Origin of the sequence: Rhizobium nepotum 39/7, assembly GCF_000949865.1 — a bacterium.
In the GTDB taxonomy this organism is placed as follows: Bacteria; Pseudomonadota; Alphaproteobacteria; order Rhizobiales; family Rhizobiaceae; genus Agrobacterium; species Agrobacterium nepotum.
Genome location: NZ_JWJH01000011.1, coordinates 1 through 112,719, shown reverse-complemented (window position 1 = coordinate 112,719; position 112,719 = coordinate 1). Strand labels below are relative to the sequence as shown.

Sequence of the window (112,719 nt, the reverse complement as noted above, 5' to 3'; positions counted from 1 at the left end):
AGCGCCGTCACCGACGAGCGCATGAACAGCATCCAGAAATCGCTTGGCAAGATCGACAACAATACGAGCTGGATCATTCGCCTCATCATCGGCGGCATCATCCTCGCCATCATGACATTTCTTGTGAAGGGGGGCTTCAATGTCCAGTGAACAGGATAAGCGCCGCAAGGCGCGCGCCGATTACGTCTATCGCCGTATGACCGGTGCCACGATCTCCATGACGCTGAACATCAGTCAGGCCACGTTCGGGCGCTGGAAGAAGGTCGCCAAGGAAGCCGGCGACGATTGGGACGTTGCCCGCACAGCCTCCATTATTGCGGGTGAAGGCATCGAAACCGTTGTTTCCACGGTGATCGAAGATTTCATGATTATGGCGCAGTCGGTGCTTGAGGAAATCAAGAACGGCGATTTGCGACTTGATCAGAAGGTGAAAAGTCTGGTCGCGCTGGCGGATGCCATGACCAAGATGACCACCAGCGCCGGAAAGCTCGCGCCGAAGATTTCGGAATTGGGCGTTGCCCAGGACGTGATGCAGTACCTCGTGGAATTCGTCCGCGAGAATTTCCCGCAGCATGTGGCCGCGATCCTCGAAATCATCGAACCATTCGGTGCAAGTCTCGCGCGCCGTTACGCATCATGATCAGAAGACCGGTACTGAAGGGCAGAGTCAGCGGCAAGGATTTCAAGGATAACCTTGCCAAGCTGGCGGATGATCTCGCCAGATGGGTCGAGCTTTCGGTTACGGCATTCTCTGCCGATCCGAAGGCCAAGGCCGAACGTCTGGCGAAGGTGAAAGACCCGGAAACCGGCTTTCAGTATTTCTTGGAAACCTATCTGCCTCACTACGTGAAAGGCGAACACAGCCTTTTTCATCATGCGATCTTTGCGCGTGTCCCGGAAATCATCGCCAGCGACAAGGGCGTTAGAGACCTGTTCATAGCGCCACGCGGATCCTCGAAATCCACGCACCTGTCGCTCGGCATGGCGCTCTACTGCATTTGCCTTGGTTACAAGCGTTACATTCTGGAGGTTTGTGACGTTTACGAGCAGGCCGTGTTGCTGGTCGAGGCGATCAAATCGGAGCTGACCGAAAACCCGCGTCTTTCTAACGATTTCCCCGAAGCCACCGGCCAAGGCCGCGTCTGGCGCGAAGGCGAGATCGTCACCGCCAATAATATCCGCGTCGAAGGTCTGGGCGCTGCCAAGAAAATCCGTGGCCGTCGCCATGGTCCTTATCGTCCTGATCTGATGTTCTTTGATGATCTGGAAAATGACGAGGCCGTGCGTTCGCCAGAGCAGCGCAAGAAGCTGGAAACGTGGATCAACCGCGCCGCCCTGAAGGTTGGACCGCCTGACGGTTCCATGGACGTGGTATGGGTTGGCACCGTCCTGCATTATGATGCCGTCCTTGTTCGGGCTGCGAAAACGCCCATGTGGCGGGTTGCCGAGTTTCAGGCTGTCATTCGCTTTCCCGACCGGATGGACCTTTGGGACAGGTTCGAAGAAGTCTATCAGAATGACGGCGAGGAAGCCGCCGTTGCGTTCTATGGCGAGAACAAGTCCGCCATGGACGCGGGCGCTGTCGTCAACTGGCCTGCCGTGCAGCCGCTTATCAAGCTTATGCTGGAGCGCGCATCCGACCATGACAGCTTCGCGACCGAGTATCAGAACAAGCCTATCAACGAGGCCAGCCCGTTCAAGGATTTGACATTCTGGGTGCAGCGGTTGCCCGACCTCGTCCATTTCGGCGCTGTCGATCCATCGCTCGGAAAGAAAAGCAAGGGCCGCGATCCGAGCGCGATCCTCGTGGGTGGGTTCAATCGCTTGCATGGCACAATGGACGTGTTGGAAGCATCGATCCGTCGTCGCCTGCCGGATATCATCATCGCTGACGTGATCGAGATGCAGCGGCAATATCACTGCATGTTGTGGTTTGTCGAAGCGATCCAGTTTCAGGAGTTTTTGCGCACAACCCTCATGGCGACCGCAGCCAAGCAGGGTGTTGGCATTTCTGCCGTACCGATCAATCCTACCTCCGACAAAGACTTGCGCATCGAGCGCCTTCAGCCGCCCGTTGCTGCCGGTTTGATCCGCCTCAACAGCACGCAACAGACCTTGATCGACCAGCTCCAGCAGTGGCCGAACGCCGCCCACGATGACGGCCCCGACTGTCTCGACATGCTCTGGCAGAACACCTTGCATTATGCCGGCGGCGTTGGTGCAGCCGGTGGGCTTGGCATCCAATCATCCACCAATGACACCCGCTCCGATGGCTATGGGGACTACCGACTATGAAATCCACGACCAAAGCTGCCACCGAGCAACCGCGCAAGAACCTGCCTGCCAATGCCACCAGCCTGATTGCCGATGCCAGAAACGATATCACCATTCCGTTCTACAGCGGCGCGCTCCAGCATCAGGACGATACGCTGCTCCAGCGTGGCGGTGGCAAGGGTCTCAAGATTTATGATGAGATCGAGCGCGATACCCATGCCAGCGCCATGCTTGCCAAGCGCAAGAAAGTGCTGGTGGCCCGCAATTGGGAACTGAAGGCGTGTTCGGAAACGCCGCTCGATATCGCTGCTGCCGATTTCTGCCGCGAGGTTATCAACGATCTGCCGTTTGACCGCGTCTGCGAAGATTTGCTGGATGCAACGCTGAAAGGCTTTGCGGTTTCGGAAATCATCTGGATGCGCAAGGGTAATCGGATCGTGCCGGAAAAGATCGTTACCCACGATCAGCGCCGCTTTTCGTTCGGTGAGGATTGGCGTCCACGCCTTCTGACGTGGACGAACATGCGTGATGGCATGGAACTGCCGGAGCGAAAATTCATCGTCCACCGTTTTGGCGTTAAAGGAAACAACCCTTACGGCCTTGGCCTTGGTTCGCGACTGTTCTGGCCGGTGCTGTTCAAGCGTGAGGGCATTACCTTCTGGCTGCACTTCCTCGAAAAGTTTGCCAGCCCGACTGTCATCGGCTTCACGCCCTACGGCACCCTGCCGGAAGAGCAAGCCAAGCTGATGAACACCTTGCGGCAGTTGCGCAGCAGCTCGGCGCTCACCGCCCCGATCGGCACCGATATCAAGTTTCTGGAGGCTGCTCGCAGCGGCTCCGTTTCCTATCAGGAATTCCTGCAATATTGGGACAAGCAGATTTCGATCTGCGTTACCGGCGAAACGCTGACAACCGACATCGGCAACAGCGGTTCGCGTGCGGCTTCCGAAACCCACGCCGAAATGCTGGAATTGCTGGTCGATAGCGATGCCGACCTTCTGTCGGGAACGCTTCGAGAAACGCTGCTGGCATGGCTTGTCGAATATAACTTCCCCGGCGCTGGTATTCCCCATATCTGGCGAGTGCGCGCCAAGAACGAAAAAGACGCTGCAGAAGTCGGCAAAGCGAAGGCAGAGGCGGCAACCGCCATCAACGATGCGCTCATGGCCGTACTGGCGACGGCCGGGCAGATTGATGACGATGAATTCGCCCGCGAATACATCACCTCTTTCGGCTTGACGGACCATCTGTCGAACACGGCTATCGACAGGCTTGTGGAAGCCCGTTTCGCCTTCATGGAAGGAGGCAAGCGCGGTCGCGACCTGCGCAAGCTGGCCGAAGAAAATTCGATGTTTGCGGCATTGTTTGCCGCCGCACCTAAAAAAAAACTCCAGCAGCATGACCACGACGCCAGTTTTGCTGAAGAAAACGGCCGGATAGAAACGCTATCCGACCAGCTTGAAGAGGCGGTTGAACGGCATTTCAATCGCCGCCTCGACGCGATCCGCAAGGCGCTGGATGTTCCCGATTTCGCATCGGCGCAGAAGGCAGTTCTGTCGCTTGCCGCCGTCTGGTCTCCTTCAGCGCTGGCAACACAGATCGGTGACGGTCTCGAACTGGCGGCATTGCAGGGACGCGAAGCCGCCTTTCTCGATGGCGAGATGGAAGATGATTTCGCAGACGCCGATGTCATCAACCAGCCCTTCCGCGAACAGATCGACTTTTTCCGGCAGAAGCGCGTAAAGCCCACGAAAGCGTGGACCGATGCCCTTCGCGGCGTCCATGACCGCGCCTTCGTCATTGCCGGTGCGACCGATACCGACATGCTGACCGACTTCCAGAACGCCATAGCCAGGGCGATGGAAGAGGGCACCGGCCTTGAACAGTTCCGCAAGGATTTTGACAGGATCGTTCAGCGATACGGCTGGCAGTACAAGGGCGAACGCGGATGGCGCACCCGCGTCATTTTCGAAACCAATATGCGCACTGCCTATATGGCCGGTCGCCTGAAGCAGATGCGCGATCCTGATGTGGTGCAGCTCCGGCCATATATGGAGTATCGCCACGGCGAAACCCGACAGCCGAAAATACCGCGTCCGTTCCATCAGGCTTGGCACGGCCTCGTTCTGCGGCATGACGATCCATGGTGGGATACTCATTTTCCGCCGAACGACTGGCTGTGTTCCTGCGGCGTCCGGTCCCTGTCGCTTGCTGATCTGAAGCGCCGGGGCAAGGATGGGCCCGATACGGCTCCCGGCGATCTGGCCGTGCCGCTGATCGATCCCGTTTCCGGCAAGCTGATCGAGCAGCCGCAGGGTATCGGTTACGGTTGGGATTACATGCCCGGCGATCTCTGGGAACGTGGATTGGTGCCTTCCGCTTTGATGAACGAAGGCGGCGTGACTCTGGAAAACCCGCTTCAGCCTGTCGAGATCGACGTTGCCGAATCTGTCGAGTCTCTACTGAAGCGCTCGAAACCCTTCAAGGCAAAGCCGCTGCGCGACGGCGTCTCGGGTGAGGAAAATATCCGCTCATTCCTAACGCCGTTTGGTGCCGATCTCGATCAGGCGGTTTTGTTTGAGGACAAAGCCGGTCACAAGCTCCCGATCTCCGATCAGCTTTTCCGTGGTGGTGACGACATCCTGACTGGCGATCACGCGACCCTTGCACCGTTGCTGGCTGAAGCGATGATGGACCCCGACGAAATCTGGATCGGCGTTGCCCGCAGGCATGACAAGAGCGGTGATGCGCCAGACGAGCTGGTTGCGAATCGGCGATACGTGCGTGCTGACCTCAAGTCGGGTCTTATGATTGCAGTCGAAATGGGCGAGCGCTTTTGGAGTGCTGTTGTTGCTCGCGGTCGGGACCAGATGGGCGCACTGGACATGAGACGCAACGGCAAGCTGGTTTTCCAACGGTCCAAGAAATAGGCGGGGCGGCAGATGAGCGGTGTCAGTTTTCAGGTAACGTTGGATGACGAGGCGGCGCGGCTGCGGCTAGTTGAGCTTGTCGAACGCATGGACAACCCGCGTGGCTTCTACAAAAACGTGGGCGAACTGCTGCTGAATTCTGTCGGTGACAACTTCGACAATGAGCGCGGCCCGGATGGGCAGCGATGGCGCGCCCTATCGCAAGTGACGCGCGAGCTGCGCCAGCGCAAATACGGAAACAGCCCTTTGACGATCCTGCGCGTCACCGGCGCGTTGCGGGGTTCGTACAATTACGTCGCAAGTGACGAAGACGTGCGGATCGGCACGTCCAAGATACAGGCTGCACTCTTGCATTTCGGCGGGCAGGCCGGACGCAATCATAAAGTGACCGTCCCGGCTCGGCCGCAAGTTGGCGTCTCAAACGATGACGAGCGCGAAATCGGACGGATGGCAGAAGAGTGGTTGTCGTCGGAATGAGGGTCTGACAAAAACGCCCGCTGAGGCGTTTCGCGGACCATTGGGCGGCGGATATACCGATTTTGACTTTGCCTAGCGTTAGAGGCGCGTTAGAAATCGAATATGACCGCATCCCGGTCCATGTGTCGCCTTACGGATGTGTATCCACCTTGAATGGTGGCGCAAGATAGCGCATTTTGGATTTTGCCGCTCCCTGTCGTCGGGACGGAACTAACTGCCTTTCTAATCATCGCGCCCAACAGCGCATTGTGCCTTTCAGTTATCGCACTGGAAGGTTCACATGGCAGACGCCAAGCCCATTACCGCCCGTATCGAGGTTTTTCGCAGCGGCACATTCATTCCGATGAATGGCCAGCAGCTTTCCTTTTCCGCAGCCGATCTGAAGGCAATGGCTGACGCTTACGATTACGCCACGGCCCCTGCGCCGGTCGTCGTCGGTCATCCGAAGACAGACGCCCCCGCATTCGGCTGGGCGCAGAGTTTCGAGTATGACGCCACTGCCGACCGCCTTTATGCGAATGTCGGTGAGATCGCCCCGGCCTTTGCCCACGCTGTCAAAAACGGCACCTACAAAAAGGTGTCGTTGTCGTTCCACCGCCCTGACGGTGCAGCGAACCCGGTTCCGGGCACATGGTATCCAAAGCACGTCGGTTTTCTTGGCGGTGCTGCCCCTTCCGTGTCCGGGTTGAAGAACGTCCAGTTCTCCGACGCCAGCGACACGGTCGAGGTGACGGCTGATTTTGGCGAACGCGGTTTCGAGGAAACTGCATCTTTGCTGCGCAGCCTGCGTGATTTCTTCATCGAGAAATTCGGAATGGAGGCCGCCGATAAGGCTTTGCCTTCCTACAGCATCGAATGGCTTCAGGCGATGGAGATCGAGAAGCCGGTTCGCCAGCCATCCTTTTCCATCCCGACCACACCCAAACCCAAGGAACCGCCCGTGACACATTCCGATCCGGCTTTCGCGGCTCGCGAAGCTGAACTCAATACCCGTGCCGAAAATCTGAAGAAGCGCGAACGGGAAATCGCCAACGCCGACAACGTTGCCTTTGCGGAAACGCTGGTGACAGGCGGCAAGCTGTTGCCGGTATCGAAAGACAAGGTCGTTTCAATCCTCAACGCGCTGTCCGGCGCTGACACTCCCGTTTCCTTCTCTGAAGGCGAAACGGACGTTCCGGTCCTTCAGGCGATCCGTGATGTTCTGACCGCTCAGCCGAAGGTCGTTTCGTTCGGCGCTGACGATCTGCCCGCTCTCGGCAGTGAAGGTGACGCGTCGTTCGCGGCGGATGGTCAGGCCGTGGACCGTGACCAGCTCGACACCCACAACAAGGCGAAAGCCTACCAGAAATCTCACCCCGGCACGGCGTATCTCGATGCCGTGAAGGCTGTTTCCTGACCTGAAGGGTTTCCGCACATGCAGTTTTTCCAAGACGTTCTGTCGCTGACGGCAACAGCGACCACCACTTTCGACGCGTTCGATCTGGTGGACTTCAACGACGCCAAGATCACGACCGACGATCAGCCGGTGAAGGGCGTTGCCAAAAACCCGGCGACTGAGATCGGCATGGACGTGTCCGTTCTCGCCATCGGTGTCGCCCGCGTTCGTGCCCGTGGTGTCATCACGAAGGGCGCGAAGCTGATTTCCGCTGCGGCCGGTGGTGTGAAGGTGGCTCCGCCCGACGCCGTCAACGTCTTTTCGGAGGCACTCACGGCCGCCGCCGACAACGAATTCGTTTCCATCCTCGTTCGATAAGGACCGCTTTTCATGAGCTTGAACAATAAAACGGCGGCTGTCGTCGATCCGATCCTTTCCACCCATGCTCGCGGCTACCGCAACAGCACCTTCATTTCACAGGAGCTGTTTCCCCGCGTTACGATCCCGAACCGTTCGATGCGCGTCATCAAGTTCGGCAAGGAAGCCTTCCGCGCTCTCAATACCCGCCGCGCTCCCGGCGCCAACAAAAAGCGCATCCAGTACGGCTACGCGTCCGACCCTGTTTCACTCGCCCAGGACGCGCTTGAAGGCGTCGTGCCGGTCGAACATCAGGAAGAAGCCGAAAGCGTTCCGGGTATCGATCTGGCTGCGGGTGCCATCAACATGTCGCTGGATGCCGTCGATCTCAACCTTGAGATTGAGGCATCAGGTCTGGCCCGCAACACGGCGAACTATGACAACAACCATAAGCTCGCGCTGACGGGAACGGATCGCTGGAAAAGCGACGACAGCAATCCCAAGGCGGATTTCGACGCAGCCAAGGAAGTCATCCGCCAGTCTATCGGGCGCTATCCCAATACGCTCGTTCTCGGCCCCACCGCAAAGAATGCTCTTTCCAACCATCCGAAGATCAAAGAGCAGTTCAAATATACGTCGAAAGACAGCATCAGCCTCGACATGCTGGCTGCCTACTTCGAGGTCAAGAAAGTCGTTGTCGGTGCGGCGATCTATCTGCCGGAAACCTCCGACGACAACGCGCTGGCGAACGATGTCTGGGGCGATGACGCCATTCTGGCCTACGTGCCGGAGGCGGGCGACAATTTCCAAGTGCCGTCCTACGCCTACACCTACGAGCTTCGTGGTTATCCGCAGGTGAACCAGCCGTACTTCGAGAACACCACCGACTCGTGGATTTACCCGGTCAAGGTCGAGCGCCGCCCGATCCTCGTCGGGGCTGAAGGCGGCTTCCTCTTCAAGGACGCTGGCGCACCGCCGGCATAAAAGGGTGATCCGATGAACGATACGAAAATCGACGTTACCCTGACCGGCCCTGCCAAGGTCAACGGTATTCGTGAACCGGCAGGGAAAACCGTCAGCGTCTCTTCGACGCTGGCACTTCAGCTCGCCGCCTCCGGCGTTCTCGATCCGGCGCTTGCCGAGCAGCTTTCGCGGGCGCTCGACATGTCGGACACGGCATTGGAAAGCGATTTCCAGCAGGCTGTCGAAGATGCCGCCGCAGGTCGGATCGAGGTGATGAAGGCAGAAAACCTGCTCGAAGTTGCCACGCTCGAAAATAAGCTCTTCGACCTGACGAAAGAGACGGAAGAACACAAGTCCGCGTGGGAAAAGGCGCTTTCTGATCTCTATGACAGCAGAAAAGAGCTGACGGCCGAACGCCAGAAGGTTGCGGGTTTCGAAACCGAGCTGGCGGCCGAGAAGCAGGCCAGAACCGACGCGGACGGCAAGCTGACCACGGCGCAGGCCGAACTGGCGAAGCTTACCGAGAAGGCGGCGACCACGCCGAAACCCGCCGCCGCCAAGAAATAAGGTCCGTTCCGAAGCCTAGCAAGCCGGACCTTTCGAGCGGGGTGGCCACCACATCCGCCCCGCTCGTTTCCACCCCATTTTTCTAACGCTCTGGTGCCGCCCGTGACCTATGCCACGCTTGACGATCTGATTGCCCGCGCCGGTGAGGATGAAATCCGGCAGATTGCCGACCGCGACCGTGACGGCGAAATCGATCCCGTTGTGATTACTGAGGCGTTAGAACATGCCGACAATCTGGTGAACGGCTATGTCGGCACGAAATACGCCCTTCCTCTTTCACCCGTTCCCGATCTCGTCCGCACATGGGCAATCGATATTGCGCGCCACCGCCTGCATTATCAGGGGCCGCCTGACTACGTGCTGAAGGACTACGAAAAGGCGCTTGCCTCGCTTGAGCGTGTCGCAAAAGGTTTGATTTCCCTTCCCGTCAGCGGTGCTGAAACACCTGCATCCAGCGCTGGCACCGTCATGTTTTCCGCGCCGGATGAAGTTTTCGACGCACGCGGTTTGAGGGGCTGGAAATGTTTGTAAGCATTATCGAGCGCCTGAAGGCCACGGCTCCTTCGCTTGCAAGCGTGGAATTTGCCGAAGACCTAGACGTTGTCGCCAAAGGCGTCCAGCGTGCCAGCACCACGACATTCGTTGTTCCGCAGCCTGAGAAGGCCAGCCCGAACCGACTGGCAACCGGCCACCGCCAGCTCGTGCAGGTGCGCTTCCTCGTCGCAACCATCCTGCGCTATCACAGCGACAATACCGGCAGGATGCGCGCTGAAGAATTCGACCGGTTCAAGGGCGAGATTGAAGATGCCCTGACCGGCTGGGAACCGACCGATGCAAGCGACCCTTGCTCGCTGGTCGGGACTGAACCCACCCCCATGCCCAACGGCGTGACGATCTTCGTCGGCATCTGGGAAACATCCCGATACCTCACAGACAAGGACACTCCATGAACCAGCCGACCAGCGGCGGGCAGTATGTCCGCGACCCCGAGACCGGCGAGCTTACGAAAGTAACAGGTGCGGCCGCAGAGGCTCCCGCCGCCGCTTCCGAAACCGAAACCCCGAAAACGGTCGAAAAGGCCGCTCCCCAAAAACGAGGCCGCAATGTCTGACGATGTACGTTTTTTCCGCAAGCTCGGCATTCTGTCGAAAATCGAAACCGCGCAGGGCGAAGACGCCGAGCCGGTAGCAGCCGATGCAATCATCATGTCGAACGTGACGTTTACACCGCTGACAGGTGAGCGGGTTTCCCGCGATTTGCTGCTTCCCTATCTCGGCAATCAGGGCGTCATCCTCGCCGGTATTTATGGCCGCCTCGAAGGTGATCTTGAACTCGCTGGCTCGGGCGTTGCCGGGACGCCACCGAAATACGGCTCTCTCCTTCGCGCCACCAATTTTGCCGAGACCATCACCGCCGGTGTGAAGGTCGATTACACCATCATCGAAGAGAATTCGGAGACGGTCACGATCTACTTCATCTCCGACAAGGTGCAGCACATCTTCGTTGGCGCGAAGGTGAATTTCGCACCGAACTACCAGCCGAAAAACTACCCGAAATGGCGCACCACCATTGTCGGCATGCTCGGCACGATCACCGATATCGCCGCCATGCCAGCGATCAGCAAAGCAGGCTGGGCAAAGCCGGTCCACGTCAGCAAGGCAAACACCCAGATGTCGCTGCATGGCTGGCCGTCCGTTGCTGAAAGCCTGTCCCTCGATGTCGGTAACACGCTGACGCCGCGTTTCCTGATCGGTGATGAAAAGGTCATTATTTCCGACCGTTCCTCCACCGGCACGGCGGTTGTCGAAGCGCGCTCCCTTGCGACAGTTGACTGGTTCAACAAGGCGCTGACGCGGGAAAGCGGCGCGCTTTCCATCACCCACGGAACCGTCGCCGGAAACATTGTCGAGATCACCGCTCCGGCCGTCGAGGTGGGTGAGCCGACACAGGGCCAGACGGACGGCATCTTGAACTATTCGCTGCCACTCGATCTCTGCACGGTCAACGGTCTGGATGAACTGAAAATCACCTTCCGCTGACGCCGACTGCCCTTCCAAGCCCCGAACACCTTCAGGAGTAGACCCGCTATGAAATTCGTTCTTGCAGACACATACAGCTACTGGTGGCCTGTCATCATCCGCGCCCCGCATCCCGACGAACCGGGCAAAATCCTTGAACGCACCCTGAAAGTGCAGTTTGAGCCGCAGCCCCGCGAAGAGGCGATTGCCGCACAGGAAGTCTACGTCACCCTGAAGACGCAGCGTGAGCGTGATGCGCATGAGGCCCAGCAGCTTAAGGCCGTTTGCAAGAACTGGGATGACGTTGTTGATGCGGATGGCGGCGCGGTTGCCTTCACGCCCGACAATATAGGCAAGGCGCTGGAGATCGGTTGGTTCCGCAGTGGCGTCTACCGTGCCTATACCGAAAGCCTGAACGGCGAAGAAGCCCGATTGGGAAACTGAAAGCGGCGGCGCGGGCTTGGGCTTATGCCCAGCTCGGCCGCGCCGATCCCGCCGCCGAGACCAGTCTTGATGAAGACGTGGCGGGACAATTCGAGCGGATGGGCATGGAAATCGACCCCTCCGAAATCACCCCAGCAGAAGACGAGGCATTCAAGGTGTTTGCGCCCAATTGGGAAAGTGTGACCGCATTTCTGGCCTGCGAAACGCAGTGGCGGATGATTGCGGGTGCCGCAAAGCTCCTGTGGCTCGGCTTCGATTACGTGGCGGTCGATGTCGTTATGCGCCGCTATGAATTCTCTAACGCTGCCTTCGCTGATCTTCAGGTCATGGAGCTTGAGGCGCTGTCTGTTCTGAAAGGTGCAAGCGCATGAACAGGCAAATGGAATTCGAACTGATCTTCCGGGCGCAGGCCGCCGCTGCGAAAAACGCCACGAACGATCTTCGCAATGATGTTGCCGCGTTAGGAAACGAGGTCACGAAAACCGCCGCTGCCTTCGACCGGGAAGCGGCCGCGATGAACCGCGACACGGAAGCTGCCCGCAAAAACACCGATGCAACGAACGCGCTGACACAAGCTGAAGCAAAGGCCCGACAGGATGCCTTGGAGGCATCCGGTGCAGTTTCCCCGTCGTCGCCAACGCCGGCGGCGCGCAGACCGCGTCGCAACCCGCTGAGGGAACCACAATCCCCGCCGCCCGCGCCACCGGTCCCGCCTGCGCCGCCAGAGCAACCGCCAGCGAACGATAACGCCCGCCGTGACCGCAACCGTCGGCAGGTTCTCGGCTATCAGGCATTCGACGTTGGTCAGGGTCTCTTTAGCGGCATGCCCATCCCGATGATCATCGCGCAGCAAGGCCCGCAGATTGCGCAGCTATATGCCGGTCAGGGTGGCGCCAATGAAGCTCTGAAGGATTTCCGTACTATTGCCGGTGGCGCGGCCCGTGCCATCACTCCGTTGACGGTTGGGATTGCCGGTCTGGCCGCAGTCGTCGCCACGGGTGCAATTGCCTATGGCGGCTACCTTCAGTCCACGAAAGAAGTCGAGACCGCCGCCTCCGGTCTTGGTCGTGCTGTTGCCGGAAGCCGTGCCGAGATGGAGGCCGCAGCGCAGGCGGGCGCAGCTGCTGCCGGGATTTCGGTATCGTCTGCCCGCTCCATGGAGGCGCAATTCCTGCGCACTGGCCGCATCGGTTCGGAGAACTTCGAAAGCCTGATTTCTGTTTCCAAGGATTTCGGGGCGACCATGGGCATCACCACGGCTGAAGCCGGGGCAATGCTTGCAGAAATGTTTGCCGATCCTGCCAAGGCGGCAGACACGCTGTTCCAGAAATACGGCCTGATCGACGCGGCAACCGCCCGTCGTGCATCGAACCTTGCCGCGCAAAACCGCCAGTCGGAAGCGCAGGCCGTTCTGCTGAAGGCGCTGCCGGATCAGCTCGCCAACGCCAGCGAGGCGACAACCGCGCTCGGCCGCGCTTGGGAATTTGTCGCTCGAAACGCCAGCAACGCTTTTGATAATGTCGGCAGCTTTCTTGATCGCCGCATTTCAGGCCCGACGCTGGACGAGCAGCTCGCAGAGGCTGAGGCAGCGCAGAAGCGGCTTTCCTCCGGTTTCGGTTTTCGCGATCTGCTCAATCCTTTCACAACGGCGGACCTCGTCAGCCCCGCGCGGCTGGAACAGCTTCGGGAAGAAAAGCGTCGTCAGGATGCGGCGACTGAAGAGAGAAACCGGAAATCGGAGGAAATCAGAAGAAGCACTGCCGCCGTCTCGCTCTATGAAGCCTCGCCAGCAAATTCCAGAAATCGGGAGATACAGCGCCTTCGCGAGGAAATAACGACATTACGAAGCGCCGATGACATTAAAACCATTGATGCTGGCCAAAACCACGCCGCTATCGAGGCAAAGACCCGTGCGCTCGATGCGCTGATCAACCGGCAACAGCGATCGGCAGAGTTGGACCGGCTCGACATCCAGATTTCTAACGAGCGCAACCCTCTTCTGCGTGCAGAGCTGGAGGCCCGGCGCACTCGCTTGCAATTAGCGGAGCAGGAAATCTCAACCGAGACACTTGCGGCTGAGGTCGCCCGCGCCCGTAATCGCGTGATCGAAGAAACGATTGCCGCAGCGTCGTCGCAGTCATCCGACATGAAGTCGGAAATCGAAACGCGCCAGCGCCTCAATTCACTGGTGGCGTCTGGCGCGATTACAGCCAGCGACGCAAACCGCATGCTCCAGGAGGAGGTTACACTCCGCCCGTTGATCGCTGCCGCCGCTGCGGCAGAAGGTGCAGAAAAAGAGCGTCTCAATAAAACCGTTTCTGACCTGAAGGGCGGCTATGCGGCTCTGGCAGAAGAGGAAAAACGCGCATCCGTCATGGAATATATGCGCGGCCAGACCGACAAGCTGGAACAACTTCGTCTGGAAAAAGCCCTGATCGGGGAAAACGAGGCAGTTCGCGGGCGCGCCATTGCCATGCTCGATGCCGAGCAGAAAATCCGCAGCATGGGGCTTTCCACCTCCAGCCGCGAGGCCGGTCAAATCCGCGAAGTCGCGCAGGAGCAAGCCAGGCTTACCCGCGAAATCGAAAAGCAGGCTGAAGCATGGGATACGGTTCGCTCGGCCGCTGAAGGCGCTATCGACGGTGGTATCGACAAGCTGATCGACGGTGATTTCGGAGGCGCGCTGGAAAGCGTTGCCAAAGACATCACCGGCATGTTTTCCGAGCTGGCGATCAAGAACCCGATCAAGAATGCGCTGCTTGGTACAGACAATGCCACGATGTCGGACGTGGGCGGGCTTGGCGGCTTGATTTCCGGTCTGTTCGGCAACAAGAGTTCGGACCCTGCCGCCCTCGTGAGCGGGGCTATGGGCCAGTCGGTTGGCAGCATGTCCGTCAGCGCCGCAACCGTCATGATCAACGGCAGTGTCGTCGGCGGCCTTGGCGGCGCATCGTCCGGCCTTTTGGGAGCTGCCAATAGCAATGTTGCGGGTTCGGTCACATCGACCGGCACGGCCGTCGATCTTGCCTCCTCGCTGGTCGGATCGAGCGAAACCGCCAATCGCCTCGACATCAATTCATTTCTCAGTAAGGGCGGCGTCAATATCGATGCGGCACAAACCGCATGGTGCGCCGGGTTCGTCAACTCTGCCCTCAAACAGATCGGGGTTGATGGCAGCGGTTCGCTGACTGCCAACTCCTTTATGAACTGGGGTAGCGCGGTCGATCCGTCGAAAATTCTGCGTGGTGACGTGCTGGTCCAGTCTCGCGGTCTTTCCGCCAGTCAGTCCGGAGGCCATGTCGGCTTTGCAACCGGCCAGAGCCGTATGACCGGCGGGCAGCTCCAGCTTGAAATGCTGTCCGGCAACACCAAAAACAGCGTCGGAACCGGATGGGTCAACGCAACCGATATTCAGGCGCGTCGCGCCACAGAAGCCCTTGGCAGCCTTGCTGGAGCCTCTGGAACCGCCACGCAGGGTCTCGGCTCTTTGGGGGCCGGGTTCGACCAGTTCGGGAAAAACCTGTCGGGCCTATTCCCGTCCGCGCCTTCAGCGGGCGGCGGTGGCGGTATCGGCGGTTTCTTCAGCAAGCTATTCGGCGGCCTGTTCGGTGGCGGTCTCAATCAGTCGATCCTGAAGGCCTCACCTCAGACTGCCGCAGCAATTGCATCGGGTGGTGGCGGTCTTTTCGATATTGGTGGTTGGACCGGTCCGGGCGAGACGAAAGACATCGCTGGTGTGGTTCACGCCGACGAATTCGTATTCTCGAAAAAGGCCGTTCAGAAAATCGGCGTTCCCAGATTGGACGCGATGCACAAGGGCTTGCTGCGCGGGTACGAGACAGGCGGATACACCAGCGGTTCCGTTTATCCGTCCGCCGTGGGTGCGAATTCTAACGCGCTGTCCAGCGGTCGCAACGCGCCCATCATCAACAATTATGGTTCGTCGGAAGTCCAGTACGAGGAGCAAACCGACCAGCACGGCAATCGTCAGCCGGTAATCACCATCGGCCGGCAGATGGCGGCAGCTATACGCCAGCCCGGCAATCCTGCCAATCGCGCCATTCAGGGTGAGTTCGGTGTGAAGCGTCAGGCGGTGCGCCGATGGTAGTCCTCGTCTGGCCTCCCGCACTGCCGCGTCCGGAGCGCAACACATGGCAGTCCGTCCCGCAGGATGCCCGCCTGAAGCGCCGTTCCGATGCTGGTCCGACAAGCTATCGCCGCCGTTTTTCGTCCGCATCAAAAACGGTTTCGATGTCTATCGTTCTCGACCGGAACCAGAAAGAGCTGTTCGACCGCTTTTTCCATCACGACACGAAGGAAGGATCGCTGTTGTTCTGGATGCCCGATCCGACCACGGAAGGCTGGGCACTTGGAACCAGTGACGGCGCGCCGCTGATGACCAGCGACGGCCATCCTATCGTTCTGGCCCGGCGCTGGCTCGTCACCTTCGGCGCAAACCTGCCGACAGAGACCGTGCAGGGAACAGAGTTTCGCAAATCGTTTTCTGTCGAGGTGATGCCATGAGACGGATCAGTTTCAACGCCCGCATGGCGCAGGATGCGCAGGCAACATCGGAAATCTATGTCGCCCTGTTTGAGATCGAGCATCCCGAGCTGGTGAAGCCGATCCGGCTTTCCACCGACAATACCGAACGCCTTTCATCCGATCCTCTCTATTACGGCACCCGTTCGACGTGGCGCGGCGCGAACCCGATCACGGAACCCTTCCTGTGGGTGGTCGCCTCGACACTTCTGCCGTCCGATCAGGAAGACGCTCCAGCGGCCGCAACGCTGATCCTCGAAAATCTGGATCAGGAGATGGTCAATGTGGTGCGCTCCTTCACGACACCCGCAACAATCCACATGGCCGTGGTGCTGGCGTCGTCTCCCAATCTGGTTGAGGCCGAATACACCGACCTCAACATTGTTTCATCCGACATCGATGCCGGGGAAATCTCCCTCACCATTACCCGCGAGGAAATCGAGCTGGAACTGGTTCCCGGTGGCCGGATGTCGGCGCGCACGTTTCCGGGGATGCACAGATGAACGTTAGAAATTCCAGAGCGACATTAGACCATTGGAGCGACCGTTTTGTTGGCCTGCCGTATCGCGAGTTCGGCCGCGACCGCGATGGATGCGATTGCTGGGGCTTGGCCTGCACCATCTACCGTGAAGAACTCGGCATCAATCTGCCGCAGTACCTTGGCTATGCCTCCGTCGAGGAGCACGGCGAAATCGCTGCGCTGGTTTCCGGTGCAACCTCTTCTCCGCTCTGGCTCCCGGTCACCGGCACGGCTGTCGCGTTCGATATCTCCGTCTTCCGCCGTGGCCGTCTGGACACGCATGTCGGTATCGTCGTCCACCACGGCCTGATGATCCACATGGTCGAAGGCGATTGTTCGAAGGTCGAAAGCTACCGATCGGGCGCGTGGGGCCATCGGCTGACCGGCACATACCGCCACGTCGAACTCATTTCGAGGGGGCTTTGATGACGGTTCAAAACGGCGTCATTCCCGTTCTCGCAGCGCCTATGATCGACCCCGCAGCCGGTCGTATTGACATGTTCATGGCCGTTGGCAGCACTCTTGCCGATATCGTCAAAGCAGCACTTCCGGAATTGCAGCCTGCCGACTTCCGATTCTGCCGGGTGGCGCTGGTCAGCGAGCGTGGCTCGATTATCGTCCCGGCCGACCACTGGCGCACCGTTCGCCCGCGTGAGGGCGTGCGCGTCGTCATTCGGCTTCTGCCGGGCAAGAATGCCCTGAAATCCATTCTCCAGATAGTGGTGTCTATCGCCGCAGTCGCACTCGGCCAATTTTGGGCTGCTGGTCTCGGCTTCGCCGCTGGCACTACCGGTTTTGCCCTCGCTTCTGGTCTCATCGGCCTTGGTGTGAGCATCATCGGCAATCTGCTGATCAACGCGCTGATACCGCCACCCAAGCAGGAAACGCTGGAAGCGGAAAACCGCTACACCCTGACCGGCTGGCGCAACCGGCTGGAACCTGATGGCGCGGTCCCTCTCGTTCTCGGAACGGTTCGCTATGCGCCGCCCTTCGGTGCCTACACCTATACTGAAATCGTCGGTGACTGGCAGTATCTCGTCTGCCTGTTCTGCTTTGGCTATGGCCCGTTATCTCTGTCCGGTTTCCGCATCGGTGACACCGATATTTCCGAATATGATGAGGTGGAGCTGCACCCGCGTTATGGCCGTCCCGGCGAAGCGCCGCTTTCCCTTTTCCCGCGCCAGGTCGTGGAAGAAACCATCGGTGCGGAACTGCTCAAGCCGTTCCCGCGCAACGATCTCGGTGAAATCATTGAAGGCAGCGCCGCTGAAGAAGAGCCAGTCGTTAGAACCACGGGTGGCGATGCCTCCGGGGCCAGCGTCATCCTCGCATGGCCTGCCGGTCTCCTGCGCTACAATGATGAGGGCAAGGCCAATGCCCATGTTGTGCGCTTACGCATCGACCAGCGGCCCATAGACGGCGATAACTGGCAGCAGGTGACGGTAATTGAGGTCAACGCCCGCAAGCTGGAAGCCTTCTACCGTCAGCACACATGGGATTTTCCGACGCGTGGCCGCTGGCAGGTTCGCTGCGCCATGGAGACACCTGAAACGACTGACACCAAAATCCAGCAGCGCACCACATGGGCGGCGCTGCAAACCATCCGGCCGGAATACCCGCTGAACTTCCCGCATCCGCTGGCGCTGGTGGCGCTGCGGGTTAAAGCCACTCATCAATTGAACGGGCAGCTCGACAATTTCAATGCGCTGGTTTCGCGCCCTTGCCTCGATTACGAACACACGACCGGTCAATGGATCGAACGGGAAACCAGTAACCCGGCAGCACTTTATCGCTATGTGCTTCAGTCTCCCGCCAACCCGAAAGCCGTTTCCGATTCGGCGATCGATCTGGAGGCACTCGCAGAGTGGCATGACTTCTGCCGTCTGAAGGGCCTCAAGTACGACCGTGCTATTGAGGACAAGTCCACGACGCTGCGCGATCTTCTAACGGAGATCGCCGCCGCAGGCCGCGCCAGCCCGCGTCATGATGGCCTCAAATGGTCAGTCACTATCGACCGGCCGGACAAGCTGCTGGTCGATCATGTCAGCCCGCGCAACAGCTACGATCTGCGCGTGTCGCGTTCCTATGTCGAGCCGCCAGACGGTTTTCGTGTGCAGTTCCTTGACGCCACCAACGACTACAAGGCGGCGGAACGTATCGTGCCGTGGCCCGGAAAAGAGGGCGCGGATATGCTGCTGGTCGAAACGCTCGATCTTTCCGGCAAGACCAGCCCTGACGAAATCTATCGTGAGGCGCGCCGTCGCATGTACGAGGCGATGCACCGGCCAGACGTTTACACGGTCTCGCAGGACGGTCCGATCCGCGTCGCGACCCGTGGCGACCTCGTCCACCTGTCGAGCGACATCATCAATCGCGTCCAGATCGCAGCCCGTATCAAAAGCGTGTCCGGCCGACTGATAGAGATCGATGAGACCGTCACCATGGAAGCGGGCAAGAACTACGCCATCCGCTTCCGCAGCGGCCTCACGGAAGCCGACACCATTGGCGTTTCGGTCGTTCGCACGGTTCAGACCGTTGCGGGCGAACGCGCCTCGCTGATCATCAACGGCGACGGCGGCATGCCGCTTGCCGGTGATCTTCTACATTTTGGGGAGGCGTCCACCGTCGATTACGCGCTTGTCGTCACCGGCGTCGAGGCAGGCGAGGATTTCTCGTCCCATCTCCGCCTGATCGACGCTGCTCCCGTGATCGACCAGCTGGTGGATGCCGAAGACATTCCGGCATGGTCCGGGCGTTCCGGTACCGAGATCGACCAGTCTGGCCTTATACCGCCCGCGCCGCGCTTCACCTCCATCCGATCCGGGGTGACGGGAACCGGCGTGGCGAACCGTATCGACTATCTGATCTCACCCGGCTCCGGCCCGGTCGGCTCGGCATCCTTTGAGATCGATCATCGCCAGATCGGCACGACCGTCTGGACAACGCTGATCATCCCGGCCGCAAACGGTGGCGGCTCGCTGACGGCATATTCTAACGGCACTGGCGTCCATATGCGGGCACGGGCTTTTTCCGCCGCCGGAAAGCCGGGACCGTATACAGCCGTCACGGCCTTTGTCGTTGGCGCAGAGGATGCGGAAATACCCGGTGGCCTGCCGGAAGAAGACATCGCCATTGGTGCGTTGCTCGGCGGCGCAGTCGTCCAGTTCCTCACCAGCGACGATACCGCCGTCACGCGGGTGCAGCTTTATCGCTCCACCTCGTCTTCTCTCAACCGCGACACTGATGCTATCGGCCTGATCGCCGTGGAACCGTCGCGCAGCTTTTCCGTGCCGGTGGGCGATACGACACGGCAGAACCTGCTCACCAATGGCGGTTTCGACAGTGCCGGCACATGGACGCTTGGCACCGGCTGGGAGATTGATTCTGGCAAAGCCACAAAGACGGCCGGGACCGCCAGCGCCGTCACGCAACCACTCGCGGCCACGGCAGGAGCATATTACCGGATCGGCTTCACGCTCTCGACCGTGACAGCCGGAAACATCACGCCTCGCCTGACGGGCGGCACCACGGTCAACGGCTCGGCCCGTACCGCCAACGGCATGTTCTCCGACCGGGTGCAGGCTGTCAGCGGCAACAACACCTTCGACCTCAACGCTTCTGCCACCTTCGCGGGCGCACTGGACGATGTATTCGCCTACCTCGAAACCGCAACCTGCCTTGCGCAGGGCGTCCATTACTTCTGGCTTGAACCCCAAAATTCTGACGGCGTGGCCGGTCCGATCTCCGGCCCGTTCACCGTGACCATTCGATGAGGACATCATGAACGCTCCCGTATCAACCACCAATATCGCCCTCAAAACCGCTGTTTCGGATGAGGTTATTGTCAACCGCGACGGCTCTACTGGTGTGCAGACGACAAGCGACCTTGCACTGCAACTTGCATCCTCATGGCCGCTCCAGATCAGCGGCAATGCTGGAAAGCTGTTCACCACCTACGCCGCGCTCGCTGCCACGGCCCACGGTGAGTTTACGCCTTGGGTCTATGCCGATCCGGACGTCAGCAGGAATGGCATGTATCGCTGGAATGGCGCTGGCTGGGAATGGTCTCTGCCATTGCCCTACAGCTTTCTCATCGCCTCAAATGTCGGAACAGGGACTACTGCTGCCATCAAGGCCACAACGCTCAGCCCGGTATCTTCCGCCGCACTAATCTTGCTCCCTATTGCCGTGGACTATGTCGGAGAGGCAGCCACTGTCAGCTTCAATGGCGCAGCAGCACTCGCTATCAAAACGAACAGCGGCGAGGACGTGCTGCGCCTTGATGGCGGGTCTGTTGTCTATGGTGTGATTTCCGGAGAAACGTTCCGCCTCGCGAATGATGAAGCCATCGCGAGCCTAATTTATGCGGCCCGCGATGAAGCCATCGCGGCTGAAGATGGAGCGCAGTTGGCACAAGCGGGTTCTGAAGCCGCTCGCGATATCGCGGCCGGTTATGCCTCCGATGCCGTCAGCCAAGGCAACGTGCCGATCTACGGAACAGTTGTCGGTATGCCTGAACTCGAAATACCGGCTGGCATTAATACTGTTCGCGTGAATGGAGGGGTTGTGGCTGGTGACGGTAAAGGAGGTATTTACGTCGATCATGACAACGGCAGGTCTGTGGCTTTCGTGACTGCTGGCACAACTTCACGCTCTTGGTATCGAGCGGATGATAGCATTGGAGCCGCTATCTGGAGCGGTGGCACCTTCCGAACGATGCAAGAGCGTGGGCGTGATATATATTGTATCCTTGACGCACCGGGGCAACCTGACCCGTCAGGTAACAACGACAGCACGCTTGCATTAGAAGCTATGGCAGCTTCAGGCGTTAAGGGTGAATTGACAGTTGGTTCATTTGTGGCAACGCGTAAAATTGTATTGAAGCCAGGTGTTGTTTGGGACGGATACAGCGCGCCGACACTAAAATTCAATCTTGCGGACGGTGGATTTATTTTCGACAGCGCATCCAAGATCATTATGGCGGGAAGCGGTCTTAAAGAGCATACAATCGCAGGTGCCACCTCACGCTCCGTGCCTAATCCCGATGCGGGCGCAGCGTATCTTGCTGATAGTGGTACGCGTGGCAACACATACCGAAACGTCGATTATACGCAGCCGTTTTCGGCTGGGGTAATTCTAGACAAGGGCTGCAGATTTAATAACATCGGCGTTTATGCAAACTTTGACGGTTTATTAGGGTACATGGGCAACGACGGCCGACTATCCGACGATTGGGATGTCGGCGTGTGGTCTCGGAACGCCGACTGGGCAGGCGGCGAGAACGGGGTGTCTTATGGACATTGGCGAAAAGCTGCGCTGTTGGTCTCGTCCCATGACATTGGTGACGGGATAGTGCCCTCGGCAGAAAGCCAGCGTTGGACAGGCTGGAAACTGCAAGGCTTCTGGGGGTTATCGATCCGTAGCCCTGAAGCCACGGTGGGTAGTAACTGGGGCTTTGCCGACACTATTTTTCAGAACTGCGATATCCGTTCCCTTTGCCACCAAAGTGGTCACCTAGCTACGTCATCGATCATCCAGACGCCATTCTCCAGCCCATCTGGATGCATCGACATTGCTGGCGCGGTAATGGCTCGGGTAAATTTCTTTGGTGGTCGCCGTATGGGATGGGACGATGTGTGTGACTTCTTCGGACACTGCGAAGAAATATTTTTTGATATGGTCTACGGAGAATCCAAATCAGTAAAAGTAAATGGAAGCGAATTGCCCGGAAGCGTAGGATCAAGGAATGTTGCCTTTGTTGGCGCAGGCCCAATTCTTTACAAGAACAATAGGAAGTTTGCGGTCGACACCACGCCGCATCGGCCTCGTGATGTGGCTCTCCCCGGTCGATACACCGTCGCGGCAACGGGCGTTTTCAATCCCACCATCTGCATCGACGACGATAGTGACGAACAGCGATTTGCAAGCTGGTCAGGACCGAGGGTCGGACGGAACCAAGGTTGGCGCGTCACGAACGAAAACAACACGGTTCTCGCTCAACTCTCTAACGGCGGTATTCTCTCATTCCCCGCAGGTGGGAGTATTCTCTTTCCCACCGCGACCACCACAGAATTGGCTAGTGTGACTAGCCAGATCAATACCGAAAACAAATTCCTCTGGAAGATCGTGTGGAACTCAACTACCGGTATTCTTATGCGCGCTCGCGGAGGTTCAGCTACCGCAAGCTGGGGTGATATGCAGAACGGCAGTACGATCACACCTGCATAGAGTTAGTGGACGGCATTAGGTCATTGGCCGTCCACAGCGGCCCAATGCCCAAAGCCTGAAGGAGTAAAGATGGATATCGCGGCAACCTTACAAGCGCGCAAAATTAGCTTTATGGGAGGCGTCGCGAGTACGAAGTTTGGGTTGGGCTGGCGACGTGATCCGATCATTTTGGAAACCTTTATTCAGTTTAGAGGAGGCCAAATTGATGCGAGGGAAATCGGTGCCTTTACCTATTTGGGCTGTCCAGCCTCGCAGGTATTACACATTGGTAGTATTGGTCGGTTTTGCTCGATTGGCCCTCGCCTGATCGCCGGGCCGAGCGAACACAGTACGTCTATGCTCTCCAGTCATTCACTGCTGACCGGAAATTGGGACCAGCAATGGCCTGAGCTTTCGACGGAGTTTGGAATAACCAAAGATCAGGTGACGGCTGCGAATAACAAGTTGAAAACAGACATCCAAAAGCGAGCTGGCCGTATCAACATTGGTAGTGACGTGTGGATCGGGGATGGAGTGTTTATCTCCCGTGGCGTCACAATCGGCGATGGAGCTGTGATCGCTGCGCGCTCTGTTGTTTCGCAAGATGTTCCGCCATATTCCATCGTCGCCGGTACGCCCGCAAAAATTATCCGAATGCGTTTCGACACATTGGTGGTTGCCCGATTGATGCAACTGAAATGGTGGGAATATGGCCCCGCTATTTTGGCCGATATCGATTGGACATCGCCTTCCGCCTGCCTCGATGCTTTGGAAGCCAGAGTCTTGGACGGTGCTAATAAATATGCACCGGACCGTATTCGGCTTATTACAAATACTGAATATGAGGAAATTCCGGCCTCTCTGACCTAGTTATCAAAAGAGCCATATTCGCGCACTCCTCTAAGTTTTCGTATCCAGAAGGCCGCAGCGCGCCACAATCGCGCTACAGGGTACAGCGATTCAGCTGATGAAAACGAAGTCCGCCGTCAGTTGAAGTCTGTTGATGTGAAAGAACGTAAGGCTATCGTCATCTGGCAGTGCGGCGCGCCTTACGCCTCCAGCCTTCGCCCCCGATTGATTAATCATGTGTCTGCTAAGCCACCGAGTTTACCACAAAAAACGAAACAAGATTTGAGGTCAACGAAGGAGATGAAATGGCAAGGGCAATTATGATCGTGTCATCGGTGGGGATCCCGGACGTTATAGACGTTATCACAGAAATCAATAGCGGCTCTGACCGGGTAGCGGCGGTGGTAGGTGGTGCGCTCGTTGACGAAATTTTGCGGCGAACGCTTCGAAATTGCCTTCGTCAAGATTCGAAAGTGCTTACCGAGGTGTCTCAGGGTAGCGGGCCGCTAGCCACTTTTTCAGCTTGCATTAACATGGGCTATCTTCTTGGCCTTTACGGAAAAGAAGTTAGACACGACCTTCACATAATCCGCAAAATCCGCAACGAATTTGCACACCAGCTAAACGCGACTTTCTCGACACAAAAGATCGCAAGCTTATCGTTATCGCTCCACCTGCCTGAACGGTTCACGGCAGACATAAAGTGTTGCCCCACCACAGAGGAAAAACCTAACCTCACTCCCGAAAGCTTATTGGAGTGGCCAGTTTGGGTTTATCTCCATGACCGGGACCAATCGCTTAAAGACCCACGAGAGCGCTTTATTGCCGGTTTGCAGGTGATCGCTTGGGCGCTTTCCGGAACTGATACCAAACTGAAAATCGGCAGGCTTGGATAGTACTTGTGCGAGGCGCTGAAGAGTGGAGATCAATGTTTTCGTGTCCGGAAGCTAACGCCCATCTGTCCAGAAGGACGCGCCGCGCCACAGCAAAGCGCCACATCCGCACTCCCTCATTCCTGTGCTTGTCACAGGAATCTAGCCAACCCAAGTCTTTGGGTTGAAAGGACTTTCTCGCCACGCAGACGCGTGTCGGCTGGATTCCTGTGACAAGCACAGGAATGAGGGACGCGAGGCACAAGACCAATAAAAAAGCCTTGCGAGGCCGCGGCAGCAGCCTCGCAAGGCATTCCATCCGGTACAGGAAACCGGATGGTGGGGTCTGGAGAGAACCCTTATCCATTCCAGAAAAAACATAGCAAAATCCTGCGCATGATCGTCCACCCGAATGGGTGATGCGGGGAGATAAATTCGCGGCGGTCGGGAACGCGAAACTCAGACGGCTTCGCGCAATTGCTCGGCGGTCTGCAAATCCACCGATACCAGTTGCGACACGCCCTGTTCGGCCATGGTGACGCCGAAGAGGCGGTTCATGCGCGCCATGGTGATGGGATTGTGGGTGATGATGACGAAACGCGTTTCGGTGGAGGTCACCATCTCATCCATCAGGTTGCAATAACGCTCGACATTATGGTCGTCCAGCGGCGCGTCCACCTCGTCCAGCACGCAGATTGGCGCAGGGTTGGTGAGGAAGACGGCAAAGATCAGCGCCATGGCGGTCAGCGCCTGCTCGCCGCCCGAAAGCAGCGTCATGGTCTGCGGCTTCTTGCCCGGCGGACGGGCGAGAATTTCCAACCCGGCTTCCAGCGGATCGTCGGATTCGATCAGCTGCAATTCCGCCGTACCGCCGCCGAACAGATGGGTGAAAAGCCGCTGGAACTGCGAATTGACCACATCGAAGGCGGCGATGAGCCGTTCGCGTCCCTCGCGGTTGAGGCTCTGGATGCCGGCGCGCAGCTTGCGCACGGCGTCGATGATATCGTCGCGCTCCTTGATGAGGGCCGCGAGCTTGGCGGAAAGCTCCGCCTGTTCTTCTTCCGCGCGCAGATTAACGGCGCCAAGCCTCTCGCGCTCGATCTTCAACCGGTCGAGATCGCGCTCGACATCGCGAATATCGGGTTTCGGCTGGTCGGGGCCAAGGCCGGTCAGGCGCAGCGCCATATGCGGCTCGGTATTCAGCGTTTCGCGGATGCGATGTTCGGTTTCCTGCCGCTTTTCGCGGGCGGAAACCAGACGTTCCTCGGCGCGTCCGCGCTTTTCGCGGGCTTCGGCCAACTCCGAAAGCGCCGTCACGGCCACCCGGTCGGCGGTGCGTTGCAGGTTTTCCGCCTCTGCCAGCCGGTCGGCGGACTGACGGCGGGCTTCTTCGGTTTTCTGAAGCTCGGTGAGCAGGTTACGGCGTTTCTCGTCGAATTCCTCCGGCGCTATGTCCAGCTCGGCGATTTCCTCACGCGCCTCTTCCTCGCGTTCGCGCAGGGTAGCGATATGATCGGCGGCACTGGCCGCCCGCGATGCCCAAGTGGAGCGCTCCTGCGCAATCGCTTGCAGCCTGCGCTGGCGGCTTTCCGCTTCGCGGCTCACCCCCTCGTGGCGGGCGCGTGCTTCCGCCAAGAGGCCACGATCGGTGGCGACTTCGAGCTGGCTTTCACGCAGGCGGAGATCGAGCGCGGAAAGATCAGGTGCATTTTCCATTTCGATGCGGGCGTTTTCCTCCTGACCGACGATCTCGTCGATCTGCGCGCCGATCTGGTTCAGCGCTTCGGAGACGATATCGCGGCGGCGCAGGAGATCGCCCGAGGCGCGTTCGGCTGATGTCAGAGCCTCGCGCGCTTCGGCAAGATGACGTGTCACCAGCCGGCTTCTGTCACGCACCTCCGAAAGCCGCAATTCGGCACTTCTGATATCATCGGTTCTGACGGAGAGCTGTTCCTCGGCCTCCTCAAGGACAAAACGGGCCTCTTCCAGCTCCGTCTCGATTTCGGCAAGGCGGTTCTTTTGCGCAAGACGAAGGGCTGCGGCTCCCGGCGCATCGGCGCTGGCGATGTGGCCATCCCAGCGGAACAACGCACCCTCCCGCGTCACCAGCCGCTGGCCGGTTTTCAGCGATGGCATCAGGCGCAGAGCTTGCGCAGTATCGGCTGCAACGCCAATCTGGGCCAGTGCTCGTTGGAGAGCATCCGGCGCCTGCGCGTAATCCAGCAGCGGCTTTACGCCCTGCGGCAAGGCGGGGTCGCCCGCACCATCGCCATTGCCGGCCCAATAAGCGGGAGCGGCGGAATCGAGGGCACTTTCGAGATCGTCGCCAAGGGCTGCACCAAGTGCCGCCTCGAAACCACGCTCGACCGTCATTTCTTCCGCAACAGGCGTGAAACTGCCATTGGCGACGGCACTGGAAGCGAGGATTTTGGTGATGGTGCGCGCTTCCGTATCCAGCGCGTTCAACCGGTTTCTTGCGCTCTCCAGCGGCCCGCGCGCCAGCGCTTCGGCGGAGCGCGCCGCGGCAACGGCAGCTTCGGCTTCTTCCGCCACGATCAGCGCGTCCTCGACCGCGATCTCGGCTGCCTCGACAACCTCCCGGCGCTCCGACGGATCGGGAAGGCCGGAGAGTTTTTCATCGACGGCATCGATTTCGGAGGACGCTTCCTGTGATTGACGTTCCAGCCGGAGTTTGCGGTCGGAAAGCTCGCGGATCGCCCGTTCCAGCTGCTGACGCCCGGCGGCGGCCTCGGCGCGCTCGGCGGTGATGGCGGTGAAAATGGCTTCGCTTTCGGTAAGCTTTGCGGCGGCGGCCTCGAAGACTTCGCGCATTTCTTCGGCATGGCGGCCGGAATCGGCGAGGATTTCGAGAAGGTCGGCCTCTTCCTCATCGAGCCGGGCAAGGATCTGGGCATTATCAGAGACAAGCCGTTCCTCGCGGACGATGTCCTCGCCAAGCTGCGAGAGACGGCGCGCCAGTTCATCGCGGCGGCGCAGCAGGCGGTTCGCCTCGTCATCCAGCTGGGTGCGGGCGATTTGCAGGCGTTGCAGGGCAGCGGCGACACGCGCCTCGTCCTCGCGCAGTTCCGGCAGTTTCAGGCTGGCAATGCCCTGCTGTTTTGCCGCTTCCATCTGCGCCTGCGCCTTTTCGGCGACGATGTTCGTGGCCTGATTGAGCGCGCTTTCTCCCTCGCCTTCCGCTTCCTTTGCCTCCACCCAGCGGATGTGCAGAAGGGTCGCCTCACGGGCGCGGATATCCGCCGACAGCATCTTGAAACGGCTCGCCTGCCGCGCCTGTCGTTTCAGGCTTTCGATCTGTCCTTCAAGCTGGACGGTCACATCCTCCAGCCGCTCCAGATTGGTCTCGGCTGCCCGCAGACGCAACTCCGCCTCGTGGCGGCGGGAATGCAGGCCGGAAATGCCGGCCGCCTCTTCCAGAAGCTGGCGGCGGGCCTGCGGCTTGGCATTGATGAGTTCGCCGATACGCCCCTGCCCGACCATGGAGGGCGAGCGCGCGCCGGTGGAGGCGTCGGCAAACAGAAGCTGCACATCCTTGGCGCGCGCTTCCTTGCCATTGATGCGGTAAACGGAGCCGTTTTCGCGCTCGATGCGGCGCGTCACCTGAATCTCGTCGGCATCGTTGAAGGCGGCTGGCGCGGTGCGGTCGGAATTGTCGAGATAAAGGCCGACTTCGGCGGTGTTTCTGGCAGGACGATTGCCGGAGCCGGAGAAGATGACGTCATCCATGCCGGATGCGCGCATGTTCTTGTAGGAGTTTTCGCCCATCACCCAGCGAAGCGCTTCCACCAGATTGGACTTGCCGCAGCCATTGGGGCCGACGACACCGGTCAGGCCCGGCTCGATGATGAATTCGGAGGGTTCGACGAAGGATTTGAAACCGACGACGCGGAGCTTGTTGAACTTCATGCCGCCATGCTCCAGCCGGAAAGACGGCAATAAAAAACGGGCGTACGGAGGTATCCGCCGCCCGTTCCTTTATGGGTCCGGCGATCAGAGCAGCTTGTCGATGACAGCTGACATGGTTTCAACCGACATGTCTCCCGCGTATTTCTTGCCGTTGATGATGAAAGTCGGCGTGGAGTTGACGCCGAATTCCGTCGCACCGCGTTGCATCGTTGCGTTCACATCATCCAGAAGTTTCTGGTTCGTCAAGCAGGCCTCGAAAGACTCCTGTGAGAAACCGGCCATTTTCGACAATTGCAGCAGGGCCGCACGGGCGTCCTGCGCTGTCGCCCAGCTCTGCTGCTGCTTGAAGAGCATGGAAACGAACGGGAAATACTGCCCTTCCGGAGCGCAACGCGCCAGCATGAAGGCGGCAGCGGCACGCGGATCGAACGGGAATTCGCGGATAACGAAATAGAGCTTGCCGGTATCGATGTATTTCTTCTTGATCTCGTCAAAGGTCTTGTTGTGGAAGTTCGCGCAATGCGGGCAGGTCATCGACATGTATTCGACGATCTTGACGGGGGCGTTCGCATCGCCGAGCGCCGCTTCCGGCAGCGGGCCGGGCTTCAACACCGCAGCCATATCCACCTCGCCGGTGGATTCAGGCAATTCCTGCGCCTGGGCGATGCCCGGCGTGAATGCGAAAGGCAGGGCTGCGGCAACGGCCGCAAGAGCTACGCCGCCAAGCAGGCCGCGACGGGAAATGGTCAGTTCGGGAAAATGCATGAAAGCACCTGTTGGTAATAGACTCTATTGTCCGTTGATTCCGATATAGCGCCAGCCTGTTCATCACAAGCGGCGTTTTGAACTCTTCTTGTCAAAGAATTGTGACCAGTCAAGGACAATGCGCTCACATCAAATCGTCCCGCCCTGCGGCTTCTTCTTCTGCATGACCGCCGTGCCGAGCCTTTCCACCGCCTTGCGCAGCGCCTCGCTCTCGATACCGTCCATCATGTCGTCAAGGCGTTTTGCCGCATCACCGCGCAGCGGCGGCGGCTTTCGTTTGCGGGTAACGGGCTGCGATACCGGCTTCTGCACGATCCTGATCTGGCGAACCGCTGGAAAGCCGAAAAAACCGTTGATGCGGGCAATCAGTTCGCCCTGCGCATGGGTCAGAAACAAAGCACGCGCACCTTCACAGGCGATCGTCAGCACGCCCGGCTGATAACCGCCGCGATCCGGCCCCTCGTCGCGGCGCGGCCAGGTGATTTTCTCCGGCCGCGTGCAATCGGCAAAATCCTCACCGGCGATCTCGTCCCACGAGCCGAGCAGCGCCGTGTTGATACCCGCCCGTTTCGACAGGAGGGGATCCATGATGCCATTGGCTATTTCGGCGATCTGGATGACGCCTTTGCGTGGATATCGCATTTTTCACTCGGGTTTCAGGACCGCACAGGCGCGGAGCTTCTTGATAGGTCGGTATGAATGGCCAACTATAGGCCGAATCGAAGAGAAACGGCAAACCATGCTTCAAAAAACCGCCCCGGCGCCTCAGGCGCACATGCTGCTCGCATGGTACGACCGCCACCATCGCGAGTTGCCGTGGCGCACTTCTCCGGCCATGGCGGCACAAGGAAAACGTGCCGATCCCTATCATGTCTGGCTGTCCGAAGTCATGCTGCAGCAGACGACGGTGCAGGCGGTGAAGCCTTATTTCCTGAAGTTCCTCGCCGCCTGGCCGACCGTTGGCGATCTGGCGGCGGCACCGGTCGAGGATGTGATGGCCGCCTGGGCGGGACTTGGTTATTACGCCCGCGCCCGCAACCTGAAAAAATGCGCGGAAGCCGTGGCGAAAGAGCATGGCGGCATTTTTCCGGACAATGAAGAGGGCCTCAAAAAACTGCCCGGCATCGGCGATTATACGTCCGCAGCGGTTGCCGCCATCGCCTTCAACCGGCAGGCGGCGGTGATGGACGGCAATGTCGAGCGAGTCATCTCCCGCCTCTTTACCATCGACGCCCCCCTGCCCGGCTCGAAACCCGCCATGAAAGCCAAGGTGGCCGAACTCACGCCGGCAGACCGGCCCGGCGATTTTGCCCAGGCGATGATGGATCTCGGTGCGACGATCTGCACGCCGAAGCGGCCGGCCTGCGCGCTCTGTCCGTTCAACGGTTGCTGTCTTGCGCTTGCCCATGACGAGCCGGAGCGTTTTCCGGTCAAGGCCGCGAAAAAGGCAAAACCAGTGCGGCTCGGGGCTGCCTTCGTGGCGGTGAATGCCAGCGGCGAAATCATGCTCCGGCGGCGCATCGAAAGCGGCCTTCTCGGCGGCATGACGGAGGTGCCGACAACGGCATGGACCGCCCGCGTGGATGGCGGCACGGACACCACACATGCGCCCTTTGCCGCCCCCTGGCAGGCGGCGGGCGTCATCGTGCATGTCTTCACCCATTTCGAGCTGCGGCTCACCGTCTATCGCGCGCAGGTGCCGGATGGTCTCCAAACCGGCCCGGATGACGGATGGTGGGAGCCGGTTACAAATCTTGACGCGCAAGCCTTGCCGACAGTGATGAAAAAAGTCATCGCCCAGGCTATTCCATCTGCATTTTGACAAGAGCAGGAAGTTCGATGACCAAGATTGACCATATCGTATTCGACATCGGCAAGGTGCTGATCCATTACGATCCGCATATTCCCTATAGCCGCCTCATTCCCGATGCCGACGAGCGCAAATGGTTCTTCGACAATATCTGCACCCATGACTGGAACCTCGAACAGGATCGCGGACGTCGCTGGGAAGATGCCGAGGCGCTGCTGGTGGAACGGTTTCCCGAGCGGGAAGAACATATTCGTTCCTTCCGCAAATTCTGGCACGAAATGGTCTCGCATTCCTATGACGACAGCGTCGCCATCATGACCGGACTGATCGACAGCGGTCACGACGTGACGATGCTGACCAACTTCGCCTCCGACACCTTTCGCGAGGCACAGGAGATGTTTCCGTTCCTCAAACTGCCGCGCGGCGTGACGGTCTCTGGCGACGTGAAGCTGTTGAAGCCGGATGTGGCGATCTACGAGCTGCACGCCAAGGAATTCGGCCTCAACCCCGCCACCAGCCTCTTCATCGACGATACGCTGGTGAATGTGGAAGGCGCGAAGGCGGCCGGCTGGCAGGCGGTGCATTTTACCAGCGCTGAACAGCTGAGGCAGGATTTGCGGGTCTATGGGGTGGAGGTGTAGGACACCGATCCCAACGTTGTTTTTTCGACGATCTAGGGTTCCTTCACCCAGTCCTCATGCCCATGACGCACGCGGACGATGAATATTTCGTCGTCCGCGTCCACTCGATAGATGACCAGATGCGCCCGGAACCTGTGAATGCGCAGTGGCGGTGATAATTCATGCCGTTCACGCGCCATTCGTGGATTGAGAGATATCAATCTGAAGACTGCGAAGAGTTCCTGATGGTATTTTCGCACCTGCTCAAGCCCGAATATCAGGATGCCTTCCTCCGCAATGCGAATGACATCCTCTTCCGCGAGCAGAGACAGGCGATAGCCCATCAACCGAGATCGCGTTTCGCGGACCGGGCCTTGGCCTCGGCAAACAGGGCGTCCTGCGATCGGAGACCGACACCGCTCTTCAAGCCCTCATCCGCCAGACGTTGCATCGCCGCGATCTTCTCACCCCGTTCCTGATCCTTGCGGATCAGGTCGCGCACATAGTCGCTGGCATTGGAGTAGCGGCCCGTTTTCGACTGGGCTTCGACCCATTCTTTCATCGGCCCGGGCAAAGATATGTTCATGGTCACCATCTTCATCTCCTTTGAAGACAGGATGAAGAATTTGGCAAAGTTTGTCAAAACAGGTCGGGAAGGAAAATTGGCGCAGGCGGAAATGGCGGTCTCCGGCCTGCGCCAGTCCTGCCGCAAGCGGCATGGGACAGCAATGTTTTCGTGAACTGTCCGAACCGGACTTACACAACCATTGCTTTGCGTCAGACCTTATGGCCGTTCTCTTGCGCGAAACTTGTCTGGCTAAATTTATATATTCGAAAATACCAACGCCCGACACCGAGGTGCCGGGCGTTGGTTATTCTCCATCCGGGACTGAAGGTACTAAACCGGACGGAGACGTATGCTGACAATGGCGGGCGGTGGATCGTTGCCTTTAGCCTTTCGGCTTTCGACTGTCAGGCCTTTGCCAGTTCACTGCGGATGATCGTTCTCAGATCGTCGATAGGCTTCAACTGGTCGCCATCCTCGAAGTGCCAGAACGTCCATCCGTTGCATGCGTCGAGACCCTGCACCTTTGCACCGAGACGGTGAATGGAGCCGGCGGTCCCGCCGGATGCAACCGTACCATCGGCACGAATAATGGCACTATAACGGCGCTTCGCATCCATCAGCACCTGGCCGGGGCGGACGAGCCCGCTTTCCACCAGGGTATTGAAGGCAACGCGCGGTTCGGCCTTCTTGCCGGTCATGACGGTCAATTCCGCCTTGCCGAGCGGCTCGACGGCGGCGATGCGGGCAGACGCCGCATCGATATAATCTTGTTCGCGCTCGATGCCGACGAAGTGGCGGCCAAGACGTTTGGCAACAGCACCTGTCGTGCCGGAACCGAAGAACGGGTCGAGCACGATATCGCCCGGCTTGGTGGAGGCCATGATGATGCGCGCCAGCAATGCTTCCGGCTTCTGGGTCGGATGCGCCTTCTTGCCGTCGTCACCCTTCAGCCGCTCGTTGCCGCTGCAGATCGGGAACAGCCAGTCGGAGCGCATCTGCACATCGTCGTTGGAGGCCTTCAGCGCGTCGTAGTTGAAGGTGTAGCCTTTGGCTTTCGGATCGCGACTTGCCCAGATCATGGTCTCGTGGGCGTTCTGGAAACGGCGGCCCTTGAAATTGGGCATGGGATTGGTCTTGCGCCAGACGATATCGTTGAGGATCCAGAAATCGAGGTTCTGGAGCATGGAGCCGACGCGGAAGATGTTGTGATAGGAGCCGATGACCCAGATGGTGCCGTTCGGTTTCAGCACGCGGCGGCAGGCGAGCAGCCAGGCGCGGGTGAAGGCGTCATAGGCCTCGAAGGATGCGAACTGGTCCCATTCGTCATCGACAGCATCGACCAGCGACTGATCGGGCCGGTGCAGCGTGCCGCCAAGCTGGAGATTATACGGCGGATCGGCGAATATCGCATCCACCGACTGGCTCGGGAGGGCATCCAAGGCAGCGACACAATCACCTTTGATGATGCTGTCTTTCCAGGCGTCACTCTCGCCCGCACGATCAAAACCGGCACGCCGAAAATCGGCCAGCGGAAAAACTGCTGCCATTGGTACTCGCTCCATACGCTTACTCTCTACTGATGCTTATGGTTACCGAAGATGGTTATCAAAGCCTGAACAAGTCACGGAAAATGCGAAATAAATGGCTGTTGCGGCCTCTTTCCCGGATTTGCAGCGGCAGGCGGGAACCCGAAGTCCCGCAAAAACGTTGTGCACAACGGGTTGTCCTGTTCCACATGTCGGTGCGGCGGGAAGACCGGCAATTCAGGGGGTAGTCCGCAATGGGGTCCGTGACGAGAATGGCTTCTTTTTCAGTGCATGTCGTTTCCGCCGCTCTTCTCGTGGCGGCGCTGCCGTCACCATTGCCGGCGCAGGAACCGGCACCGCAATATAACGTCGTCACCGATGCGGTGCTGTTCGACGGTGGTCCCTCGCTTGGCAACAGCGACAGGGTGCGGTGGGATTTCTACAAGGCCGACCGTGCCGGTATGCGCAGCGACGTCAATGCCGGCGGCTCCTATGACGCCAGTTTTGAGGCGAAGCTGCCTGCGGGCAAATATGTCGGTGTGGCGGCGCTGGGCAATGTTACCCGCGAAATAGCCTTCGAGGTGAAAGGCGGAAGCATCGCGAGGCCGAAGGTGAATTTCGACGCGGCCGAACTGACGGTGGTGCCGAAACGCAGCCCCGGCGGCGATGTGGAAAGTCAGGCGAAAACCGAAATCACCAAGGACGATTTCAAGGACAGCGTCTACGGCCGGAACACGGCCTTCGTGCCGGCGGGCGAAGTCGTTCTGACGGGCAGCATCGGCCCGGCGCGCGCGCAGGAAACGCTTGCCATCGAGGCGGGCGAGAAGATCAGCCACGAGCTTGTCATCCCGAGCGGCGTAGTCATCGCCAGGGCGGTCTATGCGCAGGGTAACAAGGCGGTGGAGACGGACGATATCCGTTTCGAGGCGCTCTCCGCCAAGGAGACGCTTGATGGCACCCGCCAGACCATCAATGGCATTTACGGCACCGGCAAGATGATGGAAATGCCCGCCGGTGATTTCGTGATGCGCGCGCGTCTCGGCAAGGTCACGGTGGATCAGCCATTCACCGTGACCGCCGGAAACCGCACAGAGGTCAGCATCGACCTCGATGCGGGCGTTCTCGCAATCACGGCGCCGGGGGCAGAGCGGATCGATATCGTCGAGACGACCAAGGACCTTCAGGGCACGCAAAAGGAGATTTCCGGCCGTTACGGCACCCGGCATCAGGAAACCCTGCATCCCGGCGATTATTCGGTGAAGGTGAGCTACGACAAGAAATCCGGCCGCGAGCCGAAGGAAATCAAGGCGACAGTCAAGGCCGCCGAGAGAACCGAGACGAATGTGCCGGAGTAGGTGCAAATCGCTGCCCGGCCGGGCGCGATGGCGGCTCGCCAATTTTCACGCCGGTGAATCCTGACGCCGCGATGCGGTCGCACAGCCTTATCCACTGGCAACCGCGACAGGCCTGCCGGATTTCCCCGGCGGCGAAGGCCAGACGCATCTTCGCCAAAAAGTCCGGCGTTGCCCGCAGGCGTTTTCCGGGCTCAAGCGTCTCGTTCAAAAGCGTCGAAACCGAAAGCCGGGCAACCTCATCCCGCTGCACCACGCCCTCGTTGAAACAATGGGCATGACTTTCGCACAACAGGCCGACACAGATATCGTCGGGACCGTTGACCAGCTCGATACCTTCCTCGCCCGCGTTAAGCCGGGCGGCGACACGGTCGTAATTCTCGACGAAGCCGGAAGTATATCCCTTTCCCACATAGGTCAGCATGCAGAGAAGGTGATGGGGGCGCAGGCGAACCGTCACTGGCCGCGTTTCCCAAGCTGGAAACGGGGCTGCGGACAGAGCAGTCGCAAGGCGGGACGGCCGAAAAATCCGGTTCGTGAATTCGCCGTCTCAACCGCCATCCATATTCCCTTGCAAACTGCTGATCACTATCGCGGGCTGGATATCGATAAACGACTTTTCCGACAGAGTCCAAAAGACCACAGCCAATCGCCTCCGACCTATCCGACGATGGCGAAGGCGTCGTGCACCGAGCCGGAAGAGGTGCGGATCGCCTTGCGGCCGATCCATTGCACATGCCCGTCGAGGATGCGCACCGCCTCCTCGGCACGGCCGCCGCGCAAAGCGTCGAGGATCGCGCGGTGGTCGGTGTCGGTGCGCCGCTCCCAGCCTGCCCGCCAGGCGGAAAACAGAAAGCGGGCGCTTGCCGCATGCAGGCCGTCGATCGCCTCCATCAGGCGTGGCATATTGCAGGGCGCGGTGATGAGGCGGTGGAAGCGGCGATTGGCCTCTTCCCACTGCTGCACGTCGACGGCGCTGTCACCCTCAAGCGTGGCGGCTTCCGCCTGGTCGAGAATGGCGGCGGTCATGTTGGGAATGGCGTGGCGCAGCGCCAGAACCTCAAGCGCCGCGCGCATTTCCGCGACCTCGCGCACATCGGCAAGGCCGAAGTCCGCAACCCTGACACCCCGGCGCGGAATGCTGGCGGCCAGACCCTGCGCTTCCAGCCTGCGGAATGCCTCGCGTACCGGCACATGCGAAGCGCCGAATTCGGCGGCGATATGATCCTGCCGCAAACGTTCGCCCGGCGACAGCTCGCCGCGCACGATGCGGTCGGCCAGAGTGCGGCTGATGCGTGCGGCGATCGTGTCTTCGGGTCTGGTTTTCACTGTCTTGGGCATGACATTCCATAACGCATCCGGCGCGAATGTGTGTAGCGGTTTTTGCATCAGGGGAATGCGCAAAAGCAAATATTCAAGGCCGGACAGTCGCTTGCCCAGGCCCGCCCGAGCTATGAGCCTGATGGGACCGACCCTTGCGGGCCAGCCGGTTGAGCTTGACGCGGACATGGTCTAAAAGCCCGGCATCACTTTCCTCCAAGCAAATTCGATATAGGGAGCGCCCATGAGCGGCTTCGACCTCATTATTTTCGACTGTGACGGCGTTCTGGTCGATTCCGAAATCATCGCGGCACAGGTGGAGTCCCGTCTCCTGACCGAGGCGGGTTATCCCATCTCCGTCGAGGAAATGGGCGAGCGTTTTGCCGGCATGACCTGGAAGAACATCCTCCTGCAGGTGGAGCGCGAAGCCAGCATCCCGTTGTCCGCATCCCTGCTCGACAAGTCGGAAAAACTGCTCGATGCGCGGCTGGAACGCGACGTGAAGATCATCGAGGGCGTCAAGTTTGCGCTGTCGCGGCTGACGACACCGCGCTGCATCTGCTCGAATTCCTCCAGCCACCGCCTCGACATGATGCTGACGAAAGTCGGCCTGAAGCCCTATTTCGCGCCGCATATCTATTCCGCCAAGGACTTAGGCGCCGACCGCGTCAAGCCGAAGCCCGATATCTTCCTGCATGGCGCGGCGCAGTTCGGCGTCTCCCCCGACCGCGTGGTCGTGATCGAGGATTCCGTGCACGGCATCCATGGTGCGAGAGCCGCCGGCATGCGCGTCATCGGCTTCACCGGCGCATCCCACACCTATCCGAGCCATGCCGACCGGCTGACGGATGCGGGCGCGGAAACCGTGATTTCGCGCATGAACGACCTACCCGCCGTCATTGCGGCGATGGCGGAATGGGAAGGCGCTTTTTGAATTGTGAAGGGGTCTCTTTCATGATTTGACTAGCTGCATTGATATTTTAATAAATGTAGCTACATTAATTATGAAAATAATATGGGACGAGCCCAAGAGGCTGGCCAACATCAAGAAGCACGGCTTCGACTTTGCAGATATCGATGGGTTTGGTTGGGAAAACGCCATCATCGAGAAAAGCCTGACCGAACCGGGAAGCTCGCGCTTCAAAGCGATCGGATATTTTCAGGACGGGACGACGGCCGTTGTTTTTGCGACTGTCGGAACAGAAGCGATATCCGTCATCAGCTTCCGTCGGGCAAGTTTCAAGGAAAGAAGGAAGTTGCCATGGCCAAAGTTACGAAACTAAAAGAATTCGAACCCGGACACGGCTATACCGAAGCGGACTGGAATGCGGTGGACTTCCCGGAAATGACGGATGAGGAACTCGCAAATATGCGTCCGGCTCGGGACGTTTTGCCGTCCGCTTTTTTCGAAGCGATTGATGAATACCGAAAGACACGTGGCCGCCCGCCGGTGGACAAACCGAAGAAACAGGTGACGTTGCGCCTCGATGAGGACGTAGTGGAGCGTTTTCGCAACAGTGGCAAAGGGTGGCAGAGCCGCATCAATGACGCACTGCGAAAGGCAGCCGGCCTTTAAATTCGTCGTTCAATAAAGACCGGAGCCCGCCTAGCAGCCTCCGGTTTTTTAATGACCCGTCCGTCAAATCACCGGCGCTTGGTCTTGCCCTTTGCGCCCTGCTCGGCAAAACCGATATAGACGCTGACCGACTTCGGTGCGCCACCCGGTGCATTGGGAATAGCGACGTGGTCATTGTTGAAGATGAACTGCGTGCCGCTCTGGCCAGCCGGAACGTCGATGGCGAAATTGGTCGTTTCGCCGTAAATCTCGCCGTCGCCGTCCTTCACCGTGACACGGATGGGCACGGTCACGCGGCCGGGCTTCGACATGGGGCCGGGAACGAGGCGGCCCTGGGCCAGCACGTTCACCGTCAGCGTCGTTTCGTTCGCGGTGCACGAGCGCGTCGTGTCGGAGAGCGAGACCTGATAGGCCAGTTTCTGCGGATCGTCCTTCGCCCCACCGGAATAGACGCGGTGGACGGCGTTGGCGTCGAGAACCGTCACGGCCGGGCAATTTGCCTGCACCACCGCGGCAACCGGATTGGCCTGCGCCGCCGGGGGATTGACGGCAAGCGAGTCCGCCGGATTGGAGGAATTGCATCCTGCAACGACGGCCAGAAGCGACATCGCGGCGGACAAACGCAAGAAATTCCCTGACACTCTTCTAATTCCCTCTCCATTGTCCCGGAACCGAACCGGAGACGCTGTTTATTGACCTTTCACGCAGGTTGGCGATGGTCTATAGCAGCGACGCCGGAAAAAATCGATTGGCATGTTCGGTTTTGCTTGAATTTTCAAAAAAGCCCTTCATTACCTCACCAATCGCCTCATTTTGGCAAGAGCCTGCTGACGAAGACGCCGGTAACATCGGCAACGGACAGACCGATAAAGGACAGGGAACTATCTCGTGAAATATGTATCGACCAGGGGTGCGGCCCCTTCGCTTGGTTTCTGCGACGCGCTTCTGGCGGGCCTTGGCCGTGACGGCGGGCTTTACGTGCCGCGCGAATGGCCCTCCATGTCGAAGAAGGAAATCCGCAACCTGCGCGGAAAATCCTATCAGGACATCGCGTTCGAGGTTCTCTACCGTTTCACCGGCGGCGAAATCCCGGCCGATAAGTTCAGGGCGATGATCGACGATGCCTATGCGACGTTCCGCCATCCGGCCGTCGCGCCACTGACGCAGACCGGCCCGAACACGTTCGTGCTTGAGCTTTTCCACGGCACCACGCTCGCCTTCAAGGACGTGGCGATGCAGCTTCTCGCCCGCCTGATGGACTATACGCTGGCTGAGCGCGGCGAGCGCGCCACCATTGTCGGCGCCACCTCCGGCGATACCGGTGGCGCGGCAATCGACGCCTTTGCCGGTCGCGAGCGCACCGACATCTTCATCCTTTTCCCCAATGGCAAGGTCTCTCCGGTGCAGCAGCGCCAGATGACGACCTCGACCGCCTCCAACGTGCATGCGATGGCGATCAACGGCAATTTCGACGATTGCCAGAACCTCGTCAAAGAAATGTTCAACGACGCGAAATTCCGCGACGGCGTGAAGCTTTCCGGCGTGAACTCCATCAACTGGGCGCGCATCATGGCGCAGGTGGTCTATTATTTCACCGCGTCGCTGTCGCTCGGCGGCCCGGACCGGAAGATTTCCTTCACCGTTCCAACGGGTAATTTCGGCGATATCTTTGCCGGTTATGTCGCCAAGAAGATGGGCCTGCCGATCGACAGACTTGTCATCGCCACCAATGACAACGACATTCTGGCGCGCGCGCTGAAGACCGGCCGTTACGAGATGCGGGGCGTCAAATCCACCACTTCACCCTCCATGGATATTCAGATCTCGTCGAATTTCGAGCGACTGCTGTTCGAGGCCTATGGCCGCGATTCCGCTGCGGTAAAGGCATCGATGGACGGCCTGAAGCAGTCCGGCGCGTTTGAAATTCCGCCGCATGCCCTCAAATTCATCAAGCGCGATTTCCGCGCCGGCCGTGCCACCGAAAAGCAGGTGGCGGCGACAATCCGCGATACGCTTGAAAAAACCGGATACCTGATCGACCCGCATACGGCCACCGGCGTTTTCGTGGCGGAAAAGCACGAAAAGGCGTCAAGCCCGATGGTAGTGCTGTCTACCGCCCACCCGGCTAAATTCCCGGCCGCCGTAAAATCCGCTTGCGCAATCGACCCGGCGCTTCCAGTATGGCTAGCTGACATTATGAACCGGGAGGAGCGTTTCGACATTCTGGATGCAGAGCTGAAAGCGGTGGAAACATTCATCGGCAGCCACGCACGCGCCGGCAAATAGAGACGCGGAAAGACTTGATATGAAAGTTAATGTGACCCGGCTTTCGTCCGGGTTGACCGTTGTGACGGAAAAAATGCCACATCTCGAAAGCGTTGCTCTTGGGGTGTGGATCAAATCCGGTTCCCGCAACGAGACGACTGCCGAACATGGCATCGCCCATCTTCTCGAACATATGGCCTTCAAGGGCACGGCGCGCCGCACCGCCCGGCAGATCGCCGAAGAGATCGAAAATGTCGGCGGCGAAGTCAACGCCGCGACATCGACGGAAACAACCTCCTATTATGCCCGGGTCCTCAAAGACCACGTACCGCTGGCCGTCGATATCCTTGCCGACATTCTGACGGAATCGCTCTTCGACGAAGACGAGCTGGAGCGGGAGAAAAACGTCATTCTCCAGGAAATCGGCGCCGCCACCGATACGCCTGATGACGTGATCTTTGACAATTTTTCCGGTGTCGCCTATCGCGACCAGACCATCGGCCGCCCGATCCTCGGCACGCCGGAAACCGTGCAATCCTTTACCAGCGCCCAGATAAGGCATTATCTCGCACGCAACTATACGACGGACCGCATCTTCGTCGTTGCGGCGGGTGCCGTCGATCACCAAAGCTTCGTGAAGCAGGTGGAAGAGCGTTTCGCCACGCTGCCGCAGCTGCCGATCGCCACGCCGGTTCTCGAAAAGGCGATCTATACCGGCGGGGAAATCCGCGAGACCCGCGACCTGATGGACGCGCAGGTGCTTCTCGGCTTCGAGGGCAAGGCCTACCATGCCCGCGATTTCTACTGTTCGCAGATTCTCGCCAATATTCTTGGCGGCGGCATGTCATCACGCCTCTTCCAGGAAGTGCGTGAAGCGCGCGGCCTTTGTTATTCCGTCTATGCCTTCCATTGGGGTTTTTCCGATACCGGCATCTTCGGCGTGCATGCGGCGACCGGCGGCAACGACCTGCCGGAACTGATACCCGTCATCCTCGACGAGCTGCGCAAGTCTTCGCAGACAATCCATCAGGAAGAAATCGACCGCGCCCGTGCGCAAATCCGCGCGCAATTGCTGATGGGACAGGAAAGCCCGGCCGCGCGCGCCGGCCAGATCGCCCGGCAGATGATGCTTTATGGCCGCCCCATCCCCAATGAGGAGATGATGGAGCGCCTGAACGACATCACGCGGGAACGCCTGACCGATCTTGCAGGACGGCTGTTTTTCGATACAGTTCCGACGTTGTCCGCAATTGGCCCGCTCGAAAAGCTGCCGCCTCTTTCAGACATCACTGCCGCGCTTTCCGCGCAGCAGCCCGCAAGGATAAAGGCGAACGGCTGAGGGTGGCGGTTTCTTCCGCACAGGGATGGTGAATGCTGCGTTTTCTTTCCCGACATAACGACACGCCCGAATTGCGCAGCGCCGACCATCTTCTCAGACTGCCGCGCTATGGCGATTTCAGGCAATGGCACGTCCTGCGCTCCGAAAGCCGGCAGTTTCTCCAGCCCTGGGAGCCCGCCTGGCGGCCGGACGAACTGACGGAAGGCTCCTTCCGCACGCGCGTGGTGCGTAACGGCCAGGAGTTTTCCTCCGGCACCGCCGTGTCGTTTCTGCTGTTCGAGAAGGAGACGCTGCTCGTCGGCGGCATCACCATCGGATACATCCGCCGGGGTGCTGCGCAAAGCTGCATGATCGGATATTGGGTGGGCGAACGTTACGCCGCGCAAGGCCATATGTCCGCCGCATTAAAATTGGTAATACCCTATATCTTCAGCGGACTTCAGTTGCACCGTATCGAGGCAGCCTGTATTCCGGAAAACTTCAAAAGCATCCGGCTCCTCGAAAATGCCGGGTTCCAGCGGGAAGGTCTCTTGCGGGAATATCTGAAAATCAATGGCCAATGGCGGGATCATATGATGTTTTCCCTTCTTGCCGACAAGCAAAGCTCCGGCGGAACGAAGTACGATACATGACCTACAATCACTCTGCGCCGTGCCTGTCGAAACGGTTGGCGGCAATTGCATTGGCTGCGCCGTTTTTCCTGCTTTTCCTGCTTTTTGCCTCTCATTCCTACGCTTTCGAACCGGTGAAGATTTCCCGTGACGACACGGCGCTCGACCTCACCGCAACGACCGATATCTATGCCAACCAGGGCGAGGCCTTTCAGGTCTCGACCGCACCCGGACCTGATGGCATCCGCCGCCGCATCGAGGTGCGCGCCAGCTCCACCGACCACCAGGGCGACTGGGCGGTGTTTGCGCTTGCCAACGTCTCCGAAGAACAGCTGGAGCGGGTCATCGTCGCCCCGCATTTCCGTCTGGTGAATTCCAAGCTGTTCTGGCCCGATCTCGGCTCGCAGCGCATCATGGCGATCACGCCGAGCGAGGGCTTCGCGCTCGACAGGCAGCCAAGCCCGGATGCCGACGTGTTCCGCATCACGCTCAACCCCGGCTCCGTCATCACCTTCGTCGCGGAACTTTCGACCCCGCAATTGCCGCAGATCTATCTGTGGGAACCGGAAGCCTACAAGGACACGATCAACGCGTTTACGCTTTATCGTGGCATCGTGCTCGGTATCGCCGGCCTTCTGGCCGTGCTTCTGACGATTCTGTTCGTGGTCAAGGGAACCTCCGTTCTGCCGGCCTCGGCTGCACTTGCCTGGGCGGTACTGGCCTATATCTGCGTCGATTTCGGTTTTCTCGAAAAGCTCATCACCGTCACGTCCAGCGATCAGCGAATATGGAGGGCGGGCGCCGAAGTGGCTCTCGCCTCCAGCTTCGTGGTCTTCCTGTTCACCTATCTCAATCTCAATCGCTGGCATGCACATCTGGGTTACGCGACATTCGCCTGGGTGGTGGGGCTGGTGCTGCTTTTCGGCGTCGCCATCTACGATCCTTCGGTCGCGTCCGGTATCGCCCGCGTATCCTTCGCTCTGACAGCGACCGCCGGTATCGCGCTCATCGTCTATCTCGGTTTCAACCGCTACGACCGGGCGATCCTGCTCGTTCCCTCCTGGGCGCTCATCCTCGTCTGGCTGTTCGGCGGTTGGCTTACGGTGACGGGACAGTTGGACAACGACATCGTACAGCCGGCGCTCGGCGGCGGGCTGGTGCTGATCGTGCTTCTGATCGGCTTTACCGTCATCCAGCACGCCTTTGCCGGCAGCGCCTATCAGCAGGGCCTGTTCTCCGATCTCGAGCGGCAATCGCTGGCCCTGACCGGCAGCGGCGATACCGTGTGGGATTGGGATGTGACGCGCGACCGCATCGTCACCACGCCCGATATTTCCAACCGGCTGGGGCTGGAGCCCGGCACCATGCACGGTGCTGCGCGCAACTGGCTGCCGCGCCTGCACCCTGACGATCGCGACCGGTTCAAGGCGACGCTCGACGTGCTGCTCGACCATCGCAAGGGCCGGCTCAACCACGAATTCCGCATTCGCGCCGAAGACGGGCATTTCCACTGGCTGCAAATCCGCGCCCGTCCGGTTCTCGGCTCCAACGGCGAAATCATCCGCTGCGTCGGCACCATTACCGATATCACCGAGCAGAAGAATTCGGTCGAGCGGCTGTTGCAGGATGCAATGAACGACAATCTGACCGGGCTTCCGAACCGGCAGGTGTTTCTCGACCGCCTGCAATCGATCCTCAACCTCTCTCCCGACAGCGAGAGCGTGCGGCCGACCGTGATGGCGATCGATATCGACCGCTACAAGCTGGTCAACGATACTCTGGGTATCGCTGCGGGCGACAATATCCTCATCGCTCTGACGCGGCGTCTGCGCCGTCTCCTGAAACCGCAGGATACGCTGGCGCGTCTCGGCGGCGATGAATTCGGCCTGATCCTGACCTCAGAGCGCGATCCGCAGCGGGTTGCCGATTTCGCCGATGCGGTGAACAAGGCGATCATGGTGCCGATCAATTTCGCCAATCGCGAAATCATCCTCACCGCCTCCATCGGCCTCGTCTCATGGATCGACCAGCAGGAAAGCGCCGCCGGACTTCTGAGCGATGCGGAACTCGCCATGTACCGCGCCAAGCGGGCTGGCGGAAACCGCGTCGAGCCTTTCCGCCCCGCCTTCCGCACGTCCGGCACCGACCGCCTGCAAATGGAAAGCGACCTTCGCCGCGCCATCGAGCGCAAGGAGCTGTCGCTTGCCTACCAGCCGATCGTCAAGCTGGACGACGGCGAAATTGCCGGTTTCGAGGCCCTCATGCGGTGGGAGCATCCCAAGCGGGGCAATATCGCGCCCAGCGAATTCATTCCCATCGCCGAAGCTTCGGGCCTCATCGAACCGCTCGGCATGTTCGCGCTGGAACGGGCGGCGACCGATCTGATGGACTGGCAACATGCCATCGAGAAGATGCCGATCTTCATTTCCGTCAATATTTCCAGCGCACAATTGCTGAACAACGAATTATATACCGACGTGCGCAGCATGCTGACGCGCACGCGCTGCAATCCGCAGCAGCTGAAACTGGAATTGACGGAATCGGTGGTGATGGAAAACCCCGAACAGGCGCGGCTGGTCCTTTCCAAGCTCAAGGAAACCGGCATCAGCCTTGCCATGGACGATTTCGGCACCGGCTATTCGTCGCTTGCCTATCTCACTCGTTTCCCCTTCGACACGATCAAGCTCGACAAGGCGCTGGTGGCCAATACCAGCGACAAGCGCAACGTGCTGCTACGCTCCGTCATCGCCATGGCGCGTGCGCTCGACATGCAGGTGGTGGCCGAAGGCATCGAAACACCCGAAGACGCGGCGGAGCTTTCACGGATGAACTGCCACTTCGGCCAAAGCTTCCTGTTCGGCACCCCGGTTTCCGGCGATGCGGCGCTGAAGCTTCTGCGGGAACGGTTCCAGCCGACGAAGCGGGCTTCGTAAGTGGTCGGGGTGCGGTGGTGCACCCCTTCCCCCCAAACACGACGTCATCCTCGGGCTCGACCCGAGGATCCATTGTCGCGGGTGATTGTGGGTCCTCGGGTCAAGCCCGAGGATGACCACCGAAGAAAAGTATTCGGTCGCCGCTGCGACGCGGATTTTTCAACCCGCGTATCGAGTATTCACTGAACCATCACAGACTGCTGCATCGGCGACGGCCAGTCCGCGGCGACCCTGCCATGCAGCAGGTCGTGAATGAACTCCATCTTGGTCACCACTGGCGGCGCCAGCACGAAGGGGTAGAGGTCCGCCTCCCCCATGCTGCGCTGGATCGAGTTGATGGCGACGCTCAGCGGAATCCAGGCCCTGACCAGTTGCGCGGCACTACGGGCATTGTAGGGATCGAAGGTGACCTCCGCCGCCATTTCCTCGTGTCCGTCCGGATCGATCGCCACCCCGAAGGCGCACGCGGTCTCCAGCGTGTCGACGATGTGGAGATAATGCGCGAAACATTCGGCAAAATCCTCCCAGGGGTGGACGGAGGCATAGGCGCTTATGAAGGTTTCCTGCCAGTTGGGGGGCGGTCCCTGCCGGTAACTGCGTTGCAGGGCCGCTGCATAATCCTCGCGCTCGTCGCCGAATATTGCGCGGCAGGCCTCTAACCGGTTCTGGTCACGAACAAGCTTGTTCCAGATGAAATGTCCGACCTCATGGCGGAAATGGCCGAGCATGGTGCGATAGGGTTCGTTCATGTTGGCACGCACCTGCTCGCGCGTCGCATCGTCCACTTCCGCCGCGCGAATGGCGATCAGTCCCTCGTCGTGACCGGTCATGGCGGGAATGACCGAGCCGTCTGGCGCGACCGCATCGACCAGAAAGTCGAAGACCAGCCCTCCGACCGGATCGGCATCCCGGTTCGGATGCGGCAAGCCGAGCCGCAGCATCGAATAAAACAAATGCCGTTGCGCCTGGCTGATGCCCCGCCATTGTTCTATGCCCTCATCCGTCGTGATATCCGGCACCAGACGGTTGTGGCTGCAGGCCGGGCAAAAGGCGTCGAAGCTTTCCGCCGGCACCGACCAGTTGCAGATGTCGTTCGCTTCATTGGCGCAAAAACGCACCTGTTTTTCCGGCTGGGCGACCAGTTGCCAATTCGGCTCGCCCGCAGGCGCCAGCGCTTCCATGGAGAGGCGCTCCGGCACGAAAGCCAGACGATGGCCGCAGGAGACGCAGAAACGATTATCGAAATGGACCGGCTGGCCACAGGAGGCGCAGGAAAAAAGCTTCATTCATGAAACCCTTACGATGGATCGGCTGGCTGGCGGCAAGCATACGATATCAATGTGAACACTGTGACCGCCCTTCCGGCATCCCATACGACTGGAGCGCATGTGCAACACACATGCGCTCCATGGCGTCCCTCAGGCGGACCTGGCGACATCACATGCGATCGACTGCGCCCTTGACGGCGTCTTTCGCCTTGCCGACGGTGCTCTGGACCTTGCCCTTGGTTTCCTGGGCAGCACCCTCGGCGCGCAACTGGTTATTGCCGGTCGCTTCACCGACGCTCTTTTTGACCTTGCCGGCAATTTCGTTGGCTTTACCGGCAATTCTGTCGGATGTGCTACCCATGTCGTTACTCCCTGGTTGAGCCAAACTGTTTGTCGGCTTTCCGGGTGACTAACGTGAGGGACAAGGTTTGGTTCCCGCCGGCACGCGCCTGGCGGCGGCAGAAATGCAGGCGTGCAAATTCAGGCGTGTCCGGCATCCGCAGAAAGCATGCGGGGGTCGATACCCATCAGCGCGAGCGCCCGTTCATATTTATTGTCCAGTCCACGGTCGAAAATCAGCTCTTCCGCAGCCGGGCAATTCAGCCAGCCATTGTTGGCGATCTCGTTTTCCAGCTGGCCCGGACCCCAGCCCGCATAGCCGAGCATCATGGTTGCCCTTTGCGGGCCACGGCCATTGGAAATGGCGCGGACGATATCCAGCGTCGCCGTCAGCGAAATGTCGTCACTGACCGGAATGCTGGATTCGCTCAGATAATCATCCGAATGCAGCACGAAACCCCGGCCGGACTCGACCGGGCCGCCGCACTGGATCGGAAATTCGCGAGTGCGGTTGGGTAGCATGATGGCGTCGTTGCTGTCCACCAGTTTCAGATGCAGCAGAATATCCGTAAAGGTGATCTGCTGCGACCGGTTGATGATGAAGCCCATGGCGCCGGCGTCCGAATGGGCGCAGATATAAATCACCGAACGGGCAAAATTACCGTCGTCCAGTCCCGGCATCGCGATGAGGAACTGGCTGTCGAGAAAGCCACGTTCGCGTTTGTCCATCAGCGTTGAAAAGCTCACCGTCGCCTCCAGCAGACCGAATTCCGTCATTGAACGGAAAACGTCGTTCGCACTTCGACGAGATACAGGATGCGGCATAGCGCCCGATCAATCAACCGAAAATGATGAACCGCACGAATTCGTAACTGGTTCACCGGACGATGTTGGGTTAGACGGGAAGAATGAGCGTCAGGACATTCTTTCGATTTTCACATCTTCGCCTCGCGGCCGCATTTGCCGTCCTCCTCGGTGGCGGACATGCCGCGCAGGCGGAAATTACCGACTGGGCCAGAAGCGAGGGCGGCCAGATGCGCGTGGCAAGCCTTGCCATGGATGGCGACGGCGTGGTGCGCGGCGTGCTGCAAATCGAGCCGAAAGACGGCTGGATAACCTATTGGCGCGAACCGGGCGAAGCTGGCATACCGCCGAAGATCACGCTTGATCCGGCAAGCGGCGTGAGCCTGATCTCCATGGCCTACCCCGTTCCGAAGCTCATCGAAAACGGCGAGCTTACCGATATCGGCTACGATCACGCCGTCAGCCTTCCCTTTCAGCTGAAAGCCGCCGACACATCGGCGAGCGGGAAAATCGACCTCACCGCCTTCATCGGTGTCTGCCAGAATATCTGCATCCCCTTCGAGGCGACGTTTTCGATCGACCGGGGCAATGCCGGCGGTGACGACCACGAGGAACGGCGATTGCTGGAAGAGGCGCGCGAGACGCTGCCCGAAGCCGCATCCGACGATTTCAAGGTCGTCGATTTCCACATCACGCCCGACAAGACCATGCTCGGCGTGCAGCTGCAACTACCGGAAAACGCACCTAAGGAAACCGAGATATTCATCGCCGGCCCCTCGGGTTTTGCCTATTACGAACCGCAGAACATGGTGCGCGACAGGCGCAAGCTATCCTTCTACATGAACATCAAGGGCCTGCCGAAAACCTATCAGGTGCAGGGCAACAGCTGGCCCATTCTGGTCAAATCCGGCGACCGGGCCATGGAAACGATGCTCAATTTTCCAAAGCCGTGAGCGGTTCGGCGGCCGTGTCCGCGCGGCCATTTCAGGCATGGAATTTCCCAAGAAAACCGGATGACACGTTTCGTTTCGTTGCTCTATAGTCGCGCGAACCGAACGGCCACAGGAGCATGGACATGACCATCAAGATCGGCGAAAAACTGCCTTCCGCAACCTTCAAGGAAAAGACGGCCGATGGCCCGGTGGAAACCACCACCGATCAGCTTTTCGGCGGCAAGACGGTGGTTCTTTTCGCCGTGCCCGGCGCTTTCACCCCCACCTGCTCGCTGAACCACCTGCCGGGCTATCTCGAAAACCGCGACGCCATTCTCGCAAAAGGCGTGGATGACATCGCCGTCGTCTCCGTCAACGACTGGCACGTCATGGGCGCATGGGCGCAATCGTCCGGCGGCCAGGGCAAAATCCACTTCCTCGCCGACTGGGACGCCGCCTTCACCAAGGCGCTCGGTCTCGACGCCGATCTCTCCGGCGGCGGCCTCGGTGTGCGCTCCAAGCGCTATTCGATGCTGGTGAAAGACGGTGTGGTAACATCGCTCAACGTGGAAGAAAACCCCGGTCAGGCGACGGTCTCGGCCGCAGCGGCGATGATCGAGCAGCTTTAAGCCACCTCTACGTCTCCATCCTCGGGCATGGAGCAAAGGACAGATTAAAGGGCGGTCGAACCGCCCTTTTTCACACGTTCATATCAAATACCAGAAGCCCTGCCAGGCCGCCATCGGTCAGCGAGACCAGACGTTGCCCGACTTCCATGTGCTGCGGGTGCGCGAGATATTCGTCGCGGGCTTCCGGGCTTTCCAGCGTCACGATGAAGCCATCGACGAAGCCGCCGTTCAGGCCTTCGGGTGAAACATTCTGGCCGTATTTCACGTCAATTATGCCGGGTATCACGTCCTTCAGGGCCGCAATCGCCTCGAATACCGCCTGTTTTTCAGAGGATGCCGTCGCGGCCTTGAACCGTAGAAATACACAATGCAGGATCATCCGAATGTCTCTCCTCCGTTGGAACGCCGTCCAACTGTTTGACGACAAGATAGATCGGGTTTCAGTTTTCACAATCCCCGATCAGGGCCTGTCCCGATTAAAACATGCCCCGGTCAAGAGTGGCCCCGGTCAAGACTTGCCCCGAATAGAGCAGGCTTCCGTTACCGGCGTTTGAAAGGCTCCATGCCCTTGCGCGCCAATTCATCGGCGCGCTCGTTTTCCGGATGGCCGGCATGGCCCTTGACCCAGTGCAGGGTGACCTTGTGGCGCTCCTGCGCCGCCTCCAGCGCCTGCCACAGCTCGACATTCTTGACCGGCTTATTGTCGGCGGTTTTCCAGCCCTTCTTTTTCCAGCCGAAAATCCACTTGGTGATGCCGTCCTTGACATAGGCGCTGTCGGTATAAAGATCGACCTCGCAAGGGCTTTTCAGCGCATTGAGCGCCGAGATAGCCGCCAGCAATTCCATGCGGTTGTTGGTGGTGTCGGCTTCGCCGCCGGACAATTCCTTTTCGGTCTCGCCATAACGCAACACCGCGCCCCAACCACCCGGACCGGGATTGCCGGAGCAGGCGCCATCGGTAAAAATATCGACGTGTTTCATTCGCCGACCAGCCCGTATTCGGCGACATGGCCGATGGAGCGGTGGAACCGCAGCTTGCGCAGATATTCCAGCGGGTCTTTTTTCACCACCAGCGCGCCTGCCGGCGTCGTCAGCCAGTCATAAAGTCTGGTCAGGAAAAAGCGCAGCGCCGAACCGCGCGCCAGAAGCGGCAGCGCATCCAGTTCCTCGGCGCTCAGCGGCCGCACAGACTGGTAGCCTTCCAGCAGCGCCTTGCCCTTGGTGACGTTGTAGGCGCCATCCTTCTCAAAGCACCAGGCATTGAGGCAGATCGACACGTCGTAAGCGAGCAGGTCGTTGCAGGCGAAGTAAAAATCGATCAGGCCGGAAAGCTCGTCACCGAGGAAGAACACGTTATCCTGAAACAGATCCGCATGGATGACGCCGGCGGGCAAATCCTTCGGCCAATGGGCGGCGAGATAGTCGAGTTCGGGACGAATTTCATCCCTCAGGCCCTTCTCCACCTCGTCGGCGCGGGCCTCCGATTTGTCCCACAGCACCTTCCAGCCCTCGACGGAGAGCGCATTGGGGCGCGTGATCTCAAAGCCCTCGCCGGCGAGATGCATGGCGGCCAGAGCCTTGCCGACTTCCCGGCAATGTTTCGCTTCCGGCTTTCGGAGCCACATGCCTTCAAGGAAGGAGATCAACGCCGCCGGGCGGCCCGACAATTCGCCCAGCAATTCCCCGTCCTTGCGCGGCAGGGGCAAGGGGCACGACAAGCCCCTGGCGGCCAGATGCTGCATGAGGCCGAGGAAAAACGGTAGGTCGTTTTTTTCCACGCGCTTTTCGTAAAGCGTCAGGATCAGCGGGTCCCTGGTGGTGTGCAGCAGGAAATTGGAGTTTTCGACGCCCTCGGCAATGCCCTTATAGGAGGTGAGGCTGCCGACGTCGTATTGCGTGAGGAAATTCCTCAGATCATCTTCGGTGATGTCCGTATAAACTGCCAATTTCAAATCTCTTGATGAAGGATGGAGTGAAAATCCGGGGTGAGAATGACGGATGCGAGGCGGAAACCGCCCACATTTATCGCCATCCCGTTTCAGGCACCGGCGGCGGTTTTCGGCGGGAGCGCGTTGCTGGCATTGCCGTTCACGAAGGCCATGTCGTCCGTCGTCAGTTCAATACTGCGCAGTTCGCGGTTGACGAGGAAATGTTCCGTTTCCTCAACCGTGACAGCCAGATCGAGCGTCGTGTCGAAACGCGCCTTGAAGGCTTCGATGATCTCATCGACGATGACCTCAGGCGCGGAAGCGCCGGCTGACAGACCGACGGTGCTGACATCGCCGATCGCATCCCAGTCGATTTCCGCTGCCCGCTGCACCAGCACGGAGTGTTTTGCGCCAGCGCGCAGCGCCACTTCCACCAGCCGCTTCGAATTGGAGGAATTGGGTGCACCGACCACGATGAACAGATCACAGCCAGGGGCCGCCTGCTTCACCGCATCCTGACGGTTTGTCGTTGCGTAGCAGATGCTGTCGGCGGCGGGCGCCTGAATGGCGGGGAAACGTTCCTGCAACCTCGCGATAACACCAGCGGTATCATCCACCGACAACGTCGTCTGGGTGACGAAACCGAGGTTTTCGCGGTCCACCGGCTCATAACGACCGGCATCTTCCACCGTTTCGACCAGCGAGACAGTGCCTTCGGGAAGCTGGCCCATGGTGCCGATGACTTCCGGGTGACCCGCATGGCCGATCAACACGACATGGCGGCCGAGACGCTGGTGGCGCATGGCCTGCTTGTGAACCTTGGAGACCAGCGGGCATGTCGCATCGAGATAAAACAGGTTACGCGCCTGCGCATCCTCCGGCACGGATTTGGGCACGCCGTGGGCGGAAAAGACCACCGGCTGCTCGCGATGTTCGGTGGGGATTTCATGCAGTTCTTCAACGAAAACTGCGCCCTTGGCTTCCAGCCCTTCCACCACATAGCGATTATGTACGATTTCGTGGCGGACATAGACCGGCGCGCCATAGGCTTTGAGCGCCAGCACCACGATCTGGATCGCCCGGTCCACGCCCGCGCAAAAGCCGCGCGGTCCGCACAGCCTTATCGTCAAAGGGGGTTTGGAAACGGCGATGTTCATTCGTGCTCCTTGGCCTGCTCCTCGCCCTTGCTCGATAACCAGCGTTACCGAACCGGGCGCGGTTTAGTCACCTTGCGCCTTAACGTTCCGGAAATAGGCAAAACCGGCGACGATGACAAGGGCCGCCGCCAAACCATACCACGTTATCGCATATTGCAGGTGATTGTTGGGCAAATCTATCAGCGTCACCCCGCCCTGCGGCCAGCCGCCGGGGTTCGGCGCATCATCGGCATCCACGAACAGGTTGACCAGCCGGCCGGGCGGGATATCGACGCTCGAGGCCATCGCCGCCAGATCCTTCCAGTAGAAGATGTTCTTGGCGATATCATTATCCGGCAGCATGGAAGACGGTTTTGCGACAAGCGGCGCACGCGCCAGCCCCTTGATCTGCACTTCGCCCGCCACCTGCCCGTCAAGCCGCTTGGCCGGTTCCTTCATCTCGAAGGGCACGAAGCCGCGATTGACGAAAAGGATGCGCCCATCGGCAAGCGACAGCGGCGTATAGATGTAATAACCGGTTCTGCCCTGATGGGTGGCGAAGAAATGCCGCTCGCGGGAATGGTCGAAAATGCCGGAAAGACTGACCCTGCGATATTCGATATCGCCGCCGCTTTTGGCCATCGCCTCGATTTCGGAGAGTGGCACCGGGCTTGCACTCAACCGTTCCTCGATATCGGCAATCAGGGCCTCTTTCCAATGGAGCCGCTTCACCTGCCATGTGCCGAGCCCGAGAAGGATGGCGAGTGCGAGCAGGACGAGCGGCGCGGCGAACCAGATGTGTCTTTCCGCCGTCTTCATGTGGGAAACATCATTCACGATCAAGCCTGCCTTCGCTTGCATTGTTGCGGTATTGCAGGGCAATCATGATCCCCTTCAGCTTGCGCAGCAGCACGAGCGAGACAATCACCGTGAACGGCAACCAGAGCATGACATGCACCCAGACGGGCGGCGCAAAACGCTGATCGAACCAGAGCGCCAGCCCGACGACCAGAAAACCCATGATCAGCATGACGAATACGGCCGGGCCATCGCCCGCATCGGCAAAATCGTAATCCAACCCGCAGGCGCTGCATGCGGGTTTCAGGGTCAGGAAGCCATCGAACAACCGGCCGTTGCCGCAACGCGGGCAGCAGCCTTTTAAGCCCACCTTGATGGGGTCGACGGGCGCGAAATTGCCGTTCGATTGTTCAGACATGGTGAGATCTCCCGCTTCAGCTTGCAAACCCTCTGCTGGAAAGAGGCTCAAGCACGAGGGCGACATCGCCGCCCGTGAAGTGTTGACGAAGGATAACCTCCCTCCTCCGTCATCCTCGGGCTTGACCCGAGGATCCAGATCGGCGGCGCAGTGGGTCCTCGGGTCGAGCCCGAGGATGACGCCGAGCGTGCGGGAAGCTCGCTCCCAAACACAAGCAATCGCTTGTTGCTCGTCGTTGCACCTTGGTTTCTTCTCCCCACCGGGGAGAAGGTGGCCCGAAGGGTCGGATGAGGGGCGAGCTTTCGGGATTCGTGAGCCTTGCCCCTCATCCCGCTGCCGCGACCTTCTCCCCACCGGGGAGAAGAAGACCGGCCGCGTCCTCTCATTTCACAGGTGATAGCCCTGCCCGAAACCTCGGCGCACTATCTGGAGCAATTACCCGTGCACCGGCGCGCCCCAGCCACCCCAGATGTAGATGGCGAAGAACAGGAACAGCCAGACGACGTCGACGAAGTGCCAGTACCAGGCGGCGGCCTCGAAGCCGAAATGCTGCGTTGGCGTGAAACCGTCGGCAATGGCCCGGAACAGGCAGACCAGCAGGAACACCGTGCCGACGAAGACGTGGAAACCGTGGAAACCGGTCGCCATGAAGAAGGTCGCGCCATAGATCGAGTTCTTGAAGTCGAACGGGGCGTGCATGTATTCGTAGACCTGCACGGTCGAGAACAGGACGCCGAGCGCGACGGTCAGCGCGAGGCCGCTGATCAGGCCCTTGCGGTCATTGTGCAGCAGGGCGTGGTGCGCCCAGGTGACGCAGGTGCCCGAAAGCAGCAGGATGACGGTGTTGTAGAGCGGCAGATGCCAGGGATCGATGACCTCGATGCCCTTCGGCGGCCATTGCCCGCCGGTATATTCGAGGCGGGACGCCTGAATGGCCTCATTCGGAAACAGGCTGGCATCGAAATAGGCCCAGAACCACGCAACGAAGAACATCACCTCCGAGGCGATGAACATGATCATGCCGTAGCGCAGGTGAAGCGCGACGACACGGGTATGGCTGCCCTCATTGGCTTCCTTGATCGTGTCCGCCCACCATGCGTACATGACATAAAGCACGATGACGAGACCGATGTAGAACAGCCAGGGATTGGCCAGTTCCATACCGAACAGCTTGAAGGAGCCGGCCGACAGGTAACGCATGTAGCAGACGCCGCCGAAGGTCAGAATAAAGGCGCCGATCGAGGCCAAAAGCGGCCAGGGGCTTGGATCTATGATGTGGTAGTCGTGGTTCTTCTGATGCGTATCTGCCATGTGCGACAATCCCCGAATGTCTTTTCCCTGACCCGGCCTTACTGAAAAGGCCCGAGTCTCCTCTCACAATTTGCTTTCGCCAGATTCAGTCTTTACCGGCAAGGACGCAACCGGTTTTTCGGTTTTGGCCGGATAAAACGTATAGGACAGCGTCAAAGTATGAATGCTTTTCGTTTCGCGCGCCGTGGCGATATCCGGATCGATGAAGAACACCACCGGCATTTCGAGCGTTTCGCCCGGCTGCAGCGTCGTTTCGGTGAAGCAGAAACACTCCACCTTGTTGAAATAGGCGCCCGCTTCCATGGGCGTGACGTTGAAGACCGCCGTGCCCGTGGTCGCCACGGGTGAGCGGTTCGTCGCCTTGAAGTTGATCTGCACCGTTTCGCCGATCTTCGGCGTGACCTGCCTGTCGACCGGGCGGAAATCCCAGTTGAGACCGTTCGACGTATTGGCGTCGAAAGTGACGTTGATGGTCTTGTCGAGGATGACGTCGGAATATTGCTCGACGCGCTGCGTCGTGCCGTTATAGCCGGTGACGCGGCAGAACAGGCTGTAGAGCGGAACGGCGGCATAGGCCATACCGATCATGCCGCAGAAAAAAACGACACAGAGCACGAGGATGGAGCGATTGCTCACCCGCTGCGTGCCGGCCGTTGCCTTGTCTGCTCCAATATTCGCCATGTCCTCCCCCTCTCCTCCGGTCATGCACTCGACGTCAGGCCGTCAATGCGAGCCGATCTTTATGATGGTGATGACGTAAAACAGCACCACCAGACCGGCGAGCAGGACGCCGAGCGCGATATTGCGCCCACGTCTCGATCTTTTCTGCGCCGCGCTCAGTTCCACCGTTTCCATTAAAGAACTCCCGAAATCACGGCCTTGAGGGCCGGAGCGAAATGATCGGCCAACAGGCCGGAAAAGATGGCGAAGAGGTAAAGCACCGAATAGGCGAACATCTTCTTGGCGGGCAGCATCTTCTCGTCACCATCAGGCATGCGCCGGACATCGAGCGAACAGTAGACGAAGATCACGCTCAGCACTGTGGCGAAGATGCCGTAACCGATGCTCGCCAGACCGGTGAAATATGGCGCGACGGCCGCGGCAGCAGTCAGAACGGCATAAACGATCATCTGGTTCTTGGTGGAGCGTTCGCCCGCCACGTTCGGCATCATCGGAATGCCGACGGAGCCGTAATCGCGCATCTTGAACAGCGCCAGCGCCCAAAAATGCGCTGGTGTCCACAAGAAGATGATGAGGAACAGGATGACGCTGTCGAGCGAAACGCCGCCGGTGACGCAGGCCCAACCGAGCATGGGCGGGAAAGCGCCGGCGGCACCGCCGATGACGATGTTCTGCGGCGTCGAGCGTTTCAGCCACATCGTATAAACGACGGCGTAAAAGAAGATGGTGAAGGCGAGCAGGCCGGCGGAGAACCAGTTGACCGCAAGGCCGAGGATGACCACCGAAAAGGCCGAGAGCGTGAGGCCGAAGGCGAGCGCCTCGCCCGGTGCGACGCGGCCCGATGGGATCGGCCGCTTGGCGGTGCGGCTCATCACGGCGTCGATATCGGCATCGTACCACATGTTGAGCGCGCCGGACGCACCCGCGCCAACGGCGATACAGAGAATGGCGATGACACCGAGGATCGGGTTGATATGGCCCGGCGCCAGCACGAGGCCGGCAAACGCCGTGAAGACGACGAGCGACATGACGCGCGGTTTCAGCAATTCGAAATAATCGCGCGCGCCAGCTTCCGAAAGTTCGGAGCTTTCCACGCCAAGCATCTCGCGATTGTCGATAACGGTCATGTCCTGTCCTGTTTTCCTTCGGACGCCGCTTGTCGCGGCATCCCTTGCACCGGCCCGAAAACCTGATGTCGTTTTCGGCATGCGCGGCGCCTTGATTTGTTCTTTGCGGCTGTCACCGGAATAAAAGCGACCAATGCCATCCTAGCCCAGCACTTGGCATTTATCACGTCGAGCGTCCAGGTTCGCTTGGACAAAATGCCTCACGCCACCGGATAGGCCTTCAGATGCGGGAAACGGCATGAAACGAGGCCATGCCATCCCTTTTTCAGCCACCGGAATGCGCGAGCCCTGCCCGCGCCTTCCGGTCCGGCATTCAGCGAATGCGCGGAAGCTGTTCCCACTGGTGGTAAGGCGGCGGCGAAGACAGCTGCCATTCGAGCGTCGTCGCACCCTCACCCCATGGATTGTCGCCGGCGACCCGCTTCTTGGCGAAGGCTTCCCAAACGCCGAAGAGGAAGATCAACACGGCAACAGCCGAGATATAGGAACCATAGGAAGACACCAGGTTCCAGCCAGCATAGGCGTCGGGATAATCGATGTAACGACGCGGCATGCCGGCAAGGCCGAGGAAGTGCTGCGGGAAGAAGATCAGGTTCACGCCCACGAACATCACCCAGAAATGCAGCTTGCCGATGAACTCGTTGTACATGTAGCCGGTGATCTTCGGGAACCAGTAGTACCAGCCGGCGAAGATCGCGAAGACAGCGCCGAGCGACAGCACGTAATGGAAGTGCGCCACCACGTAATAGGTGTCATGCAGCGAACGGTCGAGACCGGCATTGGCGAGCTGGACGCCGGTAACACCGCCGACCGTGAACAGGAAGATGAAGCCGATCGCCCAGATCATCGGGGTCGAGAAGGTCAGCGAACCGCCCCACATCGTCGCGATCCACGAGAAGATCTTGATACCCGTCGGCACCGCGATGACCATGGTTGCGAAGACGAAATAACGCTGCGCTTCAAGCGAAAGACCGACCGTGTACATGTGGTGCGCCCACACGATGAAGCCGACCGCGCCGATGGCGACCATGGCATAGGCCATGCCGAGATAACCGAAGACCGGCTTCTTGGAGAAGGTGGACACGATGTGGCTGATGATGCCGAAGCCGGGCAGGATCAGGATGTACACTTCAGGGTGGCCGAAGAACCAGAACAGGTGCTGGTAAAGGATCGGATCACCGCCGCCTTCCGGCGAGAAGAATGCCGTGCCGAAGTTGCGGTCGGTCAGAAGCATGGTGATGCCACCCGCCAGAACCGGCAGAGACAGCAGCAGCAGGAATGCGGTGACCAGAACCGACCAGGCGAAAAGCGGCATCTTGTGCAGCGTCATGCCCGGAGCGCGCATGTTGAGGATGGTGGTGATGAAGTTGATCGCGCCGAGGATCGAGGACGCGCCGGCGATGTGCAGCGAGAAGATCGCAAGATCCACCGCCGGTCCCGGCATGCCGTTGGTCGAAAGCGGCGGATACATGGTCCAGCCGCCACCCACGCCGTAACCGCCCGCCGGACCTTCGACGAAGAGCGACATGAGCAGCAAAATGAAGGCCGGAACGATCAGCCAGAAGGAAATATTGTTGAGGCGCGGGAAAGCCATATCCGGCGCGCCGATCATGATCGGGATCATCCAGTTGGCAAAGCCGCCGATCATCGCCGGCATGACCATGAAGAAGATCATGATGAGCGCATGCGCTGTCGTGAACACGTTGAACATGTGCTTGCCGCCGTCGATGGCGGCATCGCCCTCGAAGCCGTAAACCATGGAGGCCAGACCGTGGAAGATCTGGATGCCAGGCTCCTGCAGCTCCATGCGCATGACAACCGAAAGCGCGCCGCCGATGATGCCCGCCATGATGGCGAAGATCAGATAGAGCGTGCCGATGTCCTTATGGTTGGTGGACAGGAACCAGCGGGCGAAAAAGCCCGGCTTATGGGAATGATGCGCGTCATGCGAATGATCGTCATGAGCGTGCGCATCTTGAGCGGAATGACCATGCGAGTGATGATCGTCGTGTGCGGAAGGTCCAGCCATTGTCGTCACTCCAGGTGTCAGTTGGTTTCGTTGGCGGCAACGTCGACCGTGCGCGGAGCGCCATCGACGGAGGCCATCAGCGCCCGGTTCGCGCCGTTCAGATCAGAAGCGGCGGCGGCGTGCCAGGCGTTGTACTGCTGTTCGGAAACCACCCGAATGGCGATCGGCATGAAGGCGTGGTCCTTGCCGCAAAGCTCGGAACATTGGCCGTAATAAAGGCCTTCCTTCTCCGGCTTGAACCATGTTTCGTTGAGGCGGCCCGGAACGGCGTCGATCTTGACGCCAAAGGCGGGCATGGCGAAGGCGTGGATCACGTCGGTCGGCGCCGCCGTCACCAGAAGGCGAACGGTCTTGCCGACAGGAACGACCATTTCATTGTCTACGGCAAGAAGACGTGGATAGCGGGCCTTGTCCTCCTTGCCCGCAGCCGCGCGGTCCTGCTCCTTCAGCAGGTAGCTGTCGAAGGAGAGCGGCTCGGCGCCCTCAGCGGCCTTGTATTCGTAGCTCCAGAGCCACTGCGTCGCCGTCGCCTTCAGTGTCAGGTCCGGGTTTTCCGGCTGCGTCAGCTGCGCGTTCAGAAGATTGAACGAGGGGAAAGCGAGGAACATGAGAATGAGAACCGGCGCAAGCGTCCACACCACCTCGATCGCCGTATTATGGCTGGTCTTGGAAGGCACCGGATTTTTCGCGGCGTGGAATTTCAAAGCGACGATGACGAGCAGCGCAAGAACGAAAAGCGTAACCGGAACAATGAACCAGAGCGTATATTGTTCGAACCAGCGTATTTCGTGCATGATCGGCGTGGCGGCCTCCTGCATGCCCATTTGCCAATGCACCGGCTGATCGGCGTGGGCGCCGACAGCCGTGAGCAGACAGGTCATCCCCGCCAGTGCTGCGTAAATCCTATTCGTCACGGTACCCTCTCCCTCACACGTCTGATCTTGATCAATCACAAACGCAGAATCCATGCTTATGTTACCAACTTCAAACCACAGTTTGTCCTCTGCCGCAATATGCGTAAGGACACGGACGACAGGCAAATTCGCCATTGTTCGTCCTTGACCGAGTTTCCCACGTCCCGCACCCGGCTGAATGTGCCGGACGCGCTTTCCACCAGTCAAAAACCGGCGCGGCCCTTTGTTTCACCCGGTTTCCAGCGGGTTCCGCAACCGGCTTTAGCCGCCGGACACCGGCTGCCGGGAGGGCAAATCACGCGCTCGTGCAGGTGGATGCGTCCTATTTCCGCCCAACTCGGCTGGAATTGAGGTACCAAGGCTTTTTTTTCCGGATTATGGCGTCAAAATAGCCGCACTGATTCGAATCCCAGAGGTATCCATGCGTCTTTCCCCGCTCGCGCGCACTTTTCTTGCTGCCGCCGGTCTTGCCATCATCGCTCCCGCCGCATCGGCGCTGGCGCAACAGCAGCCGCCCGGAACGCCGAAGTCGACGCATGGCGCATGGTCGGTGATCTGCGACAAGCCGGCCGGCGCGTCCGAAGATCAGTGCGCCCTGATGCAGAACGTGATCGCCGACGACCGCCCGGAAGTGGGGCTTTCGGTGGTGGTGCTGAAGACTGCCGACCGCAAGTCGCGCATCCTGCGTATCCTGGCGCCGCTCGGCGTGCTCCTGAAGGACGGCATGGAGCTTTATATCGACAATAATAATATCGGCCGCGCCTATTTCACCCGCTGCTTCTCCGAAGGCTGCTATGTCGAGGTCGATATCGACGACGAGCTGCTGAAGGTTCTGCGCGCCGGCAAGAACGCTGTTTTCGCCCTGCGTGAATCCGTCGATCAGGATCGTGTCGGCATTCCGATCGAGCTGACCGGCTTTGCCGAAGGCTACGACGCGCTTCCGTGAGTAAAACACCTTGCATTTTCAGGAAAAAACTATACTATGACAGTATAGTTTTAGGCATTACTGAAAAGCATGAGAGAAAACAGATCGCCAAGCTCGCGCTTCATCTGCGGCGTTGCCCTGTGTTACGTCGCATTTGCATTCATAGCGGGTTATGCTCGCACGAGAGGAATATTTTTCGAATCTCCACGTGATTGGCAAAGCATCGAGCTTGCTCTGTCAGTTACATCTGGCAACCAGCTTGCCTATTTTCACTGGCAACGCATAGCACCTGATCCGAGCAATCATTGGTCACGGCTGGCATTCCCGATGATCCTCCATCAAGTATGGATCTGCATTGCTGCTTTCATTGTGATTCATTTCATTTTCAAGCTGACCTAAGCCTCATCACGCTTTGGCTTGCCACCGGCGCCGCACGATCCTACATGCTTGCCAGACACTATTCAGTTTGGAGCCTCCCATGACCGACGACCTTGTAAAACTCTTCGATTGCGACGAGACGCAATTGCGCAAGCTGGTCGGCGAGGCGCTCGCGGGGGCTGACGATGGCGAATTGTTCATTGAACATGCCCAGGCGGAGTCGCTCACCTTCGACAATGGCCGTCTCAAGGGTGGCTCTTTTAACACCGACCAGGGTTTTGGCCTTCGCGCCGTCGCAGGCGAGACGGTCGGTTATGCCCATGCGGGTGAGCTATCGCAAAGCGCACTGAAGCGGGCTGCCGATGCGGTCGGTGCGGTCACCAAGGGCTATTCCGGTTCCTATGCCGCAGCACCCCAGCGCACCAACAAGAAACTCTACGGCGACGAAAACCCGATCGGCAGCCCAAGCTTCGAGGAGAAGGTGAAGCTTCTCACCGAAATCGACGCCTATCTGCGCGACAGGCACGCAAATGTCCGGCAGGTCACGGCGACGATTTCCGCAAGCTGGCAGGTGGTGGATATTCTGCGTGCCGACGGACATCGGGTCAGCGATGTCAGGCCCATGACCCGCATCAATATTTCCGTTGTCGCGGGCGAAGGCGACCGGCAGGAGAGCGGTTCCTACGGCATTGGCGGACGTGTCGGCTTCGGTGATTTCATCACCACGGAAAGCTGGCAGCACGGCGCCGACGAGGCGCTGCGTCAGGCGCTCGTCAACCTGACCGCCATCGATGCGCCGGCCGGCACCATGGATGTGGTGCTCGGCTCCGGCTGGCCCGGCGTGATGCTGCACGAGGCGGTCGGCCACGGTCTCGAAGGCGATTTCAACCGCAAGAAAACCTCGGCCTTCGCCGGCCTGATGGGCGAGATGGTCGCCGCCCCCGGCGTGACGGTCGTGGATGACGGCACCATCGACAGCCGTCGCGGCTCGCTGACCGTCGATGACGAGGGCACGCCGTCGGCCTATAATGTGCTGATCGAGAACGGCAGGCTGGTAGGTTATATGCAGGACCGCCAGAACGCCCGGCTGATGGGCGCGAAAGCCACCGGCAACGGCCGCCGGCAGGGTTATGCCTATGTGCCGATGCCGCGCATGACCAACACCTACATGCTATCGGGCGACAAGACGCCCGAAGAAATCATTTCCTCGGTCAAAAAAGGCATCTATGCCGTTTCCTTTGGCGGCGGACAGGTGGACATCACGTCAGGCAAATTCGTGTTCGGCTGCACCGAGGCCTATCTGATCGAAAACGGCAAGATCGGCGCGCCGGTCAAGGGCGCGATGCTGATCGGCAACGGACCGGACGCGATGAAGCGCGTCTCGATGATCGGCAACGATTCCAAGCTCGATACGGGCATCGGCAATTGCGGCAAGGCCGGGCAATGGGTGCCGGTCGGCGTCGGCCAGCCGCATCTGCGCATGGACCAGATCACCGTTGGCGGCACGAAGGCGTAGTTTCGGGGTGCGGGAGTTGCGCTTCACGATGTTTGCAGCTCTGGAGAACGTACCACACGCGCGCATCGTTCTCCGTCATTCCGGCCTCGAGCCGGAATCCAGCCGACACGCGTCCGCGTGTCGAGATAAGTCTTTTCAGCCCAAGGACTTGGGCTGGCTGGATACCGGCTCAAGGCCGGCATGACGGCAGGGAGAATTGCGGCCGGCGAAACGTTGAACCTGCCGCGACAAGCTCAGCCAGTAGCACCGCACATGGCTGCCATGATGAGGATTCCTCTGGCACGCCGCCGAGAAGACGATAAGATCGCCCATCACGACAGGCCTCTTCTCCCATCGCCCGGCCTGCGCGGCAAAGGAGACCATGACCATCATACGAAATGCCCTCGTCCCGGAACTTGCCGTCAGCGACTGGCAGAAAAGCCGCGCTTTTTATTGCGACCTGATCGGTTTTCATGTGGCCTATGAGCGCGCCGAAGAGGGCTTCACCTACCTTGCGCTGGGTGATGCGCAGCTGATGATCGACCAGATCGGCGCGACCCGGACCTTCGTGGCGGAAAATGCAGCGCTTGAATTTCCGCTGGGTCGCGGCATGAACCTGCAGCTCGCCGTCCCTTCCCTGTTGCCGATCCTGGCGCGGCTGGAGCGAGCCTCGATCGATCTTCTCCTGCCGCCGGAGGAAAAATGGTACCGGCGCGGGACAGTCGAAGTCGGCAACCGGCAATTTATCGTGGCCGATCCGGACGGTTATCTGATCCGCCCGTTCGAGAGCCTCGGCGAACGCCCCTTCCGGTTCGGTTGAGCCGGCATGCTGCCTTTTCTCCCGCATGCTGTCATTTTCGACATGGACGGATTGCTGATCGAAAGTGAGGCGCTTTATCGCGACTCCTTTCTGGCGGCGTCAGATGAAGGCGGCCACGGAATGCGGGTCGAGACCTACCAGAAGGTCTGCGGCAGCCCATGGGATGTCATCACCGGAACCATTTTCGCCGATTATGGCGCGGATTTTCCGATCGATACCTTCCGCGATGCATGGCTCCGGCATCTTGCCGTGATGATGGCGGAAGGCGTGGCGCTGAAACCCGGCGTCATCGAAATCCTCGATCTTCTCGACCGGCTCGACATCCGCCGCGCCATCGCCACGTCCTCGCGGCACGATTCGGTCACGCGCCACCTCGGCCCTTACGATCTTCTCAGACGTTTCGACACCATCGTCGCGCGCGGCGATTATACCGCGCCGAAGCCCTCGCCCATGCCCTATCTGACCGCCGCAAAGCGTCTCGACATCGATCCGGGCCTTTGCCTGGCGCTTGAAGATTCCTGGCACGGCGTCCGCTCCGCCTCCTCGGCGGGCATGATGACGATCATGGTGCCGGATGTCGCGCCGCCGACCGACGAAATGCGGGAGAAATGCATCGCCGTTTCAAGCGACCTTCATGCGGTGGCAAGCCTTCTGCAGTATGCACAGCCGTCAGCGGTGTGAAAGCGCGTCACATGCCTTTAGTGATTGGTCTTTATGGTGACGCGTATATCGGCTGACAGGCCGATGCTGTTAGAATTCATTGTCGGCGCATCCATAAACGGAGTGGTCATGCTGCTTGTCGCCGTGTCGCTCGCGACGCTTATACTGCTCGCCCTTTCCGCATTTCAGATTGTCCTTGTGGCGGGTGCGCCCCTCGGTCGCTTCGCCTGGGGCGGCGAGCACAGGGTCCTGCCCGCCACGCAACGCATTGCCAGCGTGGGATCTGTCGCGATCTATGCCCTTGCCGCATCTTTTCCGCTGCAAAAGGCGGGTTTCATCAGTCTCTGGCCGGCAGACTGGATCGAGCCCAGCATCTGGATCATCGCCTGCTATTTCGCGGTGAGCATCGGATTGAACGCAATGTCGCGAAGCCGTGCGGAGCGGCGGTACATGACGCCGGTAGCCGCCATTCTCGCAATTCTGTTCTTTATCGTCTCGTTCTCATAATCGCGGCAGTGGCAGGCAGCGCCAAGGTCGAATCTCATTCCACAAACTGTCATACCGACGGCGTAAAACGCCACTTGCGCTCTATCGAACCTGCAATATCCAGCCCCTTGTGGTGAGCCAGCAACAGCACATGGCCGAGGAGATCGGCGGTTTCGTCGGCGAGATCGCGCTTCATCTCGTCTTCGCTTTTGCCTTTGCTTCTCCCCCGCCCCGTCAGGCGGTTCCAGGCCTGCGTGACCTCGCCGATCTCTTCCTGAAGCTTCAGCATGTACCAGTCGGGATCGCGGACGATCCCGTTTTCCTCAGCGTATTTTTGCGAGGCCTCTTCGAACTGGCGCATCATGACAGCAAGCATTTGTTCATCCTTTGTTCATGAGATACAACTCTAATCACGATTCTCCGGCGACGTCGACCCGAAAGGGCGCATACGACCGTGAACGGAAATTTCCGCGACAGGCGTCTGCATGCGGGATAGAAAAAGGCATTCGAAACCGTGCAGTCACCCATGTCTCAGCTCGATTTTTTCTCAGCCCTCATCACCGCGCATAGTCCGTCGCTGCTTGCGATGTTTGCGGGCGCTGCCTTTCTCGCCGGCCTTGCCCGCGGCTTTTCCGGTTTCGGTGCGGCGCTCATCTTCATTCCGCTTGCCAGCGCCATCGTCGGACCACGCGTTGCTTCGGCGGTTCTGCTGGTGGTGGACGGCGTCCTGACACTCGGCATGATACCGCCCGCATGGCGCATGGCGGACCGGCGGGAAGTTTTCATCATGGCGGCTGGCGCGCTTGTCGGCGTGCCGCTCGGAACCATCCTGCTTTCCAGCGGAGATCCCCTGACCCTGCGCTGGATCATCTCCGCCGTGGTGGTCGTGCTGCTGGTGTTTCTGGTTTCCGGCTGGCGTTACAGCGGTCGGCCGAAAACGCCGCTGACCCTGTTTACCGGGCTTATTGCCGGGCTGTTTTCAGGCGCTGCGCAACTGGGTGGTCCGCCCATCGTCGCTTATTGGCTTGGCGGCGCCCTCAAAGGGGCTTTCGTGCGCGCCAACGTCATTCTCTATTTCGCGATTTCGACGGTAATTTCCGCTGCCAGCTATTTTCTCGGTGGCCTTTTCACCGCCGATGTGCTGGTTTTTTTCCTGCTGGCCCTGCCGTTTTACGGGGCTGGTCTTTATGCTGGCGCGCGGCTGCACGGGCTCGCCGACGAAGCCGCATTCCGGCGCATCTGCTATGGCCTGATCGCCATTTCCGCCATCATCGGCCTGCCGCTGTTCGATGCGCTGCTGAAATAGGCGGGCCGGAGAACGACCCGCCTCCGCCGCCTTCACGGATACATGCGAACCTTGGACCAGGGCTCATCCGGCGTCTCGCGACGGAATTCGACGCGGTCGTGCAGGCGGAACTTGCGGTCGTGCCAGAACTCGATGCTGACGGGGCGAATGCGGAAACCGGACCAGTAGGACGGGCGGGGAATTTCACCGATCGCATATCTGGCGGTATATTCGGCAACGGCCTTTTCCAGCGCGAAACGGCCTTCCAGCGGCCGCGACTGCTTCGACGCCCAGGCGCCGATGCGGCTGCCGCGCGGGCGTGAGGCGTAATAGGCGTCCGCCTCCGCATCGCTGACGATCTCCACCTCGCCGCGCAGACGCACCTGCCGTCGCAGGCTTTTCCAGTGGAAACACATGGCCGCCTTTTTCTGGCCCAGAATCTCGCGTCCCTTCTGGCTTTCGAAATTCGTGTAGAAAACGAAGCCGCGATCATCCACGTCTTTCAGCAGCACCATGCGCACATTCGGCAGGCCGTTTTCATCGACGGTTGCCAGCGCAACCGCGTTCGGATCGTTGATTTCGGAAGCCGTCGCATCCTTCAGCCACTCGGCAAAAAGTGTGAACGGTTCATTTTCTTCCGTGAAGTCACTGGATGTTAACCCCGTTTCCGACATATTGACTAAAATACTCCCGAGCTGATTTGGACCCCAGAGATGATCTCTGGTGAAAGATGGTGACCGTCATAGCAAAGTCGAACAGTCGAACAAAGGGCCTCCTTTCGTCGATAGCGGAAGTTTCCGCCATCGTGTCATTGCTCGTTGTGCTGAGCGGTTGCGTCAGCCTTGATCTGTTCGGCGGCGATAAAATCGACCGCACGCTTTCCACCGCTTCCGTTCCGAACCAGCCGAACAATGGCCAGCAGACGGACGACGCGACGATCCGCAACGCGGTAACATCGGCCGATCTTACCAAGCTTGCCGACCAGCCGCTGCCCTGGGCCAATGCCGCAACCGGCAGCGCCGGCGTCGTCACCACCATTCATGAAGACAGATCCAGCGGTTTCGTCTGCCGCGATTTCAGGACGACGCGCCACTCCTTCGAGGGCATTGCGAGCTATGCGGGACAGGCCTGCCTGTCGGAAACCGGCGAATGGTTACTCACCCGCTTCGAGCAGAAATAAACTGTTTACCCTGGTGCAGGGAATAAAGCCTGCCGCACGGCAGCGCGCAGTCCCCGTAAAGAACTGATTAGCAACTTATTGCAACAGTCGACGTTGAGTAAACCGAGGGCGTGCTGGCGAATGATCGCGGGCATCCCTTTTCGGAGGGGTTTGTTTCAGGATTGCGCCATGAGCGGCAGCACACGCCTGAGCCAACGTAACTGGTGTTTCGCATGCGCGATCCGTATTCCATCCTCGGCGTGAAACGTGACGCCCGCCACGAGGACATCAAGGCCGCCTGGCGCACGAAGGCGAAAACCGTCCATCCGGACGCCAATCGCGACGATCCCGACGCATCGGCGCGATTCGCCGAGGTGGGGCAGGCTTACGACCTCCTGAAAGACCCCAAAAAGCGCGATCTTTACGATCAGGCCCGCAAGGCGGCCGAGAAAAAGCAGCGCGGCGAAACCATCATGCAGCAGCGGGAGGCGGCACGCGAGGCCGCCGAACGCGCCAAGGTCGCTGAAAAACTGATGGAGGAACTGGCCCGCGCGGATGCCCGCAACAGGGCGCAGACCGGCCAGAAAACCGACGGCCGGCCGGAAACGGCCGAGGATATCGTCGAGCGGATTTTTGGCGCCGAGGCGCAGAACGACCCCAAGGTGCAGCAGGCAGCGGAAGCGGCAAAAGCTGCGGCCAGCGGCGCAAGAGGCTATATGCCGGGCGCCGGCGAAACCGGACAGCCCGGTGCCGCCGACGACAAATCCGCCCCCGCCTCGCTTGCCACCAATCTCTTCAGCGCGCTCGTGCGCCGCTTCCGTCCTGCCCAGCCGGCGCCGGAAAAGGCGCCCGATATCACGGCGGAAGCCACCGTCACGGTCGCCGACCTTCTGGAGCGCAAATGGGTGACCGTAGCACTTGGTGAAGAACGCGACGCCCGTTTCCAGCTCGAGCCCGGAATGACCGACGGCCATGTGGTGCGGCTGAAGGGACAGGGGCTGAAACTTCCCGGCATGGCGCGCGGCGATCTTTTCGTGACGTTACTGGCGGCGCGCGACGACGCCTTTTCCCTTCGCGGTTTCGATATTCATACGACGTTGCCGATCTCGCTCAGTGATGCGGTTCTGGGTTGCGAAACGAAGGTCGGGACGCCGCTTGGCGAGGAAACCGTTACCATTCCGCCCTGGTCCGGCTCTGATCGGGTGCTCAGACTTGCCGGCAAGGGCCTTGCCGACGGCAAGGGCGAATATGGCGATCTCGTCATCGAACTGCGCATCATCCTGCTCGAAAAGCCGGATGAGAAGGTGACCGACCTGATGCGGCATATGCGCGAAGGCCTGTATTTGTGAAAGTTTCACGAATAGGCGGGACAACGCACCCTTTGTTACGCTCCCTAACAGTAGATGATCCCCGGCAATCTTGAACAGGATTGCAGCCTATGCCATAGGCAGGATCAATCGAAAGTATCAGGGAGCACAAAATGGCTCAGGCATCCGGCCTTATGGCTGGCAAACGCGGCATCATCTTGGGTGTCGCCAATAATCGTTCAATCGCTTGGGGCATTGCCAAGGCCTGTGCCGACGCGGGCGCGGAAATCGCGCTCACCTGGCAGGGCGACGCGCTGAAGAAGCGTGTCGAACCGCTGGCGCAGGAACTGGGTGCCTTCATGGCCGGCCACTGTGACGTGACCGACCTCGAGACGATCGATGCGGTTTTTGCCGGGCTGGAAAAGCACTGGGGCAAGATCGATTTCGTCGTGCATGCGATCGCCTTTTCCGACAAGGACGAGCTGACCGGCCGCTATCTCGACACCAGCCGCGACAACTTCAACCGCACCATGGACATCTCCGTCTTTTCGCTGGCCGCCATTGCCAAGCGGGCAGAGCCGATCATGAATGACGGCGGCTCGATCATCACGCTGACCTATTACGGCGCCGAGAAGGTCATGCCGAACTACAACGTCATGGGCGTGGCCAAGGCCGCACTTGAGGCCAGCGTGCGTTATCTCGCCGTCGATCTCGGCAATCGCGGTATCCGCGTCAACGCCGTTTCCGCCGGCCCGATCAAGACGCTTGCGGCCTCCGGCATCGGCGATTTCCGTTACATTCTGAAATGGAACGAATATAATGCGCCGCTGAAGCGCACCGTTTCCATCGAGGAAGTCGGCAAGTCGGCGCTTTACCTGCTGTCCGACCTTTCGACCGCCGTGACCGGCGAAATCCACCATGTGGATTCCGGTTACCACACCATCGGCATGAAGGCTGTGGACGCGCCCGATATTTCGGTGGTCAAGGACTGAGCCAACCGAACTTTGAAACAGGGGTATCGCCTTGCTCGTCTATGTGATCCGGCACGGACAAACGGACTGGAATGCGATACGCCGGCTTCAGGGTCAGAAAGACATTCCGCTCAATGATTTCGGCCGCGAGCAAGCGGTCGGCAACGGCAAGATTCTCGCGCAAATTCTAGGCGCTTCGGCGAATGATTTCGATTACGTGGCAAGCCCGCTCGGGCGCACGCGTGAAACCATGGAACTGATGCGCGGGGCGATGGGGCTCGATCCCCTTGCCTACCGCACCGACGATCGCCTGGTCGAGGTTTCCTTCGGCGACTGGGAAGGCCAGACCCTGCCGGAGCTGAAAAAAGAATTCCCCGACCGGGTGAAGGCCCGCAAGGCCAACAAGTGGGATTTCATTCCCCCCGGACAGGACGCCGAAAGCTACGAAATCCTGTCCTGGCGCATCGGCGCATGGCTTTCCTCCGTCGAGGTCCCCACCGTCTGCGTCTGCCATGGCGGCGTGATCCGCTCGATCTTCAGGCTGGTATCCGGCATGGACAAGGACGAGGCCTCCCGAACACCAATCCCGCAGGACCGGATTTTGAAAGTCGAGATCGACAGGAATGTTGCAGACTGGGCTTCTTGAGCGAAGCACTGTCCTCGCATGTGGCACGGCGATGCGGCCTGCTTCTTCTCCCCGGCGGGGGGAAGGTGGCCCGAAGGGTCGGATGAGGGGGAACCCCCACCGAATATCGCTACCCTCGCCCCCTCATCCCGCTGCCGCGACCTTCTCCCCGGCGGGGAGAAGAAACGGATGCAAACGCTCGTTCACAATAGCGTTTTGCCTTAGCGACCAAGCCATCAACGGAAGGGCCTTACTGTACGACCTCGAGATCGTCGACCACACGTTTTCCGTCGACTTCCGTGTAGAAGACAACGACCTTCACGCCCGCCTTCAGGCCTTCGAAATTGAATTCTTCCGGCACACGGTAATTCTTGCCGTCGTTGAGCGTGATGCTCAGAGCATTCACGTCGATCTTGCTGATCGTCCCCTCGACATCGACGCTCTGGGCGTAGCCGTTGATGGGCATCAGCAGGTTGGTGGCGGCCAGAAGGGCGGCAATCATCATACGCATCGATCTAGCTTTCGTGGATTTGTGTGAAAACCTTACATGCATGAAGAATTGCCTTTCGAATGTGGCGGAAATTGCCCGCAACCATGACATTTTCGGCCCAATTGATGAACGGATTTTGGACCGCGTTCAAGTCGTTAGTGATTTTTACACCGCATTTCACAGCAATATTGGAAAACTGCAAAATAGCGTGGAAAACACCCGCGCTTTTACACTTTCGTCATCTCGAAAAACTTGCACGCCTGTTCGAATCATTTCCCCCTGCCCGGTCGGCTGCCACGACGAAGCCTGTCGTTTTCCGGCCGGCCCGACGTCGTGAACGGTGCGTCACCTTCTTATCGGACTTGCGATGAAAGAAAGGCTTTTGCCTTGGTCCGATTTTCTACTATGACAAATCCGCTTGTTTTAAACGGCCCCTGTCCGCAGGCGCGCCCTCGTATTCCGGTCTAGAGAAATATGTCGCATAACAGCTTCGGTCATCTTTTTCGCGTTACCACCTGGGGAGAAAGCCATGGCCCCGCTTTGGGCTGCGTGGTGGATGGTTGCCCGCCCGGCATTCGCTTCACGCTGGCCGAGGTGCAGCACTGGATGGACAAGCGCAAGCCCGGCCAGAGCCGCTTCGTTACCCAGCGTCGCGAGGATGACATCGTCAAGGTCCTGTCCGGCGTGATGCTGGACGAGGATGGCGAGACGATGACAACCACCGGCACGCCGATCTCCATGCTGATCGAGAATACCGACCAGCGTTCCAAGGATTATGGCGAGATCGCCCGCAGCTTCCGCCCCGGCCATGCCGACTTCACCTATGACCTGAAATACGGCATTCGCGACTATCGCGGCGGCGGACGCTCCTCCGCACGCGAGACAGCGGCGCGTGTCGCCGCAGGTGCAATCGCCCGCAAGGTGGTGCCGAGCCTCACCGTGCGCGGCGCGCTGGTGCAGATCGGCAAACACAAGATCAACCGTGATAATTGGGATTGGGATCAGGTCGACCAGAACCCGTTCTTCTGCCCGGACCCGGCCATGGTGCCGGTATGGGAAGAGTATCTGGATGGCATCCGCAAGTCGGGATCGTCGATCGGCGCTGTCGTCGAAGTCGTGGCGGAAGGGGTTCCGGCCGGCATCGGCGCGCCGATCTACGCCAAGCTCGATCAGGATATCGCTTCCAGCCTGATGTCGATCAACGCCGTCAAGGGCGTGGAGATCGGCGAGGGTTTTGCCTCGGCCGAGCTTTCCGGCGAGGAAAACGCCGACGAGATGCGCATGGGCAATGACGGCAAACGGATTTTCCTGTCCAACCATGCCGGCGGCATTCTGGGCGGCATCGCGACCGGCGAGCCTGTTATCGCCCGCTTCGCCATCAAGCCCACCTCCTCCATCCTGACGGAGCGGCAGTCCATCGACGCCGACGGCCGCAATGTGGATGTGCGCACCAAGGGTCGTCACGACCCCTGCGTCGGCATCCGCGCCGTGCCGATCGGCGAGGCGATGGTGGCCTGCACCGTTGCCGACCATTATTTGAGAGATCGCGGCCAGACCGGCCGGTTAAAGTAAGGTAGACCCGAAATGGCATATGATCAGAAACGTGTCGTCGACGCCATCCGCGCTTTCGAAGCCGGAGAGATCGTCGTCGTGACCGATGACGACGATCGCGAGAACGAAGGCGATCTGATTATTTCGGCGGTTCATTGCACGCCCGAAAAAATGGCGCTCATCGTGCGCCACACCTCCGGCATCGTCTGCGCCCCCATGCCGCGCGAGGAAGCCAAGCGGCTGAACCTCAACGCCATGGTGGCGGAAAACGACAGTGCGCATACGACTGCCTTTACCGTCAGCGTCGATTTCAAGCACGGCACCACGACAGGCATTTCCGCCGACGACCGCACGCTGACGGTGCGCAACCTCGCCAACCCGAATGTCGGCGCGTCCGATTTTACCCGGCCGGGTCATATCTTCCCGCTGATTTCCCGCGAAGGCGGCGTGTTGATGCGCTCCGGCCACACCGAAGCAGCCGTCGATCTCTGCCGGCTCGCCGGCCTGCCGCCGATCGGCGTCATCAGCGAGCTGGTGAACGATGACGGCACCGTGATGCGCGGTCCGCAGGTTCTGGATTTCGCCGACAAACACGGCATGAAGCATGTTTCGGTCGCCGATCTGATCGCTTATCGCCAGCGTAAGGAAACGCTGGTCGAGATGGAGTCCTCCTTCACCATCGAAACGCCCTTCGGGCCTGCAAAGGCGCAGACCTATTCCCTGCCCTGGGATCCAATGCAGCATATGGCGGTGATTTTCGGGGATATTCGCGATGGCGTCGATATTCCCGTTCGCCTGCACCCCGAAAACGTTGCCGACGACGTGTTCGGCGACCGCCAGCCGGTGCGGCATTATATGCAGAAGATCGCCGAGGAAGGCCGAGGCGTCATCGTCTACCTGCGCGAAGGCTCGGTCGGTGTCGGCCAGGTGTCAGGACGGCGCAAGGCGCGTGACCCCGACGAGGCGCATGCCCAGGCTCGTTCGCGCGAAAACGAATGGCTGGAAATCGGCCTCGGCGCGCAGATCCTCAAAGACCTCGGCATCAGCTCGATCAAGCTGATGACGACACGCGAACGTCACTATGTCGGGCTTGAAGGTTTCGGGATCAAGATTTCGGCAACGGATATCGGGTGATTTAAGGCACTGAAAGTGCCGTCACCCCGGACCCGATCCGGGGTCCAGCACGATCAAGTCCTTGATCGTTAAAGACTCCTTTCGCCGCACAGACGTGCGGCGGCTGGATGCCGGGTCAAGCCCGGCATGACGGAAGAGGACTTGGTGGGAATAAGGCTCTAATCCCGCCATCCCTCCAGATAATTCACACTCTCAACCCCCGTAAACTTCGCAAGCCGCGACAATTCCGCGTCGAGTTTCTCGAACCTTCCCACTGATGCGCGTACGCCCGGTTCGAGCCAGAGGCGGCGCACATCCAGCGTGCCGCGCTTGCGGTCCGCTTTCATGTCGATGCGGCCGATCAGCCGGTCTCCCTCCAGAAGCGGGAAGACGTAATAGCCATATTGCCGTTTTGGCTCGGGCACGAAGACCTCGATGCGGTAATAAAAGCCGAACAGTCGCTCCGTGCGGTTGCGGTCGCGCAAAAGCGGATCGAAGGGGCTGAGAACACGGACGCGGGACGACGGTTCCGGCAGGTTGGAGACATCAGCGCTAAAATCCGCAAAGGCATAGGACGGGCGGGCAGCGCCGCCATCGCTTGCGAGAAGCGAGATCTCGCACAATTCATCGCGGTGGCTTGTCACCCAGTCCTTCGCTTCCTGCGAGGTGACGAGATCGAAAAAGGCGGCGATCTCGCCGTGGGTGGCGAAACCCAGCCGCTTCAGCGCCTGCCGGCAGGCCCAGTCGACAAACTCCGCGTGCTCCACTTCACTTTCGTGATGCTCGCCGGGAATGACCCGCTCCGCCAGATCGTAAACCTTCTGGAAATTCACCCGGCCGGCAATGGCGAGCTTGCCGGTGTGCCACAAATATTCGAGTGCGGTCTTGGAAGGATGCCAGTTCCACCAGCCGCCTGACTGATGCCCCTCCTCCTTCAGCTCCCGCGCCAGAACCGGGCCGGTCGCGGCAATACGCTCCAGCGTCTCTGTGAAAGCCGCATCGAAACCCTCGCCATGCCACTTGCGCCAGCGCTCCTGAATGATCGGCTCGCGGCGGCGGAAGCGATGTTTCCAATAGGGATAAAATTCTGTCGGCACGATGGAGGCGTCATGGGTCCAGTGCTCGAACAGCGCACGGTCCTTTTCCAGCAGCGTGGTCAGATGTTCGCGCCTGTAGGTCTGGTTTCGGGAGAATAAGATCTGGTGATGGGCGCGCTCCACCGTGCCGATGCTGTCCACCTGCACGAAACCGATATCGGTGATGAGTTGCAGCAGGCCATCCTTGGAAAGCGCCTTGCCGGGCGGGGAGGAAAGCCCCTGCCGCGCCAGAAAAATTCGCCTTGCCGCTTCGTTCGAAACCTTGATCATCATGGCGCAGAAGGTATGACGGCTTTTTCAGGATTGCAATGTTCTTTTTTTGTTCTTTATTTCACTTCTGTTGATGACACGATATAGAACCGGAAAGCGATAGAGGAAGCATCAACCTTGGAAATCCGTTTCGACACCGCCAGCGTCGCCTTCGAGGGCAGGCAGGCATTACAGCCCCTGTCCCTGACATTGACGGAGCAGCGTATCGGCGTGATCGGCCTCAACGGCTCGGGCAAGACCACGTTTGCGCGGCTGATCAACGGGCTGACCAAACCCACCGGGGGCAAGGTGTCGGTCAACGGTCTCGATACCGTGAAGGATGCGAAAGCGGTATTGCAGACGGTCGGCTTCATCTTCCAGAATCCGCAGAACCAGATCATCCTGCCGATCGTGCGCGACGATGTCGCCTTCGGGTTGAAACGGCTCGGCATCGGCAAAGCGGACACCGACAACAGGGTGAAGGCCGTGCTTGCCAGGCTTGGCATCGCGCATCTGGAAGAACGGCGCGCGCACGAACTTTCCGGCGGCGAATTGCAATTGGCGGCGCTGGCGGCCCTTCTGGTCACCGATCCGCAAATCCTCATTCTCGATGAGCCTACCAACCAGCTCGACCTCAAAAACCGCACTATCGTGGAAAAAACCATGGCGGCGCTGTCGCAGGCGCTGATCGTCATCACCCACGATCTGCCGCTGCTTGCCAGCTTCGACCGGGTGCTGGTTTTTCACGAGGGCGCATTGATTGCAGATGCCGCGCCCGAAGAGGCGGTCACGCACTATCTGGAGGTGGCATCGCGATGAAGTCTCTACATGTCGAAGGCACCGGCTGGCTCTACCGCGTCTCGCCGCGCCTCAAGCTCGTGACGCTGATGGGCTTCAGCATTGTGCTGTTCCTCACCCGCGATCTGCTTTGGCTGGGATGCGCCGTGATTTTAGCCGCCGCCATTCTGCGCGAAACCCAGCTGCCCTTCCGGGAGATCGGCCTGCGGCTGCGCCCCGTAATGCTCACCATTCTGCTCGTTGCCGCCTTCAGCTATCTGCTGCTTCCCGCCCATGACGCAAGCGTCAATCTTTTGCGGCTGACGGCACTGGCGCTGCTCGCTACTGCCGTCACCATCACCGTCAGCATTTCCCAATTCATGGATGAGATCGCGCTTGCCGCCGCGCCGCTGGAGAGGCTGGGGCTGGTCAAGGCGGCCGATATCGGGCTCGCGGTCGGGCTCGTCGTACGGTTCGTGCCTGAGATCGTCAACCGTTACCACGGCGTGCGCGATGCGCACCGGGCGCGCGGTCTTCCCGTTCGGTTTGCGACGATCATCGTGCCGCTGGTGATTATGACGTTGAAGGATGCCGATGCCATTGCCGACGCCATTGACGCGCGCGGTTTCAGAGGCCAAAGCTGACGGCAAAACAACCATCCGGAGTTCCCGAGCCATGACGACCCGCGACCTTGTGCTGATTTCGCTGTTTTCCGCCATCATCATCGCGCTCGGGCTTTTGCCGCCGATCACCCTTGGTTTCATTCCGGTACCGATCACCGCGCAGTCGCTCGGCGTCATGCTGGCCGGTGTCGTGCTGGGGGCGAAACGCGGCACGCTCGCGGTTCTCCTGACAATCCTCATCGCCGCCATCGGCCTGCCGGTGCTTTCGGGTGGGCGCGGCGGTCTTTCCATCTTCACCACGCCGACCACCGGCTTCCTGATCGGCTGGATCGCAGCGGTTTTCGTGACAGGTACTCTCTCGGAAAAACTCGTCAATCGCGGCCAGTCTGCCCTGACGCAGGGTATCGGCTTCTTCGTCGCCAGCCTCGCCGGCGGTGTGGTCGTGCTTTATGCTTTCGGCATCACCTATCTGGCGCTGGTCGTCGGGCTTGGTTTCGAGAAGGCCTTCATGGGCTCGCTCGCCTTCATTCCGGGTGATGCGCTGAAGGCCGTGCTTGCCGCCCTTGCCGGCCGCGCCGTAATGGCGGGTTATCCGCTTCTGCCGCAGCGCGCCTGATCGATCCGCTTCCGGGAGGATAAAGAATGGCGACCCGTCTTTACGAACATCCGATCTTCCTTGAGCACATCACGCCCGAAGGCCATCCCGAGCGACCGGATCGCCTGCGGTCGCTGAACATTGCGCTCGAACATCCGAATTTCGAGCGGCTGAACCGGAAGGAAGCGCCGCAGGCCAATGAGGACGCGGTGCTTCTGGCGCATCCGGAGGAGCATCTGCTTTCCGTCATGCGCCAGATCCCCGAAGAGGATGGCGAGATCAACCGCGTCGAGGCCGATACTTATGTCTCGCCGAAAAGCCTGCAGGCGGCGCTGACCGGCATAGGTGCCGCGATGGCGGCGGTGGATGACGTGTTTACGGGTGCCGCCGACAATGTGTTCGTTGCGGCCCGCCCCCCCGGCCACCATGCGGAAACCGCGAAGGCCATGGGGTTCTGCCTTTTCAACAATGCAGCCATCGCCGCCCGCCACGCGCAGAAGGTGCATGGGGCAGAGCGCGTCGCCATCATCGACTGGGATGTGCATCACGGCAACGGCACGCAGGATATCTTCTGGAACGACACATCAGTGCTGTTCTGTTCCACCCACCAGATGCCGCTTTACCCGTGGAGCGGCGATAAAAACGAAACCGGCGTGAAGAACAATGTGGTCAACGCCCCGCTTTCGCCCAATACCGGCAGCGAGCATTTTCGCGAGGCTTTCAAATCCCGTGTCCTGCCGGCGATTGCCGATTTTTCGCCTGATCTCATCATCATCTCCGCCGGTTTCGATGCGCATCACCGCGATCCGCTGGCGCAGATCAATCTGGTCGGAGAGGATTTCGACTGGGCGACGGGACGGCTTCTGGAAATGGCGGATAAATACGCATCGAACCGGGTCGTCAGCCTGCTTGAAGGCGGTTATGATCTTGAAGGGCTGGCGGAATCGGCGGCCATGCATATTTTGAGAATGATGAAGGGTTGAATATGACGGAAAATGCCAACACAGCCGATGTCAGCGGTTATTCCTTCGAAAAGGCCGTCGCCGAGCTGGAAAGCATTGTCGCACGCCTGGAACGCGGAGACGTGGCGCTCGACGAATCGATCGCCATTTACGAGCGCGGCGAAGCCCTGAAGAAACACTGCGAAACGCTTCTGAACGCCGCCGAAAAGCGTATCGAGAAAATCCGCCTCGACCGCGCCGGAAAACCGCAGGGCGTGGAGCCGCTCGACGGGGAGTGATTATCCCCTCCCTCATTCCTGTGCCTGTCACAGGAATCTAGCCAGCCCAAGTCCTTGGGCTGAAAGGACTCTCTTAGCCGCGCAGACGCACGTCGGCTGGATTCCTGTGACAAGCACAGGAATGAGGGAGTTTGTGGATTGAACCGCATTAAATTCGCTCCCTCGCATCCGGTAACGACGCACAAACACAGCGTTCAATATCGCGATGCTCCCCAGTACCGACAGTTGTGATAAACTCCCGCCTGACGACACGAGGAGCAAAATATGTCCTTCTTTCCCGGCAACGATCCTGTCGCGGGTGACGCTTTCGCCTGCGACGCCATCGAAAACCTCATCATTCCGCGCACCAGCGATATTGGCGGTTTTGCGGTGCGGCGCGCTTTGCCAACCCGGCAGAGGCGTCTTGTCGGTCCCTTCATCTTTTTCGACCGTATGGGGCCGGCGATCCTGAAGGCGGGCGAGGCGCTGGACGTCAAGCCGCATCCGCATATCGGACTTTCCACCGTCACCTATCTGTTTGACGGTGAGATCAAACATCGCGACAGTCTCGGCACCGAACTCGTCATTCGTCCCGGCGATATCAACCTGATGACGGCCGGCCGTGGCATCGTGCATTCGGAGCGCACGCCGGAAAATCTGCGCGGCCACCCGCTTTCCATGTCCGGCCTCCAGACCTGGCTTGCCCTGCCCGACCATATGGAGGAAATCGCCCCGGCCTTTGCCCATACGGCAAGGGAAGACATGCCGCTGATCGACCTTAAGGGCGCATCCGGCCGGGTCGTCGTCGGCGAATTCGAAGGCCTCACCTCCCCGGTTTCGGCCTTTACCGACACGCTTTACGTCGATCTGACGCTGGAGCCGGGTGTGAAATTTCCCTTTTCCGCCGACCATGAGGAACGGGCGATCTACATTCTTTCCGGCTCTCTGGATGTGGCGGGCGACGTTTTTGCCGCCGACCAGCTGCTCGTTTTCCGGCCCGGCGACGACATCACGCTTCAGGGCGGCACCGGCGGCTGTCACATCATGATCTTCGGTGGGGCGGCGCTCAACCAGCGCCGCTACATCTGGTGGAACTTCGTTTCGTCATCAAAAGAACGCATAGAGCAGGCCAAACAGGAGTGGAGAACCGGACGCTTCGATATCGTTCCCGGCGACGAAGAAGAGTTTGTCCCTTTGCCGGAGGGTTGAAATTCTATAGAAGTGAACGACATGCACGGCTCACCATCAGGCTTTCCATATGAAAGATGCTCTGGCGCCGCCGCTGACCACGAGAAAAGGCCGAACTATTGACCGGAATGCCACAGACACCATTGCTTGACCGGGTGAATTTCCCATCCGATCTCAAGGAGATCGACGATCGCGACCTGCCGGCACTGGCAAGGGAACTACGCGACGAGATGATCGATGCGGTGTCGAGCACCGGCGGGCATCTGGGTGCCGGTCTGGGCGTGGTGGAACTGACGATCGCCATCCATAAGGTGTTCAACACGCCGGAAGACCGGCTGATCTTCGATGTCGGCCACCAATGTTATCCGCACAAAATCCTGACCGGCCGTCGCGAACGCATCCGCACGCTGCGGCAGGAAGGCGGGCTTTCCGGTTTCACAAGGCGGGCCGAAAGCGAATATGACGATTTCGGCGCTGGCCATTCCTCCACCTCCATTTCCGCCGGTCTCGGCATGGCGGTGGCGGCGGGGCTGGACCAGAGCGACCGCAAGGTCATCGCCGTCATCGGCGACGGTTCGATGTCGGCGGGCATGGCGTTTGAGGCGCTCAACAATGCCGGTGCGCTCGACGCGCGGCTGATCGTCATCCTCAACGACAACGACATGTCGATTGCGCCGCCGACGGGCGCGATGAGCGCCTATCTGGCGCGGCTGGCCTCCGGCCGCACCTATATGGGCTTTCGCGATTTCGGCAAGAAACTCACGGCATATCTCGGCAAGACCATCGACCGCGCCATTACCCGCGCCGTGACCCATGCGCGCGGTTACGTGACCGGCGGCACGCTGTTCGAGGAGCTTGGCTTCTATCACATCGGCCCGATCGACGGCCATTCCTTCGATCACCTGCTGCCGGTGCTGCGCAATGTGCGCGACAACCAGAAAGGCCCTGTTCTCATCCATGTGGTGACGCAGAAGGGCAAGGGTTACGCGCCGGCGGAAGCGGCAGCGGATAAATATCACGGCGTCAACAAATTCGACGTCATCACCGGCGCACAGGCGAAAGCCAAGCCCAATGCGCCGAGCTACACCAGCGTCTTTGCCGAAGCGCTGATCCAGGAAGCGACCCTCGACGACAAGATCATCGGTGTCACCGCCGCCATGCCTAGTGGTACCGGGCTGGACAAGATGGCCGAGCTTTTCCCGGCCCGCACCTTCGATGTTGGCATTGCCGAACAGCACGCCGTCACCTTCGCCGCCGGACTTGCGGCGGATGGTTACAAGCCGTTCTGCGCGCTTTATTCCACCTTCCTGCAACGCGGTTACGACCAGCTGGTGCATGACGTGGCCATTCAGAGCCTGCCGGTTCGTTTCCCCATCGACCGCGCCGGTTTCGTCGGCGCTGACGGACCGACCCATGCCGGCTCCTTCGACACCACCTTCCTTGCCACCCTGCCCGGCATGGTGGTGATGGCGGCCTCAGATGAGGCCGAGCTGAAACATATGGTCCGCACGGCTGCGGCCTATGATGAAGGCCCGATCTCCTTCCGTTTTCCGCGCGGCGAAGGCGTGGGCGTCGAGATGCCGGCGCGCGGCGAAATTCTTGAGATCGGCAAGGGACGCATCATCAAGGAAGGCACCAAGGTCGCCCTCCTCTCCTTCGGCACACGCCTTGCGGAATGCCTTGCGGCGGCCGAAGACCTCGATGCCGCCGGACTTTCGACGACGGTGGCCGATGCGCGTTTCGCCAAGCCGCTCGATCTCGACCTCATCCGCCAGCTTGCCGCCCATCACGAGGTTCTGGTGACGATCGAGGAAGGCTCCGTCGGCGGTTTCGGTGCACATGTGCTGCATTTCATGGCAAGCGCCGGATTGCTCGACCACGGCCCGAAGGTCCGCACGCTCACCTTGCCTGACCAATGGGTCGAGCAGGCCAAGCCCGAGACCATGTATGCCAATGCCGGCCTAGACCGCGCCGGCATCGTTACCACCGTGTTCAATGCACTCGGCCAGAGCCAGGCCGGTGTGGGATTTGCCGGTTAAGCACCCTTCTCAGGACGAGGCGTGGCGGGGTAACCCCGCCGCCGCCTGATCGTTTTACGTCGCGGCACCGTCGAGGAAACCGACGACATTTTCAATCCGTCCGCCGGCATCGCGGCTGACGACATCAGTACCACCGGCGACATCGTCTCCATCAGGCGAAACCAGACGCCATGAGAACCGGGTAAAGATGCCATGGCCATCCGGGGTGCCTGCCAGAACAAAGCGATATCCCGGAAAATTCTGTCGGGCCGCCTCTATCATCGCGGCGATGCTCAGTTGCCCCTCGCCCTGCATCAAAGGATCGGCGTAGCGCGCCGTTTCGGCCCACCCCTCCTTGACGAGGTGCTTGCGGCGTTCATCGTTCTCCTCGTTCCAGACGGCGAGGTAGGTTTCGGCGATTGCGAGATGTTGCGTCATGATTGCGCTCCTTGTGGTTGACGGCCTGAAAATGCCGGGAGCCGTGGCGCAGAACAATTACCTGCTGGGTAATCGCATTGCCGATTTCTTCTGCTAGGCTGCGGGGCATGACACATCACAGAGAACATGTCGGCCAGGTGCTGAAGGAATGGCGTGCCCGCCGCCGGTTGAGCCAGCTCGATCTGGCATCGGAGGCGGAGATATCGGCGCGTCATTTGAGCTTTGTGGAAAGCGGGCGATCATCGCCCAGCCGCGAAATGCTGACGCGGCTGGCGGCGCAGCTTTCCATGCCCGCCCGCGCCACCAACCGGCTGATGCTGGCGGCGGGCTACGCGCCTGTCCATTCCGAACGATCGCTGGATGCGCCGGACATGGCGGCGGCTCGCCACGCCGTCGAAACCGTGGTGCAGGGACACATGCCCTTTCCGGCACTTGCCGTCGACCGCCACTGGAACCTGATCCTTGCCAACGACGCGATCAAATCGCTTCTGGCCGGCGTTTCCGAGGAACTGCTTCGCCCGCCCCTCAATGCATTGAGGCTGAGCCTGCATCCTGATGGTTTGAGTTCGCGCATCGTCAATCTTGCCGAATGGCGGCACCACCTGCTGGAACGCCTGCGACGACAGGTCGAAGAAACCGGAGACGAGACGCTTTCCCGGTTGCATGCGGAGCTTTCCGCCTATCCCGCGCCTGCCGCTCCGCGGCATGTTGCCGGGGCCGATCCGTTGGCGATACCGCTCGAACTGCGCGATCCGTCGTCGGGGCGCGTTTTGCGCTTCATCTCCACCACCACGGTTTTCGGAACCGCCACTGATGTAACGTTGTCCGAGCTGGTGCTGGAATGTTTTTACCCGGCCGATGCGGAGACCCGCGCCGCCCTGATGCAAGGCACACAGGAGTAAAGACCATGCACACCACCTATCTCATCGGCTTCAAGGTCCGCCCCGGCCAGCGCGACCGTTTTCTGGAATTGCTGAATGCGCTGCTCGACGCCATGCGACACGAAAACACCTTTGTGAACGCGACCCTGCATCGAGACGGCGACAACGAAAACCACTTCCTGCTGCACGAGACCTGGAGCGACCATCAGGACGTCCTCGACGTTCAGATACATCGCCCCTATCGGCAGGCCTGGCACGATGCCCTGCCCGATCTTCTGGATGCCCCACGCGATATCTCCGTCTGGCACCCCATGCGGGCCGATCATGCCGCGCGAGATCATCCTCTCACCAACGCATAATGCATCAGCGTCGCGGCTAATGGATCTTAAATGAGCGAATGTCCCGCATTTGCCAGCAGATCGAGCGCTTTCTCCAGATCGTTCGATTTCACGAGCAGATGGTCACCATCGAAAGTCGAAACCACAAATATTCCGATCTCATTGGTCGACAACGGCTCGATCACGGACAAGACGATACCCGTTTCATCGAAGGCGAATGGACCCTGTAACTGTAAACAGGACCAACCGGCATCAGATCGCACATCCCGAGGGATGCGATCTTCCCGGCAGACGATGGAAAGTTCGTCATCTGTCCGGCTGATGCTGACGAACCCGCCGCCATCGGCCCACGCCGGAATGGCGTCAGAAGCTTGAAGCCGGGCCACCCCATATGCACCGTCCAAAACTCGTAATTTAACGCGAGCTGTCATCTAGAAATTACCTTTTCTGAAAAACTGCGGCGGGCGATTGCTGATACGCGCGGTTGTGCACCGGCCCTATTTGACCTGAAAACCGAACAACAAAAAGGGGCCTCGCGGACCCCTTTTTTCTTACGCAACGATACTGACAAGTCCAGCTCAGAACTCCGTCCAGTCCTGATCCTTGGCTGCGGGTGCTTCGGCAGCGCCACCGAAGGCGCGGGTGAGGCTTTGGCCGAGCGCGCGCGCAGGCGACGCGACCGGTCTTGCGGTGGCGGAGGCCGGTTTTACCGGTGCCTTTCTGGCCGGCGCGGCTGGCGCTGGCTGGAAGGCGGGTTTTGCCGAGGACTGGCGGGATGCCGCATATCCGCCGGCGCTGGCGACGGCGCCACGGACGCCACCCATCTTGAACTGGCCGAGCAGACTATTGAGCGCTTCCGCCTCGCGGGCGAGAGAATGGCTGGCGGCGGTCTGCTGCTCCACCATCGCGGCATTCTGCTGCGTGCCCTGATCCATGGTGTTCACCGCCGTGTTGATTTCCTGCAGGCCAGTCGCCTGCTCGCGGGCGGCAACGACGATGGCGCTGACATGGGCGTTGATCTCCTCGACTTCCGCCACGATCAGTTCCAGCGCCTTGCCGGTCTCGTCGACGAGGTTGACGCCGTTTTCCACCTGCCGACTGGAAGCGCCGATCAGCGTCTTGATTTCCTTGGCGGCATTGGCGGAACGCTGGGCGAGTTCGCGGACTTCCTGCGCGACGACGGCAAACCCCTTGCCGGCATCACCGGCGCGGGCAGCTTCGACGCCGGCATTCAGCGCAAGCAGGTTGGTCTGGAAGGCAATGTCGTCGATGACGCCGATGATGTTGCCGATCTCGCCCGAGGACTTCTCGATCTCGCGCATGGCGGCGACAGCCTTGCGCACCACGACGCCCGACTTTTCCGCACCGGTGCGGGCGCGCTGGACCAGACTGCCGGCATCCTCGGCGCCCTTGGCGCTGTCGCGCACCGTGGTGGTGACTTCTTCCAGTGCTGCGGCTGTTTCCTCGATGGAGGCCGCCTGGTGTTCGGTGCGGCGCGAAAGATCGTCAGCGGCGGACAGCATTTCCGCAGCGCCGGCATTGATCGCGGCCGCGTTCTCGCCGACCGTGCGCAGCGCCTGCTGGAGCTTTTCAACAGCGCTGTTGAAGTCGATGCGGATGGGGTCGATGTAAGAAGCGAAAGGTGTCTCGATCCGGTAGGCGAGATCGCCATTGGCAAGTGCAGCAAGGCCCTTGCCTAGCTCGTCACGCGCAACGGCGTTGGCGGCCTCGTCCTTCGCCTTCTCTTCCTCGTTGCGGTGGCGCTCGGTCTCGGTTGCGGAGCGCATGCGCTCGGTTTCGCCGGCAAGGCGGGATTTCTCCAGACCGGCTTCCTTGAAGACGAGAACAGCCTTCGCCATCTTGCCGACTTCGTCCTTGCGGTCGAGAGCCGGAACTTCCGTGGTCATATCGCCATCGGCAAGCCTGCTCATCGCCGCCGTCATGCCGACGATCGGCGTGACGATCGAGCGCGACAGCGCCAAGATGAGGGCGACGGCGAGAAGTCCGGCAACGGCGCCACCACCCACAAGCGCGAGCTTGAGGTTGAGCGCGGCGTCATCCTGCTGCGCGGCATAGCTTGCCGACAAGCCGTTCAGCTGGTCCTTGATCTTGGCGGCGGAAGCGCGGAACCCATCGAGCTGGCCCTTGGCCTGATTGCGGCCGATCTCGATGATTTCGGAAATCGGCGCTTCGGTCGTCTTGCGTGCAGCGATCTGCGGTTCCGCCAGTTCCTTGAAGAACACGGTGGCGGATGCTTGCATGTCGTTAATGGATTTCACGATTTCCGGCTGGCCGGCGGCGAGCGCGCGGGCTTCGTCGAGCTTCTTCAGCATCAGGTCGCGCTGGGCGAACACATCATTATAGGTGCTGTCGCTGCGAAACAGCAGGAAACCGCGCTGGTTGACGGCCTGCTCCAGCATGGCGGCCGTGGCTCCATCCACCGCATGCATGATGGTGTTTGCCCTGTTGTTTTCGATCGTGGCGCGCTCGCTCCCCAGCGTCTGCCAGAAGACGACCGCGGAGGCGAGCAGGCACACGCCCATCAAGGCACAGAAAGTGACTATAAGCTTTATGTTGATGGGGAAGTTTTTAAGCGACATCGCAAACTCTCTCGGCGACCTGATGCCACGGAGCAAGCGTCTGCGCTGCAACGGTCGCAATTTTGGGAATGGGAGGAGATGCCGTCATGGCAGGTTCCGAGTGGCCGCACGGGCCTTGCACACAAAGTGCAATACAAGCCTTTATATTGGATTAATCGCATTTACCGTTTGCGGGGACATCGCATTCATGGTCCTTATCGCGGCCGGAGGGCATCGCCGGGCGGTTTTGACGATAAATTGCTTGCATCTCCGGGGTTTGGCGGTCATTGACAGGATCATGTCCAAAAAACCTGAAAATGAACGGCTTGACCAGCTTCTTGTTTCGCTCGGCCACTTTGCCAGCCGCTCGCGCGCGCGCGACGCGATTGCGCGCGGCACCGTGAATATCAACGGGAAAACCGCCACCAAGCCAAGCCAGACCGTTGCCGCAAACGTCAAGATCACTATTACCGATCCGGCGCAGGCCTATGTTTCCCGCGCAGCCCTCAAGCTCACGGCCGCGCTCGATCATTTCGGGCTCGATCCGAAGGACCATGAATGTCTCGACGTCGGCGCCTCCACCGGCGGCTTCACCGAGGTGCTGCTGCATCGCGGTGCAAAACACGTCACCTCCATCGATGTCGGCCACGGCCAGATGCACCCAAGGATCGAGAACGATCCGCGCGTGACCAATCTGGAAGGGCTCAACGCGCGTTACCTGACCACCGACGACATCGATGACCGTCCAGTGGACTTCATCGTCTCCGACGTGTCCTTCATCTCCATAAAGCTTGCGCTTGCCCCGGCGCTCGCGCTTGCCGTCTCCGGCGCTCTCGCGGTTCTGCTGGTCAAGCCGCAATTCGAGGCGGGACGCGACGCCATCAGCAAGGCTGGGCTGCTCAAAGAGCCGGAAACGGCGCCCGCAGTTGCCGCCGAGCTGGAACGCTGGCTGACGGAAGACATGGGCTGGAAAAGCCTCGGTCTCATTCCTTCGCCAATTTCCGGCGGCGATGGCAATGTCGAATTTCTTCTCGGGGGCGAAAAGCCATGAGTGCACAAACCGTCAGCATCACGAGCCTCGGCGCCCAGGGCGACGGCATTGCGCACTGTCCCGACGGTCCGGTCTACGTGCCCTTCGCCCTGCCCGGAGAAACCGTGGCCATTGCCAGGGTCAAGGATACCGGCACGATCATGTCCATTGCGGAAGCCTCGGCAGACCGCCGCGAGCCCGCCTGCCGCCACTTCGGCCTCGAGGGCGTCAACGGCACCTGCGGCGGCTGTTCGTTGCAGCATCTGGCCGACCAGCCCTATCACGTCTTCAAGCGGGAACTGGTGGTTTCGGCGCTGAAATCGAAGGGGCTTACCCCTGATGTGGACGATCTCGTCATCTGTCGCCCCGGCGAGCGCCGCCGCGCGGTGTTTGCCGCCCGCAGGACGGAAAAGGGTCTGCTGCTCGGCTTCAGCCAGGCGAACAGCCATCACATCGTCGCCATCGAGGAATGTCCCGTCACCTCGCCCGGCATCGTGTCGCGGCTGGATGCCATCCGCACCATCGGCCTTTCCGTTTCATCGAATGCGGAACCGTTCCGCATCGCCGTTCTTGAAACGCTCTCGGGTCTTGATATCTCCGTCGACGGCATCAAATCCGTTGGCGACAAGCAGCGGCGCATGTTGACGGAGACGGTGCTGGCCATGCGCGGCATCGCCCGCGTCTCGCTATCAGGCGAAATCCTGATCGAACCGCATAAGCCGATCATCGAATTTGGCGGCATCACCGTGTCGCCGCCGGCCGGCGGTTTTACACAGGCGACGAAACAGGCCGAAGACGCAATGGCAGAACTGGTGCTCGCCCATGTCGGCAAATCCAAACGCATTGCCGATCTTTTCTGCGGTTCCGGCACATTTGCGCTCCGGCTGGCCCGCGTCGGCCGCGTGCATGCGGTGGAGGCGGAGGACAAGCCGCTGAAGGCGCTGGATTTCGCCGCGCGCAATACGCAGGGGGTGAAACCCGTCAGCATCGAGAGACGCGATCTCTTCCGCCGCCCGCTGATGACGAGCGAATTGAAGAATTACGACGCTGTCGTGTTCGATCCGCCACGCGCCGGTGCGGAATTCCAGTGCAAGGAACTTGCCCGCAGCACGGTGAAGAAAATCGTCGCCGTCAGTTGCAATCCGCTGACGCTTGCCCGCGACCTCGCCATTCTGGTGGAGGGCGGTTATCGCGTCACGCGCGTCACGCCGGTCGATCAGTTCCTGTGGTCGCCGCATGTGGAAGCGGTCGCGACGCTGGAGAAATAATCACCAGGCCGTATCGACCGTGCCGTTGCCGACCACGCCCGAGCAGCGGCAACTGCCGCCGACGCGACCTTGCTTGATCGGGCAGACATAGGGCCGGCGGCGATTGGCGCTCTCCGGCGGGGTGATGACGCACACGAAGCGCGCGCGGCGCTGGCGATCGCGGGAATTGCCGGAATAGTAGTTCGGACTATCGTCTTGCATGGACTGCGCCAGAATGACGTTGTTGCTCGAACCCGGCAAAGGCGCAATCGCCGCCGCCTCTGCAACGGTCGCGGCAGAGAGAAAAATGGTCAGGGCGAAAACGAAGTGACGCATGCGGGTGGCCTTCGGACGTAGAGTTTGTGCGATCCGTCTTTGCCGGACCAGTTTGATCGACCATACATAATCCGCCTTCACAAGCACAGCGGCCTTCAAATTTCAACGCTGCCGCCTGCTTCACAAAAAGTGGGACTGATCGCTGCGCGAACGCTTAACGGCGCATGAATGCCTCGAAAGCCGCCCTCGCTTCGGCACTCTGCAATTGCGCGATGAAGTGGCGGGCTTCCTCGTCGATGCGGGCGAGCACGTCCTGCGGGTTGCCGCGCACGAGATCGCGGGCGATCTTCAGCGCCTGCTGCGGCTTGGCGGCAAGCCGGGTGGCAAGCGCCAGCGTTTCACTTTCGACATGTTCGGGAGCCACGACCTTCCAGATCATTCCGGCCTGCAAGGCCTGTTCGGCGGAAAAACCTTCGCCCATGGCCAGCAGCGCAAAGGCGCGCTGATGGCCGATGAGTCTCGGTGCAAGCAGGCTTGAGGCCGCTTCCGGCACCAGTGCCAGATCCACGAAAGGCGTCTTGAACAGGCTGCGGTTGGAGGCGACGGTCAGATCGCAATGCAGGTTCAGCGTCGTGCCGATGCCGATGGCCAGCCCGTCAACACCGGAAACCAGCGGTTTTTCAAAGGTCGCCAGCGCCTTCAGAAGATCGAGCACCGCAAGCTTGCCCTTTGCGCCCGACATGGCGAAGGCGAGGAAATCGGCCATGTCGTTGCCAGCGGAAAAGCAGCCTTCCGTGCCGAGAAAAGCGACCACACGAATATCCGGGTCCGCATTGGCGGCCTGCAAGGCTTCAGCCATACGCAGATACATCGCATCGGTAATGGCGTTTTTCTTTTCCGGCCGGTTGAAGCGGATGGTCAGAACGTCAGGCGCATGGCCGACCCGCTCGACGAGAATATGATCGTCCGACATGGCTTTCTCCTTAATCCAGCACGACGCGGGCGGCGGCAAGGCTTGCCGCCCCGGCAATGACGCGGTCTTTGAGCGCCGCCGTTTCCGCCAGCAGGTTTTCCGCCGCAAACCGGCAGAGCGAGGCGCGCTGCGCACCCCTGCCGTCATCCACCTGCGCCAAGGCGCCCTTGGCGAGATAAGCCCCGGTGAGCGCCAGCCCGAAGAGGCGCTGATAGGGTGTGGCGCCAGCAAGCGCGGTTTCGATCTCGCCCGCCTTCAGGCGTTGCAGCAGCCAGTCGGTCGTGGTTTCCAGATCGGTGAGGCTTGTTTCCAGGTAACGGGCCGTTTCGCCGAGATCGACGCGGTTCGAGGCTGCTGTCCGGGTGGCGATTTCACGCAGCTCAGTGATGAAGCCGCGCACTTGCGCGCCATCGGAAAGCGACAGCTTGCGCACCACAAGATCGATGGCCTGAATGCCGTTGGTGCCCTCGTAGATCGGCGCGATGCGCGCGTCCCGCAGGTAACGCGCAGCCCCGGTCTCCTCGATGAAGCCCATGCCGCCATGCACCTGAATGCCCATGGAAGCGACATCGACACCGGCATCGGTGGAGAAGGATTTGGCGATCGGCGTCAAAAGTGCTGCGCGCTCCTGCCAGTGGGCGCGCTCGGCCGTATCTTCGGCAGCATGCGCCATGTCGATGGCGTGGGCGCAGCTGAAGGAGATCGCCCGCGACCCCTGCGTCAGCGCCTTCATCGTCAGAAGCGTTCTGGCGATATCCGGATGCGCGATGATCGGGCTCATGCCGGAACCTTGCCAGCCGGGCGCCTTGCCCTGCGTGCGCTCTTTGGCGTATTCGATTGCCTTCTGGGTGGCCGCTTCGCAGATCGCCACGCCCTGCATGCCGACGGCAAGGCGAGCATTGTTCATCATGGTGAACATGCAGGCGAGACCCTTGTTCTCCTCGCCGATCAGCCAGCCCAAGGCACCCTTCTCTTCGCCGAACCTGCCGTCTCCGAAGATCATCGTGCAGGTGGGCGAACCGTGAATGCCGAGCTTGTGTTCCAGCGAATGGCAGAAGACGTCGTTGCGGCTGCCCGGCGCACCATCGTCGTCCGGCAGGAATTTCGGCACGAGGAACAGCGAGATGCCGCGCGTGCCGGCCGGCGCATCCGGCAGGCGCGCGAGAACGAGGTGGATGATATTGTCCGCCGCGTCATGTTCACCCCAGGTGATGAAAATCTTCTGGCCGAAGATGCGGTAGGTGCCGTCGCCATTACGTTCAGCCCGGCTCTTCAGGACGCCAAGGTCCGACCCCGCATGCGGTTCGGTGAGGTTCATCGTGCCGGTCCATTCGCCGGAGACGAGTTTTGGAAGATAGGTGCGCTTGAGATCGTTGCTGCCGTGGGCGACCAGAGCTTCGACAGCCCCCATGGTCAGCGTTGGCGCCAGCGCGAAAGCCATGGAACCGGAGTTCCACATTTCGAGCGCCGCGACATTCAGCATATGCGGCAGGTTCTGGCCCCCGAACTCCTCAGGCGCGGTCAGGCTGTTCCAGCCGGCCTCAGCCCAGCGCCGGTAAAGATCGGCCCAGCCATCCGGCGTCGTGACCTTGTCGTCGCTCAGGCGCGCACCCTGGCGGTCGCCTATATCGGCAAGCGGCGCAACCTGCTCGGTGGCAAAACGGCCCGCTTCCTGCAAAATGGCATCCACGACATCTTCACCGAGATCCCCCAGCGCACCCTTCGCGAGCGCATCTTGAAGACCCGCCACATGTTTGAGCGTAAAGGCGATATCGTCCACCGGCGCGGTATACATGCTGCCTCCTCCCGAAGCTTTTGCCTATCGTGCTGTTCTTCGGGCTAAATGATTTTTACGTAAACGTCAATTTGAAAATTCCCCGCTTTTCAGCGGGATTGTTATAAAACTGTCATGTGAATTTGCTCAGCATGCGCTGACAGGTGCCGTGCCACCGCTGCCGTTCCCGTCTTGGGGCGACGGACGTCTCCCCCTCCCATTTCGCCGGTCAGGACTGCCACGATGGATCTCATAACGCCCGCTATCCCCGGCCTTGTCTGGGCCTATCAATTCCACCCCGGAACAGCGCCGTGCAGACGGCTTGCGCCCGATGAGGGCTTCGGCGAGATGGCCGAATGCGAGGGGTTCTTCTGGCTGCATCTCAATCTCGCGGATCAGCGGGTGACCGCCTTTCTCGAGACGATCGATGGCCTCGATCCGGCGGCGCTGGCAAGTCTCACCACCCATGAGACACATCCCTCCATCACGGTGGATGAAAAATCGCTCTATGGCACGCTGGTCGATTTCCAGCGGGAATTCGATCAGGAAACGCGCGATTTCGGATGGCTGCATTTCGCGGTGAGCGACCGTTTCATCATTACCACCCGCTTGCAGCCGCTGCGCTCGGTGGACCGACTGAAAGCGGCGGTTGACAAAAATTCCAACCGCTATCTCACACCCGCCCATGTCTTCGAGGGCCTTGTCGCGGAGTTCCAGCGTTCGCTCATCAGCCTCGTGATTGAAACGACCGAGGAGCTGAACGCCATCGAGGATATGGTCTATGACAGCGAGAACCGTGACGAGCGGCGGCGTCTTGCGCCGCTCAGGCGAACGGTCGTGCGCCTGCACCGGCATCTGCGCACCGTGCTGACCCTGATGCGGCGGGCCTCCGCTGCAAACGAGGATGAAATGCCCGATGGTTTCGAGGATGTCGCCTCACGGTTGATGAGCCGCCTCGAGGCTGTCGATCACGACGTCTACGCCTTACAGGAGCGCGCGAGACTGCTGCACGAGGAAATCGATTCCAAACTCTCGTCCGAGACCAACCGACACCTTTATATCCTGTCGCTGATGACGGCGTTCCTGCTGCCACCATCGCTGGTGACGGGTTTCTTCGGCATGAATACGGATGAGCTGCCATTTACGGTCGGCACAGGCGGCACGCTTTCGGCCAGCATCTTCATCGTGATTTCGGTCATGCTTGCCTGGTTCGTGCTGAAACGGGCACGCATTCTCTGAAAACAAAAAAGCCGCCCGGATCGTTGCCGGACGGCTCTTGTCGGTTCAATTCGTCCTTCTATCAGCTGTAAGGCGAATAGCAGGGCTGGCGTGGGCCGTGATAGGGCTGGAACGTGTTGCTATAGGCATCGTAGGAACGATAGCGACCATAGCACCAGTTCACATGCGACTGGCTCATGCCGCCACGGCGCACCGGACGGTACTCGCGATAGACCGGGCGCGGACGATATTCCGGCACCGGCCGGTAGACCTCACGCGGCTGCGACAGGGCGCCGCCGATGATCGCGCCCGTCGCGAAGGCTGCGAGCGGGAACCAGTAGCCGTCATGATGGCGATAGCCTGGACGGTAATCGCGATAACCACGATGGCCGCCATACCAGCCGCGACGATCACCCCAGTCACCGCGACGTTCACGCCAATATTGCACATTCACGATGTTCTGGCTGGCGTCGTTGCCTGCGGTCTCGACGCTCTTCGGCGCCATCGACAATGGCATTGCCTCAGCGGGAACGATCGCTCCTGCAACCACGATCGCAGAAAGACCGACAGCCAGGATATTCTTCACATAGCTTCTCATCTGACTTCCTCCATTCACGACGGTCAACAGGCCGTTACGCGTGAATAATAACATCTTTTTCTTCTCGTTCGGCCAGTTTGTAGGTTCTGGCTGCAACTTTACAGGATACAGGCTAGGCGGTTGTGCCTGAACCCAGCATTAACGGCGTTGTCACACCTCGTTTATCGAAATCGGCGTCCTGAAAGCAAAAGCCCGGATCAGATCCGGGCTTTCGAAAACCGTCCTTAACGGCTGTAGGGCGACACGCACACCCGGCGCGGGCCGTTACTCGGCTGGTAGCTATTGTCGTAGGCGCGATACGAGCGCCAGCGGTTCTGACACCAGGAGACATGGCTGCCGCCATAGGCCGGCCTCGGCTGCGACACGGCACCGCCGATGATCGCACCTGCTGCAAAGGCCGCCAGCGGGAACCACATTCCATTATGATAACGGTAGCCCGGACGGCGGTCGCGATAGCCGCGATGGCCATTATAGTAGCCGTCACGCGGCGGGCGCGGACGATACATCCGGTCCCCATACCTGCGGTCGCCTCGGCGGTCCCATTCGCGGTACTGCACCGGCACAACATTGTCGGCGGTGATCGCCGGCTTCGGCATCGGAACAGGCGCCTGGAACGCCTGCGACGGCGTAAAGCTTGTCAGGAACAGGACGATCGCTGTGGCGACACTCGTTCTCCGGATATTCATCATGGTCTTCCTCCGTTTGCTCGCGCGTGTTGAGCCGCGCTTTCACCCACTCACTCTTGTCGGAGATATGGGTCAGCCCCCATTTAAAACACCCGAAAAGAATTCAACGCGATGCAAACGCGTTCAAGGAAGATTGGTTCCCAAACAAAAAATGGGTTTCAGGACAAGGAGATGCAGCGTTTTCCCTGCCGGTCAGGCTTCCACTTTCACATCGGTCAAGGGCCGCGAACAACAGGCAAGAATATAGCCTTCCTCGATTTCATCATCGAGAATGCCGCCATTGTGGTTCATCTCCACTTCGCCGGAAAGCTTCAGCACCCGGCAGGTGCCGCAAATCCCCGATTCGCAGGCGGCACCGATGCGGACGCCGGCGGCGCGCGCCGTCATCAGAACCGTCTGGCCGGGCTGGCACGGCACTTCCTTGCCGGACAGCGTGAAACCCACCATCGACAGCGCTTCGCCATCCGCAGCGGTGTGGACGCTTTCACCCACGGCAACGGGGGCGGCCGGAGAGAAGCTTTCCTGATGATAACGGCTCATGTCGAAGCCGGAAGCATCCAGCATGGAGCTGATGGCAGCCATGAAAGGCCCCGGCCCGCAACAGAAAACGGTGCGGTCCATGAAATCCGGGGTCAAAAGCGCGATCTTGGCCTTGTCGACCATGCCCTTCAGGCCGGACCAGAGATCGGTGCGGCCGCAATTCTCCACGATGAAACCGAGCGACAGTTTCGGCATGAAGCGGGCAAGATATTCCAGCTCGTGACGGAACACGATGTCGGATGGCGAACGCGAACAATTGATGAAGGCGATGTCGCTTTGCGGCGCACGGTCGCTCATGTCGCGCACCATCGACATCATCGGCGTAACGCCGGAACCGGCCGAGATGAACAGATATTTCTCACCCGGATGCCGCACGTAGGAGAAATCGCCGAGCGGACCGAGCGCCCGGATTTTCATGCCGGGCTTCAGATTGTTGAACATCCAGCGCGTGCCGATGCTGGTGGCCTGCGCCTTGACCGTGACAGACAGGGCGTAGGGTCGCGACGGGCTGGACGACAATGTATAGGTTCGATAGAGCAGCTCCGCCCCCACCGGCAATTCCAGCGTCACGAACTGGCCCGGCAGATATCGGAACCAGTTCTGATCCTCGGAGCGGAACAGGAATGTCATCACGTCAGGCGTCTCGGGCGTCACCGAAATGCATTCCAAGAGGTGAAGCTTGTCGCTCCACGGCTTCATCTCATCTATGTGCTTGTAAGTCACAGCCATATTCATCTTCGCGTTACGCTACTGCCGAAAGCCGGGCCTTGTCGCCCGACAGCCGATCGACCATGAAATCGGTATACCAGTTGACGAACTGCATCACGCCACCCTCGTCTTCCATGGAATAGGGGCCGGGCTGGTAAGCGGGCGAACGGATGCCGAAGGCGTTTTCCTCGACGATGCGACGGTCCTGATCGTTGGTCTCGTTCCAGACGTGGGTGAGATCCTCAAGATCGTAATCCACGCCTTCCACCGCATCCTTGTGCACCAGCCATTTGGTGGTGACCATGGTTTCGTTGGCGCTCAGCGGCAGCACCCGGAAGGAAATGGTGTGGTCGCCGAGGAAGTGGTTCCAGGTCGTCGGATAATGGAACAGAAGCAGCGCGCCGATATGGCTGATGCTCACATCTTCCGACAGCGGCCGGCGCACGGCGCGTTTGCCGGACATGGTGTAGCTTTCCGCCTCGCCGATCAGCGGCATGCGGGCGACACGGAACTGGCCCTTCGGATCGATCTTGAAACGGCTTGGCAGGCCGGCGGCCTCGCAGCGCGCCCAGTGGCCGCCGATTTCCGGATCGCTCGCACCGCCGTCCGTTCCCGTAACGCTCGGGTTTTCAGGATAGGTGCGGCAGAGTTCCGGGTGGTTGGCGGCGCAATGGTAGCACTCGCGGTTGTTTTCCCAGACGAGCTTCCAGTTGCCCTTTTCGATGATCGTGCTTTCATGCGCGACCTTGGCTTCCCAGATGCGGTGCGGAGCCATGTAGCTTTCGACCTCGGCGCGCATCGGCGCGAAATCGGCGGGCTGGTCGGCAAGGCAGATGAAGACGTAACCGGCAACGGTTTCACAGTGGACCGGCTTCAGGCCGAATTCAGCCTTGTCGAAATCATCGCCCATATGGCGGGCGAACAGCAGCTTGCCATCCAGATCGTAGGTCCACTGGTGATAGGGACAGACGAGACGGGCGGACTGGCCCTTATGAGAAGAGCAGACGCGGGAACCGCGATGGCGACAGGAATTATGGAGAGCGCGAATTTGTCCATCGCGACCGCGAATGACGATGACGGAATAGGCACCGACCTGAAGGGTGATGTAGTTACCGGCCTTCGGCACCTCGCAATCGTGGCCGGCGAACAGCCAGTCGCGATACCAGATCGTTTCCATATCCAGCTGGAAATAATCCGGGTCCGTGTAGAAGGGCTGTTCCAGGCTGAAACCTTCGCGGCGGTTCTTCAGCTGGCGCAATACGGTATCACGCAATTCCATGGCCAAATCCTCGATCAAACCGCCCTGCCCCACACCATTTACGGGGCTGCGGAAGTATGATCCCATCTAAACACCGGCGGGTATTTGCAGCAGCGCAGACAGCGACATCGGCTTCCGCATTGGCGACAAATTGCGACATGCGCAAATGGCCGCCACACGCCATTCCGCTGCGAAATCCGGCAGCTATTGCGCACCCGCAACCACGTCGCAATATGACACGCAATGTCGCGCGGGACGCTCTCCACCCGTCAAAAAACAGGGGTTACGGCGCAACGGAGTTTTAACGAGCCCTAAATTACATTGCCTGACCGACAGCAACGAGGGCGTTCCGGGTGGAGAAGGCGACACGCATACGTTATTTCGATGCGGGCAAACATTCGGTCGCGCCGATACGGTCCAAAACCGCGCATTCGGATTTCCTGCGGACCGGGCGCATCAGCCGCTACGAAGAACGCTGGCTGCCGAAGGATCGCGTCTATTACAGCCATGAGGAAGTGGCGGCGATGACCGGGCGTAAGCTCGAGGCCGCCGCCGATTCCACCCATGGCCGTCTCAACGGTTTTCACCAGTCCATCCGTTTTCCCAAGATGGTCTTTCCCCATTTGCTCGACGACCGGCCGCATCTTGGCTATTGCCATGTCACGGCGGCGAAGACCAGTTTCGATGCCGAGCGCCACGTACTCTGGTCCTTCTATTTCGCGAATTTCTTCGCCGAGCTGAGCGGGTCTGAAAACTTCTTCGAAAACATCGATCCGCGCTATTCCCGGATGTATTTCGCCGTCGCCATCAACGCCCTTCCCAACCGGGAAATCGCCATCGATACCTCCTTCCATCGCAGCGGCCTGCTGTTCCAGACCCACGATCCGCGCGTGGCCCTGAAAAACGTGCTTATGCTCGGCACGCGCTCGGAAGAGATGCGCAAGATCATCAAGGCGATATAAAAGCCACGATAGAGCGCGTCACGTTCCCTGCCGTAACTGCTGCGCACTTTCGGGCGGCATGCATTTGCACTTTCCATAACGGCGTTAAATACGCTATTGACCGCCCTGAAAGGCAGCACCATGGCGCGTCATATAGATATCGAAAACGAGCGGGAAACCGCCTTGCAAGCGGCCGCAGAGGAGCTTTCCCGCGGCCAGCCCATCGCCCTGCCGACCGAAACCGTCTACGGCCTTGCTGCCGACGCAACCGATCCGGCGGCCATCACCCGTATCTACGAAACCAAAGGCCGTCCGCAGTTCAATCCGCTGATCTGCCATATGGCCGATATCGCCATGGCCGAGCGTTATGCCACTTTCGATCCCGTGTCGCGGAAGCTTGCGGAAGCCTTCTGGCCCGGCCCGCTGACGCTGGTTTTGCCGCTGAAACCGGCAAGCGGCATCCACGCGCTCGCGACAGCGGGGCTCGACACCGTCGGCATCCGCGTGCCTCAGGGTTTTGCCGGTGATCTGATCCGCCGGTTCGGCAAGCCGCTGGCCGCGCCCAGCGCCAACAGTTCCGGCAAGATCAGCCCGACCAGCGCCGCCCATGTCGAGGCTGATCTGGGTCAGAGGATCAACCTCATTCTCGATGGCGGTGCTGCATCCGTCGGCGTCGAATCCACCATCGTCAAGGTGGAGGAGGACGGGCGCGTGCGGCTGCTTCGGCCCGGCGGCATCGTCACCGAGGAGATTGAGCGTATCACCGGTGCGCAGCTGGAGAGGCCGGAAAAGGCATCCGCCGCCATCGAGGCGCCCGGAATGCTCGCCTCGCATTATGCGCCCGGCGCCATTGTCCGCCTTGACGCCACATCCGTTTCTCCCGGCGAAGCGCTGATCCGGTTCGGCGGCATCGCCATTGCAGGCGAAGAGACGGCCCGCGCCGTTCTCGACCTCAGCCCTTCCGGCGACCTTGCCGAAGCGGCCGCCAATCTGTTCGATTACCTGAAAGCCGCCGATGCGAGCGGTGCTGCGTCAATCGCGATCACAACCATTCCCGCCCATGGTCTCGGAGAGGCGATCAACGACCGCCTTTCCCGCGCCGCCGCGCCGAGAGACTGACGGCACTCCACCATTTCGCCCACCGTTTCAAATGACAGCGAGACACCCATGACCATTGCCGCCGCCACTTCCGATACCCTCGACCGCTTCACCGCCATCGTCGGCGAGAAGAACGCGGTGCGCGACGCTGCGGAAATGGCGCCGCGTCTCGTGGAAAATCGGGGGCTTTACCATGGTGCCTCGCCGCTGCTCATCAAGCCCGGCACGGTCGAGGAGGTTGCAGCCATCCTGAAGCTTGCGAGCGAGACCGGCACGCCCATCGTGCCGCAGACCGGCAATACCGGCCTCGTAGGCGGCCAGACGCCGCGTGCTGACGGAACCGACATCATCCTCTCGCTCGAACGCATGAACCGCATCCGCGACATCGATCCCGTCGCCAATACCATCGTGGCGGATGCCGGCTGCATTCTCGACGATATTCACAAGGCTGCATCGACCGTGGAGCGGATGTTCCCGCTGTCGCTCGGCTCGCAAGGGTCCTGCCGTATCGGCGGCAACCTCGCCACCAATGCCGGCGGCACCGCCGTTCTGGCATACGGCAATATGCGCCAGCTATGCCTTGGGCTGGAAGTGGTGCTGCCGACCGGCGAAATCTGGAACGGGCTGCGCCGGCTGAAAAAGGACAATACCGGCTACGACCTGCGCGATCTCTTCATCGGCTCGGAAGGCACGCTCGGCGTCATTACCGGCGCTGTGCTGAAGCTTTTCCCCGTGCCGCTCGGCCATCAGGTGGCTTTTGCGGGGCTTGGCTCCACTGAGGACGCGCTGAAACTGCTCGAAATGGCCTCGAACCTCTGCGGCACGGCGCTGACCGGCTTCGAACTGATGCCGCGCATCGGCGTCGAATTCACCGCGAAACATATTCCCGGCGTGCGCGATCCACTGGAAAAGCCGCATGACTGGTATGCGCTCATCGATATTTCCACCTCCGATTCGGAAGAGACGGCCGAAACGATGATGCAATCTTTGCTGGAGCGCGGTTTTGAGGCCGGGCTGGTCGAGGATGCGGTGATCGCCGCATCGGAGGCGCAGCGGCAGGCGCTCTGGCACATGCGCGAAAGCATGTCCGATGCGCAGAAACCGGAAGGCGGGTCGATCAAGCACGATGTTTCCGTTCCGGTGTCAAAAATACCGGAATTCATGGCCACGGCGGAAAAGGCTGTTCTCGCCGCCATTCCGGGCGCCCGCATCTGCGCCTTCGGTCATCTCGGCGACGGCAACATCCATTACAATATTTCCCAGCCTGTTGGTGCGGACAAAGCCGAATTCATCGGCCGTTGGCGGGATATGAACGAGATCGTGCACGGCATTGTGCTGTCGCTCGGCGGCTCGATTTCGGCCGAACACGGCATCGGCCAGCTAAAGCGCGACGAACTGGCCGCCATCCGGCCCGGTATCGAAATGGAATTGATGCGGCGGATCAAACACGCCTTCGACCCCGCCGGCATCATGAACCCCGGCAAAGTGCTCGCCGCCCGTTAGGCTGGCGGCATCGTCATCGTGACAGGTTAATTGGAAGGCCGGGCCGTCCAGGCCGGAACCAGTTCCGCATTCAGGCGGCGCGGTTTTTGCGCGTGTACGAGTTGCGTCAGCCCCATGCCGGATTTGGCGATCGCCACCGCATGTTTCTTCGGCATCAGGTAACCGCACTCCAGGGGAGGCTGACGGCGCACTATCCGGCTGAAAAACGGTCGCTTGTGGTAACGGGAAGGCGAGAAACGTGCGGGCTCTGCGCACACCGCCACATATTCCAGTATTTCCTCGATCCAGCCGCTCTGCGGACGGGCGCCCGGTTCGACCAGCAGGATCCAGTGTCCGCGCGCCGAACGTATGACATCCTCAATGTCCCACTGCACATAAAAACGGCAGCCAGCGGCGTCGGCGACGCGCGACGACCCATCGCGCGAACCGTGATCGAGGATCACCACATCGCTTACAAGCCCTTCCACGGCCCCGGTTACAAGCGCAGACAGCGTGTGCGCCAGTTCCGGTTCCTGATCCCGGCATTCCATTATGACTGTCAACATATGCATAGCTCTAACGCATCGCACAATAAATTGCCACTCCGCCCGCCACGAGATAATTCACGATTTTTGTTCTTGTAATGTTCTCGTTCCTGCTGTAGGAATTTAATCATTCGAAGAGGCGATGAAACGCCGGTTCGAACGGAAACGGTTTAGGGCGTTGAACGTGTCTTGAGAGGCGCGCGGCGCCCTGGGAGCATCCAGATGAGAGACCATACGCTTTCGGGGCAGGCTGCCTTCCAGCCGAGCCATACGCCTGACATTGCCAATGCGCTGGCCGATGCTTCGGGCCTGCGGATCGAGATCGACCGCCGTCGCGGGCGTGGCGCCGGAATTAATCCGGGCGGACGCTTCGAGGCGCTGCAGCGCGAGGTTTTCGACGATGGCTGGCAAACCCTGGAGGAGCTGCCGGAGTTCCGCACCGAGGTGCAGGTGGAAAAGCCGCGCAGCATCATCAGCAGCAACGAATCGCCCGACATTCCGTTCGACCGTTCCATCAATCCCTATCGCGGCTGCGAGCATGGCTGCATCTATTGTTTCGCCCGCCCTACGCACAGCTATATGGGGCTTTCGGCGGGGCTGGATTTCGAGGCGAAGCTGTTCGCCAAGCCGGATGCGGCCAAATTGCTGGAAAGGGAGCTTTCGAAACCGGGCTACAAGCCGCGCGTGATCGCCATCGGCACCAATACCGACCCCTACCAGCCGATCGAACGTGAATGGCGCATCATGCGGCAGATACTGGAAGTGCTGGCAAAGGCCGACCACCCCGTCGCCATCGTCACCAAATCGGCCCTGATCAGACGCGATATCGACATTCTGGCGCCCATGGCCAAAAAGGGGCTCGCCAAGGTGGCTATTTCCGTGACGACGCTGGATCGCAAACTGGCACGCAGCATGGAACCGCGCGCCGCCACGCCAGACAAACGCCTGGAAGCCATCAAGACACTGACCGATGCCGGCATTCCCGTTGCGGTGATGATGGCGCCTGTCATTCCAGCGCTCAACGATCATGAGATCGAACGGGTTCTGGAGGCCGGCAAGGCCGCCGGTGCCAGCGAGGCTTCTTATGTGCTGCTGCGCTTGCCGCTGGAGGTTAGCCCCCTCTTCCGCGACTGGCTGCTGCGCAATTACCCGGACCGCTACCGGCACGTCATGTCGCTGGTGCGCTCCATGCGCGACGGCAAGGATTACGACGCAGAATTCGGAAAACGCATGAAGGGCGCCGGTCCCTATGCCTGGCAGATCGGCAGGCGTTTCGAAATGGCGACAAAACGGCTTGGCCTCATCCGCCGCGGCATTCACCTGCGCGACGATCTCTTCGTACCGCCTGGTGGCACAGGAGTGCAATTGTCGTTGCTTTGAAATATCGACCCCACTTGTTCGATCGAGGGCGCGGCACAGTGCGCGCAGCCGATAACGAGCGGTGCTGACCAATTAAGAGTGGCGGCCCTGTCCTCTCGATAGGGCCATGCTTTTGACGAAATGCCCGGCGGGTTTTCCCTGGCCTGCCGGACATCACCCCCCGGAACCCGCCGCCTCGCGTGCGATCGTTTTTCCTCCGCCGCCCCGTTGGAGGATCAAAGGTCATGACGACCTAAGGGGCACGGTCGGCCACGCCCCTTGACCGGCCGGCCGCGCCCGTCATCGCCCGCTTCCGGGGGCTTGCAGGAGATCGGGTGTGTGTGCGAGTTTCTGCCGCATGAAACGCAGCACCGCACCCGATTCTCCTGCCCTCTTTGATCTTGCCGATACCGGCCCGGATTTTTCCTTCGAACTGGAAGCGAAAAAGAAGGGCCTCTGGCCCGTGGCCGGCACGGATGAGGCTGGCCGGGGTCCGCTTGCGGGACCGGTGGTTGCGGCAGCCGTCATTCTCGATCCGGATAATATTCCAAAGGGTCTCGACGATTCCAAGAAGCTGACCAAGCTGAAACGCGAAAACCTGTTTCTGCAGATCATGGAAACGTCGATAGTTTCCGTCGCCTCCTCTGGCCCCGGCCTGATCGACACCATGAATATTCTGCGCGCCAGCCTCGACGCCATGCGCCGCGCCGTACTCGGCCTCGAAACCTCCCCCGCCCTCGTACTGGCCGACGGACGCGACAAGCCACCCGGCATCGCCTGCGAAGCCAAGGCCGTCATCAAGGGCGATTCCCGCTCCCTCTCCATTGCAGCCGCCTCGATCATCGCCAAGGTAACCCGCGACCGGATGATGGAACGGGCGAGCACAGTGCATACACGCTACGGCTTCGAAGGCCATGTCGGCTACGGCACACCGGCGCATCTACGCGCCATCGAAAGCGAAGGCCCCTGCCCGCTGCACAGGATGAGCTTTCGGCCGCTGAAGCGGGATTGATTGCGGCGAGGCAATGGAGGTCCGGCCATAACTTCCGTTATTGGCCCATTGCGGTCGTTGACACTGCCAAATCCGTTAAGTAGCTCCAACTTCGGCGTGGGTAGCGACGAGCGTTCCCGAGCAGTTTTTAGGAAAGATCGGATTGTCGTAAATTAGGGCTTCCGTGATGCTGCAAAAGGTGGGGTGGCGCGCGATTTCCATTCCGTAGCAAGAACGGCATAGATGTACTCGTCTCCCCAAACGTCTCTGAAACGATCATTCTGGATCAAATGCGCTTCCCGACGCAATCCCAGGCGCTCCACCACACCGACCGAACCCGCGTTTGCCGCATCCAGTCGCGCGAAAATTCGGTGAAATCCGAACGAGGAGAAGCCTGCGTCGATCATCGCCGCAACCGCTTCCGTCGCATATCCATTTCCGGCGAAGGCGGGATTGAAAATGTATCCAACCTCTCCTTGCATCGCATCCAAGCTCGCCAGCTTCAACAGGACTTCACCGATCAGCGCCTTGTCATTCTCCCGCTCGACGGCCAATCGATAGGTGTCGCTGTCACGCTCGAATGGTGCGTCCAGTATCTTCAAAAATTGCTCTTGCAAGTCATCTCCTATCGGAGGTGCGGCATATAGATAACGATAAACCTCTTGCAGAGAATGGTAGGCTGCATAGTCGGGAAAATCACCTATCCTGAATTCACGCAGGATAAGGCGGTCTGTCGAGAGCGGTGCGTCTAGTCTTTGAAATTGCATCAAGTATCCAATCTGATGGCTTGCCCCACCGCTGAAAGCTCGATGAAAGCGACCGTTTTGCATGGTCTCTAAATAGGTCGTTTTCCGCTGCGAACAATGACCGCAATTCGTTCAATACGAGCGCTGGGAACGCCCGACATTCATCCTCCAACTAGCCTGAGTGCGCCCATGTCACCGCTGCTAAGTGCTGCCAGATTGGCTTCGATTTTATCTATCGGCCAGTTCCACCAAGCGAGATGAAGCAGCTCGCTGATGACTTCGCTGGAATAACTCATTCGGATAATAGATGCCGGATTTCCTCCGACAACTGCATAGGGCGGTACGTCCCGGGCAACGACCGAAGCGGCAGCGACAATCGCGCCCGAACCTATGTGGACACCCGGCATAATTGCCGCGTTCTGGCCGATCCATACGTCGTGATTTACAACCGTGTCCTTAAAAGGCAGGTCTTTGTAACCAAAGGTCTCGGGTTTGAAGATACGAAACGGATAGGTGGTGAAGCCAGTCATCGGATGGTTTGCAGAGCTGGTAATGAAGTAGCTTCCTCTCGCAATCTGGACAAACTTACCGATCACTAGCCGTTCGCGAACGCCATGACCGAGATAAGGTGCCAAAATCATGGCTGTGTCTTCGGGCTTTCCAGAATGCGTGTAGTAGCTGAAATCCCCGATCTCCATGCGCGGATGATCTATGACGTTCTTCAGATACACTGTGTCCCTGTATACAGTCCCATCGGGCAAGGTGATCGGATATATGGCATTTGCGTCGAGAAGAGCCATGGAGAACCTTTTCAAGCATACTGTTAGCCAGCCGCACCGAAGCAGCATCCCGTTGATATCTGCGGGTGACTTTGTGGCAACAAGGCTAGTGTCTCCGAGCTGGGAAATCCATCATGGGCCGGGTATCGCCCCAATGAATAATTTTGATGTCTAAACCTCTGGGGTCGGAGGCTTCCGCGTTCCCACTCTGCAATCGACGCGATTGAATTGAAAACACTATAACCAAAGGGGTGCCAGTCCCCACCCCCCGGCACCACATCTCTAATCAGCTTCATCAACTCAAACAAAAAACCCCTCGCGGCCGGAGCCGGAGGGGTTTTGAATAGTCCGATGATGAACTTAATTCAGCTTCGACTTCACTTCGCCGATGGTGTTGGCGAAAAGTTTGGCTTTTGCGGCAGCGGTGGTCTTTTCGGCAATGAGCTTCTCGGAAGCTGCAATGGCGATATCCACGGCGGCGGCACGAACGGCGCCGATGGCGTCTTCTTCGGCCTGCTTGATCTTCTGTTCCGACAAGGCCGTGCGGCGGACGACGAATTCTTCCGTCTTCTGCTTGGCTTCGGCCGTAAAGGCGGCGGCTTCACGCTCGGCAGCGGCAACGATGCCGGCTGCTTCCGCTTCGGCTTCCTTACGCTTGCGCTGATATTCGGCCAGCAGGTGCTGGGCCTCTTCACGCAGGCGCTTGGCTTCGGCCAACTCGTCCTGAATGTTCTGCGCGCGCTCGTCCAGAGACTTGGAGAGCATGCCCGGAACCTTGAGATAGGCGATCAGGACGAAGAAAAGGATAAGGCCGACGAGAGCGAAAAATGATGCATCAAACGCCATATCAGGCTCCCTTCACAGTCGAAGCGGCGGCAATGGCGGCCTTGACGTCGGTATCCTTGACCTTGGCGCCGACCAGCTGGTCAACGATCGCGGTCGCGGTTTCCTCGGCGATCGCGCCGACATCGGCAAATGCCTGTTCCTTGACGTCCGCAATGCGCTTTTCGGCGGCGGCAAGCTTTTCAGCAAGTCCTGCCTCGATCGCAGCGCGGTCGGCATCGGCTTTCGCCTTGGCGGCGTCACGTGCCGCGGAGCCTATCGAGCTTGCCTTGGCGCGGGCTGCCGCGAGTTCTTTTTCATAGGTTTCGACGGCTGCGTCGGCTTCGGTTTTCAGCCGTGCCGCTTCGTCGAGATCCTGTGCGATGCGTCCATGACGGTTTTCGAGAATGCCGCCGACGCGAGGAACGATGACCTTCTGCATAAGCAGATAGAAAAGGCCGAACGTGATCGCCAGCCACAGGACCTGCGATGCATAAGTAGACTGGTCGAACGGCGGGAAAACGCCGGAAGTACCGTGTTCAGCGCCGTGCGCTACACCGGTTTCCGTGTGCGTGGCTTCCGGCTGCGGCTGGCCGACGGCCGGAGTTTCCGTATGCGTTTCACCTACGGTCGGTGCTGACTGGGCATAAGCCTCGGTCACGAACATGCTCACCTCCAGGGGGACTGCAAATGCGAAGGATCACGGCACGCTGTTGCGCGAGCCGTGATCCAGACCTGATGCTGCTATTAGACAGCGAACAGGAGAAGAAGAGCAACGAGCAGCGAGAAGATGCCCAGAGCTTCCGTAACGGCGAAGCCGAATACCAGACGGCCGAACTGGCTGTCGGCAGCAGAGGGGTTGCGCAGTGCGCCGGAGAGGTAATCACCGAAGATACGGCCGAGTGCGAGGGACGTACCAGCCATGCCGAGGCATGCGAGACCTGCGCCGATGTACTTTGCTGCTTCCGCTTCCATGTGAGACTCCTTGAGATATAGGTTGTTGCGGCTATTTTTTGGCGCCCGTTACCGGGGCCAGCGACTTTACTTCTCAGTGACCACCATGCACGGCGTCGTTCAGGTACATGCAAGTCAGTACCGCGAACACATAAGCCTGCAGGAAGGCAACGAGAAATTCGAGAGCGGTCATTGCGACCGTCATGATGAGAGGCAGGACAGCACCGCCGACACCGAGCGCGCCGAGCGCACCCATGGAGGCGACGAAGCCTGCGAAAACCTTGAGCGTGATGTGGCCGGCCAGCATGTTCGCGAAGAGACGAACCGAAAGGCTGATCGGGCGCGACAGGAACGAAATCATTTCAATTGACGCGACAAGCGGCAAAAGCGCCTTCGGCACACCCGAAGGGGCGAAGATGCCGAAGAAATGCAGGCCGTGCTTGTAGAAGCCATAAACGATGACCGTGCCGATGACGAGGCAGGCAAGCGCGAAGGTGACGATGATCTGGCTGGTGACCGTAAAGAAATACGGGAACATGCCGAGAAGGTTCGCCGTCAGCACGAACATGAACAGCGAAAAGACGAATGGGAAGAACACCATGCCCTTCTTGCCGGCGCCTTCGCGCAGCATGGAGGCGATGAATTCATAGGACATTTCGGCAACGGACTGCATGCGGGTCGGGATCAGACCGCGGCTCGACGTTGCGAAATAAAGGAAACCGGAAGCGGCGGCCACGGTCGCGACCATGAAAAGCGACGCATTGGTGAAGGAAAAATCGACGCCGCCAATTTCGATCGGAATGATCGGCTGCACCAAGAACTGATGGGTCGGATCGTTTGCCACCGGCTGCCCTCTTTACCTGTTGCCGCGCCCGCGCGGCATCTCAACTGCAAGAAAAAACAGCTTAAACGCCGCCTTTTCCACCCTCGTCTCGTTTGTCCGCCTTCTCCAGCAGCGGCGGCTTGGCCACCGCGCCCGTGGAGCGCAACACATTCAATACGCCTGCGCAGAAACCGAGAAGGAGAAGAACGATCATCCCCCACGGCGTCGTGCCGACAAAATAGTCCAGAAGATAACCCAGCATAGCGCCGACCACGATGGCCGAAATGAACTCCGATGAGAGCTTCACCGCCATCGCAAAACCTTTCCGGTTTTCCGCAGCGTTGGTCTCCGCCCTCACTTCCGCCTCATCCTCCGCCTTCACCTTTGCCAACTCTTCGGCAAGGCGCTTGCGACGCTCGTCCAGACTATCGTCACGGTTGCCAGTCATCCTAGAATCCCACCCATTTTCTCCGTTCCAGCCATGCCAGAACCCTTTGGAGTTGTAAACGGTGACGGATTAAGCCTGTTCCAGCCCGCTCTGAAGTCGCGCGCAACATAGTTTTAGGGGCTTCGCTAGTCAAGGCACTGGCGCAGCTTGTTTCGATACAAATTTATCGTTGAAAAACAATCGCTTGATGCCAAATCGCGGTTTGGCGGCGATGTTTCGCGAGGGAATCGGCATTTTTGACACGCAAATTGCGACAAATTGGCGGTGGTATCAGCTCCAGCCGCCACCATAGGTTCGATAAAAGACGTGCAAGCCTATCCTGCCGACCTTCTTCATGGATTTTCCCCAGGCAGGACGAACATAGACGGCATGATAATGAGTCGCCGAACCGACTTCCGTCAGCCAGATCTTGCCAGCGGTGGTGGCCATGGCAACTTCGCGCGCCATTTTCCAGTGCCGTTCGGAATTCACCCGGTCCTTTATATTGTCGCAAGCGAAGGAAAACTGGCAGCGGTTGCGCCAGTCCTTGTTCTGGTAGACCACACCGCAGATGGTTTTCGGATAGGTGGGGTTGCGCACGCGGTTGAGGATGACCTGCGCCACCGCCGCCTGTCCCTTGACCGATTCTCCGCGCGCCTCGAAATAAATGCCGGATGCGAGGCATTGCTGTTCGGCTGAGGAAAACACCTCGGCCGGCAGCGGGGTGGCCGCCCAGGCATGGTCTTCCTCGCTGATCTGCGGCACGAAACGCCCAGTCTCCGGCTTTTTCAAAATGGCATCGAACGGCGACTCGCGGGCGAAATCCGGTGCGGCCGGCGCATAAGCCGTGGCGAGAATGTCCGGGGTACGGTTGGTGACGAGTTCCGCCAGCATCGGCGAAACGCTCCTGTCCGCCTTCTTTTCCTCACGGCGGAAATAGAAGGAGGCGAGTTCCACATCGCTGCCGCGTTTCGGTTTGACGAAAGCCGTGCGATCCTTGCGCTTCAGCGGCTCTATATCCAGCATGCTGGTGCGCTGCAGAACGGAACCGGCGGTGAAGGCCTTCGGCGGCTGCATGATTTCGGTTGCGACAATACGGCCTTTTTTGGCGGCGCGGTTGACCCGCTCGCTGTCGGGCGTCGTCTCTTCACCCTTCTTGTTGGTGACGAAGGCCACCTTGCGACCATCGGGCAGGGTCATGCCGCTGCCATGCAGCGCCGCCTCGCCTTCCGCATCATTAAAAGTGAGCGAGGCATTATGTACAGAGCCCGCCGGAGAGGCTGTCAGCACCATGCGCCATTGCTCGCCGCCATTGTCCAGCCCGGCCAGAAGCGAGGCGAGATCCGCACGCGCGGAGATGGAGGGAAAGACGAGCCAGGCGGCAAGGCCGAAGACGACGGGTGAAGCCCATTTCGCACTCCATACCTTAAAGGACGCGGAGGACCGACGACGCATTACACTTTTCGAACGCAAAACCAGCACTCCGAACACCGACAACCATATTTGCTACAGGTGTTCGAGAATCTCTTATTAACCTTGATGCTTGGTTAACGCCGCGCGGGGGCGCGGCTTCACGTTAATGTGTAAGGACATGCTAAAGCGCGTTGCGTGGCATAGGTCACATCGTTTACGGCTTCCCGACACCGTCATTCCGGCCTTGAGCCGGAATCCAGCCGACACGCGTCTGCGCGGCGGGAAGAGTCTTTTCAGCCCAAAGACTTGGGCTGGCTGGATTCCGGCTCAAGGCCGGAATGACGGCGGTGGACTTATCAGACGACGACGTGAGACCCGAGTTCCACCACGCGGTTGGCCGGAAGGCGGAAGTAATCCGACGGATCGGCGGCGGTTTCGGCAAGCGCTATGAACAGGCGGTTCTGCCAGCCCGGCATGCCCGATTTCGGATCCGGCACCAGCTTGCGGCGGCCGAGATAGAACGAAGTGGACATGATGTCGAACTTGTAGCCGGTGCGCCTGAGATAACCCAGCGCCTGGGTGACGTTCTGCGTTTCCATGAAGCCGAAATGCAGTTCGACCACGGCAAAACGATCGCTCAGCTTCGTCAGTGTGTAACGATTTTCGGGACGGACGCGCGGCTGATCCTCGGTGCGGATCGTCAGGATCACGTTCTTGTCGTGCAGGACGTGGTTGTGCTTGAGATTATGCAGCAACGCCGCTGGTGCGGCCTCCGGGTCGCCGGTCAGGAAAATCGCGGTGCCGGGCACACGCACCGGCGCATGGGCGCTTTCCTTTTCCACCGATGCGACGAAAGCCTTCAACGGCACATCGCTGCGGCGGGTCTTGGCGAAAAGGATTCTCGAGCCGCGCTGCCAGGTGGTCATGATGATGGTGAAGGCGATTGCCAGCAGCACCGGCACGTAACCGCCATCATGTATCTTGAGCAGGTTCGCACCGAGGAAAATCAGTTCCAGCAGCAGCAGCGGCGCGAGCACGGCAATCGCCAGCCAGACGGACCATTGCCAGCGTTTGCGAACGAATTCGAAGAACATCAGGCTGGTGACGACCATGGCACCGGTGACGGAAATGCCATAGGCCGTGGCCAGCGCATCCGAACTCTTGAAGGTGATCACCAGGGCCACGACGCCGAACAGCAGGATGGTGTTGACGGCGGGAAGATAGATCTGCCCCGTATTGGTTTCCGAGGTGAAGAGGATTTCCATGCGCGGCAGATAGCCGAGATGGATCGCCTGACGCACGAGCGAAAACGCACCTGTTATGACCGCCTGGCTGGCGATGATGGTGGCGGCGGTCGCCAGAATGACCGCCGGCAGGATCGCCCATTGCGGGAACATCAGATAGAACGGATTGGACATCGCCGCCGGGTCTTTCAGCACCAGCGCGCCCTGCCCGAGATAGTTCAGCGTCAATGCCGGGAACACCAGACAGAACCACGCCCACTGGATGGGACGGCGGCCGAAATGCCCGAGATCGGCATAAAGCGCTTCGGCACCGGTGATCGTCAGGAAAACCGCGCCGAGCACGATAAAGCCGTGAAACCCTTCATCGATCAGAAATTCCACCGCGTGCCAGGGATTGAAGGCGAAGAGGATGCCGAAATCATCGGCGATGTGAATGAGGCCAGCCAGCCCCATGATGATGAACCAGACGGCCGTGATCGGTCCGAAGAATTTCGCCACCGTTCCCGTGCCGTGCGACTGGATGGCGAACAGGCCGATAAGAATGCAGACGGATATCGGGATAATAAAGTCGTCCATCGCCGGCGTGACCAGCTTCAGGCCTTCCACCGCCGAAAGCACGGAAAGCGCCGGCGTGATCATCGCATCGCCGAGGAACAGCGCCGCGCCGATGAGGCCGAGCACGATGAGAACGCCGCGATGGGTGCCCGCCGTCTTCATCAGCAGCGCCAGAAGCGAAAGCGTGCCGCCTTCGCCGTCATTGTCGGCGCGCAGCAGAAGCGTGATGTATTTGAACGTCACGATGATCGTCAGAGACCAGATCATCAGGGAGGTGAGGCCAATGACCTCGTCCCTCGTCACGCCGTCATAAGCGATCGGCCGCAGGGCTTCGCGGAAGGCATATAGCGGACTGGTGCCGATATCGCCGTAAACGACGCCGATGGAACCGAGGATCGCGGCGTAAAGCCCCTTGTTCTGGTGCTTGTCGTCCGCATCCGGTTTCTCGGCAACGTCCTTGTCTACGATCTGAGACATGATGATCCTGGCTCCTTAGAGCCAGCCCTTCCAGCGAAAAAAGAGAAACGGGATGATTGCGGACATCAGCATGACGACGAGCGCGACTGGGTAACCGAACGTCCAGTTCAACTCCGGCATGAGCTGAAAGTTCATTCCATAAATCGAAGCCACCAGGGTGGGCGGCAAAAAGACCACCGAAGCAATGGAGAATATCTTGATGATGCCATTCTGCTCGATATTGATGATACCGAGAGAGGCGTCCAGCAGGAATGTCAGATTGCCGGAAACGAAGGAGGCATGCTCGGTCAGCGACTGGATATCCCGCGCGATCGATTTGCCCTGTTCCCTCGCCTCCTTGTCCTGCTGCACCTGCGCACTTGTGTGCAGGAAGGTCTGCAGGCGTGCAAGCGATGCGAGACTGTCGCGAACCTTAGAGATCAGCCGGTGATAGGCGGCGATGTTCGTCAGGCGATCTTCGAGATAACGCGGCGCCTTGCGCTTGCTGCGCGCCTGGCTGCCGAGAATATCGGCGGCGAGATTGTCTATGCCGGCCACCGAGTTTTCGAGAATTTCCGCCGTGCGGTCGACGATGGTTTCAAGCAGCTTGAGCAGAAGTGCGGCACCGCTGCGCATCTCGTGCGGCACGCGGGTAATGGCGGCGATGAAGAGGTGAAACGATTTCGGCTCGGCATAACGGATCGTCACCAGACGTTTGCCGGCAAGAATGAAGGCGACATCGGTCAGGCGCGCATCATCCGAATCCGCCTTCCACACCAGGGAGGCGGTCATGAAGACATTGCCGTCCTGAATATAAAGACGACTGGACGGTTCGATATCCTTCAAATCCTCGCGGGTGGGCAGATCGAGCCCCAGCAGCTTTTCGACATGCTGCTCCTCCGTCCTGCTCGGATTGATAAGATCGATCCAGACGACGTCGTCGGGAATCTGTTCGGAGCCGTCGTCTGGCGACAGGCTGATCGCCTCGCAATTGGCGCGATAGGCTTTTATCAATCCGTTTCTCCGGTCCGCATCGCAGGCTTCAGCCGCAATGCTGCTTAACATATCCTGTTCAAGGTCGGCAAACCTTTGGACGACACTTCAGGGAACGCTGGAACCAGCGGGATTTTCACATCCCGCCAGACTGACGGACCAAGAAGCAAACGGCGGAGGCCTATGCTCCCAAAGCGAGACGCAATCAAGTAGTATTTTCTCGCGACAGCATTGCAAGCAACACATTTCTGGCGTTCAAATGCATCGATCCTTCCCGATGCAGCCAGTTAATATACTGTTTTTAAACAAACATTCTGGCCGGACAATCGCCCGGCCATTTTTCTTCCGCAGTCGATGCGCTATTCAAAAACGATTCTCGGTGCGGCTTTTCTTTCGTTCGCACCGATACGCGCCCAGACTTTTTCCGCAATGTCGCGATAGATGGCGGCCTGAGGGCCATCCGGTTCTGCGGCGACAACAGGCGTTCCGGCATCCGACATTTCGCGGATGGAAATGGTGAGCGGCACTTCGCCGAGGAACGGTACGCCGATCCGCTCAGCTTCCGCCTTTGCCCCGCCATGGCCGAAAATATCGTACCGCGCGCCGGTATCCGGGGCGATGAAATAGCTCATATTCTCAACGACGCCGAGGAGCGGCACTTCCACCTTGCGGAACATGGTAATGCCCTTGCGCGCGTCGATCAGCGCCAGATCCTGCGGCGTCGAGACGATGACGGCACCGGCAAGCGGCACCTGCTGAGCGATGGTCAACTGCGCATCACCTGTGCCGGGCGGCATATCAAGCACCAGCACGTCGAGTTGGCCCCAGGCGACTTCGCGCAGCATCTGCATCAATGCGGACTGAACCATCGGCCCACGCCAGATCATCGCCGCTTCCTCATCCACCAGAAAACCCATGGACATGACCTTCAGCCCATAATTTTCCATGGGAATGATGATGCGGTCTTCCTGCTGCTTCGGGCGGCCTGAAATTTTCAGCAGTCGCGGCAGCGAAGGGCCGTAGATGTCCGCGTCGAGCATACCGACCTTGAGGCCGAGCGCCTGTAGCCCGAGCGCCAGATTGACAGCGGTGGTCGACTTTCCGACCCCGCCCTTGCCCGAGGCAACCGCGATGATGGCGCCGACGCCGGGAACGCCGACCTTTGACGATCCGGGCTGCGCGGCCGGACGGCCGGTTGCAGCCGCAGGACGCGCCGGTGCTGGTGCGGGCGCCGGTTGCTGCGTGCCGGGTTTACGATCCGCAGTCAGTGCGACGACGGCGCCGGCGATGCCTTCAACGCCCCTGGCCGCCTTTTCCGCCGAAAGCCGCAACGGCTCCATCTCGGCGGCCTTGTCGGCCGGGACCGTAATCGAAAAATAGGCCTTGGCGTCGGCGATGAAGATTTCCGAGACCATGCCGAGCGCCACGATGCTTTTGCCGCTGCCCGGATAGATGACGGCTTCCAAAGCCTTTTCGACCTGGTGCTTGCTGACCTCTGCCATATGTTTACTCCACTACATCGTCCGGCCGGATAAGGGCTGCATTACGCGTCATCCATAGACAAGCCGGAGCACTTCGCCAATGCCCAAGCGCGAACAAGGGCTCAGATTTCGTCGTCCATGTTAAGTGTTTCCGGGTCGAAAACGCGACCATCGAAAAAACTGTCGGGGCCGAGGACGAGACCCGCGCGCGATGCGCCGACGTGGATCGGCTCCTGCAACGTGCCTTCCAGCTTCATGTTCGCGCCCGGCACCGGCACGAAAAGCGGTTTCATCGCCTTGCGGAAAATGTCCGGCCGGTAGGCGTTGCGCGCCGCCTCCACCACGGCCGCATCGAACCGACAATCGGCGGAAACCTCGCCCCAGCGCAACATCTGGCTGAAAAACCACAGGGCCTGGCTCTGCCAGGGGAAATTGGCGGCCTTCGCGCTCGTCACGAAAAACTCCGGATAACGCTGCATGTCCCTTTGCGAGGTGGAAATATACCCCGTCAGCGCCGGAAGCAGGAATTCACCGTTCTCGTCAATATAATGGGGTGCTGCGAGAATGCCGGTAAGCTCCTCGATATTGGCGGGATTGGCGCACCATTCTCCGGCGCGGTAAAGCGCGCGCAGCAGCCCTTCCAGCAGGGTGGCGTTCTCCTCCGCCCAGCCCCGTTTCACCGCCAGTATTTTTTCCGGCGCATTGTGCCAGATC

General features: G+C 59.8%; 118 protein-coding genes (1 of these 118 only partly in view). 67 read left to right on the top strand and 51 right to left on the bottom strand.

Annotated elements, in window-relative coordinates; translation table 11 throughout:
• From RS75_RS26650 to RS75_RS25105, 23 genes are all read left to right on the top strand, one after another.
• Positions 1-150: the 3' portion of a hemolysin XhlA family protein gene (locus tag RS75_RS26650; protein WP_052679681.1), read on the top strand. The gene continues 93 nt to the left of window position 1, outside the view; only the last 150 of its 243 coding nucleotides appear in the window; its start codon lies beyond the left edge, outside the window; the stop codon is at positions 148-150.
• A complete protein-coding gene (locus RS75_RS13110) occupies positions 140-640 on the top strand; it encodes a DUF1804 family protein (protein WP_045021080.1) in 501 nt (166 codons plus the stop codon). The genes RS75_RS26650 and RS75_RS13110 overlap by 11 nt, the downstream gene beginning before the upstream one ends.
• Positions 637-2,295 carry a phage terminase large subunit gene (terL, locus tag RS75_RS13105; protein WP_045021078.1) on the top strand — a complete coding sequence of 553 codons (1,659 nt, stop codon included), beginning with the start codon at positions 637-639 and terminating at the stop codon, positions 2,293-2,295. The genes RS75_RS13110 and terL overlap by 4 nt, the downstream gene beginning before the upstream one ends.
• Entirely contained in the window at positions 2,292-5,204 is a 2,913-nt protein-coding gene (locus tag RS75_RS25625; protein WP_084686856.1) for a phage portal protein family protein, read from the top strand. Before terL ends, RS75_RS25625 begins: the two co-directional genes overlap by 4 nt.
• A gap of 12 nt (positions 5,205-5,216) precedes the next feature.
• A complete protein-coding gene (locus tag RS75_RS13090; protein ID WP_045021076.1) occupies positions 5,217-5,681 on the top strand; it encodes a phage virion morphogenesis protein in 465 nt (154 codons plus the stop codon).
• Positions 5,682-5,961: 280 nt separating this feature from the next.
• The gene (locus tag RS75_RS13085; protein WP_045021074.1) at positions 5,962-7,077 is read left to right on the top strand and encodes a hypothetical protein; all 1,116 of its coding nucleotides are present in this window, start codon (positions 5,962-5,964) and stop codon (positions 7,075-7,077) included.
• A gap of 18 nt (positions 7,078-7,095) precedes the next feature.
• Complete coding sequence (locus RS75_RS13080; protein WP_045021073.1) at positions 7,096-7,434, top strand: capsid cement protein; 339 nt, start codon at positions 7,096-7,098, stop codon at positions 7,432-7,434.
• Positions 7,435-7,446: 12 nt separating this feature from the next.
• Positions 7,447-8,397 carry a major capsid protein gene (locus RS75_RS13075; RefSeq protein ID WP_045021070.1) on the top strand — a complete coding sequence of 317 codons (951 nt, stop codon included), beginning with the start codon at positions 7,447-7,449 and terminating at the stop codon, positions 8,395-8,397.
• 12 nt (positions 8,398-8,409) lie between these two features.
• A complete protein-coding gene (locus RS75_RS13070) occupies positions 8,410-8,943 on the top strand; it encodes a hypothetical protein (RefSeq protein WP_045021068.1) in 534 nt (177 codons plus the stop codon).
• Between the two features lie 102 nt (positions 8,944-9,045).
• Positions 9,046-9,474 (top strand): gp436 family protein, encoded by a 429-nt coding sequence (locus RS75_RS13065; protein ID WP_045021188.1) that lies wholly within the window; start codon positions 9,046-9,048, stop codon positions 9,472-9,474.
• Positions 9,465-9,893: a phage tail terminator protein gene (locus RS75_RS13060; protein WP_045021067.1), complete on the top strand. Its 429-nt coding sequence runs from the start codon at positions 9,465-9,467 to the stop codon at positions 9,891-9,893. The genes RS75_RS13065 and RS75_RS13060 overlap by 10 nt, the downstream gene beginning before the upstream one ends.
• A complete protein-coding gene (locus RS75_RS26645; protein WP_160297187.1) occupies positions 9,890-10,054 on the top strand; it encodes a hypothetical protein in 165 nt (54 codons plus the stop codon). Before RS75_RS13060 ends, RS75_RS26645 begins: the two co-directional genes overlap by 4 nt.
• Positions 10,047-10,982 carry a phage tail tube protein gene (locus RS75_RS13055; RefSeq protein ID WP_045021066.1) on the top strand — a complete coding sequence of 312 codons (936 nt, stop codon included), beginning with the start codon at positions 10,047-10,049 and terminating at the stop codon, positions 10,980-10,982. Before RS75_RS26645 ends, RS75_RS13055 begins: the two co-directional genes overlap by 8 nt.
• A gap of 48 nt (positions 10,983-11,030) precedes the next feature.
• A complete protein-coding gene (locus RS75_RS13050; RefSeq protein WP_045021065.1) occupies positions 11,031-11,405 on the top strand; it encodes a hypothetical protein in 375 nt (124 codons plus the stop codon).
• A gap of 104 nt (positions 11,406-11,509) precedes the next feature.
• Complete coding sequence (locus tag RS75_RS13045; RefSeq protein ID WP_160297186.1) at positions 11,510-11,776, top strand: DUF1799 domain-containing protein; 267 nt, start codon at positions 11,510-11,512, stop codon at positions 11,774-11,776.
• A complete protein-coding gene (locus RS75_RS13040) occupies positions 11,773-15,513 on the top strand; it encodes a phage tail length tape measure family protein (protein ID WP_045021064.1) in 3,741 nt (1,246 codons plus the stop codon). Before RS75_RS13045 ends, RS75_RS13040 begins: the two co-directional genes overlap by 4 nt.
• Positions 15,507-15,929 (top strand): hypothetical protein, encoded by a 423-nt coding sequence (locus tag RS75_RS13035; protein ID WP_045021063.1) that lies wholly within the window; start codon positions 15,507-15,509, stop codon positions 15,927-15,929. Before RS75_RS13040 ends, RS75_RS13035 begins: the two co-directional genes overlap by 7 nt.
• Positions 15,926-16,450, top strand: a complete 525-nt coding sequence (locus tag RS75_RS13030) for a hypothetical protein (protein WP_045021062.1) — start codon at positions 15,926-15,928, stop codon at positions 16,448-16,450. The genes RS75_RS13035 and RS75_RS13030 overlap by 4 nt, the downstream gene beginning before the upstream one ends.
• Positions 16,447-16,893, top strand: a complete 447-nt coding sequence (locus RS75_RS13025; RefSeq protein ID WP_045021061.1) for an NlpC/P60 family protein — start codon at positions 16,447-16,449, stop codon at positions 16,891-16,893. The genes RS75_RS13030 and RS75_RS13025 overlap by 4 nt, the downstream gene beginning before the upstream one ends.
• Positions 16,893-20,240, top strand: coding sequence for a host specificity factor TipJ family phage tail protein (locus RS75_RS13020; RefSeq protein ID WP_200893634.1), 3,348 nt, complete (start codon positions 16,893-16,895; stop codon positions 20,238-20,240). The genes RS75_RS13025 and RS75_RS13020 overlap by 1 nt, the downstream gene beginning before the upstream one ends.
• 7 nt (positions 20,241-20,247) lie before the next feature.
• Positions 20,248-22,695 carry a hypothetical protein gene (locus RS75_RS13015; protein WP_045021060.1) on the top strand — a complete coding sequence of 816 codons (2,448 nt, stop codon included), beginning with the start codon at positions 20,248-20,250 and terminating at the stop codon, positions 22,693-22,695.
• Between the two features lie 69 nt (positions 22,696-22,764).
• Positions 22,765-23,544 (top strand): CatB-related O-acetyltransferase, encoded by a 780-nt coding sequence (locus RS75_RS13010; protein WP_045021059.1) that lies wholly within the window; start codon positions 22,765-22,767, stop codon positions 23,542-23,544.
• A gap of 284 nt (positions 23,545-23,828) precedes the next feature.
• A complete protein-coding gene (locus RS75_RS25105) occupies positions 23,829-24,419 on the top strand; it encodes a hypothetical protein (RefSeq protein ID WP_052679680.1) in 591 nt (196 codons plus the stop codon).
• 435 nt (positions 24,420-24,854) lie between these two features.
• Here RS75_RS25105 and RS75_RS13000 read toward each other — a convergent pair whose 3' ends face one another.
• From RS75_RS13000 to RS75_RS12990, 3 genes are all read right to left on the bottom strand, one after another.
• Positions 24,855-28,322, bottom strand: a complete 3,468-nt coding sequence (locus RS75_RS13000; protein WP_045021058.1) for a chromosome segregation SMC family protein — start codon at positions 28,320-28,322, stop codon at positions 24,855-24,857.
• Positions 28,323-28,406: 84 nt separating this feature from the next.
• Positions 28,407-29,087, bottom strand: a complete 681-nt coding sequence (locus tag RS75_RS12995) for a DsbA family protein (protein WP_045021057.1) — start codon at positions 29,085-29,087, stop codon at positions 28,407-28,409.
• A 129-nt stretch (positions 29,088-29,216) separates the two neighbouring features.
• On the bottom strand, positions 29,217-29,729 hold the full coding sequence (locus RS75_RS12990) for a DUF721 domain-containing protein (protein ID WP_045021055.1): 513 nt from the start codon (positions 29,727-29,729) through the stop codon (positions 29,217-29,219).
• Between the two features lie 97 nt (positions 29,730-29,826).
• On the opposite strand from RS75_RS12990, the gene mutY reads away from it, so the two are divergent.
• Entirely contained in the window at positions 29,827-30,909 is a 1,083-nt protein-coding gene (mutY, locus tag RS75_RS12985; protein ID WP_045021053.1) for an A/G-specific adenine glycosylase, read from the top strand.
• Positions 30,910-30,926: 17 nt separating this feature from the next.
• Positions 30,927-31,538, top strand: coding sequence for an HAD family hydrolase (locus RS75_RS12980; protein WP_045021052.1), 612 nt, complete (start codon positions 30,927-30,929; stop codon positions 31,536-31,538).
• Between the two features lie 32 nt (positions 31,539-31,570).
• Here the strand turns inward: RS75_RS12980 and RS75_RS12975 are convergent, their stop codons facing one another.
• Positions 31,571-31,861 carry a type II toxin-antitoxin system RelE/ParE family toxin gene (locus RS75_RS12975; protein ID WP_045021050.1) on the bottom strand — a complete coding sequence of 97 codons (291 nt, stop codon included), beginning with the start codon at positions 31,859-31,861 and terminating at the stop codon, positions 31,571-31,573.
• A complete protein-coding gene (locus RS75_RS12970; protein WP_045021048.1) occupies positions 31,861-32,112 on the bottom strand; it encodes a type II toxin-antitoxin system ParD family antitoxin in 252 nt (83 codons plus the stop codon). Before RS75_RS12970 ends, RS75_RS12975 begins: the two co-directional genes overlap by 1 nt.
• Between RS75_RS12970 and RS75_RS26640 the strand changes: the two genes are divergently transcribed.
• Complete coding sequence (locus tag RS75_RS26640; RefSeq protein ID WP_160297185.1) at positions 32,102-32,257, top strand: hypothetical protein; 156 nt, start codon at positions 32,102-32,104, stop codon at positions 32,255-32,257. The genes RS75_RS12970 and RS75_RS26640 overlap by 11 nt on opposite strands.
• A gap of 232 nt (positions 32,258-32,489) precedes the next feature.
• Here RS75_RS26640 and RS75_RS12965 read toward each other — a convergent pair whose 3' ends face one another.
• Complete coding sequence (locus RS75_RS12965; RefSeq protein ID WP_045021046.1) at positions 32,490-33,632, bottom strand: site-specific DNA-methyltransferase; 1,143 nt, start codon at positions 33,630-33,632, stop codon at positions 32,490-32,492.
• 233 nt (positions 33,633-33,865) lie between these two features.
• Here RS75_RS12965 and RS75_RS12960 point away from each other — a divergent pair, with 233 nt between their 5' ends.
• Complete coding sequence (locus RS75_RS12960; protein WP_045021043.1) at positions 33,866-34,966, top strand: hypothetical protein; 1,101 nt, start codon at positions 33,866-33,868, stop codon at positions 34,964-34,966.
• Here RS75_RS12960 and RS75_RS12955 read toward each other — a convergent pair.
• Both RS75_RS12955 and RS75_RS12950 read right to left on the bottom strand, forming a co-directional pair.
• On the bottom strand, positions 34,926-35,387 hold the full coding sequence (locus RS75_RS12955; RefSeq protein WP_045021180.1) for a DUF1284 domain-containing protein: 462 nt from the start codon (positions 35,385-35,387) through the stop codon (positions 34,926-34,928). The two genes, RS75_RS12960 and RS75_RS12955, sit on opposite strands and share 41 nt — an antisense overlap.
• A gap of 236 nt (positions 35,388-35,623) precedes the next feature.
• Positions 35,624-36,304 carry a GntR family transcriptional regulator gene (locus tag RS75_RS12950; RefSeq protein ID WP_045021178.1) on the bottom strand — a complete coding sequence of 227 codons (681 nt, stop codon included), beginning with the start codon at positions 36,302-36,304 and terminating at the stop codon, positions 35,624-35,626.
• A gap of 223 nt (positions 36,305-36,527) precedes the next feature.
• On the opposite strand from RS75_RS12950, the gene RS75_RS12945 reads away from it, so the two are divergent.
• From RS75_RS12945 to RS75_RS12935, 3 genes are all read left to right on the top strand, one after another.
• On the top strand, positions 36,528-37,217 hold the full coding sequence (locus RS75_RS12945; RefSeq protein ID WP_045021042.1) for an HAD family hydrolase: 690 nt from the start codon (positions 36,528-36,530) through the stop codon (positions 37,215-37,217).
• Between the two features lie 70 nt (positions 37,218-37,287).
• Positions 37,288-37,566 (top strand): BrnT family toxin, encoded by a 279-nt coding sequence (locus RS75_RS12940; RefSeq protein ID WP_045021039.1) that lies wholly within the window; start codon positions 37,288-37,290, stop codon positions 37,564-37,566.
• Positions 37,545-37,859: a BrnA antitoxin family protein gene (locus RS75_RS12935; RefSeq protein ID WP_045021037.1), complete on the top strand. Its 315-nt coding sequence runs from the start codon at positions 37,545-37,547 to the stop codon at positions 37,857-37,859. The genes RS75_RS12940 and RS75_RS12935 overlap by 22 nt, the downstream gene beginning before the upstream one ends.
• Positions 37,860-37,927: 68 nt before the next feature.
• On the opposite strand, the gene RS75_RS12930 is transcribed toward RS75_RS12935, so the two are convergent.
• Positions 37,928-38,467 (bottom strand): hypothetical protein, encoded by a 540-nt coding sequence (locus tag RS75_RS12930; RefSeq protein ID WP_045021175.1) that lies wholly within the window; start codon positions 38,465-38,467, stop codon positions 37,928-37,930.
• Between the two features lie 107 nt (positions 38,468-38,574).
• Between RS75_RS12930 and RS75_RS26635 the strand changes: the two genes are divergently transcribed.
• The 5 genes from RS75_RS26635 to RS75_RS12910 are packed head-to-tail and all read left to right on the top strand — an operon-like array spanning position 38,575 to position 45,007.
• The gene (locus RS75_RS26635) at positions 38,575-38,751 is read left to right on the top strand and encodes a hypothetical protein (RefSeq protein WP_160297184.1); all 177 of its coding nucleotides are present in this window, start codon (positions 38,575-38,577) and stop codon (positions 38,749-38,751) included.
• Positions 38,748-40,145 carry a threonine synthase gene (thrC, locus tag RS75_RS12925; RefSeq protein ID WP_045021035.1) on the top strand — a complete coding sequence of 466 codons (1,398 nt, stop codon included), beginning with the start codon at positions 38,748-38,750 and terminating at the stop codon, positions 40,143-40,145. The genes RS75_RS26635 and thrC overlap by 4 nt, the downstream gene beginning before the upstream one ends.
• Positions 40,146-40,164: 19 nt before the next feature.
• Complete coding sequence (locus RS75_RS12920; protein ID WP_045021034.1) at positions 40,165-41,463, top strand: M16 family metallopeptidase; 1,299 nt, start codon at positions 40,165-40,167, stop codon at positions 41,461-41,463.
• Between the two features lie 32 nt (positions 41,464-41,495).
• Positions 41,496-42,095 (top strand): GNAT family N-acetyltransferase, encoded by a 600-nt coding sequence (locus tag RS75_RS12915; RefSeq protein WP_045021032.1) that lies wholly within the window; start codon positions 41,496-41,498, stop codon positions 42,093-42,095.
• Positions 42,092-45,007 (top strand): EAL domain-containing protein, encoded by a 2,916-nt coding sequence (locus RS75_RS12910; RefSeq protein ID WP_045021030.1) that lies wholly within the window; start codon positions 42,092-42,094, stop codon positions 45,005-45,007. The genes RS75_RS12915 and RS75_RS12910 overlap by 4 nt, the downstream gene beginning before the upstream one ends.
• Positions 45,008-45,186: 179 nt before the next feature.
• On the opposite strand, the gene RS75_RS12905 is transcribed toward RS75_RS12910, so the two are convergent.
• From RS75_RS12905 to RS75_RS12895, 3 genes are all read right to left on the bottom strand, one after another.
• Entirely contained in the window at positions 45,187-46,293 is a 1,107-nt protein-coding gene (locus tag RS75_RS12905; RefSeq protein ID WP_045021028.1) for a zinc-binding metallopeptidase family protein, read from the bottom strand.
• 151 nt (positions 46,294-46,444) lie between these two features.
• Positions 46,445-46,636: a CsbD family protein gene (locus tag RS75_RS12900; protein ID WP_045021026.1), complete on the bottom strand. Its 192-nt coding sequence runs from the start codon at positions 46,634-46,636 to the stop codon at positions 46,445-46,447.
• 119 nt (positions 46,637-46,755) lie between these two features.
• Complete coding sequence (locus tag RS75_RS12895; RefSeq protein ID WP_045021174.1) at positions 46,756-47,361, bottom strand: YqgE/AlgH family protein; 606 nt, start codon at positions 47,359-47,361, stop codon at positions 46,756-46,758.
• 161 nt (positions 47,362-47,522) lie between these two features.
• Between RS75_RS12895 and RS75_RS12890 the strand changes: the two genes are divergently transcribed.
• Together RS75_RS12890 and RS75_RS12885 are read left to right on the top strand one after the other, a co-directional pair.
• Positions 47,523-48,371: a protein-disulfide reductase DsbD domain-containing protein gene (locus RS75_RS12890; protein ID WP_045021024.1), complete on the top strand. Its 849-nt coding sequence runs from the start codon at positions 47,523-47,525 to the stop codon at positions 48,369-48,371.
• Between the two features lie 122 nt (positions 48,372-48,493).
• Positions 48,494-48,979 (top strand): peroxiredoxin, encoded by a 486-nt coding sequence (locus RS75_RS12885; RefSeq protein ID WP_045021023.1) that lies wholly within the window; start codon positions 48,494-48,496, stop codon positions 48,977-48,979.
• 70 nt (positions 48,980-49,049) lie between these two features.
• Here RS75_RS12885 and RS75_RS12880 read toward each other — a convergent pair whose 3' ends face one another.
• The 12 genes from RS75_RS12880 to coxB form a co-directional block, all read right to left on the bottom strand.
• The gene (locus tag RS75_RS12880; RefSeq protein ID WP_045021020.1) at positions 49,050-49,358 is read right to left on the bottom strand and encodes a Dabb family protein; all 309 of its coding nucleotides are present in this window, start codon (positions 49,356-49,358) and stop codon (positions 49,050-49,052) included.
• A 161-nt stretch (positions 49,359-49,519) separates the two neighbouring features.
• A complete protein-coding gene (rnhA, locus tag RS75_RS12875; protein ID WP_003511799.1) occupies positions 49,520-49,960 on the bottom strand; it encodes a ribonuclease HI in 441 nt (146 codons plus the stop codon).
• Entirely contained in the window at positions 49,957-50,925 is a 969-nt protein-coding gene (locus RS75_RS12870) for a homoserine kinase (RefSeq protein ID WP_045021018.1), read from the bottom strand. The genes rnhA and RS75_RS12870 overlap by 4 nt, the downstream gene beginning before the upstream one ends.
• A 92-nt stretch (positions 50,926-51,017) precedes the next feature.
• Complete coding sequence (ispH, locus tag RS75_RS12865; protein ID WP_045021016.1) at positions 51,018-52,064, bottom strand: 4-hydroxy-3-methylbut-2-enyl diphosphate reductase; 1,047 nt, start codon at positions 52,062-52,064, stop codon at positions 51,018-51,020.
• Between the two features lie 63 nt (positions 52,065-52,127).
• Positions 52,128-52,862 carry an SURF1 family protein gene (locus RS75_RS12860; RefSeq protein ID WP_045021172.1) on the bottom strand — a complete coding sequence of 245 codons (735 nt, stop codon included), beginning with the start codon at positions 52,860-52,862 and terminating at the stop codon, positions 52,128-52,130.
• 10 nt (positions 52,863-52,872) lie between these two features.
• Positions 52,873-53,259, bottom strand: coding sequence for a DUF983 domain-containing protein (locus tag RS75_RS12855; RefSeq protein WP_045021014.1), 387 nt, complete (start codon positions 53,257-53,259; stop codon positions 52,873-52,875).
• Between the two features lie 435 nt (positions 53,260-53,694).
• Complete coding sequence (locus tag RS75_RS12850; RefSeq protein WP_045021012.1) at positions 53,695-54,570, bottom strand: cytochrome c oxidase subunit 3; 876 nt, start codon at positions 54,568-54,570, stop codon at positions 53,695-53,697.
• A gap of 63 nt (positions 54,571-54,633) precedes the next feature.
• Positions 54,634-55,251 (bottom strand): cytochrome c oxidase assembly protein, encoded by a 618-nt coding sequence (locus RS75_RS12845; protein WP_045021010.1) that lies wholly within the window; start codon positions 55,249-55,251, stop codon positions 54,634-54,636.
• 42 nt (positions 55,252-55,293) lie between these two features.
• Complete coding sequence (locus RS75_RS27315) at positions 55,294-55,425, bottom strand: hypothetical protein (RefSeq protein WP_045021008.1); 132 nt, start codon at positions 55,423-55,425, stop codon at positions 55,294-55,296.
• Complete coding sequence (locus RS75_RS12835; RefSeq protein ID WP_045021006.1) at positions 55,425-56,378, bottom strand: heme o synthase; 954 nt, start codon at positions 56,376-56,378, stop codon at positions 55,425-55,427. Before RS75_RS12835 ends, RS75_RS27315 begins: the two co-directional genes overlap by 1 nt.
• Positions 56,379-56,691: 313 nt before the next feature.
• Complete coding sequence (gene ctaD / locus RS75_RS12830; protein WP_045021005.1) at positions 56,692-58,407, bottom strand: cytochrome c oxidase subunit I; 1,716 nt, start codon at positions 58,405-58,407, stop codon at positions 56,692-56,694.
• A gap of 17 nt (positions 58,408-58,424) precedes the next feature.
• Positions 58,425-59,288 carry a cytochrome c oxidase subunit II gene (gene coxB, locus RS75_RS12825; protein ID WP_045021004.1) on the bottom strand — a complete coding sequence of 288 codons (864 nt, stop codon included), beginning with the start codon at positions 59,286-59,288 and terminating at the stop codon, positions 58,425-58,427.
• Positions 59,289-59,742: 454 nt separating this feature from the next.
• Here coxB and RS75_RS12820 point away from each other — a divergent pair, with 454 nt between their 5' ends.
• The 5 genes from RS75_RS12820 to RS75_RS12795 all read left to right on the top strand — a co-directional run bounded on the left by RS75_RS12820 (position 59,743) and on the right by RS75_RS12795 (position 64,106).
• Entirely contained in the window at positions 59,743-60,267 is a 525-nt protein-coding gene (locus RS75_RS12820) for an invasion associated locus B family protein (protein ID WP_045018257.1), read from the top strand.
• A gap of 457 nt (positions 60,268-60,724) precedes the next feature.
• Complete coding sequence (gene tldD, locus RS75_RS12810; RefSeq protein WP_045020999.1) at positions 60,725-62,140, top strand: metalloprotease TldD; 1,416 nt, start codon at positions 60,725-60,727, stop codon at positions 62,138-62,140.
• Positions 62,141-62,501: 361 nt separating this feature from the next.
• The gene (locus RS75_RS12805; protein WP_045020997.1) at positions 62,502-62,939 is read left to right on the top strand and encodes a bleomycin resistance protein; all 438 of its coding nucleotides are present in this window, start codon (positions 62,502-62,504) and stop codon (positions 62,937-62,939) included.
• Between the two features lie 6 nt (positions 62,940-62,945).
• The gene (locus tag RS75_RS12800; protein ID WP_045020995.1) at positions 62,946-63,620 is read left to right on the top strand and encodes an HAD family hydrolase; all 675 of its coding nucleotides are present in this window, start codon (positions 62,946-62,948) and stop codon (positions 63,618-63,620) included.
• Between the two features lie 108 nt (positions 63,621-63,728).
• The gene (locus RS75_RS12795; protein WP_045021170.1) at positions 63,729-64,106 is read left to right on the top strand and encodes a hypothetical protein; all 378 of its coding nucleotides are present in this window, start codon (positions 63,729-63,731) and stop codon (positions 64,104-64,106) included.
• Between the two features lie 49 nt (positions 64,107-64,155).
• Here the strand turns inward: RS75_RS12795 and RS75_RS12790 are convergent, their stop codons facing one another.
• Positions 64,156-64,461, bottom strand: coding sequence for a pyrophosphohydrolase domain-containing protein (locus RS75_RS12790; protein WP_045020993.1), 306 nt, complete (start codon positions 64,459-64,461; stop codon positions 64,156-64,158).
• A 150-nt stretch (positions 64,462-64,611) separates the two neighbouring features.
• Here RS75_RS12790 and RS75_RS12785 point away from each other — a divergent pair, with 150 nt between their 5' ends.
• The gene (locus tag RS75_RS12785; protein ID WP_045020992.1) at positions 64,612-65,391 is read left to right on the top strand and encodes a sulfite exporter TauE/SafE family protein; all 780 of its coding nucleotides are present in this window, start codon (positions 64,612-64,614) and stop codon (positions 65,389-65,391) included.
• A gap of 32 nt (positions 65,392-65,423) precedes the next feature.
• Here the strand turns inward: RS75_RS12785 and pdxH are convergent, their stop codons facing one another.
• On the bottom strand, positions 65,424-66,044 hold the full coding sequence (gene pdxH / locus RS75_RS12780; RefSeq protein WP_045020989.1) for a pyridoxamine 5'-phosphate oxidase: 621 nt from the start codon (positions 66,042-66,044) through the stop codon (positions 65,424-65,426).
• Positions 66,045-66,175: 131 nt separating this feature from the next.
• Here pdxH and RS75_RS12775 point away from each other — a divergent pair, with 131 nt between their 5' ends.
• The 4 genes from RS75_RS12775 to RS75_RS12760 all read left to right on the top strand — a co-directional run bounded on the left by RS75_RS12775 (position 66,176) and on the right by RS75_RS12760 (position 69,453).
• Positions 66,176-66,550, top strand: a complete 375-nt coding sequence (locus tag RS75_RS12775) for an RT0821/Lpp0805 family surface protein (protein WP_267884617.1) — start codon at positions 66,176-66,178, stop codon at positions 66,548-66,550.
• 212 nt (positions 66,551-66,762) lie between these two features.
• Positions 66,763-67,878, top strand: a complete 1,116-nt coding sequence (locus RS75_RS12770; protein ID WP_045020988.1) for a DnaJ C-terminal domain-containing protein — start codon at positions 66,763-66,765, stop codon at positions 67,876-67,878.
• A 131-nt stretch (positions 67,879-68,009) separates the two neighbouring features.
• Positions 68,010-68,828, top strand: coding sequence for an enoyl-ACP reductase FabI (fabI, locus tag RS75_RS12765; RefSeq protein WP_045020986.1), 819 nt, complete (start codon positions 68,010-68,012; stop codon positions 68,826-68,828).
• Positions 68,829-68,859: 31 nt separating this feature from the next.
• Positions 68,860-69,453 carry a histidine phosphatase family protein gene (locus RS75_RS12760; RefSeq protein ID WP_045020984.1) on the top strand — a complete coding sequence of 198 codons (594 nt, stop codon included), beginning with the start codon at positions 68,860-68,862 and terminating at the stop codon, positions 69,451-69,453.
• A 229-nt stretch (positions 69,454-69,682) separates the two neighbouring features.
• Here the strand turns inward: RS75_RS12760 and RS75_RS12755 are convergent, their stop codons facing one another.
• Positions 69,683-69,943: a DUF1344 domain-containing protein gene (locus tag RS75_RS12755; RefSeq protein WP_045020982.1), complete on the bottom strand. Its 261-nt coding sequence runs from the start codon at positions 69,941-69,943 to the stop codon at positions 69,683-69,685.
• A 40-nt stretch (positions 69,944-69,983) separates the two neighbouring features.
• Between RS75_RS12755 and RS75_RS26780 the strand changes: the two genes are divergently transcribed.
• From RS75_RS26780 to ribB, 3 genes are all read left to right on the top strand, one after another.
• Positions 69,984-70,259, top strand: a complete 276-nt coding sequence (locus RS75_RS26780) for a hypothetical protein (RefSeq protein ID WP_162484805.1) — start codon at positions 69,984-69,986, stop codon at positions 70,257-70,259.
• Between the two features lie 137 nt (positions 70,260-70,396).
• Positions 70,397-71,494 carry a chorismate synthase gene (gene aroC, locus RS75_RS12750; protein ID WP_045020980.1) on the top strand — a complete coding sequence of 366 codons (1,098 nt, stop codon included), beginning with the start codon at positions 70,397-70,399 and terminating at the stop codon, positions 71,492-71,494.
• 12 nt (positions 71,495-71,506) lie between these two features.
• Positions 71,507-72,607 carry a 3,4-dihydroxy-2-butanone-4-phosphate synthase gene (ribB, locus tag RS75_RS12745; protein ID WP_045020978.1) on the top strand — a complete coding sequence of 367 codons (1,101 nt, stop codon included), beginning with the start codon at positions 71,507-71,509 and terminating at the stop codon, positions 72,605-72,607.
• A gap of 158 nt (positions 72,608-72,765) precedes the next feature.
• On the opposite strand, the gene RS75_RS12740 is transcribed toward ribB, so the two are convergent.
• A complete protein-coding gene (locus RS75_RS12740; RefSeq protein ID WP_045020976.1) occupies positions 72,766-73,956 on the bottom strand; it encodes a winged helix-turn-helix domain-containing protein in 1,191 nt (396 codons plus the stop codon).
• 114 nt (positions 73,957-74,070) lie between these two features.
• On the opposite strand from RS75_RS12740, the gene RS75_RS12735 reads away from it, so the two are divergent.
• The 7 genes from RS75_RS12735 (at position 74,071) to dxs (ending at position 80,373) form a co-directional block, all read left to right on the top strand.
• On the top strand, positions 74,071-74,751 hold the full coding sequence (locus RS75_RS12735) for an energy-coupling factor ABC transporter ATP-binding protein (protein WP_045020975.1): 681 nt from the start codon (positions 74,071-74,073) through the stop codon (positions 74,749-74,751).
• Positions 74,748-75,353, top strand: a complete 606-nt coding sequence (locus RS75_RS12730) for an energy-coupling factor transporter transmembrane component T family protein (protein ID WP_045020972.1) — start codon at positions 74,748-74,750, stop codon at positions 75,351-75,353. The genes RS75_RS12735 and RS75_RS12730 overlap by 4 nt, the downstream gene beginning before the upstream one ends.
• A gap of 31 nt (positions 75,354-75,384) precedes the next feature.
• Positions 75,385-75,948: a biotin transporter BioY gene (locus RS75_RS12725; RefSeq protein WP_045020971.1), complete on the top strand. Its 564-nt coding sequence runs from the start codon at positions 75,385-75,387 to the stop codon at positions 75,946-75,948.
• A gap of 26 nt (positions 75,949-75,974) precedes the next feature.
• Entirely contained in the window at positions 75,975-76,910 is a 936-nt protein-coding gene (locus RS75_RS12720; protein WP_045020969.1) for a histone deacetylase family protein, read from the top strand.
• A gap of 2 nt (positions 76,911-76,912) precedes the next feature.
• The gene (locus RS75_RS12715; RefSeq protein WP_003503059.1) at positions 76,913-77,167 is read left to right on the top strand and encodes an exodeoxyribonuclease VII small subunit; all 255 of its coding nucleotides are present in this window, start codon (positions 76,913-76,915) and stop codon (positions 77,165-77,167) included.
• Between the two features lie 264 nt (positions 77,168-77,431).
• The gene (locus RS75_RS12710) at positions 77,432-78,355 is read left to right on the top strand and encodes a pirin family protein (protein ID WP_045020966.1); all 924 of its coding nucleotides are present in this window, start codon (positions 77,432-77,434) and stop codon (positions 78,353-78,355) included.
• 98 nt (positions 78,356-78,453) lie between these two features.
• Positions 78,454-80,373, top strand: a complete 1,920-nt coding sequence (dxs, locus tag RS75_RS12705) for a 1-deoxy-D-xylulose-5-phosphate synthase (RefSeq protein ID WP_045020964.1) — start codon at positions 78,454-78,456, stop codon at positions 80,371-80,373.
• Between the two features lie 54 nt (positions 80,374-80,427).
• On the opposite strand, the gene RS75_RS12700 is transcribed toward dxs, so the two are convergent.
• The gene (locus RS75_RS12700) at positions 80,428-80,790 is read right to left on the bottom strand and encodes a nuclear transport factor 2 family protein (RefSeq protein ID WP_045020961.1); all 363 of its coding nucleotides are present in this window, start codon (positions 80,788-80,790) and stop codon (positions 80,428-80,430) included.
• Positions 80,791-80,897: 107 nt separating this feature from the next.
• Between RS75_RS12700 and RS75_RS12695 the strand changes: the two genes are divergently transcribed.
• Both RS75_RS12695 and RS75_RS12690 read left to right on the top strand, forming a co-directional pair.
• On the top strand, positions 80,898-81,692 hold the full coding sequence (locus tag RS75_RS12695) for a helix-turn-helix domain-containing protein (RefSeq protein ID WP_045020959.1): 795 nt from the start codon (positions 80,898-80,900) through the stop codon (positions 81,690-81,692).
• Positions 81,693-81,697: 5 nt separating this feature from the next.
• Positions 81,698-82,030: a putative quinol monooxygenase gene (locus tag RS75_RS12690; protein WP_045020957.1), complete on the top strand. Its 333-nt coding sequence runs from the start codon at positions 81,698-81,700 to the stop codon at positions 82,028-82,030.
• A gap of 26 nt (positions 82,031-82,056) precedes the next feature.
• Here RS75_RS12690 and RS75_RS12685 read toward each other — a convergent pair whose 3' ends face one another.
• A complete protein-coding gene (locus RS75_RS12685) occupies positions 82,057-82,440 on the bottom strand; it encodes an ACT domain-containing protein (protein ID WP_045020948.1) in 384 nt (127 codons plus the stop codon).
• Positions 82,441-82,587: 147 nt separating this feature from the next.
• Positions 82,588-84,609: a methyl-accepting chemotaxis protein gene (locus RS75_RS12680; protein ID WP_045020946.1), complete on the bottom strand. Its 2,022-nt coding sequence runs from the start codon at positions 84,607-84,609 to the stop codon at positions 82,588-82,590.
• 277 nt (positions 84,610-84,886) lie between these two features.
• Here RS75_RS12680 and RS75_RS12675 point away from each other — a divergent pair, with 277 nt between their 5' ends.
• The gene (locus tag RS75_RS12675; RefSeq protein WP_045021166.1) at positions 84,887-85,639 is read left to right on the top strand and encodes a TlyA family RNA methyltransferase; all 753 of its coding nucleotides are present in this window, start codon (positions 84,887-84,889) and stop codon (positions 85,637-85,639) included.
• Positions 85,636-86,886: a class I SAM-dependent RNA methyltransferase gene (locus tag RS75_RS12670; protein ID WP_045020944.1), complete on the top strand. Its 1,251-nt coding sequence runs from the start codon at positions 85,636-85,638 to the stop codon at positions 86,884-86,886. The genes RS75_RS12675 and RS75_RS12670 overlap by 4 nt, the downstream gene beginning before the upstream one ends.
• Here RS75_RS12670 and RS75_RS12665 read toward each other — a convergent pair whose 3' ends face one another.
• The 3 genes from RS75_RS12665 to RS75_RS12655 all read right to left on the bottom strand — a co-directional run bounded on the left by RS75_RS12665 (position 86,887) and on the right by RS75_RS12655 (position 89,909).
• The gene (locus RS75_RS12665; protein WP_045021164.1) at positions 86,887-87,201 is read right to left on the bottom strand and encodes a hypothetical protein; all 315 of its coding nucleotides are present in this window, start codon (positions 87,199-87,201) and stop codon (positions 86,887-86,889) included.
• Positions 87,202-87,355: 154 nt separating this feature from the next.
• Complete coding sequence (locus tag RS75_RS12660) at positions 87,356-88,114, bottom strand: crotonase/enoyl-CoA hydratase family protein (protein WP_045020941.1); 759 nt, start codon at positions 88,112-88,114, stop codon at positions 87,356-87,358.
• Positions 88,115-88,124: 10 nt separating this feature from the next.
• Positions 88,125-89,909: an acyl-CoA dehydrogenase gene (locus tag RS75_RS12655; protein ID WP_045020939.1), complete on the bottom strand. Its 1,785-nt coding sequence runs from the start codon at positions 89,907-89,909 to the stop codon at positions 88,125-88,127.
• A gap of 222 nt (positions 89,910-90,131) precedes the next feature.
• Here RS75_RS12655 and RS75_RS12650 point away from each other — a divergent pair, with 222 nt between their 5' ends.
• Complete coding sequence (locus RS75_RS12650) at positions 90,132-91,127, top strand: transporter (RefSeq protein WP_045020937.1); 996 nt, start codon at positions 90,132-90,134, stop codon at positions 91,125-91,127.
• A gap of 61 nt (positions 91,128-91,188) precedes the next feature.
• Here RS75_RS12650 and RS75_RS12645 read toward each other — a convergent pair whose 3' ends face one another.
• From RS75_RS12645 to RS75_RS12630, 4 genes are all read right to left on the bottom strand, one after another.
• Complete coding sequence (locus tag RS75_RS12645; protein ID WP_045020934.1) at positions 91,189-91,704, bottom strand: BA14K family protein; 516 nt, start codon at positions 91,702-91,704, stop codon at positions 91,189-91,191.
• Between the two features lie 224 nt (positions 91,705-91,928).
• A complete protein-coding gene (locus RS75_RS12640) occupies positions 91,929-92,393 on the bottom strand; it encodes a BA14K family protein (RefSeq protein ID WP_045020932.1) in 465 nt (154 codons plus the stop codon).
• Between the two features lie 189 nt (positions 92,394-92,582).
• Positions 92,583-93,665: a hybrid-cluster NAD(P)-dependent oxidoreductase gene (locus RS75_RS12635; protein WP_045020929.1), complete on the bottom strand. Its 1,083-nt coding sequence runs from the start codon at positions 93,663-93,665 to the stop codon at positions 92,583-92,585.
• A 7-nt stretch (positions 93,666-93,672) separates the two neighbouring features.
• Positions 93,673-94,917, bottom strand: a complete 1,245-nt coding sequence (locus tag RS75_RS12630) for an aromatic ring-hydroxylating oxygenase subunit alpha (RefSeq protein ID WP_045021163.1) — start codon at positions 94,915-94,917, stop codon at positions 93,673-93,675.
• Between the two features lie 332 nt (positions 94,918-95,249).
• On the opposite strand from RS75_RS12630, the gene RS75_RS12625 reads away from it, so the two are divergent.
• The 3 genes from RS75_RS12625 to RS75_RS12615 all read left to right on the top strand — a co-directional run bounded on the left by RS75_RS12625 (position 95,250) and on the right by RS75_RS12615 (position 98,438).
• Positions 95,250-95,858: a DUF6656 family protein gene (locus RS75_RS12625; protein ID WP_045020927.1), complete on the top strand. Its 609-nt coding sequence runs from the start codon at positions 95,250-95,252 to the stop codon at positions 95,856-95,858.
• A 120-nt stretch (positions 95,859-95,978) separates the two neighbouring features.
• Positions 95,979-96,956, top strand: coding sequence for an L-threonylcarbamoyladenylate synthase (locus RS75_RS12620; RefSeq protein ID WP_045020925.1), 978 nt, complete (start codon positions 95,979-95,981; stop codon positions 96,954-96,956).
• 48 nt (positions 96,957-97,004) lie between these two features.
• On the top strand, positions 97,005-98,438 hold the full coding sequence (locus RS75_RS12615; protein ID WP_045020922.1) for an FAD-binding oxidoreductase: 1,434 nt from the start codon (positions 97,005-97,007) through the stop codon (positions 98,436-98,438).
• Positions 98,439-98,464: 26 nt separating this feature from the next.
• On the opposite strand, the gene RS75_RS12610 is transcribed toward RS75_RS12615, so the two are convergent.
• A complete protein-coding gene (locus RS75_RS12610) occupies positions 98,465-98,983 on the bottom strand; it encodes a glycosyl transferase (protein ID WP_045021161.1) in 519 nt (172 codons plus the stop codon).
• 201 nt (positions 98,984-99,184) lie between these two features.
• Between RS75_RS12610 and RS75_RS12605 the strand changes: the two genes are divergently transcribed.
• Positions 99,185-100,342 (top strand): PA0069 family radical SAM protein, encoded by a 1,158-nt coding sequence (locus RS75_RS12605; protein WP_045020921.1) that lies wholly within the window; start codon positions 99,185-99,187, stop codon positions 100,340-100,342.
• A gap of 337 nt (positions 100,343-100,679) precedes the next feature.
• A complete protein-coding gene (locus RS75_RS12600; protein ID WP_045020920.1) occupies positions 100,680-101,333 on the top strand; it encodes a ribonuclease HII in 654 nt (217 codons plus the stop codon).
• A 152-nt stretch (positions 101,334-101,485) separates the two neighbouring features.
• Here the strand turns inward: RS75_RS12600 and RS75_RS12595 are convergent, their stop codons facing one another.
• The 12 genes from RS75_RS12595 to RS75_RS12540 all read right to left on the bottom strand — a co-directional run.
• Positions 101,486-102,079 carry a GNAT family N-acetyltransferase gene (locus tag RS75_RS12595; RefSeq protein ID WP_045021159.1) on the bottom strand — a complete coding sequence of 198 codons (594 nt, stop codon included), beginning with the start codon at positions 102,077-102,079 and terminating at the stop codon, positions 101,486-101,488.
• 140 nt (positions 102,080-102,219) lie between these two features.
• On the bottom strand, positions 102,220-102,858 hold the full coding sequence (locus tag RS75_RS12590; protein WP_045020919.1) for a CatB-related O-acetyltransferase: 639 nt from the start codon (positions 102,856-102,858) through the stop codon (positions 102,220-102,222).
• Between the two features lie 339 nt (positions 102,859-103,197).
• Positions 103,198-103,683: a F0F1 ATP synthase subunit B gene (locus RS75_RS12585; RefSeq protein ID WP_045020918.1), complete on the bottom strand. Its 486-nt coding sequence runs from the start codon at positions 103,681-103,683 to the stop codon at positions 103,198-103,200.
• A 1-nt stretch (position 103,684) separates the two neighbouring features.
• Positions 103,685-104,326, bottom strand: a complete 642-nt coding sequence (locus RS75_RS12580; RefSeq protein ID WP_045020916.1) for a F0F1 ATP synthase subunit B — start codon at positions 104,324-104,326, stop codon at positions 103,685-103,687.
• An 80-nt stretch (positions 104,327-104,406) separates the two neighbouring features.
• Complete coding sequence (locus RS75_RS12575) at positions 104,407-104,634, bottom strand: F0F1 ATP synthase subunit C (RefSeq protein WP_003494147.1); 228 nt, start codon at positions 104,632-104,634, stop codon at positions 104,407-104,409.
• 73 nt (positions 104,635-104,707) lie between these two features.
• On the bottom strand, positions 104,708-105,457 hold the full coding sequence (locus RS75_RS12570; protein WP_045020913.1) for a F0F1 ATP synthase subunit A: 750 nt from the start codon (positions 105,455-105,457) through the stop codon (positions 104,708-104,710).
• 61 nt (positions 105,458-105,518) lie between these two features.
• Positions 105,519-105,884 carry an AtpZ/AtpI family protein gene (locus RS75_RS12565; protein ID WP_045020911.1) on the bottom strand — a complete coding sequence of 122 codons (366 nt, stop codon included), beginning with the start codon at positions 105,882-105,884 and terminating at the stop codon, positions 105,519-105,521.
• 270 nt (positions 105,885-106,154) lie between these two features.
• Entirely contained in the window at positions 106,155-107,318 is a 1,164-nt protein-coding gene (locus RS75_RS12560) for a cell wall hydrolase (protein ID WP_045020907.1), read from the bottom strand.
• Positions 107,319-107,632: 314 nt separating this feature from the next.
• Positions 107,633-109,552 carry a potassium transporter Kup gene (locus RS75_RS12555; protein ID WP_045020905.1) on the bottom strand — a complete coding sequence of 640 codons (1,920 nt, stop codon included), beginning with the start codon at positions 109,550-109,552 and terminating at the stop codon, positions 107,633-107,635.
• Between the two features lie 15 nt (positions 109,553-109,567).
• Positions 109,568-110,545, bottom strand: a complete 978-nt coding sequence (corA, locus tag RS75_RS12550) for a magnesium/cobalt transporter CorA (RefSeq protein WP_045020903.1) — start codon at positions 110,543-110,545, stop codon at positions 109,568-109,570.
• A 338-nt stretch (positions 110,546-110,883) separates the two neighbouring features.
• Positions 110,884-112,026 (bottom strand): Mrp/NBP35 family ATP-binding protein, encoded by a 1,143-nt coding sequence (locus tag RS75_RS12545; RefSeq protein ID WP_045020901.1) that lies wholly within the window; start codon positions 112,024-112,026, stop codon positions 110,884-110,886.
• Between the two features lie 101 nt (positions 112,027-112,127).
• Positions 112,128-112,719, bottom strand: a 592-nt coding sequence (locus tag RS75_RS12540; protein ID WP_045020899.1) for an ABC transporter substrate-binding protein, incomplete at its 5' end; no start/stop codon positions are given.

Coding starts and splice junctions, on each gene's coding strand:
- RS75_RS13110 (WP_045021080.1), top strand. CDS start 140: ATGTCCAGTGAACAGGATAAGCGCCGCAAGGCGCGCGCCGATTACGTC.
- terL (WP_045021078.1), top strand. CDS start 637: ATGATCAGAAGACCGGTACTGAAGGGCAGAGTCAGCGGCAAGGATTTC.
- RS75_RS25625 (WP_084686856.1), top strand. CDS start 2,292: ATGAAATCCACGACCAAAGCTGCCACCGAGCAACCGCGCAAGAACCTG.
- RS75_RS13090 (WP_045021076.1), top strand. CDS start 5,217: ATGAGCGGTGTCAGTTTTCAGGTAACGTTGGATGACGAGGCGGCGCGG.
- RS75_RS13085 (WP_045021074.1), top strand. CDS start 5,962: ATGGCAGACGCCAAGCCCATTACCGCCCGTATCGAGGTTTTTCGCAGC.
- RS75_RS13080 (WP_045021073.1), top strand. CDS start 7,096: ATGCAGTTTTTCCAAGACGTTCTGTCGCTGACGGCAACAGCGACCACC.
- RS75_RS13075 (WP_045021070.1), top strand. CDS start 7,447: ATGAGCTTGAACAATAAAACGGCGGCTGTCGTCGATCCGATCCTTTCC.
- RS75_RS13070 (WP_045021068.1), top strand. CDS start 8,410: ATGAACGATACGAAAATCGACGTTACCCTGACCGGCCCTGCCAAGGTC.
- RS75_RS13060 (WP_045021067.1), top strand. CDS start 9,465: ATGTTTGTAAGCATTATCGAGCGCCTGAAGGCCACGGCTCCTTCGCTT.
- RS75_RS26645 (WP_160297187.1), top strand. CDS start 9,890: ATGAACCAGCCGACCAGCGGCGGGCAGTATGTCCGCGACCCCGAGACC.
- RS75_RS13055 (WP_045021066.1), top strand. CDS start 10,047: ATGTCTGACGATGTACGTTTTTTCCGCAAGCTCGGCATTCTGTCGAAA.
- RS75_RS13050 (WP_045021065.1), top strand. CDS start 11,031: ATGAAATTCGTTCTTGCAGACACATACAGCTACTGGTGGCCTGTCATC.
- RS75_RS13045 (WP_160297186.1), top strand. CDS start 11,510: ATGGAAATCGACCCCTCCGAAATCACCCCAGCAGAAGACGAGGCATTC.
- RS75_RS13040 (WP_045021064.1), top strand. CDS start 11,773: ATGAACAGGCAAATGGAATTCGAACTGATCTTCCGGGCGCAGGCCGCC.
- RS75_RS13035 (WP_045021063.1), top strand. CDS start 15,507: ATGGTAGTCCTCGTCTGGCCTCCCGCACTGCCGCGTCCGGAGCGCAAC.
- RS75_RS13030 (WP_045021062.1), top strand. CDS start 15,926: ATGAGACGGATCAGTTTCAACGCCCGCATGGCGCAGGATGCGCAGGCA.
- RS75_RS13025 (WP_045021061.1), top strand. CDS start 16,447: ATGAACGTTAGAAATTCCAGAGCGACATTAGACCATTGGAGCGACCGT.
- RS75_RS13020 (WP_200893634.1), top strand. CDS start 16,893: ATGACGGTTCAAAACGGCGTCATTCCCGTTCTCGCAGCGCCTATGATC.
- RS75_RS13015 (WP_045021060.1), top strand. CDS start 20,248: ATGAACGCTCCCGTATCAACCACCAATATCGCCCTCAAAACCGCTGTT.
- RS75_RS13010 (WP_045021059.1), top strand. CDS start 22,765: ATGGATATCGCGGCAACCTTACAAGCGCGCAAAATTAGCTTTATGGGA.
- RS75_RS25105 (WP_052679680.1), top strand. CDS start 23,829: ATGGCAAGGGCAATTATGATCGTGTCATCGGTGGGGATCCCGGACGTT.
- RS75_RS13000 (WP_045021058.1), bottom strand. CDS start 28,322: ATGAAGTTCAACAAGCTCCGCGTCGTCGGTTTCAAATCCTTCGTCGAA.
- RS75_RS12995 (WP_045021057.1), bottom strand. CDS start 29,087: ATGCATTTTCCCGAACTGACCATTTCCCGTCGCGGCCTGCTTGGCGGC.
- RS75_RS12990 (WP_045021055.1), bottom strand. CDS start 29,729: ATGCGATATCCACGCAAAGGCGTCATCCAGATCGCCGAAATAGCCAAT.
- mutY (WP_045021053.1), top strand. CDS start 29,827: ATGCTTCAAAAAACCGCCCCGGCGCCTCAGGCGCACATGCTGCTCGCA.
- RS75_RS12980 (WP_045021052.1), top strand. CDS start 30,927: ATGACCAAGATTGACCATATCGTATTCGACATCGGCAAGGTGCTGATC.
- RS75_RS12975 (WP_045021050.1), bottom strand. CDS start 31,861: ATGGGCTATCGCCTGTCTCTGCTCGCGGAAGAGGATGTCATTCGCATT.
- RS75_RS26640 (WP_160297185.1), top strand. CDS start 32,102: ATGGTCACCATCTTCATCTCCTTTGAAGACAGGATGAAGAATTTGGCA.
- RS75_RS12970 (WP_045021048.1), bottom strand. CDS start 32,112: ATGGTGACCATGAACATATCTTTGCCCGGGCCGATGAAAGAATGGGTC.
- RS75_RS12965 (WP_045021046.1), bottom strand. CDS start 33,632: ATGGCAGCAGTTTTTCCGCTGGCCGATTTTCGGCGTGCCGGTTTTGAT.
- RS75_RS12960 (WP_045021043.1), top strand. CDS start 33,866: ATGGGGTCCGTGACGAGAATGGCTTCTTTTTCAGTGCATGTCGTTTCC.
- RS75_RS12955 (WP_045021180.1), bottom strand. CDS start 35,387: ATGCTGACCTATGTGGGAAAGGGATATACTTCCGGCTTCGTCGAGAAT.
- RS75_RS12950 (WP_045021178.1), bottom strand. CDS start 36,304: ATGCCCAAGACAGTGAAAACCAGACCCGAAGACACGATCGCCGCACGC.
- RS75_RS12945 (WP_045021042.1), top strand. CDS start 36,528: ATGAGCGGCTTCGACCTCATTATTTTCGACTGTGACGGCGTTCTGGTC.
- RS75_RS12940 (WP_045021039.1), top strand. CDS start 37,288: ATGAAAATAATATGGGACGAGCCCAAGAGGCTGGCCAACATCAAGAAG.
- RS75_RS12935 (WP_045021037.1), top strand. CDS start 37,545: ATGGCCAAAGTTACGAAACTAAAAGAATTCGAACCCGGACACGGCTAT.
- RS75_RS12930 (WP_045021175.1), bottom strand. CDS start 38,467: ATGTCGCTTCTGGCCGTCGTTGCAGGATGCAATTCCTCCAATCCGGCG.
- RS75_RS26635 (WP_160297184.1), top strand. CDS start 38,575: ATGGTCTATAGCAGCGACGCCGGAAAAAATCGATTGGCATGTTCGGTT.
- RS75_RS12920 (WP_045021034.1), top strand. CDS start 40,165: ATGAAAGTTAATGTGACCCGGCTTTCGTCCGGGTTGACCGTTGTGACG.
- RS75_RS12915 (WP_045021032.1), top strand. CDS start 41,496: ATGCTGCGTTTTCTTTCCCGACATAACGACACGCCCGAATTGCGCAGC.
- RS75_RS12910 (WP_045021030.1), top strand. CDS start 42,092: ATGACCTACAATCACTCTGCGCCGTGCCTGTCGAAACGGTTGGCGGCA.
- RS75_RS12905 (WP_045021028.1), bottom strand. CDS start 46,293: ATGAAGCTTTTTTCCTGCGCCTCCTGTGGCCAGCCGGTCCATTTCGAT.
- RS75_RS12900 (WP_045021026.1), bottom strand. CDS start 46,636: ATGGGTAGCACATCCGACAGAATTGCCGGTAAAGCCAACGAAATTGCC.
- RS75_RS12890 (WP_045021024.1), top strand. CDS start 47,523: ATGAGCGTCAGGACATTCTTTCGATTTTCACATCTTCGCCTCGCGGCC.
- RS75_RS12885 (WP_045021023.1), top strand. CDS start 48,494: ATGACCATCAAGATCGGCGAAAAACTGCCTTCCGCAACCTTCAAGGAA.
- RS75_RS12880 (WP_045021020.1), bottom strand. CDS start 49,358: ATGATCCTGCATTGTGTATTTCTACGGTTCAAGGCCGCGACGGCATCC.
- rnhA (WP_003511799.1), bottom strand. CDS start 49,960: ATGAAACACGTCGATATTTTTACCGATGGCGCCTGCTCCGGCAATCCC.
- ispH (WP_045021016.1), bottom strand. CDS start 52,064: ATGAACATCGCCGTTTCCAAACCCCCTTTGACGATAAGGCTGTGCGGA.
- RS75_RS12860 (WP_045021172.1), bottom strand. CDS start 52,862: ATGAAGACGGCGGAAAGACACATCTGGTTCGCCGCGCCGCTCGTCCTG.
- RS75_RS12855 (WP_045021014.1), bottom strand. CDS start 53,259: ATGTCTGAACAATCGAACGGCAATTTCGCGCCCGTCGACCCCATCAAG.
- RS75_RS12850 (WP_045021012.1), bottom strand. CDS start 54,570: ATGGCAGATACGCATCAGAAGAACCACGACTACCACATCATAGATCCA.
- RS75_RS12845 (WP_045021010.1), bottom strand. CDS start 55,251: ATGGCGAATATTGGAGCAGACAAGGCAACGGCCGGCACGCAGCGGGTG.
- RS75_RS27315 (WP_045021008.1), bottom strand. CDS start 55,425: ATGGAAACGGTGGAACTGAGCGCGGCGCAGAAAAGATCGAGACGTGGG.
- RS75_RS12835 (WP_045021006.1), bottom strand. CDS start 56,378: ATGACCGTTATCGACAATCGCGAGATGCTTGGCGTGGAAAGCTCCGAA.
- ctaD (WP_045021005.1), bottom strand. CDS start 58,407: ATGGCTGGACCTTCCGCACACGACGATCATCACTCGCATGGTCATTCC.
- coxB (WP_045021004.1), bottom strand. CDS start 59,288: ATGACCTGTCTGCTCACGGCTGTCGGCGCCCACGCCGATCAGCCGGTG.
- RS75_RS12820 (WP_045018257.1), top strand. CDS start 59,743: ATGCGTCTTTCCCCGCTCGCGCGCACTTTTCTTGCTGCCGCCGGTCTT.
- tldD (WP_045020999.1), top strand. CDS start 60,725: ATGACCGACGACCTTGTAAAACTCTTCGATTGCGACGAGACGCAATTG.
- RS75_RS12805 (WP_045020997.1), top strand. CDS start 62,502: ATGACCATCATACGAAATGCCCTCGTCCCGGAACTTGCCGTCAGCGAC.
- RS75_RS12800 (WP_045020995.1), top strand. CDS start 62,946: ATGCTGCCTTTTCTCCCGCATGCTGTCATTTTCGACATGGACGGATTG.
- RS75_RS12795 (WP_045021170.1), top strand. CDS start 63,729: ATGCTGCTTGTCGCCGTGTCGCTCGCGACGCTTATACTGCTCGCCCTT.
- RS75_RS12790 (WP_045020993.1), bottom strand. CDS start 64,461: ATGCTTGCTGTCATGATGCGCCAGTTCGAAGAGGCCTCGCAAAAATAC.
- RS75_RS12785 (WP_045020992.1), top strand. CDS start 64,612: ATGTCTCAGCTCGATTTTTTCTCAGCCCTCATCACCGCGCATAGTCCG.
- pdxH (WP_045020989.1), bottom strand. CDS start 66,044: ATGTCGGAAACGGGGTTAACATCCAGTGACTTCACGGAAGAAAATGAA.
- RS75_RS12770 (WP_045020988.1), top strand. CDS start 66,763: ATGCGCGATCCGTATTCCATCCTCGGCGTGAAACGTGACGCCCGCCAC.
- fabI (WP_045020986.1), top strand. CDS start 68,010: ATGGCTCAGGCATCCGGCCTTATGGCTGGCAAACGCGGCATCATCTTG.
- RS75_RS12755 (WP_045020982.1), bottom strand. CDS start 69,943: ATGCGTATGATGATTGCCGCCCTTCTGGCCGCCACCAACCTGCTGATG.
- RS75_RS26780 (WP_162484805.1), top strand. CDS start 69,984: ATGAAGAATTGCCTTTCGAATGTGGCGGAAATTGCCCGCAACCATGAC.
- aroC (WP_045020980.1), top strand. CDS start 70,397: ATGTCGCATAACAGCTTCGGTCATCTTTTTCGCGTTACCACCTGGGGA.
- ribB (WP_045020978.1), top strand. CDS start 71,507: ATGGCATATGATCAGAAACGTGTCGTCGACGCCATCCGCGCTTTCGAA.
- RS75_RS12740 (WP_045020976.1), bottom strand. CDS start 73,956: ATGATGATCAAGGTTTCGAACGAAGCGGCAAGGCGAATTTTTCTGGCG.
- RS75_RS12730 (WP_045020972.1), top strand. CDS start 74,748: ATGAAGTCTCTACATGTCGAAGGCACCGGCTGGCTCTACCGCGTCTCG.
- RS75_RS12725 (WP_045020971.1), top strand. CDS start 75,385: ATGACGACCCGCGACCTTGTGCTGATTTCGCTGTTTTCCGCCATCATC.
- RS75_RS12720 (WP_045020969.1), top strand. CDS start 75,975: ATGGCGACCCGTCTTTACGAACATCCGATCTTCCTTGAGCACATCACG.
- RS75_RS12715 (WP_003503059.1), top strand. CDS start 76,913: ATGACGGAAAATGCCAACACAGCCGATGTCAGCGGTTATTCCTTCGAA.
- RS75_RS12710 (WP_045020966.1), top strand. CDS start 77,432: ATGTCCTTCTTTCCCGGCAACGATCCTGTCGCGGGTGACGCTTTCGCC.
- RS75_RS12700 (WP_045020961.1), bottom strand. CDS start 80,790: ATGACGCAACATCTCGCAATCGCCGAAACCTACCTCGCCGTCTGGAAC.
- RS75_RS12695 (WP_045020959.1), top strand. CDS start 80,898: ATGACACATCACAGAGAACATGTCGGCCAGGTGCTGAAGGAATGGCGT.
- RS75_RS12690 (WP_045020957.1), top strand. CDS start 81,698: ATGCACACCACCTATCTCATCGGCTTCAAGGTCCGCCCCGGCCAGCGC.
- RS75_RS12685 (WP_045020948.1), bottom strand. CDS start 82,440: ATGACAGCTCGCGTTAAATTACGAGTTTTGGACGGTGCATATGGGGTG.
- RS75_RS12680 (WP_045020946.1), bottom strand. CDS start 84,609: ATGTCGCTTAAAAACTTCCCCATCAACATAAAGCTTATAGTCACTTTC.
- RS75_RS12675 (WP_045021166.1), top strand. CDS start 84,887: ATGTCCAAAAAACCTGAAAATGAACGGCTTGACCAGCTTCTTGTTTCG.
- RS75_RS12670 (WP_045020944.1), top strand. CDS start 85,636: ATGAGTGCACAAACCGTCAGCATCACGAGCCTCGGCGCCCAGGGCGAC.
- RS75_RS12665 (WP_045021164.1), bottom strand. CDS start 87,201: ATGCGTCACTTCGTTTTCGCCCTGACCATTTTTCTCTCTGCCGCGACC.
- RS75_RS12660 (WP_045020941.1), bottom strand. CDS start 88,114: ATGTCGGACGATCATATTCTCGTCGAGCGGGTCGGCCATGCGCCTGAC.
- RS75_RS12655 (WP_045020939.1), bottom strand. CDS start 89,909: ATGTATACCGCGCCGGTGGACGATATCGCCTTTACGCTCAAACATGTG.
- RS75_RS12650 (WP_045020937.1), top strand. CDS start 90,132: ATGGATCTCATAACGCCCGCTATCCCCGGCCTTGTCTGGGCCTATCAA.
- RS75_RS12645 (WP_045020934.1), bottom strand. CDS start 91,704: ATGAGAAGCTATGTGAAGAATATCCTGGCTGTCGGTCTTTCTGCGATC.
- RS75_RS12640 (WP_045020932.1), bottom strand. CDS start 92,393: ATGATGAATATCCGGAGAACGAGTGTCGCCACAGCGATCGTCCTGTTC.
- RS75_RS12635 (WP_045020929.1), bottom strand. CDS start 93,665: ATGAATATGGCTGTGACTTACAAGCACATAGATGAGATGAAGCCGTGG.
- RS75_RS12630 (WP_045021163.1), bottom strand. CDS start 94,917: ATGGAATTGCGTGATACCGTATTGCGCCAGCTGAAGAACCGCCGCGAA.
- RS75_RS12620 (WP_045020925.1), top strand. CDS start 95,979: ATGGCGCGTCATATAGATATCGAAAACGAGCGGGAAACCGCCTTGCAA.
- RS75_RS12615 (WP_045020922.1), top strand. CDS start 97,005: ATGACCATTGCCGCCGCCACTTCCGATACCCTCGACCGCTTCACCGCC.
- RS75_RS12610 (WP_045021161.1), bottom strand. CDS start 98,983: ATGTTGACAGTCATAATGGAATGCCGGGATCAGGAACCGGAACTGGCG.
- RS75_RS12605 (WP_045020921.1), top strand. CDS start 99,185: ATGAGAGACCATACGCTTTCGGGGCAGGCTGCCTTCCAGCCGAGCCAT.
- RS75_RS12600 (WP_045020920.1), top strand. CDS start 100,680: ATGAAACGCAGCACCGCACCCGATTCTCCTGCCCTCTTTGATCTTGCC.
- RS75_RS12595 (WP_045021159.1), bottom strand. CDS start 102,079: ATGCAATTTCAAAGACTAGACGCACCGCTCTCGACAGACCGCCTTATC.
- RS75_RS12590 (WP_045020919.1), bottom strand. CDS start 102,858: ATGGCTCTTCTCGACGCAAATGCCATATATCCGATCACCTTGCCCGAT.
- RS75_RS12585 (WP_045020918.1), bottom strand. CDS start 103,683: ATGGCGTTTGATGCATCATTTTTCGCTCTCGTCGGCCTTATCCTTTTC.
- RS75_RS12580 (WP_045020916.1), bottom strand. CDS start 104,326: ATGTTCGTGACCGAGGCTTATGCCCAGTCAGCACCGACCGTAGGTGAA.
- RS75_RS12575 (WP_003494147.1), bottom strand. CDS start 104,634: ATGGAAGCGGAAGCAGCAAAGTACATCGGCGCAGGTCTCGCATGCCTC.
- RS75_RS12565 (WP_045020911.1), bottom strand. CDS start 105,884: ATGACTGGCAACCGTGACGATAGTCTGGACGAGCGTCGCAAGCGCCTT.
- RS75_RS12560 (WP_045020907.1), bottom strand. CDS start 107,318: ATGCGTCGTCGGTCCTCCGCGTCCTTTAAGGTATGGAGTGCGAAATGG.
- RS75_RS12555 (WP_045020905.1), bottom strand. CDS start 109,552: ATGTCTCAGATCGTAGACAAGGACGTTGCCGAGAAACCGGATGCGGAC.
- RS75_RS12545 (WP_045020901.1), bottom strand. CDS start 112,026: ATGGCAGAGGTCAGCAAGCACCAGGTCGAAAAGGCTTTGGAAGCCGTC.